Origin of the sequence: Labrys miyagiensis (assembly GCF_030160835.1) — a bacterium.
Taxonomy (GTDB): Bacteria; Pseudomonadota; Alphaproteobacteria; order Rhizobiales; family Labraceae; genus Labrys; species Labrys miyagiensis.
The window spans coordinates 1-115,343 of the sequence record NZ_BSPC01000066.1; the positions used below are offsets into that span (position 1 = coordinate 1).

General features: G+C 64.1%; 101 protein-coding genes, 2 tRNA genes and 2 pseudogenes (1 of these 105 running past the window's edge). 65 read left to right on the plus strand and 40 right to left on the minus strand.

Features of this window, described 5'->3' with window-relative positions:
* Positions 1–307 precede the first annotated feature (307 nt).
* The gene (locus tag QQL24_RS28220) at positions 308–1,087 is read left to right on the plus strand and encodes a hypothetical protein (protein ID WP_284315641.1); all 780 of its coding nucleotides are present in this window, start codon (positions 308–310) and stop codon (positions 1,085–1,087) included.
* Positions 1,088–1,387: 300 nt separating this feature from the next.
* On the opposite strand, the gene QQL24_RS28225 is transcribed toward QQL24_RS28220, so the two are convergent.
* The gene (locus QQL24_RS28225) at positions 1,388–3,649 is read right to left on the minus strand and encodes a heavy metal translocating P-type ATPase (RefSeq protein WP_284315642.1); all 2,262 of its coding nucleotides are present in this window, start codon (positions 3,647–3,649) and stop codon (positions 1,388–1,390) included.
* An 82-nt stretch (positions 3,650–3,731) separates the two neighbouring features.
* Between QQL24_RS28225 and QQL24_RS28230 the strand changes: the two genes are divergently transcribed.
* Positions 3,732–4,160: a MerR family transcriptional regulator gene (locus tag QQL24_RS28230; RefSeq protein ID WP_284315643.1), complete on the plus strand. Its 429-nt coding sequence runs from the start codon at positions 3,732–3,734 to the stop codon at positions 4,158–4,160.
* A gap of 42 nt (positions 4,161–4,202) precedes the next feature.
* Here the strand turns inward: QQL24_RS28230 and QQL24_RS28235 are convergent, their stop codons facing one another.
* The 4 genes from QQL24_RS28235 to QQL24_RS28250 form a co-directional block, all read right to left on the minus strand.
* The gene (locus tag QQL24_RS28235; RefSeq protein WP_284315644.1) at positions 4,203–4,517 is read right to left on the minus strand and encodes a hypothetical protein; all 315 of its coding nucleotides are present in this window, start codon (positions 4,515–4,517) and stop codon (positions 4,203–4,205) included.
* 405 nt (positions 4,518–4,922) lie between these two features.
* Positions 4,923–6,137 carry a type III PLP-dependent enzyme domain-containing protein gene (locus QQL24_RS28240; protein ID WP_284315862.1) on the minus strand — a complete coding sequence of 405 codons (1,215 nt, stop codon included), beginning with the start codon at positions 6,135–6,137 and terminating at the stop codon, positions 4,923–4,925.
* Between the two features lie 264 nt (positions 6,138–6,401).
* On the minus strand, positions 6,402–6,863 hold the full coding sequence (locus QQL24_RS28245; protein ID WP_284315645.1) for a GFA family protein: 462 nt from the start codon (positions 6,861–6,863) through the stop codon (positions 6,402–6,404).
* A 56-nt stretch (positions 6,864–6,919) separates the two neighbouring features.
* Positions 6,920–7,717, minus strand: a complete 798-nt coding sequence (locus QQL24_RS28250) for a phosphodiesterase (RefSeq protein WP_284315646.1) — start codon at positions 7,715–7,717, stop codon at positions 6,920–6,922.
* Positions 7,718–7,976: 259 nt separating this feature from the next.
* Here QQL24_RS28250 and QQL24_RS28255 point away from each other — a divergent pair, with 259 nt between their 5' ends.
* The 6 genes from QQL24_RS28255 (at position 7,977) to QQL24_RS28280 (ending at position 12,166) form a co-directional block, all read left to right on the plus strand.
* Positions 7,977–8,420 (plus strand): hypothetical protein, encoded by a 444-nt coding sequence (locus tag QQL24_RS28255; protein WP_284315647.1) that lies wholly within the window; start codon positions 7,977–7,979, stop codon positions 8,418–8,420.
* A gap of 230 nt (positions 8,421–8,650) precedes the next feature.
* Entirely contained in the window at positions 8,651–9,001 is a 351-nt protein-coding gene (locus QQL24_RS28260) for a cupin domain-containing protein (RefSeq protein ID WP_284315648.1), read from the plus strand.
* A 170-nt stretch (positions 9,002–9,171) separates the two neighbouring features.
* Complete coding sequence (locus QQL24_RS28265; RefSeq protein WP_284315649.1) at positions 9,172–10,368, plus strand: low temperature requirement protein A; 1,197 nt, start codon at positions 9,172–9,174, stop codon at positions 10,366–10,368.
* A complete protein-coding gene (locus QQL24_RS28270; RefSeq protein WP_284315650.1) occupies positions 10,365–11,219 on the plus strand; it encodes a 23S rRNA (adenine(2030)-N(6))-methyltransferase RlmJ in 855 nt (284 codons plus the stop codon). Before QQL24_RS28265 ends, QQL24_RS28270 begins: the two co-directional genes overlap by 4 nt.
* A complete protein-coding gene (locus tag QQL24_RS28275) occupies positions 11,220–11,441 on the plus strand; it encodes a hypothetical protein (protein WP_284315651.1) in 222 nt (73 codons plus the stop codon).
* Between the two features lie 113 nt (positions 11,442–11,554).
* Positions 11,555–12,166: a biotin transporter BioY gene (locus tag QQL24_RS28280; RefSeq protein WP_284315652.1), complete on the plus strand. Its 612-nt coding sequence runs from the start codon at positions 11,555–11,557 to the stop codon at positions 12,164–12,166.
* An 85-nt stretch (positions 12,167–12,251) separates the two neighbouring features.
* Here QQL24_RS28280 and QQL24_RS28285 read toward each other — a convergent pair whose 3' ends face one another.
* The gene (locus QQL24_RS28285; RefSeq protein ID WP_284315653.1) at positions 12,252–13,502 is read right to left on the minus strand and encodes an ROK family protein; all 1,251 of its coding nucleotides are present in this window, start codon (positions 13,500–13,502) and stop codon (positions 12,252–12,254) included.
* A gap of 284 nt (positions 13,503–13,786) precedes the next feature.
* Here QQL24_RS28285 and QQL24_RS28290 point away from each other — a divergent pair, with 284 nt between their 5' ends.
* Both QQL24_RS28290 and QQL24_RS28295 read left to right on the plus strand, forming a co-directional pair.
* A complete protein-coding gene (locus QQL24_RS28290; protein WP_284315654.1) occupies positions 13,787–14,491 on the plus strand; it encodes an SDR family NAD(P)-dependent oxidoreductase in 705 nt (234 codons plus the stop codon).
* Between the two features lie 4 nt (positions 14,492–14,495).
* A complete protein-coding gene (locus QQL24_RS28295; protein ID WP_284315655.1) occupies positions 14,496–15,029 on the plus strand; it encodes a 2,4'-dihydroxyacetophenone dioxygenase family protein in 534 nt (177 codons plus the stop codon).
* A gap of 1 nt (position 15,030) precedes the next feature.
* Here the strand turns inward: QQL24_RS28295 and QQL24_RS28300 are convergent, their stop codons facing one another.
* The gene (locus QQL24_RS28300; protein WP_284315656.1) at positions 15,031–15,552 is read right to left on the minus strand and encodes a hypothetical protein; all 522 of its coding nucleotides are present in this window, start codon (positions 15,550–15,552) and stop codon (positions 15,031–15,033) included.
* A gap of 403 nt (positions 15,553–15,955) precedes the next feature.
* Positions 15,956–16,174, minus strand: a complete 219-nt coding sequence (locus QQL24_RS28305; RefSeq protein WP_284315657.1) for a hypothetical protein — start codon at positions 16,172–16,174, stop codon at positions 15,956–15,958.
* A 78-nt stretch (positions 16,175–16,252) separates the two neighbouring features.
* On the opposite strand from QQL24_RS28305, the gene QQL24_RS28310 reads away from it, so the two are divergent.
* A complete protein-coding gene (locus tag QQL24_RS28310) occupies positions 16,253–16,486 on the plus strand; it encodes a hypothetical protein (protein ID WP_284315658.1) in 234 nt (77 codons plus the stop codon).
* An 88-nt stretch (positions 16,487–16,574) separates the two neighbouring features.
* Here QQL24_RS28310 and QQL24_RS28315 read toward each other — a convergent pair.
* A tRNA-Gln gene (locus QQL24_RS28315) sits at positions 16,575–16,649 on the minus strand.
* Positions 16,650–16,793: 144 nt separating this feature from the next.
* On the opposite strand from QQL24_RS28315, the gene QQL24_RS28320 reads away from it, so the two are divergent.
* The 32 genes from QQL24_RS28320 to QQL24_RS28475 all read left to right on the plus strand — a co-directional run bounded on the left by QQL24_RS28320 (position 16,794) and on the right by QQL24_RS28475 (position 50,621).
* Positions 16,794–16,870 (plus strand) — tRNA-Pro (locus QQL24_RS28320).
* Positions 16,871–17,135: 265 nt separating this feature from the next.
* Entirely contained in the window at positions 17,136–18,431 is a 1,296-nt protein-coding gene (locus QQL24_RS28325) for a TIGR04372 family glycosyltransferase (protein ID WP_284315659.1), read from the plus strand.
* On the plus strand, positions 18,428–19,030 hold the full coding sequence (locus QQL24_RS28330) for an SIS domain-containing protein (RefSeq protein ID WP_284315660.1): 603 nt from the start codon (positions 18,428–18,430) through the stop codon (positions 19,028–19,030). The genes QQL24_RS28325 and QQL24_RS28330 overlap by 4 nt, the downstream gene beginning before the upstream one ends.
* A complete protein-coding gene (locus QQL24_RS28335) occupies positions 19,024–19,599 on the plus strand; it encodes a D-glycero-alpha-D-manno-heptose-1,7-bisphosphate 7-phosphatase (protein ID WP_284315661.1) in 576 nt (191 codons plus the stop codon). Before QQL24_RS28330 ends, QQL24_RS28335 begins: the two co-directional genes overlap by 7 nt.
* Entirely contained in the window at positions 19,596–20,360 is a 765-nt protein-coding gene (locus QQL24_RS28340; protein ID WP_284315662.1) for a transaldolase, read from the plus strand. The genes QQL24_RS28335 and QQL24_RS28340 overlap by 4 nt, the downstream gene beginning before the upstream one ends.
* An 18-nt stretch (positions 20,361–20,378) precedes the next feature.
* Complete coding sequence (locus QQL24_RS28345; RefSeq protein ID WP_284315663.1) at positions 20,379–21,392, plus strand: NAD-dependent epimerase/dehydratase family protein; 1,014 nt, start codon at positions 20,379–20,381, stop codon at positions 21,390–21,392.
* Positions 21,389–22,402 carry an NAD-dependent epimerase/dehydratase family protein gene (locus QQL24_RS28350; protein WP_284315664.1) on the plus strand — a complete coding sequence of 338 codons (1,014 nt, stop codon included), beginning with the start codon at positions 21,389–21,391 and terminating at the stop codon, positions 22,400–22,402. The genes QQL24_RS28345 and QQL24_RS28350 overlap by 4 nt, the downstream gene beginning before the upstream one ends.
* A complete protein-coding gene (locus QQL24_RS28355) occupies positions 22,402–23,955 on the plus strand; it encodes a PfkB family carbohydrate kinase (RefSeq protein WP_284315665.1) in 1,554 nt (517 codons plus the stop codon). The genes QQL24_RS28350 and QQL24_RS28355 overlap by 1 nt, the downstream gene beginning before the upstream one ends.
* On the plus strand, positions 23,952–24,899 hold the full coding sequence (locus QQL24_RS28360) for a Gfo/Idh/MocA family protein (RefSeq protein WP_284315666.1): 948 nt from the start codon (positions 23,952–23,954) through the stop codon (positions 24,897–24,899). The genes QQL24_RS28355 and QQL24_RS28360 overlap by 4 nt, the downstream gene beginning before the upstream one ends.
* Positions 24,896–26,212, plus strand: a complete 1,317-nt coding sequence (locus QQL24_RS28365; protein WP_284315667.1) for a nucleotide sugar dehydrogenase — start codon at positions 24,896–24,898, stop codon at positions 26,210–26,212. Before QQL24_RS28360 ends, QQL24_RS28365 begins: the two co-directional genes overlap by 4 nt.
* Positions 26,212–27,099: an NAD-dependent epimerase/dehydratase family protein gene (locus QQL24_RS28370; protein ID WP_284315668.1), complete on the plus strand. Its 888-nt coding sequence runs from the start codon at positions 26,212–26,214 to the stop codon at positions 27,097–27,099. Before QQL24_RS28365 ends, QQL24_RS28370 begins: the two co-directional genes overlap by 1 nt.
* A complete protein-coding gene (locus QQL24_RS28375; protein WP_284315669.1) occupies positions 27,092–27,748 on the plus strand; it encodes a class I SAM-dependent methyltransferase in 657 nt (218 codons plus the stop codon). The genes QQL24_RS28370 and QQL24_RS28375 overlap by 8 nt, the downstream gene beginning before the upstream one ends.
* A gap of 43 nt (positions 27,749–27,791) precedes the next feature.
* Complete coding sequence (locus tag QQL24_RS28380) at positions 27,792–28,787, plus strand: GDP-mannose 4,6-dehydratase (protein WP_284315670.1); 996 nt, start codon at positions 27,792–27,794, stop codon at positions 28,785–28,787.
* 10 nt (positions 28,788–28,797) lie between these two features.
* A complete protein-coding gene (locus QQL24_RS28385; RefSeq protein WP_284315671.1) occupies positions 28,798–29,625 on the plus strand; it encodes a transketolase in 828 nt (275 codons plus the stop codon).
* Positions 29,622–30,545 carry a transketolase family protein gene (locus QQL24_RS28390; RefSeq protein WP_284315672.1) on the plus strand — a complete coding sequence of 308 codons (924 nt, stop codon included), beginning with the start codon at positions 29,622–29,624 and terminating at the stop codon, positions 30,543–30,545. The genes QQL24_RS28385 and QQL24_RS28390 overlap by 4 nt, the downstream gene beginning before the upstream one ends.
* Before the next feature lie 130 nt (positions 30,546–30,675).
* Positions 30,676–31,770, plus strand: coding sequence for a class I SAM-dependent methyltransferase (locus tag QQL24_RS28395; RefSeq protein ID WP_284315673.1), 1,095 nt, complete (start codon positions 30,676–30,678; stop codon positions 31,768–31,770).
* A 37-nt stretch (positions 31,771–31,807) separates the two neighbouring features.
* A complete protein-coding gene (locus QQL24_RS28400) occupies positions 31,808–32,674 on the plus strand; it encodes an SDR family oxidoreductase (RefSeq protein ID WP_284315674.1) in 867 nt (288 codons plus the stop codon).
* A 99-nt stretch (positions 32,675–32,773) separates the two neighbouring features.
* Complete coding sequence (locus QQL24_RS28405; RefSeq protein ID WP_284315675.1) at positions 32,774–33,460, plus strand: class I SAM-dependent methyltransferase; 687 nt, start codon at positions 32,774–32,776, stop codon at positions 33,458–33,460.
* 78 nt (positions 33,461–33,538) lie between these two features.
* The gene (locus QQL24_RS28410; protein WP_284315676.1) at positions 33,539–34,546 is read left to right on the plus strand and encodes a GlxA family transcriptional regulator; all 1,008 of its coding nucleotides are present in this window, start codon (positions 33,539–33,541) and stop codon (positions 34,544–34,546) included.
* Positions 34,547–34,807: 261 nt separating this feature from the next.
* On the plus strand, positions 34,808–36,481 hold the full coding sequence (locus QQL24_RS28415; RefSeq protein ID WP_284315677.1) for an ABC transporter substrate-binding protein: 1,674 nt from the start codon (positions 34,808–34,810) through the stop codon (positions 36,479–36,481).
* Between the two features lie 124 nt (positions 36,482–36,605).
* The gene (locus tag QQL24_RS28420; protein WP_284315678.1) at positions 36,606–37,619 is read left to right on the plus strand and encodes an ABC transporter permease; all 1,014 of its coding nucleotides are present in this window, start codon (positions 36,606–36,608) and stop codon (positions 37,617–37,619) included.
* 3 nt (positions 37,620–37,622) lie between these two features.
* Positions 37,623–38,498, plus strand: coding sequence for an ABC transporter permease (locus QQL24_RS28425; RefSeq protein WP_284315679.1), 876 nt, complete (start codon positions 37,623–37,625; stop codon positions 38,496–38,498).
* Entirely contained in the window at positions 38,495–40,591 is a 2,097-nt protein-coding gene (locus QQL24_RS28430) for an ABC transporter ATP-binding protein (RefSeq protein ID WP_284315680.1), read from the plus strand. The genes QQL24_RS28425 and QQL24_RS28430 overlap by 4 nt, the downstream gene beginning before the upstream one ends.
* A complete protein-coding gene (locus QQL24_RS28435) occupies positions 40,588–41,850 on the plus strand; it encodes an MFS transporter (protein ID WP_284315681.1) in 1,263 nt (420 codons plus the stop codon). The genes QQL24_RS28430 and QQL24_RS28435 overlap by 4 nt, the downstream gene beginning before the upstream one ends.
* A 4-nt stretch (positions 41,851–41,854) precedes the next feature.
* Positions 41,855–43,297: a dihydropyrimidinase gene (gene hydA, locus QQL24_RS28440; protein WP_284315682.1), complete on the plus strand. Its 1,443-nt coding sequence runs from the start codon at positions 41,855–41,857 to the stop codon at positions 43,295–43,297.
* Positions 43,294–44,067: an SDR family NAD(P)-dependent oxidoreductase gene (locus tag QQL24_RS28445; protein ID WP_284315683.1), complete on the plus strand. Its 774-nt coding sequence runs from the start codon at positions 43,294–43,296 to the stop codon at positions 44,065–44,067. Before hydA ends, QQL24_RS28445 begins: the two co-directional genes overlap by 4 nt.
* Positions 44,068–44,118: 51 nt before the next feature.
* Complete coding sequence (locus tag QQL24_RS28450) at positions 44,119–45,162, plus strand: NAD-dependent epimerase/dehydratase family protein (protein ID WP_284315684.1); 1,044 nt, start codon at positions 44,119–44,121, stop codon at positions 45,160–45,162.
* Between the two features lie 32 nt (positions 45,163–45,194).
* Positions 45,195–46,136 (plus strand): polysaccharide deacetylase family protein, encoded by a 942-nt coding sequence (locus tag QQL24_RS28455; protein ID WP_284315685.1) that lies wholly within the window; start codon positions 45,195–45,197, stop codon positions 46,134–46,136.
* A 2-nt stretch (positions 46,137–46,138) separates the two neighbouring features.
* Positions 46,139–47,857: a thiamine pyrophosphate-requiring protein gene (locus QQL24_RS28460; RefSeq protein WP_284315686.1), complete on the plus strand. Its 1,719-nt coding sequence runs from the start codon at positions 46,139–46,141 to the stop codon at positions 47,855–47,857.
* 17 nt (positions 47,858–47,874) lie between these two features.
* Positions 47,875–49,239: a dihydroorotase gene (locus QQL24_RS28465; RefSeq protein WP_284315687.1), complete on the plus strand. Its 1,365-nt coding sequence runs from the start codon at positions 47,875–47,877 to the stop codon at positions 49,237–49,239.
* 5 nt (positions 49,240–49,244) lie between these two features.
* Positions 49,245–50,018, plus strand: coding sequence for an SDR family NAD(P)-dependent oxidoreductase (locus QQL24_RS28470; RefSeq protein WP_284315688.1), 774 nt, complete (start codon positions 49,245–49,247; stop codon positions 50,016–50,018).
* Between the two features lie 114 nt (positions 50,019–50,132).
* Entirely contained in the window at positions 50,133–50,621 is a 489-nt protein-coding gene (locus QQL24_RS28475; protein ID WP_284315689.1) for an RrF2 family transcriptional regulator, read from the plus strand.
* Here QQL24_RS28475 and QQL24_RS28480 read toward each other — a convergent pair.
* The 4 genes from QQL24_RS28480 to QQL24_RS28495 all read right to left on the minus strand — a co-directional run bounded on the left by QQL24_RS28480 (position 50,556) and on the right by QQL24_RS28495 (position 53,485).
* Positions 50,556–51,632, minus strand: a complete 1,077-nt coding sequence (locus tag QQL24_RS28480; RefSeq protein WP_284315690.1) for a mechanosensitive ion channel family protein — start codon at positions 51,630–51,632, stop codon at positions 50,556–50,558. The two genes, QQL24_RS28475 and QQL24_RS28480, sit on opposite strands and share 66 nt — an antisense overlap.
* 77 nt (positions 51,633–51,709) lie before the next feature.
* Positions 51,710–52,129, minus strand: a complete 420-nt coding sequence (locus tag QQL24_RS28485) for a cupin domain-containing protein (protein WP_284315691.1) — start codon at positions 52,127–52,129, stop codon at positions 51,710–51,712.
* Between the two features lie 62 nt (positions 52,130–52,191).
* Complete coding sequence (locus QQL24_RS28490; RefSeq protein WP_284315692.1) at positions 52,192–52,944, minus strand: SDR family oxidoreductase; 753 nt, start codon at positions 52,942–52,944, stop codon at positions 52,192–52,194.
* A gap of 61 nt (positions 52,945–53,005) precedes the next feature.
* A complete protein-coding gene (locus QQL24_RS28495; protein WP_284315693.1) occupies positions 53,006–53,485 on the minus strand; it encodes a carboxymuconolactone decarboxylase family protein in 480 nt (159 codons plus the stop codon).
* 129 nt (positions 53,486–53,614) lie between these two features.
* On the opposite strand from QQL24_RS28495, the gene QQL24_RS28500 reads away from it, so the two are divergent.
* The gene (locus tag QQL24_RS28500) at positions 53,615–54,538 is read left to right on the plus strand and encodes a LysR family transcriptional regulator (protein ID WP_284315694.1); all 924 of its coding nucleotides are present in this window, start codon (positions 53,615–53,617) and stop codon (positions 54,536–54,538) included.
* Positions 54,539–54,799: 261 nt separating this feature from the next.
* Entirely contained in the window at positions 54,800–55,453 is a 654-nt protein-coding gene (locus QQL24_RS28505) for an outer membrane protein (RefSeq protein WP_284315695.1), read from the plus strand.
* A 60-nt stretch (positions 55,454–55,513) separates the two neighbouring features.
* Here the strand turns inward: QQL24_RS28505 and QQL24_RS28510 are convergent, their stop codons facing one another.
* From QQL24_RS28510 to QQL24_RS28545, 8 genes and pseudogenes are all read right to left on the minus strand, one after another.
* Entirely contained in the window at positions 55,514–55,963 is a 450-nt protein-coding gene (locus QQL24_RS28510; RefSeq protein WP_284315696.1) for an RrF2 family transcriptional regulator, read from the minus strand.
* A 356-nt stretch (positions 55,964–56,319) separates the two neighbouring features.
* A pseudogene (locus tag QQL24_RS28515) lies at positions 56,320–56,616 on the minus strand (OsmC family protein); the annotation flags it as partial.
* A gap of 11 nt (positions 56,617–56,627) precedes the next feature.
* Entirely contained in the window at positions 56,628–57,896 is a 1,269-nt protein-coding gene (locus QQL24_RS28520) for a M24 family metallopeptidase (RefSeq protein WP_284315697.1), read from the minus strand.
* A gap of 289 nt (positions 57,897–58,185) precedes the next feature.
* Positions 58,186–59,691 carry an MBL fold metallo-hydrolase gene (locus QQL24_RS28525; protein ID WP_284315698.1) on the minus strand — a complete coding sequence of 502 codons (1,506 nt, stop codon included), beginning with the start codon at positions 59,689–59,691 and terminating at the stop codon, positions 58,186–58,188.
* 1 nt (position 59,692) lies between these two features.
* Entirely contained in the window at positions 59,693–63,304 is a 3,612-nt protein-coding gene (locus tag QQL24_RS28530) for a S8 family serine peptidase (protein WP_284315699.1), read from the minus strand.
* Positions 63,305–63,635: 331 nt separating this feature from the next.
* Positions 63,636–64,241 (minus strand): peptide deformylase, encoded by a 606-nt coding sequence (locus QQL24_RS28535; protein WP_284315700.1) that lies wholly within the window; start codon positions 64,239–64,241, stop codon positions 63,636–63,638.
* Complete coding sequence (locus tag QQL24_RS28540; RefSeq protein ID WP_284315701.1) at positions 64,238–65,449, minus strand: trans-sulfuration enzyme family protein; 1,212 nt, start codon at positions 65,447–65,449, stop codon at positions 64,238–64,240. The genes QQL24_RS28535 and QQL24_RS28540 overlap by 4 nt, the downstream gene beginning before the upstream one ends.
* Positions 65,450–65,682: 233 nt before the next feature.
* A complete protein-coding gene (locus QQL24_RS28545; protein WP_284315702.1) occupies positions 65,683–66,957 on the minus strand; it encodes a hemolysin family protein in 1,275 nt (424 codons plus the stop codon).
* 180 nt (positions 66,958–67,137) lie between these two features.
* On the opposite strand from QQL24_RS28545, the gene QQL24_RS28550 reads away from it, so the two are divergent.
* From QQL24_RS28550 to QQL24_RS28560, 3 genes are all read left to right on the plus strand, one after another.
* Complete coding sequence (locus tag QQL24_RS28550; RefSeq protein WP_284315703.1) at positions 67,138–67,476, plus strand: hypothetical protein; 339 nt, start codon at positions 67,138–67,140, stop codon at positions 67,474–67,476.
* Positions 67,477–67,593: 117 nt separating this feature from the next.
* Positions 67,594–68,925: an NAD(P)/FAD-dependent oxidoreductase gene (locus tag QQL24_RS28555; RefSeq protein WP_431310770.1), complete on the plus strand. Its 1,332-nt coding sequence runs from the start codon at positions 67,594–67,596 to the stop codon at positions 68,923–68,925.
* Positions 68,926–69,075: 150 nt separating this feature from the next.
* Positions 69,076–69,210 carry an entericidin EcnAB gene (locus QQL24_RS28560; RefSeq protein WP_284315705.1) on the plus strand — a complete coding sequence of 45 codons (135 nt, stop codon included), beginning with the start codon at positions 69,076–69,078 and terminating at the stop codon, positions 69,208–69,210.
* 91 nt (positions 69,211–69,301) lie between these two features.
* Here QQL24_RS28560 and QQL24_RS28565 read toward each other — a convergent pair whose 3' ends face one another.
* The 9 genes and pseudogenes from QQL24_RS28565 to hutI all read right to left on the minus strand — a co-directional run bounded on the left by QQL24_RS28565 (position 69,302) and on the right by hutI (position 79,337).
* Positions 69,302–70,123, minus strand: a complete 822-nt coding sequence (locus QQL24_RS28565) for a carbohydrate ABC transporter permease (protein WP_284315863.1) — start codon at positions 70,121–70,123, stop codon at positions 69,302–69,304.
* 5 nt (positions 70,124–70,128) lie between these two features.
* Positions 70,129–70,992, minus strand: a complete 864-nt coding sequence (locus QQL24_RS28570; RefSeq protein WP_284315706.1) for a carbohydrate ABC transporter permease — start codon at positions 70,990–70,992, stop codon at positions 70,129–70,131.
* A 263-nt stretch (positions 70,993–71,255) separates the two neighbouring features.
* Positions 71,256–72,575: an ABC transporter substrate-binding protein gene (locus QQL24_RS28575; protein WP_284315707.1), complete on the minus strand. Its 1,320-nt coding sequence runs from the start codon at positions 72,573–72,575 to the stop codon at positions 71,256–71,258.
* Positions 72,572–74,138 (minus strand): annotated as a pseudogene (locus tag QQL24_RS36755) (putative N-acetylmannosamine-6-phosphate 2-epimerase). The gene QQL24_RS28575 and the pseudogene QQL24_RS36755 overlap by 4 nt, the downstream one beginning before the upstream one ends.
* A 76-nt stretch (positions 74,139–74,214) precedes the next feature.
* Positions 74,215–75,033, minus strand: a complete 819-nt coding sequence (locus QQL24_RS28590) for a GntR family transcriptional regulator (RefSeq protein WP_284315710.1) — start codon at positions 75,031–75,033, stop codon at positions 74,215–74,217.
* Between the two features lie 58 nt (positions 75,034–75,091).
* A complete protein-coding gene (locus QQL24_RS28595; RefSeq protein ID WP_284315711.1) occupies positions 75,092–75,655 on the minus strand; it encodes a HutD/Ves family protein in 564 nt (187 codons plus the stop codon).
* A gap of 93 nt (positions 75,656–75,748) precedes the next feature.
* On the minus strand, positions 75,749–76,576 hold the full coding sequence (hutG, locus tag QQL24_RS28600) for an N-formylglutamate deformylase (RefSeq protein ID WP_284315712.1): 828 nt from the start codon (positions 76,574–76,576) through the stop codon (positions 75,749–75,751).
* Positions 76,573–78,117 (minus strand): histidine ammonia-lyase, encoded by a 1,545-nt coding sequence (hutH, locus tag QQL24_RS28605; RefSeq protein ID WP_284315713.1) that lies wholly within the window; start codon positions 78,115–78,117, stop codon positions 76,573–76,575. Before hutH ends, hutG begins: the two co-directional genes overlap by 4 nt.
* Entirely contained in the window at positions 78,114–79,337 is a 1,224-nt protein-coding gene (gene hutI / locus QQL24_RS28610) for an imidazolonepropionase (protein ID WP_284315714.1), read from the minus strand. The genes hutH and hutI overlap by 4 nt, the downstream gene beginning before the upstream one ends.
* A 104-nt stretch (positions 79,338–79,441) precedes the next feature.
* On the opposite strand from hutI, the gene hutC reads away from it, so the two are divergent.
* Positions 79,442–80,179, plus strand: a complete 738-nt coding sequence (gene hutC, locus QQL24_RS28615) for a histidine utilization transcriptional repressor HutC (RefSeq protein WP_284315715.1) — start codon at positions 79,442–79,444, stop codon at positions 80,177–80,179.
* 263 nt (positions 80,180–80,442) lie between these two features.
* On the opposite strand, the gene QQL24_RS28620 is transcribed toward hutC, so the two are convergent.
* Positions 80,443–81,948: a multicopper oxidase family protein gene (locus tag QQL24_RS28620; protein ID WP_284315716.1), complete on the minus strand. Its 1,506-nt coding sequence runs from the start codon at positions 81,946–81,948 to the stop codon at positions 80,443–80,445.
* A gap of 270 nt (positions 81,949–82,218) precedes the next feature.
* Between QQL24_RS28620 and QQL24_RS28625 the strand changes: the two genes are divergently transcribed.
* The 4 genes from QQL24_RS28625 to QQL24_RS28640 all read left to right on the plus strand — a co-directional run bounded on the left by QQL24_RS28625 (position 82,219) and on the right by QQL24_RS28640 (position 85,698).
* Entirely contained in the window at positions 82,219–82,386 is a 168-nt protein-coding gene (locus tag QQL24_RS28625; RefSeq protein ID WP_284315717.1) for a DUF3311 domain-containing protein, read from the plus strand.
* A complete protein-coding gene (mctP, locus tag QQL24_RS28630; RefSeq protein ID WP_284315718.1) occupies positions 82,386–83,933 on the plus strand; it encodes a monocarboxylate uptake permease MctP in 1,548 nt (515 codons plus the stop codon). Before QQL24_RS28625 ends, mctP begins: the two co-directional genes overlap by 1 nt.
* A gap of 321 nt (positions 83,934–84,254) precedes the next feature.
* Positions 84,255–85,283: an L-glyceraldehyde 3-phosphate reductase gene (gene mgrA, locus QQL24_RS28635; RefSeq protein ID WP_284315719.1), complete on the plus strand. Its 1,029-nt coding sequence runs from the start codon at positions 84,255–84,257 to the stop codon at positions 85,281–85,283.
* Between the two features lie 88 nt (positions 85,284–85,371).
* Positions 85,372–85,698, plus strand: coding sequence for a YnfA family protein (locus QQL24_RS28640; protein ID WP_284315720.1), 327 nt, complete (start codon positions 85,372–85,374; stop codon positions 85,696–85,698).
* Between the two features lie 102 nt (positions 85,699–85,800).
* On the opposite strand, the gene QQL24_RS28645 is transcribed toward QQL24_RS28640, so the two are convergent.
* The 7 genes from QQL24_RS28645 to QQL24_RS28675 form a co-directional block, all read right to left on the minus strand.
* Positions 85,801–86,790 carry an ABC transporter permease gene (locus tag QQL24_RS28645; RefSeq protein WP_284315721.1) on the minus strand — a complete coding sequence of 330 codons (990 nt, stop codon included), beginning with the start codon at positions 86,788–86,790 and terminating at the stop codon, positions 85,801–85,803.
* A 4-nt stretch (positions 86,791–86,794) separates the two neighbouring features.
* Positions 86,795–87,775, minus strand: a complete 981-nt coding sequence (locus tag QQL24_RS28650) for an ABC transporter permease (RefSeq protein ID WP_284315722.1) — start codon at positions 87,773–87,775, stop codon at positions 86,795–86,797.
* Positions 87,772–89,325, minus strand: coding sequence for a sugar ABC transporter ATP-binding protein (locus QQL24_RS28655; RefSeq protein WP_284315723.1), 1,554 nt, complete (start codon positions 89,323–89,325; stop codon positions 87,772–87,774). The genes QQL24_RS28650 and QQL24_RS28655 overlap by 4 nt, the downstream gene beginning before the upstream one ends.
* A 273-nt stretch (positions 89,326–89,598) precedes the next feature.
* Complete coding sequence (locus QQL24_RS28660) at positions 89,599–90,729, minus strand: sugar ABC transporter substrate-binding protein (protein WP_284315724.1); 1,131 nt, start codon at positions 90,727–90,729, stop codon at positions 89,599–89,601.
* A gap of 373 nt (positions 90,730–91,102) precedes the next feature.
* Positions 91,103–92,254: an N-acetylglucosamine-6-phosphate deacetylase gene (nagA, locus tag QQL24_RS28665; RefSeq protein ID WP_431310769.1), complete on the minus strand. Its 1,152-nt coding sequence runs from the start codon at positions 92,252–92,254 to the stop codon at positions 91,103–91,105.
* A complete protein-coding gene (locus QQL24_RS28670) occupies positions 92,251–93,279 on the minus strand; it encodes an SIS domain-containing protein (RefSeq protein ID WP_284315726.1) in 1,029 nt (342 codons plus the stop codon). Before QQL24_RS28670 ends, nagA begins: the two co-directional genes overlap by 4 nt.
* 90 nt (positions 93,280–93,369) lie before the next feature.
* The gene (locus tag QQL24_RS28675) at positions 93,370–94,254 is read right to left on the minus strand and encodes a glucosamine kinase nucleotide-binding domain-containing protein (RefSeq protein ID WP_284315727.1); all 885 of its coding nucleotides are present in this window, start codon (positions 94,252–94,254) and stop codon (positions 93,370–93,372) included.
* Positions 94,255–94,479: 225 nt separating this feature from the next.
* Here QQL24_RS28675 and QQL24_RS28680 point away from each other — a divergent pair, with 225 nt between their 5' ends.
* The 7 genes from QQL24_RS28680 (at position 94,480) to QQL24_RS28710 (ending at position 106,264) form a co-directional block, all read left to right on the plus strand.
* A complete protein-coding gene (locus tag QQL24_RS28680) occupies positions 94,480–96,993 on the plus strand; it encodes a glycogen/starch/alpha-glucan phosphorylase (protein WP_284315728.1) in 2,514 nt (837 codons plus the stop codon).
* Between the two features lie 110 nt (positions 96,994–97,103).
* A complete protein-coding gene (locus QQL24_RS28685; RefSeq protein WP_284315729.1) occupies positions 97,104–97,325 on the plus strand; it encodes a hypothetical protein in 222 nt (73 codons plus the stop codon).
* Positions 97,326–97,623: 298 nt separating this feature from the next.
* On the plus strand, positions 97,624–99,837 hold the full coding sequence (glgB, locus tag QQL24_RS28690; RefSeq protein WP_284315864.1) for a 1,4-alpha-glucan branching protein GlgB: 2,214 nt from the start codon (positions 97,624–97,626) through the stop codon (positions 99,835–99,837).
* 119 nt (positions 99,838–99,956) lie between these two features.
* On the plus strand, positions 99,957–101,228 hold the full coding sequence (glgC, locus tag QQL24_RS28695; protein ID WP_284315730.1) for a glucose-1-phosphate adenylyltransferase: 1,272 nt from the start codon (positions 99,957–99,959) through the stop codon (positions 101,226–101,228).
* Between the two features lie 193 nt (positions 101,229–101,421).
* Positions 101,422–102,864, plus strand: coding sequence for a glycogen synthase GlgA (glgA, locus tag QQL24_RS28700; protein WP_284315865.1), 1,443 nt, complete (start codon positions 101,422–101,424; stop codon positions 102,862–102,864).
* A 68-nt stretch (positions 102,865–102,932) separates the two neighbouring features.
* Positions 102,933–104,561, plus strand: a complete 1,629-nt coding sequence (locus QQL24_RS28705) for an alpha-D-glucose phosphate-specific phosphoglucomutase (protein ID WP_284315731.1) — start codon at positions 102,933–102,935, stop codon at positions 104,559–104,561.
* Positions 104,562–104,701: 140 nt separating this feature from the next.
* Entirely contained in the window at positions 104,702–106,264 is a 1,563-nt protein-coding gene (locus QQL24_RS28710) for a hypothetical protein (RefSeq protein ID WP_284315732.1), read from the plus strand.
* 21 nt (positions 106,265–106,285) lie between these two features.
* On the opposite strand, the gene QQL24_RS28715 is transcribed toward QQL24_RS28710, so the two are convergent.
* Positions 106,286–107,221, minus strand: a complete 936-nt coding sequence (locus tag QQL24_RS28715) for a lysophospholipid acyltransferase family protein (protein ID WP_284315733.1) — start codon at positions 107,219–107,221, stop codon at positions 106,286–106,288.
* A gap of 206 nt (positions 107,222–107,427) precedes the next feature.
* Here QQL24_RS28715 and glgX point away from each other — a divergent pair, with 206 nt between their 5' ends.
* Positions 107,428–111,294, plus strand: coding sequence for a glycogen debranching protein GlgX (glgX, locus tag QQL24_RS28720; RefSeq protein ID WP_284315734.1), 3,867 nt, complete (start codon positions 107,428–107,430; stop codon positions 111,292–111,294).
* Between the two features lies 1 nt (position 111,295).
* Positions 111,296–111,775, plus strand: a complete 480-nt coding sequence (locus QQL24_RS28725; protein ID WP_284315735.1) for a hypothetical protein — start codon at positions 111,296–111,298, stop codon at positions 111,773–111,775.
* A 203-nt stretch (positions 111,776–111,978) separates the two neighbouring features.
* Here QQL24_RS28725 and QQL24_RS28730 read toward each other — a convergent pair whose 3' ends face one another.
* Complete coding sequence (locus tag QQL24_RS28730) at positions 111,979–112,116, minus strand: hypothetical protein (protein ID WP_284315736.1); 138 nt, start codon at positions 112,114–112,116, stop codon at positions 111,979–111,981.
* A 205-nt stretch (positions 112,117–112,321) separates the two neighbouring features.
* Here QQL24_RS28730 and QQL24_RS28735 point away from each other — a divergent pair, with 205 nt between their 5' ends.
* The 3 genes in view from QQL24_RS28735 to QQL24_RS28745 are tightly spaced (each overlapping or abutting the next) and all read left to right on the plus strand, a layout consistent with a single transcriptional unit that may run on beyond the window.
* A complete protein-coding gene (locus QQL24_RS28735; protein WP_284315737.1) occupies positions 112,322–112,819 on the plus strand; it encodes a (2Fe-2S)-binding protein in 498 nt (165 codons plus the stop codon).
* Complete coding sequence (locus QQL24_RS28740) at positions 112,816–113,874, plus strand: FAD binding domain-containing protein (protein WP_284315738.1); 1,059 nt, start codon at positions 112,816–112,818, stop codon at positions 113,872–113,874. Before QQL24_RS28735 ends, QQL24_RS28740 begins: the two co-directional genes overlap by 4 nt.
* Positions 113,864–115,343 carry the 5' portion of a xanthine dehydrogenase family protein molybdopterin-binding subunit gene (locus QQL24_RS28745; RefSeq protein ID WP_284315739.1) on the plus strand. The gene runs 776 nt beyond the window's last position, so 1,480 of the gene's 2,256 nt are visible here — the first part of the coding sequence; the start codon lies at positions 113,864–113,866; its stop codon lies beyond the right edge, outside the window. Before QQL24_RS28740 ends, QQL24_RS28745 begins: the two co-directional genes overlap by 11 nt.

A 115,343-nucleotide genomic window follows, 5' to 3' on the forward strand; every position in this document is an offset into this window, starting at 1 on the left:
AGGCCAGAGCAGCAAAAACACCATATCAACGAACTTCGTGACACAGTAGAATGAAGAGCCTGACCGAAAAGTCGACGGAACCTCGGCTTTTTGTCATTGCCGGGCTTGTCCCGGCAATCCAGGGAAGCGCAAACGTCGGAAAGGCGGTGTCTGGATACCCGGGACAAGCCCGGGTATGACAAAATCTGCGCCTCCCTCGGCTTCTTCACAACTTTTGAGTCAGGCTCCGAAGACGCGTTGCCACTGGACGGCGGCGGTTGGGCCATGCAAAGGCGTCTCGTGTCCAGCCAGGACAGGGGAGATATGCATGAGTGCCGAACAGCCCATTTCCGCCCATGCCGGCCTGCCGGCGTCGATCTGCATCGCCACGCCGGCCTATGAGGGCTCGTGCAAGATGGGCTATGTCGACAGTCTGCTGAAGCTGGTGGTGACGCTGAGGGAATTGGGCATCAGCATCTCCTTCGCCACGGCCGAGAAGAGCTCGATCATCGCACTCGCGCGCAACATCCTGGCGGATTACTTCTTGAGGAAGACGACGGCGACGCATCTGCTGTTCATCGACGCCGACATGCGCTTTCGCGTCGAAGATGTATTGCGCATGCTCGGCCATTCCTCCTGCGACGTTATTGGCGCGATCTGCCCGGGCAAGACCTTCGATTGGCCGCGCATTGCCCGTATCGCCCGTGAGCAACCGGGCCTACCGCCGGAACGCCTGGCCGAGAGGGGCGCGGTCTATGTCTCGACCCCGGAATTGCTGGCGGCGGAGGCTGCCAGCGACGGCGTGGACGTCTTCGACGAGCCGATCGAAGTCAGCGGCGTCGGCACCGGCTTGATGCTGATCCGCCGCGAGGTGTTCGAAGCCCTGCGCAACGCCCATCCCGAATGGCTGCTGACCAGCGGCATCGTGGCGGGCGGGCATGCCTTCTTCTCGGGTGGCCGCATGCCCGATGGCGGCTTTGCCGGCGAGGATTTTGCCTTTTGCCAGGATGCCCGCGCCATCGGCGTGCGCATCTTCGCCTGCCCATGGTTCAAGATCGGGCATATCGGGACGTATGAGTTCGTGGGCGAACTGGCAACGGCAAGATAGGCCAGGGAAACGTTGCGATTGGCCAGCGGCGCTGAGAGGCTGAAGAGCAACGGCCCTGCCAATCGGTGTTCGCTGCGCTCGCAAGAACGAAGGCCCCTTATCTTGGCGCGCCGGCAGGCTGCCCATGGGCGCTGGCTTTGCCGGGCGAGGCGCAGGATTGGAGTGGCGATCACCGATCGCCATCTTCCTGCTCGGTAAAAACGTCCCGTCTCCAAGATTGTCGATCGGTGATCGACACTCCGATCCCCCGCCTCAGCCGGCAAAATTAGTACCTATGGGCAACTGCCGGCACTCCGGGCTTCAGCGAACCTTCAACAGCCTCAATGCATTCATCGTCACCAGCACCGTCGCGCCGGTATCGGCCAGGATGGCGGGCCACAGGCCGGTGAGGCCGGCAATGGTGGTGACCAGGAACACCGCCTTCAGGCCGAGCGCGATTGAGATGTTCTGGTGGATGTTGGCCATGGTGCGCTTGGAGAGATCGACCATGCCGGCGACATCTGCGACGCGGCCATGCAGAACGGCGGCGTCGGCCGTCTCCAGCGCCACATCGGTGCCGCCGCCCATGGCGATGCCGACATCGGCTGCCGCGAGGGCCGGCGCGTCGTTGATACCGTCGCCGATCTTTGCGACCATCTGCCCCTGCCGGCGCAGCTCGTTGACGATGCGCTGCTTGTCCTCGGGCAGCAATTCGGCATGGACCTCCAGCCCCAAGGTCTTGCCGATGGCCGTGGCGGTGCGCGTATTGTCGCCGGTGAGCATCAGCGTGCGCACGCCGGCCTGGCGCAGGGCTTCGAGGCCGGCCAGCGCATCGGTCCGCGGTTCGTCGCGCATGGCGATGAGGCCGGCGGGAGCGCCGTCGACGAGCAGCACCGACACCGTCTTGCCGTCGTCGTTGAGTGTCTCGATGCGTGCCAGCGCATCGGCGGGCAGGGGGGCCTGCGCCGCTGCCGCCTTGGCCGAGCCGAGGAACACGGACTTGCCCTCCACCGTGCCAACAACCCCCTTGCCAGCGAGCGCCCGGGCATCGGCGACCTTAGGAGCCGCAAGGCCTTGCTCGCTCGCCTTCGCCAGGATGGCGCTGGCGAGCGGATGGCTGGAGCCGGTTTCGAGCGCGGCGGCGAGCCGCAAGACCTCTGATTCCGTCCCGCCGAAGGCGACGACATCGGTCACCTTGGGCTTGCCCTCGGTGAGCGTGCCCGTCTTGTCGAAGGCGGCGGCGGTGATCTTGCCGATGGTCTCCAGCACGGCGCCGCCCTTGAGCAGCAGGCCCCGGCGTGCCCCGGTGGAGAGGGAGGCGGCGATGGCGGCCGGCGTCGAGATCACCAGGGCGCAGGGGCAGCCGATCAGCAGGATGGCCAGGCCCTTGTAGATCCATTCGCTCCAGCTGGCGCCGGCGAGCAGGGGCGGCAGGCAGGCGACGAGCGCCGCGACCACCACCACGCCCGGGGTGTAATAGCGCGAGAAACGGTCGATGAAGCGCTCGGTGGGCGCCTTCTTTTCCTGCGCCTCCTCGACCAGCCTGACCACGCGGGCAATGGTATTGTCTGCCGCGGCGGCCGACACGCGGATGCGCAGCGCGCCATCGCCATTCATGGTGCCGGCAAAGACGGAGGCTTCCGGTCCCTTGCGCACCGGCGTGCTCTCGCCGGTGACCGGGGCCTCGTCGATGGCGCTGTCGCCCGTGAGGATGACACCGTCCGCCGGGATACGGTCACCCGGGCGCACCAGGATGGTGGCGCCGACGGCCAGCGTTTCGGCCTCGACTTCGCGGGTCTTGCCGTCCTCCTCCAGGAGCGCCGTCTTCGGCACCAAGGTGGTGAGCGACTGGATGCTGGCCCGCGCCCTGCCGGCGGCGACGCCTTCGAGCAGTTCGCCGATCAGGAAGAGCAGGACGACGGTGGCCGCTTCCTCGCTGGCGCCGATGATCACCGCGCCGACGGCGGCGATCGTCATCAGCATCTCGATGGAGAAGGGCGTGCCATAGCGTGCCGCCATGAAGGCGCGGCGGGCGATGGGGACGAGGCCGACGAGCATGGCGGCATCGAAGACCCAGCGCTCGACGCCAGGGAAGAGATGGCCGATGCCGTAGGCCGCCACCAAGGCCAACGCAGCGGCGATGGTCAGCCGCCCCTTGGCGGATTGCCACCAGGGGCCGGTGCTCGGGCCATGGTCGTGGCCATGCAGGCCGGCGAGCGCCTCTTCCTCGTCGTGATGCTTATGGCCATGGTCATGCGCGTGGCCGGCGTGGTCGTGATCCGCGTGATCATGCCCGTCATGATCGTGATCGTGGTGATGGTCGTGATCATGAGCCGGCCTGGGAGCCGCGGCGGCGCCAGCGCTCATCGGCACAAGCCCGTAACCCAGGCCGCGGACACGGTCCTCGATCAACGCCAGATCCTGGCTTTCGTCATGCTGCACCGTCATGGTGCCGGCCGATACCGAAACCGAAACATCCTCAACGCCTGCCACACGGCGCACGGCGGTGTCGATCTTGGTGGCGCAGGAGGCGCAATCCATGCCCTCGATGCGGTAACGTGTTTCCTTCGCCACGGCGGTCATTTGCGAAATCCCAGAGAAATCAAAGCCCTTGCATGTTTCGCGCGAATATCTACATCCTCTAGTGGCTAGAGGAGCAAGCAAAATGAGCACCGCAGGCGTGGCAATCGGCGAGGCAGCGCGGCGCAGCGGCGTGAAAGTGCCGACGATCCGCTATTACGAACAGGTCGGCCTCCTGCCGGAGCCGCCGCGCACCGATGGCAATCGGCGTCTCTATCAGAAAGGCGACGTGCGGCGCCTTGCCTTCATCCGCCACGCGCGGGAACTCGGCTTCGATGTCGATTCCATTCGCGCGCTTCTGGAGCTGCAGGACAATCCGACGCAATCCTGCGCCACCGCCGATTCAATCGCCCGCGCCCGTCTCGTTGAGGTCGAACAGCGCATCGCCAGTCTGCTCGCTCTCAAGACCGAGCTGGAGCGCATGGTGACGGGCTGCGAGCACGGCCGCGTCGACGAATGCCGCGTGATCGAGATCCTCGCCGACCACGGCAAGTGCCTGCATGAGCATCATTGAAGGAGAGGGGGCTCCGCCTATCGCGAGCCCCGGATGGCGTCGTTATTGCGCCAGGCTCAGCCGCTGCCGCGCCTTCGCGATCGTGGGAGCGCCCGCCACGATGACCGACACCTCGCTCGCTGTGACATCCGCGCGGGCGAGACCATAGACCTGTCCGGCATTGGGAACATATTTGCTGAACGAGAAGGTGAGGAGGATAGAGCTCGGCCTCTTGCGCGCGTCCACGATGTGGCCATTGAAGCCCGCGAAAATCGGAGATCCATCCGTCAGCAGCTGCATAGCGGTGAGCAGTTTGCGGTCGGTCAGGCTCGGATTTGACATCACCGTCCGGTAGCCTTGGGCGCTGGCAGCCGGCATAGGCATTGTTCCCGTAACCACGAAGCCCACCCCACCACAATGCGCGTTGGCGCAGATCAGAGATTTTGTGACATGCATGCGAGAATCGATGAAGCCAGTGGGAAAATGGGCATCGACCCATCCCTGCGAAGCGAGGCCGGCATTCGACGCGGGCGAAAACGAAATACGCCCCGACGTCTGGGCGCAGGCGCCCAAAGCAAGACAAACGGCAATCATGCCAAGGAAACGGAACAAGAGAGCCCCCAAGATTACAGAATAGTGACACCCGTCACTACGTCATGACCCTAGGGGTTGGAAACGGCCAAATCAATCGATTCCGCGGCCCGCGTTTTCTCTTTGGAGCGCGGTCGCATCGGCTTCCATGTCTGCCGCTCCAAGCCGAGTACCTGATGAGGCAGCTGGGGCTCACTCCGCCGCGATCGGGATGCTCACACCCGGTTCTTCGTCGAAGGGCGTTTCCAGTTCCACGAACTTGTCGGGGTAGAAGCCATTGAAGCGGGTGCGCAGGCCGAGCGAATAGGCGCCGATATGGCCGATCTCGATCCAGTCGCCGGTGTCGATGGTCTCGGGCAGGTAGAACGGCCGCGTCAGGATGTCGACGGAATCGCAGGTGGCGCCGCAGATGCGAAAGGGCAGCAGCTTGTCGGGCGAGCCGTTGCGGCGCTTGCGGGCGGGATCGGGGATGAAGCGGGTCGGGAGCAGCAGCTTGCCTGTCCATGAGTCGGAGAGCGAGGCCCAGACGCCGTCATTGATATAGAGGCGCTGGCCTTTCTTCAGCATCACGCGCACCAGCACCGAGAGGCAGCGCGCCACGATCACGCGGCCAGGCTCGGCCACCAGCGGCAAGTCGTCGAGCTTCCAGTCGGCGATGTCGGCATTGATCTGCCGCATCAGCGCCTGCGTGGTCGGCGTGGTGGAGTTGGAGCCCTTCTTCTTCGGATCCATGCCGTATTGGGCTGGAAAGCCGCCGCCGATATCGAGCTCGACGATGTCCTCCTTGATGCGCGAGCGCACCCAGGCGACGGAGGCGAGCCCGCGCTCATAGGTCTCTGGATCCTCGACCTGCGAGCCGACATGGAAGGCGATGCCGGTCTTGAAGCCGATGCCGGCCATGCGATCGAGCAGCTCGACGGCATGGGTGGGCGTGGCCCCGAACTTCTTCGAGAGCTCATAGGCCGCCGCGCCCTTGGTGGCGAGGCGCAGGAACAGCGTGATTTCTTCGGGCGGGATATCGAGCGCCCGCACGATGCGCAGGATCTTGGCGACCTCGTCCTCATGGTCGAGCGAGAGGTCGCGGATGCCGTAGGTCTCCAGCGCCAGGCGGATATGCGACTGCGCCTTCACCGGATGCATGTAGAGGAGCTCGCAACCCGGCGATGCCTCGCGCGCCGCCTCGAACTCGGCTGGGCTGGCCACATCGAAACTCTTGATGCCAGCCTCGGCCAGCACCTTCAGGATCATCGGCTCGCCATTGGTCTTGACCGCATAGGCGGTCTTGCCGGGGAAGAGCGCCATGAATTCGCGCGCATCGGCGGCCAGAACCTGCGGGCGGAAGCCATAGACGGGCTCATCCGGACGCAGCGCCAAAGCGGCCTCGCGGGCGGTCGGGAATTTCTGCATGGTCGAATCGACGCTGTTCTTCATGACGCCCGTTTTAAGCCTCTTCGGTGCAGTCGCAAAACAACCCGGTTTCCTGACGAAAATGTGACAGGGTGTGCGGGTAGGCGCACTAAACACGGAGTGGCAGTCTCCGACTGCCATCGTCCTCTCCTGCATACACGACGTTTCCAAGATGGCGATTGGAAATCGCCACTCCAATCCTGCGCCTGGCTGGGCAAAGTTGGCGCGTGGGCGTTCAAGCCCGAGCCTTTCACCGGCCGCGCTCTACAGCGGCGCCCGGGCGCCGTGCTTGGTGTATTCGGCAATCAGCGCTGGATATTCAATGAAGTCCGGCTCCTTGGGATAGCTGTGGATGGCGGAAGTCATCGCCCAGGTGATCTTCTCGGCGGTGTTCACCTCGATATAGGGCCAGAACCAGCTGTGGTCGTCGAGCAGGGTAGGGCGCACATTGACGAAATCCTCGAATCCGTCCGCGCGGGTGAACATCCAGCTCATACAATAGGGGCAGAAATAATGGCCGGTGGTGCCGTGCAGGCCGCCGATCACCGGTTCGCCGGCGGTGACAGCGAAGCCCTTGCTCGGTACCGTCAGGGTCAGCGAATAGGCGCTTGCCGTCATGCGCTGGCAGCCGCGGCAATGGCAGGCCGAGGCCATCAGGGGCTGGGCGCGCACTTCGAAACGGCACTGGCCGCAACGGCATTGGCCCTTCATGGACAGCTTGGACATCAGCGTCGGTTCCTCCCTGATTATTGAGCCGAACTAAGCATGTTCGCCGGGTGGCTTCACGCGAAATCGAACGGCCCCGGAAATCGTCCGATCGGCACCAGATGGGTGACGAGGCCGGCGTCCTCCTTCCAGTGATGCAGCAGGAAGGCTGGCGGCTCGAGATAGGAAGCCGGCTCAGCATCGGCCTGGAACCGCAGCGCGATGGCCGTCGTGGTGCTCGGCGCGGTACACAGCAGGGTGCCCCCGAAGCGCAACTGCATGAAGCGATGTACGTGGCCGCAGGCGATGCGTTCGACATTGGGGAAGCGCGCAATCAGCGCCGCCAGCCGCTCGCCATTGCGGCACCAATACTCGTCGACATAGGGAATACCGCAGGCAAAGGGCGGCTGGTGCATCATCACGATGGTCGGCCGGCCCGGAGCCGCGGCGAGCTGCTGCTCCAGCCAGGCGGCGGCGTCATCGTCGAAATCGCCGTGATGGAGGCCGGGCACGGTGACGTCGACGCCGAGGATGCGCACCGGGCCGAAGTCGCCTGCCGCGAAATGCAGGGGCCCCGACCGGCTGGTGGTGTCGAAGTCGGCAAAGCTCCGGCGGAAGGCTTCGCGCTCATCGTGATTGCCGGGAATGACCAGCAGCGGCTGACGGATGGCGGAGAGCAGCTCACGCGCGAACTCGTATTCCGCCGGCGCCCCTTCATCCACGATATCGCCGCTGACGAGGACGAGATCCGGTTGGGGCGAGAGGCCGTTGAGGTGCTCGATTGCCGCTGCGAACATGGCGTTGGAGTCGACGATGCCGTGATAGAGCACGCCTTTGGGCCTCAGATGCGGGTCGGAAAGTTGGGCGATCAGCATGACGTCGGAATGCCTTGCGGGGAGATGACGGCGCAAGGCTTCCATGCCGTGGGGGATTCTGCCAAGAGGGAAGGGGAGAGCCTGTGCTGGATCGGCACAAAAACACCAAGCCTATAAAAAAGGAAATCTCACGCCGGATGCAACCACGCTGCCTATAGCGAAAGACGGCAATTCCGTGGCAGGATATAGCGGCATGCCGCTTGACGACCGGCCTTGCCACGCACAGAGTCAATCAGTTGATCAATCAAGGATTCTCATCATGCGTATTGCCGGTTTTGTTGCCGCCGCTTTGCTGGCTGCTTCCTGCGTGCCGGCGCTTGCCGCCTCGGCCCTGGAGAAGAACTTCTGGCTGTCTGGCCCGAACTACGACGGCGTGTTGCCGCAATGCAGCGATCCGGCCGTGACGGGCAGGATCGTCTCGCGCTTCGACGCCAAGGAGGCCAATTACTGGAAATCCACGCTGACGATTCAGCAGATCGACGAGTCGCACCAGATCGCGTTCTCGCCCTGGGGCACCGACTATATTCCGCGCCGCTTCTGCGTGGCCCGCGCCCTGACGTCCGACGGCCACTACCGCCGCGTCTCCTATTCGATCGCCGAGGACACCGGCTGGATCGGCTTCAGCTGGGGCGTGGAGTGGTGCCTCGACGGCACAGACCATAACCTCGCTTATGCGCCGGCTTGCAAGATGGCGCGTCCGTGATCCGCTTCCCGCTCGCCGCCCTCTTGCTCGTGGTGGCGAGTGGGAAGCTTTCCGCACGCGAGATCCGGGGCGGCGCTCCCGGGTGACTTCGACCTCTATATCCTGTCGTTGACCTGGTCGCCCGGCTTGGCCTTTGGCCACAAGGCTGCGCAATTTCCATCCCTGCCCTCAGACAGCGCGGCAGCAAGGCTGTCGTGCCCGTTCCATCTTCATACCGACGGTAAACCGACATGGCTCTCTGGGTGAAATTCGCGGGCACGGGCGAAGGCGAGGCCGAGGCCGGCGCCCCCAAGCCCGAGAGGCTGGAGACGGGCAACCCCGCCTTCCGCACCTGGAACAGCTATGAGAGCGCCAACGGCAAGACCTTCGGCGGCATCTGGGAGGCGACGCCAGGGCGCTGGCGCATCGTCTATGAGGAGTGGGAGAGCTGCACGGTGCTGGAGGGCCGCTCCATCGTCACGCCCGACGGCGGACCGCCGGTCGAGCTCGGGCCGGGGGACACGATAATCCTGGAGCCCGGCTTCGTAGGAACCTGGGAAGTGGTGGAAACCACCCGCAAAAGCTACGTCATCCGAATCTAAGCCGTCATCCCGGACGAGCGCAGCGAGATCCGGGACCGTGAGTGGAATGAGGCTCTTTTCGGTTGACGGTCCCGGATCTCGCTGCGCTCGTCCGGGATGACGGTGCTTAATCTCTTGCCACCTACCGCTATTCCCGGCGATATGAATCCCGGCAAGGGGAATCCGAGACGATGACGGCAGCGCCGGGGAATAGCAGCATTCTGCGCGAACGCGATGGTCATGAGGCGCGTGTTTCCTATGCGGAACTCTTCTTCGACCTCGTCTATGTCTTCGCGGTGACGCAGCTTTCGCACTCCTTGCTGCATCATCTCAGCTGGGGCGGCGCCCTCGAAACCCTGATCCTGTGGTTCGCCGTCTGGCTGGTCTGGCAATATACCTGCTGGTTCACCAACTGGTTCGATCCCGAGAAGACGCCGATCCGCCTCTGCCTCTTCGTGCTGATGGCTGTCGGGCTGGTGATGGCCGCCGCCATTCCCGAGGCGTTCAAGGAGAGGGGGCTGATCTTCGCCTGCTGCATCGCGGCGATGCAGGTCGGCCGATCCGCCTTCGCGCTCGCCCAGCTCGGGCGCGGCAGCCCGCTCACCGCCAACTTCCAGCGTCTGCTGATCTGGAGCGTCATTGCCGGCTGCTTCTGGATCGCCGGCGGCCTGGCGGAGGGACCCCTCCGCATCGTGTTGTGGGTGATCGCCGTCGGCTGCGAATATTTCGCACCGATGTTCGGCCTGTGGCTTCCCATCCTCGGCCGCTCGCATTCAGGCAGCGAATGGACCATCGAGGGCGGCCATCTCGTCGAGCGCTGCGCCCTCTTCGTCATCGTGGCGCTGGGCGAATCCATCCTGGTGACGGGCGCCACCTTGTCCGAGTCGGAGGCCTGGGAACTGCCTGCCCTGATCGCCTTCCTGGTCGCCTTCGTGGGCAGCATCGCGATGTGGTGGGTCTATTTCGACACCTCGACGCGCGACGCCACCGAGGTGATCGTGGAATCGGATAATCCCGGGCAGCTCGGCGCCTATATCCATTATCTCCACGTGCTGCTGGTGGCGGGCGTGATCGTCGCGGCCGTGGGCAACGATCTCTCGATCAAGCATCCCGACCAGCCGGTCGACATCGCCAGCCTCGCCGTGATCTATGGCGGCCCGGCGATCTATCTGGTCGGCAACGCCATCTACAAGCGCCTGATCTATGGGCGCGTCCCCATCTCCCACATCGCCGGGCTCCTGGCGCTGGCCCTTGCCGCACCCTTCAGCCTCAGCACCGATCTCCTGATGATCAGCGGCATCACCACGGTGATCGTGCTCGCGGTTGCGGTGTGGGAAGGCTTCGTCAGCCGCAAGAGCCGGGCCCCAGCTGAGCGTCACGCCTCATGAATTACCGCCACGCTTTCCATGCCGGCAATTTCGCCGATGTGCTCAAGCATATCGTGCTGGCGCGCATCCTCGTCCATCTCAAGGCCAAGGATGCGCCTTTCCGCGTCATCGACACCCATGCCGGCACCGGGCTCTACAATCTCGATGGGAATGAGGCCCAGCGCACCGGCGAGTGGGAAGAGGGCGTGGCGCTCGTCGGGCAGCAACCGCCCCCACCGGATGTGGCCGAGCTCATCGAGCCCTGGCTGGCGCTCACGAACATCCTGATGGCGCAGAAGCCGCCGCTCTATCCCGGCTCCCCCTGGATCGCCGCGGACCTCACGCGGGCACAGGACCATCTCGTCTTCTGCGAGAAGCATCCGGAGGACGCCGGCCTTCTCAGCCGCAATTTCGAACGCAGCAAGCGCGTCAAGGTGATCGAAGGCGATGCCTGGAAGCTGCTGCCGGGCCTGCTGCCACCGCCAGAGCGCCGCGGCCTCGTGCTCATCGATCCGCCCTATGAGGAGGACAATGAGTTCAAGGTCATCGCCGACAGCCTTGCCGTCGCGCTGAAGCGCTGGGCCACGGGCATCTACGTCGTCTGGTATCCGATCAAGGGCATGCGCGAGGTAGAGAGCTTCGCCCGCAAGCTCGCCGCGCTGCCGGCGGGCCGTATCCTGCGTTTCGAGCTCAGCCGCTACAAGGTGCAGCGCATCGACCGCCTGAACGGCTGCGGCATGATCATCCTCAATCCGCCCTGGAAGCTCGACGCGGAACTGCGCGCCGTGGGCACCTATCTCGCCCCGCTCTTCGCCAGGGAGGGCGAAGGCTTCCTGCGCCTCGACTGGTTGAAGGAAGAGGAGAAGCGATAGGTGGCGGATCTGGTCTCGGCGGCGTGGCTTGATGAGAATCGCCGGCGCGATGACGTGATCATCCTCGATGCCGGCCTGCGCTCACCGGTCTCGCAGGTCGGCGGAGAGGAGGCCGGCGTCATCCCGTGCGCGCTGCGCATCGATCTCGATACCCGGTTCTGTGACCCTGATTCGGACCTGCCGCACATGCTGCAATCCGATTTGCCGGTGAGCGCGGCATAGAGGCCTTGCTCTTTGCTGTGTTTGCCGCTTCTGTTGGCTAGATATCGCTACCCCTTTGCCCGGTCTCGCACCGGCGCTAAAAAGGGGGCGAGCCACTTGTTCCGGAGATTGAGATGAGCGCTGCGCAACCCACGACTTCAACCCTGGCAGGCGCCTTGTGGCCGGCGAAGGCCAATCCGCTGGTCCGTAATGTCCTGCTGGTGCTGGCGGGCGTGGCCCTCCTGACGATTTCGGCCAAGGTGCAGGTGCCGTTCTGGCCGGTGCCGGTGACGCTGCAGACCCTGGCCGTGCCGCTGATCGGCGCTGCCTTCGGTGCGCGTCTCGGTACGGCGACGGTGCTTGCCTATCTCGCCACCGGCCTCGTGCGGCCCGTCTTCGCTGGTGTGGGCTACGGGCCGCTCTATTTCCTCGGCACCACCGGCGGTTATCTGCTGGCTTATCCGGTTTCGGCCTGGCTCGTCGGCTCCGTAGCCGAGCGCGTCGGGAACAGCGTCCTGCCGCTCTTCGCCGCCATGCTGGCTGGCGACATCTTCGTGCTGGCGATCGGCTTTGCCTGGCTTGCGTTCGTCGCCCAGCTCGCCAGCGGCGCCTGGGGCGGCATCGGCTATGAGCGTGCCTGGCTCGGTGGCATTGCGCCCTTCCTTCTCGCTGACCTGATCAAGGTCGCGCTCGCCGCCGCCCTGATCGGCCTGAGCTGGACCGGCCTGACGAAGCTGCGCGGCTGAGCCCCTTTCCGGGAACGGGTCGTAAGGCTTTTCACCAATCCGCGACCGGCCCCTTCGGGCCGGTCGTTTCTTTGAAGGGTGACGTTCAGGCCCGCGTCTCGCCCAGCGCCGCGATCGGCCTAGCGCTTGCCGAGACGGTCGCCCGAGGCGCGAAGTCGATGAACAGCGGCAAAGTGGCGGCCCCGAGGGCGTGGGCGGTCGAGCCGAAGGTCCCGAGCCGCAAGGTCGGGGCGCTACGGGCCTCCGGAATGGCGGCCACCAGGGCGGTCTCGAGCCGCGCGACGATCTCCTTCATGATCGGGGTGCCGAGATCCCCGTCCAGCACCACATTGGGCACGTCGAGCAGCGCCTGCGCCGACAGCACCGGCCCGACCAGCGCTTCCACGCAATCGGCGATCCATTCCTCCAACGCTTGCGGGCAGGCGGCAATGGCGGCCGGAAGCTCGTTCGGTTCGGAGACCTTGTGGCCGTGCCAGTTGAGATGGCGCATCAGGGCCGCGACCGAGGCCCGCGCCAGCAGGATGTCGAAGGGGCCCTTGGGCGGGGGCGTGGAGGGCAGGCGGGAAGGGGGCACGGGCAGCACGGCGACATCGCCGGCATTGCCGGTGGCACCGCGGCGATAATCACCCGCCAGCACCACGCCCCCACCGATGGCCGGGCCGATGAAGAAATAGACGAAGTCGTCGGACTCGCGGCCGAAGCCGTAGAAGAGCTCGGCGATCGCCGCGGCAGTGCCGTCATTCTCGGCATGCACGTCGAGGCCGGTTGCCTCCTGCAGCGCGGCGGAGAAGTCGAAACTGTCCCATTGCGCCAGCGCCGGGATATCGAGATTGAGCCGGTCGAGCCAGGCGCCGAGATTGTAGGGCTGCGCCAGCCCGATACCCAGGACACGTCCTGGCGACGCGCCTTCCGCCGTGGCATGAAGCGCCGCGACATCGGCCGCGATCAGCGCAAGCGCCTCCTGCGGCGGCGGCAGGGGATGGTCATGCGAGCGCTTGTCGACGAGGTGGCCGCCCAGATCCACCAGCGCCGTCTCGATGCGGTTGCGGTCGATGCGCACGCCGATGCCATAGGCGCCGGTCGGCTCGAGGCGCAGCAGGGTTGCCGGTTGGCCACGCTGGCCGTGATAGCGCTTGCCGACCACCGAGATCAGCCCGTAGGATTGCAGGTCCGAGACGATCTCGCCGATGGCGGTGTTGGTGAGGTTGGCGGCGCGGGCAAGGTCAGCCTTCGAGGCTTCACCCAGACGGCGCAGGCGCTGCAGCACGATACGGTGGTGGTAGTGACGGATCCGCGCGGATGTCAGTCCCCGCTCCGCCATCGACGCGGACGTCATGGCTCCCTCCCCGTTTCCTCAGGCACCCCAGGACAATGCCAAAGCGCCTTTTATTCATTACCGCTTAGTAAATGCAAGTTGGAGCTGTAAGTCAAGCATCAAGGGCGGCGAAAGATCTGTCAGGGATTTTGAGTATTCACGGTATTTTGTCGGCTCCCGCCGAAATTTCTGCTTGTGCCCGGCTGCGGCGCATGCTTGGCCATGCCTGCATTGACGCATGCCCCCCGGTATTGTCTGATCTTTGAGGGCGTGCTCGTCGCCTTGAGAACAGGGTGGGACGCCGCATGCAGTTCGACTTCAGCCGTCACGCCGTCCTCGTCAGCGGCGGCACTAGCGGCATCGGGGCGGCGATCGCCGAAGCCTTCGCCGAGGCCGGCGCCGAGGTGGTGGCCGCCGGCCTGCCGGGCGAGGCCGCGGCGGGACTCAGAACCGTCGACCTCGATGTCCGGGATGCGGCGGCCGTGACGGCCCTGGCGGCGAGCCTCCAGCGGCTCGACATCCTCGTGAATGCTGCGGGTGTGATTCGCCGCGGCGCCGAGCACGATCCGGCGGTGTTCGAGGATGTCGTCGACATCAACCTCAACGGCACCATGCGCCTGTGTGCGGCCTGCCGTCCGTTGCTTGCCGCTTCCGGCGCCGGATCCGTCGTCAACCTAGCCTCGATGCTGTCCTTCTTCGGCGGCGGCCTGGTGCCGGCCTACAGCGCCAGCAAGGGCGGCATCGCGCAATTGACCAAGTCGCTCGCCATCGCCTGGGCCGGGGAGGGCATCCGCGTCAATGCCATCGCGCCGGGCTGGATCGAGACGCCGCTGACCCGGGCGCTGGTGGAGGATCCCGTCCGCAGCGGCCCTATCGTGGCGCGCACGCCGCTGGGCCGCTGGGGCAAGCTCGCCGACCTTACCGGCCCGGTGATGTTCCTGTGTTCCCCTGCCGCCGCCTTCGTGACGGGGGTGATCCTGCCCGTCGACGGCGGCTATCTGATCGGATGATGTCATGAACGAGATCGACCGCAAGCTCGACCAGAGCAAGATGCCCTACCAGTTGCCGATGCCGGGGGAGGCCGCGCCGGAGATCGTGGTGCCGCAGGTGCTGCCGGAGGACGAGCGCGTCTGGGTGCCGCAGATGGAGAATGTCTGGTTCCGCCCACTCTGCCTGCATGTGGGGCAGGGCTATTGGGTCAACCTGCTGCGCGTGCGCAAGTCTGGCGTGCTGTCGCGCCACCGCCATCCGGCACCCGTGCATGGCCACGTGCTGCGCGGGCGCTGGCACTATCTCGAACATGACTGGGTGGCCGAGACCGGCTCCTATGTCTTCGAGCCGCCGGGCGAGACGCACACGCTGGTGGTGCCCGACGATTGCCCGGAGATGATCACCCTGTTCCACATCACCGGCGCCATGATCTATGTCGATCCCTGGGGCAAGGTGACGGGCTTCGAGGATGTGTTCTCGAAGATCGACATGTGCCGCGCCCATTACACCGCCAACGGGCTGGGCGCGGATTACGTCGACCAGTTCATCCGCCGCTGACTTACTGCGGCTTGGGCGGGGCGGGTTTCTGCGGCGCCGGGGCCGCCGGATGCGGAGCCGGCGCGACCGGTGTCTCGGTCGGGTGCGCGGCACGCGGCATCATGGCGAGGAGAGCCGCCTCGATCGACTTCTCCTTATGCTTCAGGCAGTAGCCGCGGATATGCGTGCGCAGCACGGAAGGGTCCGTGAGCTCGGTCAGGCGGGCATTGTTGACATGCTCGGGATTGGCCCTGGCATAGCCCTCCAGGAAGCCGCCCGCCCAGGCAATGATCTGGCTGTCCAGCACGTCGCGATGCCGCACGGCGAAAGCGCAGCGCATGTCGCCATAGTCGACAGGCTTGTTCGCTGGGACATGAAGGGGCTTTGCCGCCGGTTTCGTTGTCTCGGGTTTGGGCGCCTCGGGCTTGGCCGCCTCAGGCTTGGCTTCCGCCGCCGGAGGGACTACCGGCGCTGGCTTCTCGGTGGCGAGAGCCGGCATGCACAGCATGCTGCCCATTAGGAATGCTGCCACCATCAAGCGCATGATTACCTCCACTGCGGCGTTCGGATCACTGCTAGCGATATAGCAGGAGCGCGGAACAGCGACAGGGCCAATCCGCAAAATATCCGGGACATCGTAGGCGAATAAAAAAGGCGCCTGCAAGGCGGGCGCGCAGCCGCGGCATGCCGAAAGAAAAAGTTGCACAGGGCAACGTCCGGTGCCCGATCGAGAAACGTCGAGCGCCTCCCTTTCAAATAGAGCGCTTCGTCATTCCGGCTGGAGCGTATCCTCACAAGCTCTTGCTTGTGAGTGGGAAAGCCGGAATCCATGAACGCAACCATCAAAGGATCGGGTTCATGGATTCCGGGTCTCCACTCACAAGCGAAGCTCGTGAGGATACACTCACCCGGAATGACGGCGCGGGCCATTCGTATGGGACAAAGCTCTAAAACTTGTCCGGCTTCACGGCCAGGAAGGCGAGCATGCCGCAGCCGATGCACAGCCCCGTGACGAGCGCCGGCAAATCTGGGACACCGGCCATCACGAAGGCAATGCCCGCGAAAGCCGCCAGCGGCACCACATGATTGAAGTCCCGCGCGAGCGCTTCGCCCATCACAGCGAGAAAATCGGCGACTTCTCGCAATCTGGGATGCGACGTTGCCATGAAGAGGGAACACCAGGAGGCCCTGCGAGTTCCCTGAGCAGGCAGCCTCTCCACCATCCTTACTCAGGAGACGAATCCATGGCGGCTGATTTCGACTATGATCCTGAAGAACTGGTCAGCTTCGAAGGGCATGACATTTCCCTGCGAACAGCGGTGCACCGCTATCTTGAAGCCAGGGTTCACCCCGACCCGCTTGTCGACCTGGTGGCTTTGCGGGATCCCGGCAAGGAGCCCCAGATATTGGAAGAAGAGCACTTCGAAGCGCTGCTCAAGGAGCCGGCGTTCAGCGAAGGTGGGCCCTCTGGAAACTGAGATCGCGAGGCCACCGGGAACGTCTGCCAGCCCTCTCTTGGGGCCTGCACCTGTCCGTCTGTAGAGAGCGGTCTCGACCCGAGGAAATTGGCTGGGGCGGGAGGGTTCGAACCTCCGAATGGCGGAATCAAAATCCGCTGCCTTACCACTTGGCTACGCCCCAATCGGTGCGGGTCAATAGCTGGTTCCCCCGGAGGCTGCAAGGCGGCTGCCTAAGAATCCGCCTTTAAAATCATCCGCGAAAAAGCGCATATCCTGCTTGCGGCTCGCTGGCGATACCGCTATAGAGCCGCCCACGACTGGAATACGGAGTGTGGCTCAGCCTGGTAGAGCACTACGTTCGGGACGTAGGGGTCGCAGGTTCAAATCCTGCCACTCCGACCAGTTGTCTCCCGAGAAGCTTAATCATATCAATATATTACGCGCGTCTTTCCGTGGCGATGCATGAGGCTATTCAAGCTTGAGCGTGGGCCATCTGACGGAAATTGAGCTCATCGGCCGTTCCGAGACGCTCATAGGGTCTCACATCCCAAGAGTGCAACGATTGTGCTTGCCGTCAACGTACATCAGGCCTTATTGCTGCGCAACGCGCGGGGTGGGTTAGCCAGGTCGATAGTCTGAAGCTTTTAAAATAAATCGGACCTCCCTTATGAAGAAACGTAGTGCGACAAGGGCGTTTAAGCGAACAGTTCGTCGCTCGATTTTTGCACTAATTTACGCTCTTCCAGCGCTTATATTGAGCCTTACAAGATATCGTTTTGTCGTCATTACGATTCCCGAGAGAATTGGGCATCTTGCTATTGAACTGGATTGGTTTCTCAAGCAGCGTGCGCTGGGCCAATTCGCGGCGATCAAGCCTATTGTTCTGCTGCCTTATTCTGAGGCTGCCAATCCTGCATTACTGCGCCTTTGGGGAAACTACCTCACCCTGATTTCGAATCCGATCGCAACGACCGTCCTGAAGCCGCTGGTTTACTTCGAATCATTGCGCATCGACCTTTTATCCGTGGCCTGTACCCTCGACGAAGCGGCGCAATATCAGGATGTCGTCAAGGCCTGGGGGGATCGTCCCCCTCTCTTCAAGTTGCCGGACAGTTTGAACGAAAAAGGCCGAAAGGCCCTCGAAGAGCTTGGTATGCCGCCTGGTGCGTGGTTCGTATGTATTCATGCTCGCGATGGTGTGTATTCACCCAGAGACGAGCATCTGCATGTTTATCGCAATAGCGACATAGCCAAGTGCCTTGCCGCCGTTGATGAGATTATTGCTCGCGGCGGATGGTGTGTCCGAATGGGAGAGCGTGGTACGGCCTCGCTGCCTGACAGACCTGGATTGATCAACTATCCCGATACGCATCTGAAAAGCGACTGGATGGATTTGTATCTGGCTTCACAAGCACGCTTCTTTCTGGGTAACACCTCTGGTCTGTGCCTTATTGCGACGATATCGGGAGTTCCCTGCGCGCTCGCCAACATGGCGCCTTATGGCGCCTGCTACGGTATGGGATCGAAGGACATTTCGATACCCAAGCGATTGACGCGATTGAACGGTTCAGCTCCCAAGTTCGCCGAAATCTTCGCCTCTAACGTAGCCTCTTTCCGTTTTGCCGAGCAATACGCCGAGGCTGGGTGGGGGATTGAAGAGAATACTGAGGAGCAGATACGTGACCTTGTGCTTGAAATGCTGGACAGGCTCGATGGCGTTTTCCAGGAAACATCGGATGCCGAGCGTTTGCAGCAGGCCTTTCGCGGACTCTTAACGCCGCGACATTACACTTACGGCGCCCCGTCTCGTATCGGCGAAGCGTTTTTGAGCCAGCACGCAGCCGAACTTGGCATGCCTGAAGCACCACGAACGATTATGTCAATTGGCTCACCCAACCGTGAGATTGAGACTTCAAACGAGATGATAATTACGGCTTCCGGCAAGGGGATAGGTTCGCAATGAATGACGGAACAGGACGCTCCCACGCCGTTTCCTTCTTCGAAGACGCCGTCGCAATCAGTCAATCATTGAGCTACGCCTCGATTGAGAAGCTGGCTGGCGAGCTTGATCTCTTGCGTTCGCGCAAGGGCCGGCTCTTTTTCATCGGTGTGGGCGGCAGCGCTGGCAATTGCAGCCATGCCGTGAACGATTTTCGCAAATTGTGCGGCATTGAGGCCTACGCTGCGGCTGACAACGTCTCTGAATTGACTGCCCGCGCCAACGACGAGGGTTGGAACACGATTTTTTCGGGCTGGCTGGAGGTCAGCCATTTATCGGAAAACGACGCTATCTTCGTCTTATCGGTCGGCGGCGGGGATGTTGCCCGCAACGTCAGTGTGAATATCGTCGAGGCGGTCGATCTGGCTAAAAGACGTGGGGCCAAGGTTTTCGGCATAGTTGGAAACGCTCGGGGGCATACGGCCGCAAACGGTGACGTGGTTATTGTTGTGCCGGCTGTAAACCCGCAGCTCGTTACGCCGCTTTCTGAGGCGTTCCAAGCGATGGTATGGCACTGCCTCGTCTCCCATCCGATATTACAAATACGGAAGACCAAGTGGTGAAGCAAAGCATGGCTTCTGCGGGAAAGCCTGCGATCTTCCTCGATCGAGACGGCGTACTGGTGATCCCGACTTTTCGCGACGGCCGCAGTTTTGCCCCCACATCACTGGAAAACTTCGTGATCTATCCGGAGGCGCGCGCTTGCCTTGATCGCCTTAAGGGAGCTGGATTCTTATTGGTCGTCGTCACGAACCAGCCCGATGTCGGCAACGGTGTCGTGGAGCGTGCTGTCGTCGATGAAATGCACCGGCGCTTGCGCGTTGCGCTTCCCCTGGACAGCGTAAAGGTTTGCTTTCACCGCCAGGACGAGAATTGCGCCTGCCGTAAGCCGAAGCCCTATCTTCTGTTGGAAGCGGCGCGTGAGATGAATATCGAGCTATCGGCCAGCGTGATCATCGGTGATCGCGTGTCGGACATCGAGGCGGGTCGATCTGCGGGTTGCCGTACAATTCACATCGATTGGGGCTACACGGCCGAGCCGGCTCCGAAAGACGTTGACATTGTCGCAACAAGCCTTACCGAGGCCACCGATCGCCTCCTGACGCCCCAACGGGAAATGGCAACAAGATGAACGCGGAGTCTGGCCTCAAACTTAAGCTGTTTGCCGATGGCGCCAATCTTGCTGAGATGAGGGCCATGTACAAGAACCCCGCGATCGCGGGCTTCACCACCAATCCGACATTGATGCGCAAAGCGGGAATTACCGACTACGCGGCGTTCGCCCGCGAGGTTGTAGCTGCTATTCCGGATCGTCCAGTGTCCTTCGAAGTTTTTGCCGATGACCTCGACGGCATGGAAGCACAGGCCCGTATCATCGCGGCCTGGGGGCCGCACGTAAACGTCAAGATTCCGGTGACAAACACGCAAGGTGTTTTCACCGGGCCCATTATCCATCGTCTTTCCAGTGACGGGATTGTCCTCAACATCACCGCGATCATGACGGTGGAGCAGGTCGCTCAAGTTGCCGAGGCATTGGCGGTCCAAACTCCGAGTATTGTTTCGGTGTTTGCCGGGCGGGTTGCCGATACCGGGATCGATCCCATCCCCCATATGAAAGCTTGCCGCGCCGCTCTCCATGGTAGGCCCAAAGCTGAATTGCTCTGGGCGAGCCCCCGGGAGCTTCTCAACATTTTCCACGCTGAAGAGGCCGGCTGCGACATCATTACGGCGACATCGGACATTCTTGCTAAACTAGCGCTAGTCGGCAAGAATTTGGATGATTATTCACTCGAAACTGTGCAGATGTTCCATCGCGACGCCGCTGCTTCCGGTTTCGAGATTTCGACGGCGGCAATCGCCGAACAGCCTGCCCATCAATCCGACCCAGCGTAGATATGAGGAAGAATATCCATGGCAAGACAATTCGATCGCGTCTTCCTGACAGGTGGGGCCGGCTATTGCGGCAGCCGCCTTGTGCCGCAACTTCTGGCCTCCGGATACAAGGTCACCGTCTACGACATCATGTATTTCGGCCATGAGTTCTTGCCAAAGGATGATCCCAACCTGACCATTCTCCAGGGCGACATTCGTGACACCGCGAAGCTGGCGGCGGCGGTTGCCGGGCATGATGCTTTTGTGAGCCTCGCTTGTATTTCTAACGATGCGAGCTTTGAACTCGACGAGCGGCTCTCGACCTCGGTCAACCTGGATGCGTTCGAACCGATGGTCCTTGCTGCGAAGAACGCGGGCGTCCGCCGTTTCATCTACGCGTCCTCGTCCTCGGTCTATGGCGTGTCCGATCAGCCCGACGTGACCGAGGACCATCCGCTGGTTCCATTGACCCTGTACAACAAATACAAGGGTATGTGCGAACCGTTGCTGAACAAGCATATCGACGACAACTTCGTCGGCGTCACGTTTCGCCCCGCCACCGTCTGCGGTTACGCACCGCGCCAGCGGCTCGATTTGTCGGTCAACATCCTCACCAACCACGCGGTGAACAAGAACAAGATCACTGTGTTCGGTGGCTCCCAGTTGCGGCCTAATCTGCATATCCAGGACTATGTGGACGCGGTCGAAATGTTCCTCGAAGCGCCCGCGGAAAAGATCCAGGGCGATATCTTCAATGTCGGCTACCAGAATCTGTCCCTGATGCAGATCGCCAACTTGGTGAAAAAGGTGGTGCTGGAGGAATATCCCGAGCGCGGCGATCTCGAGATCGTCACAACGCCCAGCGACGATATCCGCTCCTACCACATCAATTCCGGCAAGGTCAGCCGGGTGCTCGGCTTTACGCCGCGCTACACGGTGGAAGACGCGGTTCGCGAACTGTGCCAGGCCTTCCGCCGCGGTGCGCTGCCCGACAGCTTTGGTGACGACGCCTATTTCAACGTGAAGCGGCTTCAGCGGTTGAAAGCGGCATGAGCGACAAGCCTATTGCCGTCGTCACAGGCGGCGCCGGGTTCATCGGCAGCCATATGGTCGACCTCCTGCTGGAGCGAGGCTATGGCGTGCGGGTGATCGATGACCTGTCCGGCGGTCACGCGGCCAATCTCGCCCATCACGCGGGTAACCCAGATCTTTCGAGCCATCGGATCGACATCCGTTCGCTGGAGCCCGGCAACACCTTGTTCGAGGGCGCCCGCCACGTCTTCCATTTCGCGGGCATCGGCGACATCGTGCCGTCGATCGAGCGGCCGCTCGACTATATGGACATCAACGTCCAGGGCACCGTGCGTGTGCTGGAATGCGCGCGGGCGGCCAAGGTCGGCAAGCTGGTCTACGCCGCCTCGTCGTCGTGCTACGGGCTGGCGGCAACGCCAACGCGGGAAGATCATCCCATCGATCCGCAATATCCCTACGCCCTGTCGAAGTATCAGGGCGAGCAGGCCGTGTTTCATTGGCACAGGGTCTATGGCCTGCCGGTCAACAGCGTCTGCATCTTCAACGCCTATGGCACGCGCGTGCGCACCACGGGGGCTTATGGCGCCGTATTCGGGGTGTTCTTCCGTCAGAAGCTCGCTGGCAAGCCCTATACGGTCGTCGGCGACGGCACGCAGTCACGGGATTTCATCTATGTAACGGATGTTGCTACTGCCTTTCTAGCGGCCGCCGAGACGGAGGTCGTGGGCGAACGCTTCAATATCGGGGCCGGCAATCCCAAATCGATCAATCATCTCGTCAGCCTGCTCGGCGGCGATGTGGTCCATGTCCCCAAGCGTCCCGGCGAGCCCGATTGCACCTATGCCGACATCACCAAGATCACCACGATGCTCGGATGGCATCCTGAGGTTGCCTTTGAGCAGGGTGTGCCTCGCATGATGCAGCAGATCCACTTGTGGAAGGATGCACCCCTTTGGGATCCGGAATCGATCGCCGGCGCAACCAAGACCTGGTTTGAGTATCTCGGCCCGAGGGCCACGGGGGAGGCCTGATGTCAGAGTCCCTGAGCGACCGTTATGCCCACAAGATCAAGACGCCCGAACAACTGCGGGATATCCTGGGACCAATGCCGCGTACCAAGCGCGCCATCATGTGCCACGGTGTGTTCGATGTGGTGCACCCCGGACATCTGCGCCATCTGATCTATGCGAAGGGCAAGGCAGACATCCTGATTGCGAGCGTTACGGCTGACCGACATATCACCAAGGGGCTGCATCGGCCCCATGTGCCGCAGGATCTGCGGGCCCTCAATCTGGCCGCCTTCGAATTGATCGATTTCGTCGTCATCGATCCCAATGCGACGCCGATCGAAAATATCCGTATCATCCAACCGGATTTCCTGGCCAAGGGCTACGAATATACGGCCAATGGGCTGCCCCCGAAGACCGCGGAAGAGGCCGAAGTGCTGCGCTCCTATGGCGGCGACATCATCTTCACGCCCGGCGATATCGTTTATTCCTCCTCCAAACTGATCAATCTCAAGGCGCCCGATCTGAAGCTTGAAAAACTGCAGATCTTCATGGAGCGCCAGGGAACCACGTTCGACGATCTGAGGCGCACGCTCGACGCGCTTGCGGGGCACCGCCTGCATGTGGTGGGCGACACCATCGTGGACACCTACACCCATTGCACCATGATCGGCGGCCAGACCAAGACGCCGACCATGTCCGTCCTGTTCGAAAGCAAGACGGACTATGTCGGCGGTGCGGGCATCGTGGCCAAGCACTGCCAGGCGGCCGGGGCGCATGTCACCTTTTCCACCGTGCTGGGCAATGATTCCTATCGTGATTTCGTCATAGATGACCTGCGGAGGGCTGGCATCGATGTGAAGGCGACGATCGACAAGGGACGGCCGACGGTGAACAAGAATGCCGTGGTCGTCGGCGGCTATCGATTGTTGAAGATCGATACGATCGACAACAGTTCCATTTCCGACGGCATTCTCGCTACCATGACGAACACGGTGCGAAACACCGCGGCCGATGGCGTGATCTATGCCGATTTTCGCCACGGCATCTTCAATCGCCGCACCATTCCCTCCTTCATCGACGCCATTCCGGAAGGCGCATACCGGGTCGCCGACAGCCAGGTTGCCAGCCGCTGGGGCAACATCACCGAGTTCAAGGGCTTCGACCTGATCACCCCCAACGAGCGCGAGGCCCGGTTTGCGCTGGCGGACCAGGACTCGGGCATTCGTCCGCTTGCCTCGCAGCTTTATGACCAGGCCCAGTGCAAGCTGCTGATCCTGAAGCTGGGCGAGCGCGGGGTCCTGACCTGCAACAGCACCGATCATGAGTCGTTGGACAGCTTTTTCGTGATCGACAGTTTCGTCGAGGATCTCGTCGATCCCGTCGGAGCAGGCGACGCGCTTCTGGCCTATTCGACACTGGCCATGCTGGCCAGCAAGGACGGGACGCAGGCGGCGATCCTGGGCAGCATGGCGGCCGGTTGCGAATGCGAATTCGACGGCAATGTTCCCATCACCCCCGATCACGTCCATGCACGCCTGGATGCCGTCGAAAAACAGATGAACTATGCGTCATGAGGTCAATCGTCGTCGGCCTGGGCGTGCAGGGACATAAGCGGCGGCGTTTTGCCGACGACGACTATGTCGCCAGCGTCGACCCCTTCAACTCCTCGGCCGATTTTCGCACCATAGGGGAGGTCCCGCTCGACAGCTTCGATGCGGCCTTGTGCTGCGTTCCCGACGAACCGAAATTCGAGCTGCTGGCGTACCTGCTTGCCAACGGCAAGCATGTCCTGGTGGAAAAGCCACTCTGGACCGGTAGCAGTGATCAGATAGCTCAATTGCAGGCCTTGGCCCGACGCTCGGGCGCCGTGTGCTACACGGCCTATAATCATCGTTTCGAGCCGCATTTCCTGCGGATGCGCGACCTTATCGCCTCGGGGGTGCTTGGACGGATCTATTCTTGCCGGATGTTCTATGGCAACGGCACGGCACAATTGGTGCGGGAATCGCAATGGCGCGACGAGGGCGCGGGTGTATTGCCGGACCTGGGTTCGCATCTGCTCGATACCTGCCGTTTCTGGTTCGGCGAAATCGACGATCATTTCGAGGTCGTTTCGGTCAATCGCTTCGAAAATCGAGCGCCGGACCACGTTGTGATCGGCAGTGGGAGAGAGCCGTGCCGGATCGAACTCGAGATGACCCTGCTATCCTGGCGAAATCACTTCACATGCGACGTTTTCGCAGAGAACGGCAGCGCCCATATCGAATCCCTGTGCAAATGGGGCCCGTCGACTTTCACCTACCGCAAGCGCATTCGTCCCAGCGGCCGGCCGCCTGAAGAAGCCACCACCCTGGTACAGGAGGATCCGACCTGGGCGGCCGAATATGCCTATTTCAAGCAGCTCTGCGAGGCGAGGTCACCCGCCGATCTTTCCAACGATATCTGGCTGCAGGAAAGTCTAGGCAGGCTAGGCCGTGCCGCGATCACAATAGCCGGCAAGGAGAATGAGCTCCGATGAAGGCCTCCGTTTCGGCGCAGGGCAGGCCCGTCGTGGGCTTTGCCGGCATGACGCATTTGGGCATCGTCTCGGCGGCTTCCGTCGCCGATAAAGGGTTCCGGACCGTCTGTTATTCCTCCGATGCGGAGCTGACAGGGCGGCTCACCAAAGGGCAGCTTCCGGTGATCGAGCCGGGGCTCGACGACCTCGTATCGGGGAATGCCGAGCGGCTGGTCTTCTCGAGCGACCTCGGCAGCCTTGCTGCCTGCGACCTGGTCTATATCGCGACCGATGTACCGACCGACGATACCGGCCGGAGCGACCTTGGTCCGATCAAGGCCCTGATAGAGAACGTGGTCGGCGCTCTGAAGCCGGATGCGCTGCTGGTGATCCTGTGTCAGGTCCCGCCGGGGTTCACCCGGGCTATCGACAGTGTGGCGCCTGGCCAACTTTACTACCAGGTCGAAACCCTGGTCTTTGGCCGCGCCGTGGCCCGTGCGATGCATCCCGAGCGCACTATCATCGGCTGCGCCGATCCTTCGGTGCCCCTCGACGCGCGTTTCAATGCGCTTCTCGCGGCATTCGGATGTCCGTTGCTTCCCATGCGCTACGAAAGCGCGGAACTGGCCAAGATCGCCATCAATTGTTGCCTGGTTTCCTCGATCAGCGTCGCCAATACCCTTTCGGAACTGTGCGAGGCGATCGGCGCGGACTGGTCCGAGATCGTGCCGGCGCTCAAACTGGATGCGCGCATCGGTAAGCAGGCCTATCTGGCACCGGGTCTCGGGATCGCGGGCGGCAATCTGGAGCGCGACCTCGCCACCGTGATACAGCTCTCTGAAAGGCATGGGACCAACAGCGACGTCGTACGGGCCTGGCTCACCAACAGCCGGCATCGGCGAGATTGGGCAGCCGCCGAGATTCGCAGGGTGCTGCTGTCGAGGAAGCTCGGGGCGACAGTTGCCGTGTGGGGACTTGCGTACAAGGAAAATACCCACTCGACCAAGAATTCCCCCTCTTTGGCGACCCTCTCCCGGCTTCCCGATACCCGCTTCGTGGTTCACGATCCCGTCGTTCCGGCGAGCGCAGCGGCCCATCCGCATGCGACCGGCGTCGACGACCCGCTTCAAGCGCTGGCGGGCGCCGATGCCCTGATGATCCTGACGCCCTGGCCGCAGTATCGCGTGATATCGCCGACGGATATCGCCAACGCCCTGGGCGGCCGCATCGTGCTGGATCCCTATGGCGTGCTCGATCGGCGCGAAGCCCGGGTGGCGGGCCTCGATTATTATTCGCTTGGGCTGCCACACGAGCCGATTGCCGGGAGCAACTGATGCTGCACCATCTTCATTCCGTGCCGGTTCGACCCGAACGCGTCGTCGTCATTGGGGCGGGGGGCTTTGTTGGCGGCGCGGTCAAACAGGCGGCGGAAGCAGCCGGCATCGAGGTGCTTGGACTTGCAAGGTCCGATGTCGACCTTTCTGCTCCCGATGCGGGGCGGAAACTCGCAGGATCGCTGCGGGCAGGCGATGCGGTTGTCGCAGCCACCGCCAAGGCGCCGTGCCGCAATCTCGATATGCTTATCGAGAATCTGGCGATCACACGCGCCATGATTGCCGCGCTCGATGCCGTGCCTGTGGCGCATGTCATCAATATCAGCTCGGACGCCGTTTATGGCGACGAACCGGTTCCGCTGACCGAGAATGCACCGACGGCCCCCGGCAGCTATCACGGCGCCATGCATCTGGCCCGCGAGATCGCTTTTCGCAGTGAGATCAAGGCGCCGCTGGCAATCCTGCGCCCAACGCTGGTTTACGGCGCGAGTGATCCACACAACGGCTACGGTCCCAACCGATTCCGCAGGCTCGCCAATGCAGGCGAGGATATCGTGCTCTTCGGAGCCGGCGAAGAACGACGCGACCACGTGCTGATCGAGGATGTCGCCGAGATCGTGCTGCGTGTACTCATGTATCGCTCCACCGGCACGCTCAATGTCGCAACGGGAGAGGTCCATTCGTTCCGGACGATCGCCGATCTTGCCATCGCCGCCGCTTCGTCCGCGAGCGTCATCAAGGAAACGCCGCGCAGCGGGCCGATGCCGCATAATGGCTATCGACCATTCGACATTGCCGGCACCCGCGCAGCCTTTCCCGGTTTCGAATATGTGAAGCTGCCGGCGGGCATTCGCCACGTTCAGGAGCAGACGGTAGGTCATGGCTGAAATCAATCTGTTGCGATCGCTGCCGCGTACCAAGCGCAACATCACCCAGCGCGGCGAAGCCAAGACCCCGGATGTCATTGCGGCCGCGCGCGAATATGGGGAACTTTATTTCGACGGGCCGCGTACCTACGGCTATGGCGGCTATCGATACGACGGGCGCTGGGTGCCGGTGGCTCGCGACATCATCGATCATTTCGACCTGAAACCCGGCATGCGCGTCCTCGACGTCGGCTGTGCGAAGGGCTTTCTGGTCAAGGATCTGATGCTCGCCTGTCCTGGCCTGGAGGCGTTCGGGCTCGATATTTCCCACTATGCGCTGACCCATTGCGAGAAGGAGGTGGTCGGCCGCCTTCATCTGGGTTCCGGCGATGCGCTTCCTTTCCCCGATGATAGCTTCGATTGCGTCATCAGCATCAATACGATCCACAATTTCGATCGCGCGGGTGCCGAAAGGGCACTGCGCGAGATCCAGCGTCTCTCCGGCGGCCGGGCCTTCGTGCAGGTTGACAGTTACCACACCCCGGAGCAGAAGGACCTCTTCGAGAGCTGGGTCCTGACCGCCCGCTTTCACGATTATCCGGCCGGTTGGATCGAGCTCTTTGCCGAGGCTGGCTATACCGGCGACTATTTTTGGACTGTCGTCGAGTGATTCCCCCAAGCACCGTCTTGTGCGCCCCTATGTGAGTGAACTTATGCCCGGTAAGAAATATGCCATTCTCGGCGGCGGCGGCAGCTTCGGCATCCACACCGCTCTTTATCTCCTTGACCACGCCAAGCCCGAAAAGGTCATCGGCATTGGCCGTAATCCGTTGCGCCAGCCGGCCTTTTCGCTCGATATCGACAAGCGCGAAGGCTACGAATATCACGCGCGCCACATCACCTACGAGCTGGACCTGCTTCTGGAGCTTCTCGATCGCGAGAAGCCCGAAATCATCGTGAATTTCGCGGCCCAAGGCGAAGGGGCCGTGTCCTGGAAGCATTCCTGGCGGTTCTTCGAGACAAACTCGATGGCGCTGGTCCGCCTCTCCGAAGAACTGATGAAACGTGACTGGCTGGAGCGCTTCATTCAGATCGGCACCTCGGAAATGTATGGCTCGGTCGACCGGGCCGTGACCGAGGAAGAACCGATCAAGCCTTCGAGCCCTTATGCCGCTTCGAAGGTCGCCTTCGACATGTATCTTCTGTCGGTGTCGCGCTTCCTCAAATTCCCGATGAACATTCTGCGCCCCTCCAATGCCTATTGCTCGGGCCAACTGCTGCATCGCGTCATTCCCAAGGCCATTCTGTCGGGACTGATCGGCGAGAAACTGCCCTTGCACGGCGGCGGCAAGGCAGAGAAATCCTATATCCACGCCCGCGATCTCGGCCGCGCCATTCACCTGACAGCGGAAGGCGCTCCGCTCGGCACGGTCTACAATGTCGGGCCGAAGGAGCCAACGTCGATCCGCCGTGTCGTCGAACTCTGCGCCGAAGCCATCGGCGTGCCTTTCGAGGATCTGTGCGAGGTCACGGGCGACAGGCTGGGTCAGGATTCCCGCTATTGGCTGGATTCCTCCGCCATCAAGCGCGATCTCGGCTGGGAACCCGAGATCGGCTGGCAGCAGGGCCTTGCCGAGGTGGTCGATTGGGTGCGGACCTATATCGATGAGCTCAGGCTTGCCCCACGCGACTACACTTTGCGCGGGTGAGTGATAGGCCATGATTTCCAACAGCCAGAATTGGCAAGCCGTCCGCGACAGATGCCGCGAATATCGCCGCCGCATTCTGGCGATTTCGCAGACGGTCCCCGCCTTGCACCTCGCGCCGGCGTTTTCCTGCCTCGAGATTGTGGACGCCATCTATAATCTGCTCATGCGGCGACAGGCCGACGGCAGCTTGGCTGACGGTTTTGTCATGTCGAAGGGGCACGGTGTCATGGCCCAGTATGTCGTGCTCGAGGATCTCGGGATCTTGCCGGCCTCGCTTCTCGACAGCTATTGCCAACCTCATGGGCATTTGGGCGCTCATCCCGATTACGGCCAGCCGGGCATCGAGGCATCCACCGGCTCACTCGGTCATGGTTTGGCGCTCGCGGCCGGCATGGCCTATGCCGACCGGCTTCAGGGTGCGGACCGGACGACCTATGTGGTGCTCGGTGATGGCGAGATGCAAGAAGGTTCAATCTGGGAGGCCATTATGATGGCGCCCAACCTGAGGCTCGGCAACCTCGTGGCATTCCTTGATTTCAACGACTACCAGGGACTCGGTCGGACGACGGAAACACATCCGCACTTCCTGCCGGTGTCCGAAAAGCTCACGAGTTTCGGTTGGGAAGCGGTCGATGTCGATGGGCATGACAGTGCCGAGATCGTAGAAGCCGTGCAAAACCGAAGGGGCGACAAACCGTTCTTTATCACATGCAGGACGATAAAAGGGCGGGGCGTCTCCTACATGATCGACGCTCCCATATGGCATTATCGTTCGCCCAATAAGGAAGAATACGCGCAGGCCCTTGCCGAACTTGCGGCCGACGGCGAGGCATCATGAGGAATAGGTTCGCGTCCACCTTTTATGAATTGGGCCAGCACGATCCGCGTCTGGTCGTCGTAGTTGCCGATATCTCGCCGGCGGGCTCGATTGCGAAGTTCCGCGAGGATTTCCCCGATCGCTTCATCAACACCGGCGTCGCGGAGCAGGTGATGATCGGTCTCTGTGCTGGCATGGCGCAACGAGGGCTTCGGCCTTTCGCCTATACGATCGCGACCTTCTCCGTCTTTCGACCCTATGAGATGATCCGCGACGATCTGTGTTACCAAGACCTGCCCGTGACGGTCGTCGGCATCGGCGGCGGAGTTTCCTATTCCACTCTTGGGGGCACCCATCACGCAATGGAAGACGTTGCGCTGATGACCTCTCTGCCGAATATGTCGGTGGTGGCCCCCTGCGACCCGGCCGAAACCGAAGCTGCCACGCGCTGGCTTGCGCTCAACAACCAGCACCCCGCCTATTTGCGTCTTGGTAAGGCCGGCGAACCGGATCTGACTAGCGAGGCCGCTGAAGCCTTTACCTTCGGGCGCATACGCCATCTGCGCAGAGGCCGGGGCACAGCCTTCCTCACCTATGGTCCGATCACCAAGACGGCACTTGCCTTGGCTGACGCCGAGGAGCGCAAGGCCGGGCAGCCGGCAACCGTCGTGAGCGTGCACACCCTCAAGCCACTGGATGCTGATGGTCTGTCCGCAGTGCTGGCAAGCCACGACCAGGTGGTGGTGATCGAAGAGCACGTGCCCCATGGTGGCTTGGGCTCACGCGTAAAGGAATTGGCCTGGGATATACGGGCGGGATGCGATCTGCAGCTCTTCTCGCTGAAGGATGAATTCATTCACCGCTATGGCAACCACGATGATGTGTTGGCGGCGCATGGCTTGTCATTTGCAGCGATTGCCGGTGAACTTGGCTTGCTCTAGGCCTCTATCTTGATGCGATTTCTATCAGTAAAGCCCATCATCAAGTGGCCCTCGATGCCGCTTTTGCCCAGCTCACCAGAAGGTCGGTCTGCCGATGTCGTCTTCCTGTGTTGTTTGCGCCGCGACTTCATTGCGCCGCCTCGATCGTTTTGCGCGGTTGCCGCGCGTTACGAGTGACTGCAAGCCATGGCCGGCGGGCGGTTCATTGGTGGTGTGCGAGCAATGCGGAACGATCCAGAAGGAGGCTGACGCCGTCTGGCTCGATGAGATCAAGCGTATCTACGACGCCTACCAGATCTATCATCTCTCGGAAGGTGCCGAGCAGGTCATCTTCTCGCCAGCCGGCCAGCCGGTCCCTCGTTCCCGCATGCTTGTGGACTTCGTGGTGGGGAAGCTGCCCCGGCGCGGACATGGACGTCTGATCGATATAGGCTGCGGCAACGGTTCGGCTCTGGCGAATTTCAGCGCATTGCTGCCAGGCTGGCGCTTCGACGGTAGCGAATTGTCGGACAGCGCACTGCCGCGCCTTCTGGCCATTCCGGGTTTTGAGACATTGCACACTGGCCCGATCGAAGGGCAATATGACGTCGTCAGTCTTATCCATTCGCTCGAACACATGCCCGCGCCACGAGAGGCACTTGTCGAAGCCGTCGGTCTGCTTGGAGCGGATGCAACACTGTTTGTTGAAATACCGGACATCGAAACTTCCCCGTTCGATCTGCTGGTTGCAGACCATCGCACGCACTTCACGCGAACGACGTTGCGGGCTCTGGCGGGACGTGCCTCGGTCGCAGTGGATTTTCTCGAGAATACTGTCATCGCCAAGGAAAACACCTTGCTTGGCCGACGGGGGACTCCGACCCTTTTTAATCCGGATCCGCTAGCCGGAGAGAGTATCGTTGAAAGAACGCTGGACTGGCTTGAGAGTGTACTCGACAGTGCCCGCCAGGCGTCCGAGCATTCAGGAGGTTTTGGCATCTTCGGGACATCGATCTCCGGAATGTGGCTCTATGGAGCCCTGCGAGATCGTGTCACCTTCTTCGTGGATGAGGATGAGACCCGCGTTGGGAAGACCTATGAAGGACGCCCGATCCTTGCTCCCGCGGAGATCCAGGCTGGCAGCAAAGTGTATGTGCCGCTTGCAAAATCAACGGCGCGTCGTGTGGCGGATCGTTTGCAAAAGACCGATGTGGTCTATGATATCCCGCCTGAGATGGCATCGTAGTTCGACGCTCTCGCCCCCCCAGGATTGCCCTAAGACAATGCGCGCCATTGTAATCGGATCTGATGGGCTCGTCGGTGGCGCGCTCTTCTCCGCGCTTGCGGCCGGCGGGCTCGACGTCATTGGAACAACACGGCGGCTCGATCGTGTTGCCGATGGAAGGACAGTTCATTTCGATCTAGCCGAACCGGAAATAGCAGGCATTCCATCCGCCGATATCGTCTTTATCTGTGCCGCTATGACGAGTTTTGCCGCCTGCAGGGCGTCGCCACAACTGGCGCAGCAGATCAACTGCGTCGCGCCCCTAGCGTTGGCGTCACATCTCGTGTCTTTGGGCACCAAGGTTGTTTTCCTGTCGACGTCTGCGGTTTTTGATTGCCAGGCGCCGTTGATGCAGCCCGACCGTAACTATGGCGGCGAGAGCGTGTACGGCCGATCCAAGGCCGAGGCTGAGCGACGGATACTCGGGTTGGGTCGATTGGCGACGGTTGTTCGGTTGACCAAGATAGTTTCGCGCCGGCAACAGATCTTTCGAACATGGGAAGCAGCCCTTACGCTTCGGCGATCTATCGAGGCATTCGATGATCACCGCATCTCTCCAATAACCATGGAGCACAGCGTTGATGCGCTCACCGCCATCGCAGCCCGCGGCGAAGGCGGCATCTACCAAGTATCGGGTGCCTCCGATGCAAGCTATTATGAAATTGCTTCCTATCTGGCCTCCAGGATCGGCGCCGAATCCTCGTTGGTGCGCCCCTGTTCCGCCGGGTCGAGGGGACTTCCCGCCGAGGAAATCACACCCTTCACCTCTCTTGATTGCGCCCGTCTCTCTGATCTGACCGGATTTCACCCACCCCAGCCTTTGAACGTGATCGAGGAGGCTCTTCTTTCGGAAAGTGAGTCTTGATGCCGTTTGCCTTTTTCGGTCCCGTGTCCGGGAAAGCTCGATGACATTCAGGTGTGTTCCATATAATCAGCCAAGATGCTCAAATCTGGAGACCGTGACATGAGCGAAGCGCCTCCCCGCGAGGGCGAATTTCAGTATGGCGAGCCTATCGCCGAAATCCGCCGTCGTGGCCTCGAACGCATGGGGTTCATGACGAGCTGGGCCTGGCTTGACGATCCCAGGCGGCTTACCTTCATGCTTGCGCGCTACAAATTCGTGGCGAAGATGCTGTCGGGAACAGAAAAAGCGCTTGAGATCGGCTGCGGTGACGGTTTCGGCTCTCGTGTTGTCGCGCAGTCCGTGAAGAATTTGACGGCGATCGATTTCGATCCCGAACTTCTCGAATCCGCGCGATTGGTGGCCAGCGAAAAGTTCCCAATCGAGTTTCGCAGGCACGACATGATGTCCCGGCCGGTCGAGGGCGACTACACCGCCTGTTACAGCCTCGATGTTCTGGAGCATATCCAGCCATCAGACGAAAACATCTTCCTGCAGAACCTAGCTCGATCGCTCATATCGACTGGCGTGTGCATTATTGGAACACCGTCCTTGGAATCGCAGCCCTATGCTTCGAAATTCTCAAAGCTGGGGCATGTCAACTGCAAGACCCAATCGGCTCTAAAGGAGACTATGCTGCGCTTCTTCGATAACGTTTTCATGTTTTCCATGAATGACGAAGTCGTGCATACCGGCTACGAAAAGATGTCACATTACAACCTGGCACTTTGTTGCGGCCCAAGGCGGTAGTAAGCGCCCTTTTTAAGGGACGAGCGGGCCCCCGGCAGTCGTTCCGGCGATGCCTCTTGGAGAACCGCACGGGCCACGATGACACAAAGGCAGGCCGCCAACGCTCTTGAAGTCCTTGCCGCGGCGGCGGAGCCCATCAGCATCGGCATCCTGCTCCTGCGCAACTTCCCCTTCATGACCTTCGGGGCGGCGCTCGATCCGCTGCGCCAGGCCAACCGGCTGGCTGGGCGGCCGGTGTTCAAATGGACGCTGATCTCCACGGATGGCGCCGGCGTCATGGCCAGCGCCGGCGTGGTCATGCCGGTCGATTGTTCGATCGACACCATGCCCCATTGCGACCTGGTGATCGTCTGCGCTGGTCTCGACCATGCCAGCCATTACAGCCCCAGGCTGTTTGCCTGGCTGCGCCGGCTGCACCGGCAGGCCTGCGTGCTCGGCGCCATCAGCACGGCGCCTTTCCTGCTGGCCCAGGCGGGGCTGCTGGAAGGGCGCCGCTGCGCCGTCCATTGGGAGCTGCTGCCGCTGTTCCAGGAGGAATTTCCCAACTGCATCGTCACCAATGAGATCTTCGCCATCGACGGTCTCTTCATCACCTCGTCCGGCGGCACGGTGACGCTCGACATGATGCTCTACATCGTCGCCGCCTGCCGCGGCCGTCCGCTGGCCGCCGCGATCTCCGATCAGTTCAACCATCCGGAAATCCGCCAGCAGCACGATTTCCAGCGCATGAAGCCGCAATCGCGCTTCTCCATCCGGCATGCCAAGCTGGCGGAGGTGATCACCGCGATGGAGGACAGCATCCAGGATCCGGTGGACCTGCAGGTGCTGGCGCGCAGGGTGCATCTGTCGACGCGGCAGATGGAGCGCCTGTTTCTCCTGCATCTCGGCAAGACGCCGTCGGCCTTCTATACCGGCCTGCGCATGGCGCGGGCGCGCGATCTCATCCTGCAGACCGATCTTTCGATCGCAACGGTGGCCCAGATCTGCGGATACATGTCGACGACGCATTTCGCGCGGACCTACCGCGCTCATTTCGGCGTCACGCCACGCGTGATGCGCAGCGAAGGCATCTTGCCGCGTAATTGAGCACGCCGGCCATTTGGGCAGGATAGCCCCAGTCATGTCGCTTATTGTAGGTCAAATGTCGCGTTGGTGCGTTTTCATGGGGCTGGAAGCGACCTACTCCTTGTTCATACGGCAGTCGCGCTCTGGTGATCGCGAGCGGACTGTCCTGTACCAAAGAAGAATTGAATTCAATAATTCACTCAAGAAATGCCCTCTCGCCAAGAGAGGATCAGAAACTTGAAGTCCATATCCAGAATAAACATCCAAAATGGGGATCATCCTGTGACGAAGAACCCGCATTCATATATTCCGACTCTGGTCGGAGAGCTCAGGGGCGGTGAAGTAAGCCGCCGACAGTTCCTGCGTACGGCAACATTGCTCGGCCTTTCCGCAGTGCTTGCCTATGAGGCGGTCGGCGAGATCGACCCCATCGGTACGGCGCATGCGGAGGAAATGCCCAAGGGCGGCAATCTGCGCATCGGCATGCGCTGCATGGAGATCAAGAGCCCGCATCTGGCCGATTTCGCCGAGCGTTCCAATGTCATCCGCCAGGTCTGCGAGTACCTCACCTTCACCGGGCGCGACAACATTACCCGGCCCTATCTGCTCGAGAAATGGGAGGTCAGCGACGACCTCAAGACCTGGACGCTGCATATCCGCAAGGACGTCAAATGGCACAGCGGCCGGCCTCTCACCGCCGATGACGTGGTATGGAACCTCAAGCGCGTCAGCGACCCGGCAGTCGGCTCCTCCGTGCTCGGCCTCTTCACCGGCTATCTGGTCGAGGAATACGACACCGGGGAGAAGGACAAGGACGGCAAGCCGAAGAAGTCCAGCCGCCTGTGGTCCGACAAGGCGATCGAGAAGGTCGACGACCACACCGTGCGCCTGAATGCCTTCGCCCCGCAGATCGCGGTGCCAGAGCATCTGTTCCATTATCCCATGTTCATCATCGATCCGGCTGAAAATGGCGTGTTCGGCCCGGGCTCCAACGGCACCGGCCCGTTCGAGCTCGTCGAATTCACGGTGGGCAAGAGCGCCAAATACAAGGCCCGCACGGATTACTGGGGTTCAGGTCCCTACCTCGACACCTTCGAGTTCGTCGATCTCGGCGACAATCCCGGCGCCCAGATTGCCGCCATGGCCTCGCGCCAGGTCGACGGCCTGTCGGAAGCCGATGCCGTGCAGATCAACGCGATGAAGAACTTTCCGCATGTGGCCGTGCACAAGGTGGACACCACGCAGACGGCCGTCGCCCGCATGCATCCCGACCAGAAGCCCTTCAACGACAAGCGCGTGCGCCAGGCCTTGCGCCTTGCCGTCGACCACGACAAGGTCATCCAGACCGTGCTGCTCGGCGCCGGCACCTCGGCGGAGGATCACCACGTCTCCCCGACGCATCCCGAATATGCGGCCCTGCCGAAATACGGCAAGGACGTCGACAAGGCCAAGAAGCTGCTCGCCGACGCCGGCTATCCCGACGGCTTCGAGATCGACATGGTGACGCGTCCCGATCCGATCTGGGAACTCAACACCGTTCAGGTCCTGGCCGAGCAGTTCAAGGACATCGGCGTCAGGATCAACATCAAGTCGCTCCCCAGCGCCCAGTATTGGGATGTCTGGACCTCGGTGCCCTTCAGCCTCACCGCCTGGGGCCACCGCCCACTCGGCATCATGACGCTGTCGCTGGCCTACCGCTCGAACGCGGCCTGGAACGAGTCCAATTATTCCAATCCTGAATTCGACAAGCTGCTGATTGAGGCCGAGGGCATCCTCGATCCCAAACAGCGCAGCCTCGTGATGGCCAAGATCGAGGCGCTGATGCAGGATGACGGGCCGATCGTCCAGCCGTTCTGGCGGATCTTCTCGACGGTGATGGACAAGAAGGTGACGGGCTTCAAGCTCCATCCCTCTCAGTACATCTTCGCCAACGAATACGCAGTGGCGGCCGCCTGACTCCCACAGGTCCGCCCAAGTGTGAGCCTGTCCCCGGATCCCCGCCCGGGGACAGGCTCCAGCCCTTCCGTTCTGTCCACCCCGGGTCGGCAGCGCAACTCGAACCGGATATCGGCTTGTTTCGATGGCTCCCTTTCTCATCAGACGCCTGATCATGATGGTGCTCACCATGCTGGTGGCCTCGTTCGTGGTCTTCGCCGTGTCCGAGTTCACGCCGGGAAGCGTCGCCAGGAAATCGCTCGGGCCGTTCGCGACCCAGCAGCAGGTCGACATCCTGACCGAGCGCCTGAAGGCAAACGACCCGCTGCCCATCCGCTATGGCCGCTGGCTCGGCATCCTGACGGGCGTCATCGCCGATCCCTTGCAGGATCCCGGCAACGGCCTGAACTTCACCGATCCGCGTGGCCCCCGCTATTTCGGCAATTTCGGCTATTCGACCCTCTACAAGCTGCCGGTCAACGACGTGATCTGGGACCGGCTCGGCCATACGGCCATCCTCGCCGGGCTCGCCTTTGCCCTCATCGTGCCGTTGTCGATCATCTTTGGCGTCCTCTCCGGCCTGAAGGAGGGCGGCGCTCTCGACCGCATCCTGTCGGTCGTCTCCATCACCTTCACCTCGATCCCCGAATTCGCCTCCGGCGTGTTCCTGGTCACGCTGTTCGTCATCCTCTGGCCGATCCTGCCGGGAACCAGCCCGATGGACCCGGGGGGCGGCTGGTCGGTGTCCTCGCAGCTCGTGCTGCCGGTCGCCGTGCTGGTCATCTATGATTTCGGCTATGTCGCCCGCATGATCCGCGTCTCGATGATCGAGGTCATGGAGAAGCCCTATATCCGCACCGCCATCCTCAAGGGGCTGAGCCCGCGGCAGGTCATCCTCGGCCATGCCTTGCGCAACGCCATGATCGCGCCCTTCACGGTGCTGCTGCTCCAGCTCAACTTCCTGATCAGCGGCGTGGTGGTCACCGAACTCGTCTTCGCCTATCCGGGCTTCGGCCGCATGCTGCTGGAGGCGAGCCTGTTCGGCGACATCTCGACGGTGGAGGCCGCCACGCTCGTCACGGTCGCCGTCGCCATCGTCACCCAGTTCCTCGGCGACCTCGGCTACATGGCCCTCAATCCGCGTATCAGGGTGAAGTGAGCCATGGCCTCCGATCGCATCGATACGCTCGCCGCCACCCAGCCCAAACCAGCCCGCCGGACCAGCAGCTGGCTGCGGATCTTCCGCTCCCGTACGGCCGTGATCGGCCTCGCTCTGATCCTGTTCTGGGTCGCGCTCGCCATCCTTGCGCCGGTCCTGCCGATCCCCTCGCCGACGGACCAGGACGTGATGGCGATCGCCGATCCCACGCCTTCCGCCAGCCACTGGCTGGGCACCGACATCCTCGGCCGCGACACCCTCTCGCGCCTGATCTTCGGGGCACGGACGGTGCTGGTGGTAGCGCCGCTCTCCGTGGCGGTGGCCCTGACGGTCGGCATCATCATCGGCATGCTGTCGGGCTATTTCGGCGGCCTCGTCGATACCCTGGTCAGCCGCCTGTCGGACGTGATCCTCGCCTTCCCGGTGCTGGTGCTCTACGTCATCCTGATCGCCAATATCGGCCCGTCGGTCCTCAACATCGTCATCGCCACCACCATCGCCTCGGCGCCTGGCATCGGGCGCATCGTGCGCGGGCTCGTGCTCGACCTCAAGGAGCGCGAATATGTCGCCGCCGCGCGCCTCAGGGCAGAGAGCACGCTCTACATCATGATCGTCGAGCTCCTGCCCAATTGCCGGGGCCCGCTGATCGTCGATGCCTGCCTGCGGCTCGGCTACACCATCATCACCATCGGTATCCTCGGCTTCCTCGGCCTCGGCCTGCCGCCGCCAAACCCGGACTGGGGCGGCATGGTGCGCGAGACGACCACCGTCATCAATGTCTGGCCGCTGATGTCGGTGGCCCCGTCGGTGGCCATCGTCAGCCTGGTCCTCGGCTTCAATCTCCTGGCCGACGGCATGCGGGAGGCCTTCAAGCCATGACCTTGCAGGAACAGGCCCGTACCATCACCCCCGCCTCGGCAGGCGACGCCCTGCTGGAGGTCCGCAATCTGCGCATCGAGTTCAGGGGCCGGGACGACACGGTGCTGGCCGTGCCCGATGTCTCCTTCCACATCGCGCCCGGTGAGGCCTATGGGCTGGTAGGCGAGTCCGGTTGCGGCAAGACCACCACCGCCATGGCCGTGATGGGCTATCTCGGCGTGAACGGCCGGGTGAGCGGCGGCAGCATCCGCTTCGAGGGGCAGGAACTCGTCGGCGCCCGGCCGGATCTGCTGCGTTCGATCCGCGGACGGCGCATCGCCATGGTCTATCAGGAGCCGATGAGCGCCCTCAATCCGGTGAAGACCATCGGCGCCCAACTCGCCGAAGTGCCGCTCCGCCACCTCGGAGCCAGCAAGGCCGAGGCGATGGACATGGCCGCCGCCATGATCGAGGACGTCCGTCTGCCGGACCCGCGCGAAATCCTCAAGCGCTATCCCCATCAGCTTTCGGGCGGTCAGCAGCAGCGCATCGTCATCGCCATGGCTCTGCTGGCTAGGCCGGCGCTGCTGCTGCTCGACGAGCCCACCACAGGCCTCGACGTCACCGTCGAGGCGGCGGTTCTGGACCTCATCGGCGACCTGCGCCAGCGCTACGGCACCAGCCTGCTCTACATTTCCCACAATCTCGGCCTGATCGCCGCCACCTGCGACCGCGTGGGCATCATGTATTCGGGCGAGATCGTCGAGGAGGCGCCGACGGCGCAGCTCTTCCGTGATCCCCGCCATCCCTATGCGCAGGGCCTGCTCGGCTGTATCCCCGATATCAGCACCGACAAGCGCTCGCGTGCCCTGATGCCGATCCAGGGGCAGATTCCCCTGCCGCAGGAGCGCCCGCAAGGCTGCTTCTTCGGCCCGCGTTGCCAGCATTTCCAGGCTTCGCGCTGCGGTGGCGCTCCCATCGCCATGCAGCAGGCCCACACCGGGGAACATATGGTCCGCTGCGTGCGCTGGGATGAGATCGAACCGCCGCGGTTGGCCAATCACGATGACAAGGGCGCCATGGCCGAGGCGCCGGATGCGCTCGCCGTCGACGACGTCACCAAGCTCTATGTCCTCGGCCGCGGCAAGGCACGCACGGTGGTGGCCAATGAGGCGATCTCGCTGAAGGCGGGCAAGGGCGAGATCCTGGCCCTGGTCGGCGAGTCCGGCTGCGGCAAGTCGAGCCTTGCCCGCATCATCGTCGGCCTCGAAAAGGCGACCTCCGGGCAGATCCGCTTCGCGGGTGACGACATCGCCCAGGTCGATGCCCGGCATCGCTCGAAGGCGATGCTGCAATCGATCCAGATGGTGTTCCAGAACCCGGACAGCACGCTCAACCCGTCCCATCCGGCTGCCTTCTCGATCCGGCGCACCATCAGCAAGTTCGGCATCCGCAAGGGCAGGGCGGCGATCGACCAGCGGGTGCGCGAGCTGCTGGAGATGGTTCGCCTGCCGCCGTCCCTGGCCGAGCGCCGGCCGAACCAGTTGTCCGGCGGCCAGAAGCAGCGCATCGCCATCGCCCGGGCCTTCGCCTCCGATCCCAGCCTCATCGTGGCCGACGAACCCGTTTCGGCGCTGGACGTCTCCGTGCAGGCCGCCGTCGTCACGCTGCTCCTCGACATCCAGCGCGAGAAGCAGAGCACGCTCGTCTTCATCAGCCATGACCTCGCTTTGGTTCGTCACGTCGCCGACAGCGTCGTGGTGATGTATCTCGGCAAGGTGATGGAGCGCGGGCGCGTGGAGGAGATCTTCAGCCCACCCTATCATCCCTATACCGAGGCGCTTCTTTCCGCCGTCCACAGTCCCGACCCCGATGCCGTTCCCAAGGAACGCATACGCCTCGCAGGGGAGACACCGAGCCCGATCAACGTGCCGCCGGGCTGCCGCTTCGCCTCGCGCTGCCATCGCAAGCTCGGCGCGATCTGCGATACAGTGCCGCCGCCCGTGCGCATTCTCTCGACGACCCATGAAGTCGCCTGCCATATCGAGCCGGACGTCCTGGCCGGCCTGCCGCCCGTTTTTGCCAAGCCCGACCGGGACGAACAGCCCACATGAGTACCCTGCCAACCTCGACGCCGGGATTGCGGCAGACGCTCGCCTTGGCGCGCGCGATCCTGCCCCTCATGGCCGCCATCTGCATCGCCGGCGCCGGTAACGGGCTGCTCACCACGGTGGTTTCGCTTCACCTCGGCAGCGGCCGCTTCGGCGTCACGGCGGTGCAGATGGTGCTGTCGGGTTTCCCGGCCGGCTTCCTCATCGGATGCCTGGTCGCACGCAGCATCGTGGTGCGGCTTGGCCATGAGAGGACGTTCCGCGCCCTTGCCCTGCTGACGGCTCTGGCCGGATTCGGTTTCGCGCTGGGTGAACAGCCCATGCTCTGGTTTGGCCTGCGTCTCCTCAACGGTCTGTCGATGGCGGTCCTCTTCATCGTGGCGGAGAGCTGGATCAACCTCTATGCGGGGACGCGCAATCGCGGCACGCTGTTTTCGCTCTACATGCTGATGACCGCGCTCAGCGTGCTGCTCGGCCAATTGATGGTGAGGCTTGCCGAGCCGCAGGGCCTGGCACTGTTCGTCCTCGCCGCCTGCGTGGGCGTTTGCGGGGTCCTGCTCTCGAAATTCGGCCTGCGCGCCTGGCCTGCCCTGCCGCAGCCCAAGCCGGTCTTGCCCTCCCAGCCCGCGAGAGAGCGCGAAAATTTCGGCCTGTGGCGGCTCGCCTGTCTTGTACCTGTTACCGTCATCGCCGCCTTCCAGGCCGGCATGACCAATCTCAACGTGTTCGCCATGACGCCGCTTTATGGCGAGCAGATCGGCCTGCCGACCAGCACCGTCATTGGTCTCACCACGGCTTTCAGCATCGGCGGGTTGCTGGCCCAGCCGCCGATCGGCTGGCTGTCCGACAAATTCGACCGCCGTCTGCTGCTGGTGCTCAATGGCGGGTTCGCGGCGCTGCTCTGCGGGCTCATCACGCTGGTGGGCAAGGGCCCGGCCCCGCTGCTTTTCGTCCTGTTCTTTGCCTATGGTGCGACGACGCTGACGATCTATCCGCTCGCCATCGCCTATGGCAACGCCCGGGTCGAGAGCCGATTCATGGTTCTGGTCTCTGGCCGCCTTCTGCTGCTCTATGCCATCGGCGGTGTCGTGGCGCCTCTCCTGTCGACCGACCTGATGATGCGCCTCGGGCCGCAGATCCTCTTCATCTTCCTGGGGAGTGCCGCTTTGTGCGTGATGGTCGCGGCCTGCTTCAATCTGTTGCGTTCGCCGGGCCCGGCCCCTGGCGGCGAGAGCACGCCCGCTCTGGACATGGGGGAGTAGTCCGATGGGGCATGCGTCGAGCGAAGGCGATTTCGACCTGGTGATCCGCGGCGGCACGGTGGTGCTGCCCGACGGTCCGGCAGAGATCGATATCGGCGTCAGGGGAGAGCATATCGCGGCCCTTGCGCCTGATCTTCCGCCTGGCAGGCGGGATGTCTCGGCCAGGGGCCGCATCGTTCTGCCGGGCGGCGTCGACAGCCATTGCCACATGGATCAGCCGCCCTGGGAGGGGCGTTCCACCGCCGATGATTTCGATAGCGGGACCCTGTCGGCGCTGTGCGGGGGCACGACAACCGTCATTCCCTTCGCCATGCAGATGCGCGGCCAGTCGCTGCGCGCCGCCGTCGACGACTATCACGAACGGGCGCGGCCGAAGGCCCATGTCGACTACGGTTTCCACCTCATCATCGGCGATCCCACGGAGAAGGTGCTGAAGGACGAGATACCCCGCCTGGTGGCCGAAGGCTGCACCTCCTTCAAGATCTACCTGACCTATGAGGGGCTCAAGCTCGACGACTACGAGGTGCTCAATGTTCTCGACGTGGCGCGCAGCGAGGGCGCCATGGTCATGGTCCATGCCGAGAACAATGCCTGCATCCGCTGGCTCACCGAGCGCTTCCTCGCCGCGCGCAAGACGCAACTGCGCTATCACGGCCTCGCCCATCCCGAGATCGGCGACCGCGAGGCGACGTTTCGGGCGATCAGCCTGGCCGAACTGGTCGAGACGCCGCTGTTGATCAGCCATGTCAGCGCCGCCGGAGCGGTGGAGGAGATACGCCGCGCCAGGGCACGCGGCCTGCCCGTCTATGCCGAGACCTGCCCACAATATCTCTTCCTCACCTCCGAGGATATGGACACGCCCGACCTCAGTGGGGCGATGTGCGTGTGCACGCCGCCCCCGCGCCACCGCTCCAACCAGCCCGAGATCTGGCGTGGCATCTTCGACGGTACGCTGGAGGTATTCTCCTCCGACCACTCCCCGTGGAACTATGCCGACAAGATCGCGGGTGGGCCGGATGTGCCCTTCACGCGCATCCCCAATGGCATTCCCGGCATTGAGACGCGTCTGCCTCTGCTCTATTCGGCCGGCGTCAACATGGACCGGCTGTCGCTGCTCAAATTTGCCGAACTCACGGCCGCCAACCCCGCCCGGCTGTTTGGCCTTTATCCCCGCAAGGGCGCCATCGCGCTCGGCTCGGACGCCGACCTCGCCATCTGGGATCCGGCGCGCGAGGTCACCATCACCAATGCCATGCTGCACCACGCCACCGACCACACCCCCTATGAGGGCAGGATGGTACGCGGCTGGCCGATCGTCACCATTTCGCGCGGCCACATCGTCTGGAACGATGGGCAGATCACCTCGACGCCGGGCAGGGGGAAGTTTCTTGCCTGCAGCAGGCCCTTCACGCCGAAACGGGATCTGCCTCCGGTGCTCGCATCATGACCCCGATCTCTCCTTTTTCTCCGCGGCGCCTTGCCGGCCGGTCCATCCTGATCAGCGGCGCCGCCAGCGCTATCGGCGAGGCGACCACGCGGCGCTGTGTAGCCGAGGGCGCGCGGGTCGCCTGCGCGGATCTCGACCAGGGCGCAGCGGAGCGCCTTGCCGGCGAACTGGGCGGACAGGTGATCGCCGTGCATTGCGATGTGACGGAGCCGCATTCCGCCCGAGAGGCGGTGAACGCCGCGATCGCCGCCTTCGGTCATCTGGACGGATATGTCCATAATGCCGCCGCTCCCTCGCGCGATGGCGATGTCGTCGAACTCGACCTGGCGGACTGGCACCGCGAAATCGACGTCACCCTGACCGGCGCCTTCCTGGTGGGCAAATATGTGGTGCCGGCCCTGGCGAAGGCCGGCGGCGGTTCGATCGTGCTGGTCGCCTCGCAGCTTGGCCATGTCGCGACGGCACGCTCGGTTGCCTATTGCTCGGCCAAGGCCGGCCTGATCCACCTTGCCCGGCTCATGGCCGTGGACCATGCCGCTGTCGGCATTCGCGTCAACAGCCTGTCGCCGGGCGCCGTGCGCACGGCGCGGCTCCTGCAGCGCTGGCCCGATCTCGACGCGGCCGATGCCGACCTTGCCGGACATTACCTCACCGGGCGCATCGGCCAGCCTGACGAGATTGCCGCGAGCGCGGCCTTCCTGCTTTCCAACGACGCCTCCTTCGTGACGGGCACCGACCTGCTCGCCGACGGTGGCTATGCCGCCCGCTGATACTGAAACCATGACGGGCGAAGTCCCGCGAGTAATGAAAAGGGAGCGATCATGACCCTCTTGGTGACCGGCGGTGGCGGCTTCGTGATGAGTGTCGTCGTGGGTGAATGGCTGGCGCGCGATCCCGCCAACAAGGCGGTGATCCTTGATCGCGGCCCGCTCGATGCCGCCGCTGAAAATTATTTTGCGCCGGTGCGCGATCGCCTGACCGTCATCGAGGGCGATGTCTGCCGGGATGAGACCTGGCAGGGCACACTGGATGGGCTCGGCATCACGGCCATTGTCCATGGCGCCACGCTCACCCCGATTTCGCGCGGCAGCGCCGCGGAGGCCAAGCGCCAGCCGGAGGCGGAGGACCCCGCCCGCATCGTCGACGTCAATCTGATGGGCAGCGTGCGCGCCCTGGAATGGGCGCGCCGCAGCGCGTCGATCAAGCGCTTCGTCTATGTCAGCTCGGGCTCGGTCTATCGCCATCACGGGCCGGACTGGCAGGGCGAGCCGCTGCCCGAGGACGGCTACGTCGCGCCGCTCACCCTCTATGGCATCTCAAAATATGCCTCCGAGATGGTGGTCAACCGCTATGCCGATCTCTTCGGCCTCCCGGGGATTTCGGTGCGGCTGTCGTCGATCTATGGGCCGATGGACCGTGTAACGGCGAGCCGCAACTTCCGCCATATACCCAACCGCGTCGCCCATATGGCGCTGGCGGGCGAGGTGATCCGGCCGAACAGCCTCGACAGCGCCGGCGACTACCTGAACTCGGCCGATGTCGCCGCGGCCATCGTCGCCCTCATCGGGGCGCCCATGCTGCGTTACCGCCACTACAATGTCGCGAGCGGCGAGATTTCCACCACCGGCGACTTCGTACGCTGGGCGGCCGAGAAGGTGCCCGGCGTGCGGTGCGAGGTGACCTCCGACGCGACCGCCAACGTCGTGCAGGATCCGGCGCTGCGGGACGGCATGTGGGGCGCCTATGACACAGCCCGGCTCGAACGCGATACCGGCTGGCGCCCGCGCCCGCTGCGCGAGGCCTTCCACGCCTATATGGACTGGATCGCCGCGAATGAAGTGGCCGTGGCCAGCGGCCCCGCCTGAATGTCCTGCGTTTTTCTGTTTGAGAGATTGCCATGAGCAGTGATTTGAATGCCGCCCCCCAGGGGCCGGGCCGTGATTTCATCGGCTATGGCCGGCAGGCGCCCCATGTCGTCTGGCCCGGCGGCGCCAAGGTCGCGATCAACCTCGTTCTCGTCTATGAGGAGGGCTCCGAATATTCCTGGCTCGAGGATGGCCGCAACGACAATTGGGGCGAATACAACATCCCCAATTCACCGCCGGCCCGCGACCTCGGCACCGAGACCCATTTCGAATATGGCAGCCGCGCCGGCATCTGGCGCCTTGCGCGCCTGTTCGATCGCCACCAGGTGCCGGTGACGGTCTCGGCCTGCGCCGTGGCGCTGCAGCGCAATCCCGATGTCGTCGCCTGGATGAAGGCGAGGGGCCACGATTTGCTCGGCCATGGCCTGCGCTGGTCGGAATACTGGACCTTGAGCCGCGAGGAGGAACGCGAGCAGCTGCGCCAGGCGAACGAGCTCTACCGCTCGCTTCTTGGCGTGCATCCGCCGGGCTGGAACTGCCGCTCCTTCCCGAGTGTCAACACCCAGGATCTCATCATCGAGGATGGCGAGTTCCTCTATTATTCCGACCCCTGCAACGACGACATCCCCTATTTCGTCGAGCACGCGGCCGGGCGCCTGCTCGTGGTGCCCTATTCCAAGACCCTCAACGACAGCCGCTACCTGATCGCGCCGGGCTACAGCAATCCGCGGGACTTCGCCGAGGATTGCCGTTCGGCCATCAGTTACCTCCTCGAGGATGCCGAGGAGGCGGGCGGCAAGATGCTCACCATCGCCGTTCATGCCCGCTGGACCGGCCAGCCCAATCGCGCTTCCGGCCTGCGTGACGTAATCGAGTTCGTCAACCGCACCGACGGCGCGATCTTCATGCGCCGCGAGGAGATCGCGCGCTACTGGCTCGACAACCACGAATCCTTCTTCCTGCCGAGGGGCTGACAATGTCGTTCGGTGCTGCCGAATATGAACCGCCTCTGCCGGCCGCCGCGCCGAAGACGCGGCTGAAGGGGGCGCAGATCGTCGCTGCCATTCTCAAGCAGGAAGGGCTGAAGCAGATCATCGGCTTTCCCAACAGCGAGCTGTTCGATGCCCTGGCCGAGCTCGATATTCCGCCGATCATCACGCGCACGCCGCGCGTGGCGGTGAATATCGCCGAAGGCTATGCCAGGGTGACAAGTGGGCGGGAACTTGCCGCCGTCACGGTGCAATATGGCCCCGGTGCCGAAAGCGCCTTCGGCGGCATCGCGCAGGCCTTCAACGATCGCTCGCCGATCCTGTTCCTGCCGACAGGTTATCCGCGCGGGCATGAGGCGGTGACGCCCAATTTCGAGGCCCGGCGCAATTTCCGCAATGTCACCAAATGGTGCGAGGCGGCGACCCGTATCCAGGATCTGCCCCAGCTCATGCATTCGGCGCTGTCGCGCGTGCGCAACGGCGCGCCTTCGCCCGTGCTGCTGGAGCTGCCGGTCGATCTCCTCGCCGAAATGGCGGATGTCGACCTTGCCGACTATCTGCGCCCGCGCCGCTCCCTGCCACAGGCCGGGGCGGAGGAGATCCGCGAACTCGTTGACATCCTGCTGACGGCGCGCAATCCCCTGATCCTGGCGGGGCAGGGGGTGCTGTCCTCGCAGGCTTCGGCCGAGCTGGTCGCCTTCGCCGAACTGCTTGGCACACCCGTGGCAACCACGCCGAATGGCAAGAGCGCCTTTCCCGAGAACCATCCGCTGTCCCTGGGCACGGCCGGCCGGGCGCGGCCTGCGACGGTCGATCATTTCGTTGCCAAGGCGGATGTCGTCCTGGCCATCGGTTCCAGCCTGACGCGTTCGCACTACATCCTGCCGATCCCGGCGGACAAGACGCTGCTGCAGGTCACGCTCGGCGAGGCAGACCTCGGCAAGGACTATCCGATTGCCCAGGGCGTGATCAGCGATGCCCGCGCGGCGCTCTGCCAGATGCATGAGCGCGCGCTCGAGGCGCTGGCCGGAGACGACCGGCTGCGCGCCCGCCGGGCCGTGGTCGAAAGGGACATCCGCAGGATCCGCGCCGCCTTCCTGCAGCGCTGGATGCCGCTGCTGACGGCGGACAGCGTGCCGATCTCGCCCTATAGGGTCGTGTGGGAACTGATGCAGGCGATCGATCCCGAACGCACCATCGTCACCCACGATGCCGGCAACCCGCGCGACCAGTTTACGCCCTTCTACCAGGCCGTGACGCCCGGCTTCTATCTCGGCTGGGGCAAGACCACGCAGCTCGGCAACGGGCTCGGCTTCGCCATGGGCGCCAAGCTGGCGCGGCCGGATACGACTGTCGTCAATATCATGGGCGAGGCGGCCTTCGGCATGGTCGGCATCGATTTCGAGACGGCGATCCGCTGCAACCTGCCGATACTGACCGTGGTGCTGCGAAACCATGTGCTGGGGGGCTATGCCGCGAGCATGCCCGTCGCCACCCGCAAATATGGCGCCAACCGCATGTCGGGCGAATATGCTCCGATCGCGCGGGCGCTGGGAGGCCATGGCGAATGCGTCACCGATCCCACCGAGCTTCGTGCGGCTCTGCTGCGCTGCCTCGGCGAGGTCCGCAGCGGACGCGCCACGCTGCTGGAGGTCGTCACGCATGAGGAAAGCCGCTTCGCCGGGCTGAGCCCGGAGATGCGCTGAAGCGGCGGGATAGCGCGATGTTCGATCTGCTTCTGCGTGGCGGCACGGTTATCAATGCCGACGGGCCGGTTCGCGCCAATGTCTGCATCACCGCCGGCAAGGTGGTGGCGCTCGTGCCGCCGGGCGGGAGCGTCGAGGCGCATAGCGAAATCCCCGTGGAGGGCATGCACTTGCTGCCGGGCCTCGTCGATGCCCATGTCCATCTGCGCGAGCCGGGCCTGACCCACAAGGAGGATTTCGTCTCCGGCACACTCGCCGCTGCAGCGGGCGGTGTCACCACGCTCCTCGACATGCCGACGGACGAGCCCTGGACGGTGACGCCGGCGGATCTCAAGGTCAAGATGCGATTGGCGGAAGGACGCATCCACACCGATGTCGGCTTCCAGGTCGCGCTGCGGCGGGACCTGTTCGGCGTGGCGGGACTGCGCCGCCTCGATCCCGTCTCCTTCGAGCTTTTCACCGCGGATGTGCCCGAGGCCTTCCTGCACGCGACGATGGACGATGCCGTGCAGGCCCTGCGGGTGCTGGCGCCGCTCGATATTCTCGTCGGCATATCGCCAGGCGATCAGTCCATCCTTGCCGGCGAGATGGTACGCGGCCTCGACAAGCCAAAGGACGTTGCGGCTTTCCGCGCGAGCCGCCCCCCACTGGCGGAGGCGGCAGGCATCAGCCGGGTGCTGCTGGCCGCGGCGCAGACAGGCGCCCGCATCCATGTCCGCCAGACGAATTCGGCCCTCGGCATCCGGACCTGGCAGCGCCTGCGCGACATGGCGGATGCCAGCATCGAAACGACGCCTCAATGCCTTCTGTTCGCTAGGGAGGCGTATGACCGGCTCGGCGCTGGGGTGAAGGCCTCGCCACCGCTGCGTGAGAAGGAGGACGTCGCCGTGATGCGTGAAGCCCTGCGCTCGGGTTCAATCGACATCGTGGCGACAGATCATGCGCCGCACAGCCCGGCAGAGAAGGCGGCCACCTATCCGGCTTTCGCCGACATCCCCGGTGGCATGCCCGGCGTACAGACCTTGCTGATGACCATGCTGCATCTCGTTGATGCGGGTGACCTGCGGCTGCAGGACCTGGTGCGTGTGTGCAGTGCCAATCCGGCCGTGCGCTTCGGTCTTGGGGGACGCAAGGGCGCGATCCGCCCAGGCCACGATGCGGATATCCTGGTTCTCGATGCAGGCGGGACAACCAGGATATGCCATGCCGATCAGCTGTCGAAGGCAGGCTACACGCCCTTCGACGGGCTCGAAGTCCCCTGGTCTTTGCGGACCGTCTTTCTGCGGGGCAGGGTGATCTTTGCCGAGGGCACCCCGGCCGCGGCCGCGAGCGGACGTGTCGTGACAGCCTCTGCCCTCTTCCAATCCATGCTTGCGAGGTGATGACGATGCTGCTGCTCGAAAACAAGGTCGCGGTGGTGACGGGCGCGAGCTCGGGCCTGGGGCGGGCGATCGCGCTTCGCTATGCCCACGAAGGCGCGCGCGTCGTCCTAGCCGACCGGCGCGAGGAGCCGATCGAGGGCGGCCCGTCCACCCTGGAGCTGATCCACCGCTCCGGCGGCACCGCGATCAGCCAGGCGACGGATGTGTCGAAATGGGCCGATATCGATGCGCTGGTCACCGCCGCGGTCGAGACCTATGGACGGCTCGACGTGATGGTCAACAACGCCGCCACCTATACCAGCACCAACCTGGTCGAGACGCAGGAAGAGCAGTGGGAGCGGGTAATCGCGGTCAATCTCACGGGTGTGTTCTTGGGCTGCAAGCGTGCGGTCCAACAGATGCTGACGCAGGAGGCGGTCAACGAGGTGCGGGGGCGCATCGTCAACATCTCCTCGCAGCACGGCATGGTCGCCTCGCCCGGCGACCTGCCTTATGGCGTCAGCAAGGGCGGCGTGGTGCAGATGACCCGCCAGGTCGCGGTCGACCACGCCAGGGATTTCATCGTCTGCAACGCCGTCGCGCCCGGCAAGATCATCACCGGCAAGCCCGGCGTCGCCAACGCCCCCCAGGCGCTTGATTATTCGATCCGCCGCACTCCCTGGCCCCGGCTCGGCCGGCCCGACGATGTCGCGGGTGCGGCCCTGTTCCTCGCCAGCGACTTGTCGACCTACATCACCGGCATCAATCTCCTCGTGGATGGCGGCTGGATGGCCGGCTGAGCGGCTGGACGGCGCGAAAGGCGAAAAAAGGCGCTTGTTTACACCATGCAAGAATAGGGATATCTAATATCCGTAATATGCGCTGCCGCCCGGCACCGACCGCGGAATAAATGCATGATTTTGAAAAGCCAAGTCGAATGGGCGCTGCATTGCTGCGCCATTCTCGCGGGTCTGCCCGAGGGGCGCTATCTGTCGACCAAGGCGCTCGCCGAGTTCCACGGGCTGCCCAAGGAGTATCTTTCCAAGGCGCTGCAAAGCCTGTCGCAGGCAGGGCTGGTCCACACCACGCTTGGTCCTTCCGGCGGCTATCGGTTGGCCAGGCCGCCGGCTGAATTGACCTTTCTCGAGATTATCGAGGCCGTGGAGGGCAGGGCGCCCACTTTCGTCTGCACCAACATCCGCGCCAACAATCCCTGCCGCCCGCAAGGCTATTGCGAAAGCGGTCCCTGCGCCGTGGCGCGCATCATGGGGGAGGCCGATGAAGCCTGGCGCGCGAAACTGCGGAGCGTCAGGCTGTCCGATCTCGTGGCGAGCCTGTCACAGGAGATTCCGGCTGAGCTGTGGAGGAGCAGCTTCGAGTGGGTGCTGGACCGCGCCGGCTGAGGGCGAACCCGCTGGCACGGTGTCCGACCGTTCGCCGGGAGCGTGCGGTGCGTAGAGATAGCTCTGCGGCGGCATCGCCAGGCAGAGGCGGTCCGCCCGGCAGTGGTGATGGAGGAGATCGATCACCTCGTTTGTCGCCGGAATCCGGCTGGCGGGACTCGCGACGCGAAACAGCAGGTCGGCCTCGACAGCCACGGCGTCGATGGCCTTCAGAGCGACGGCCGGCGGGGGCTCCTTGACGATCCGCTCGCATGCCTGGAGGACCGTGCGCAGGACGCCCTCGATGACATGCGGCGCCGAGGTCGCCGCGATCCGCACGGTCAGCGTGACCCCATGCGACTCGTCGGGCCGGCTGAGATTGGTGAGCCCGACCTTTGCCAGGACGCTGTTGGGCAGGATCGCGACATTATGCGCGCCGGTCAGCAGATGCGTGGCCCGCCAGTTGGTCTCGACGATGCGCCCCTCGGTGCCGTCGCTCAGCACCACCCAATCGCCGATGGCATAGGGTCGTCCCAGCGTCAGCGCGATGCCCGAGAAGACGTCGCCAAGCGTATTTTGCAACGCAAGTCCGACGATGATGGCCACCACGCCCGAGGTTGCCACCAGCGTGCCGATGGGGGCGCCGAACACGAAAGCCATGATCGACAGCGCCACGGTGAGGTAGACCACACTGACCAGCAGATCCTGGGGCAGATGGGCGTCTTTCGGCGTGCCGCGCAGCAGGATGTAGAGACGCACGAGTCCGATCATCGCCCAGGCGAGATGGGTCCACCACAACACTCTTGCGGACATTGCGAGAAAGGCCGCGATACCATCGAGCTGCGCTGCTTCGATCCGGTAGGGAAGGATAGCGCTGACGCCGAGTACGGCGCTCATGCCGGCAAAGAACAGGATCTGGACGATCAGCCGGGCGAGCGGACGCCGGCGGCCCTGGAGGTGCCAGACAATGATGCCTGCAAGTCCGAGACTGTTGATCAGCGCGAGAGCAAAGGAATGATGATCGCCGAACATGGCGGGGCCTCACCGGCAGTGACTGGCGTGTTCAGAAGAGGGGCCGGCCGCTGCAGATGGCGGCCGGCCTCCTCAACTTACTTCTTGGTCGGATAGGTCAGTTCCTTCTGGTCGGTATCGACCACGAAGACAGCCAGCAGCTTCGCAGGCTTGGTCTCGCTGCCATTCTCGCTGACGCCGTGACGATCGCCCGGCATCTCCGAGAAGCTCTCGCCGGCCTTGTAGACCTTGACCGGGCCATCATTGACCTGGCTACGGATGGAGCCGTCCAGAACCGTGGCATAGATGAAGGCGGAGTCGGGGTGGGTGTGGGCCTCGGAATAGCCGCCGGGGCCATATTCCACCAGCACGCCCTTGATGCTCTTGCCGGGCACATTCGGCAGTTCATGCTCATAGACGAGCGTGACCTTGGAAGCCTTGTTGCCGGCATCGTGGGCCGGAGCGGAACTTAGCAGGACGGCCGTCATGGCGAGGGCGGCGAAGATTGACTTGATCATTTTGGTGTTCCTTTGAGGGTTTGAGGGGGCGCCCCGCCGGAAGCCGCGGCGCGCACATGCGGTCATTTCCGCGCGGAGGTGGCGAACCACTGCTCGAAGGTGATGTGGCCGAGGCGGGGATTGTCGTCGGAGACGAGCGAACCGTCGTTCAGCCTGGCGCCGAAATAGCGCGCCTCCGGATCGGCCACGACCTTGCGGGGATCGCCGCTGACCTGCAGGTAGCGGGCGACGAGTTCGTTTAGCCGCGTGCGCTCCGGCCCGGAAATCTCGAACATGCCGTTGATCGGCCTGGCGAGGGCAACGCCGGCCATGACGTCGGCGACGTCATCGGAGGCGATCGGCTGCACATAGGCCGGCGACAGATACACGGTATCGCCCACCGTACCGGATTGGGCGATGCCACCGAGGAATTCCATGAACTGCGTGGAATGAACGATGGTGTAGGGAATGCCGGAGGCCTTGATCAACTGTTCCTGGACGAGCTTGGCGCGAAAATAGCCGACTTCCTGCAGGCGTTCGGTTCCAACCACCGAGAGCGCGATGTGGTGCTTGACGCCGGCGGCCTTGCCCGCCGCGAGCAGGTTGTGGCCCGAGGTTTCGAAGAAATCCATCGAGGCCTTGTCCTCGAAGGAGGGCGAGTTGGCGAGGTCGATGACGACCTCCGCGCCGGCGAGCGCTTCGCTGAGGCCTTCGCCCGTGACGGTGTTGACGCCGGTGCTCGGCGCGGCGGCGATCACCTCATGCCCCTGCTGGCGCAGGCGGTCGCCTGTCTTGGTACCGATAAGGCCGGTGCCGCCGATAATGACAATTTTCATGACATTTCTCCTTTCGCGGTCGAGTTGGCGCCGCGTTGATCGAGGGGGGAGATGGGAGGGGTTAGTTGAGGCCGGCCTTGTCGAGGCCGTAGAGCTTGTCGGCCGAACCGGGCACGGATTTGAAGGCAATGGCGGCGCGGTTCCAGGCATTGATGGTCATGATTGCGAAGGTCAGGTCGGAGATCTCCTTCTCCGAAAACTGGCCGCGCACCCGCTCGTAGAGTTCGTCGGGAATGCCGCCCTCCGGCAGCTTCGTCACAGCCTCGGTCCAGGCCAGCGCGGCGCGCTCACGGGGGATGAAGAGGTTCGATTCTCGCCAGACGGCGACATGGTAGAGCCGCAGCTCGCTCTCGCCGCGGAGCTTGGCTTCCTTCACATGCATGTCGAGGCAGAAAGCGCAGCCATTGATCTGCGAAGCCCGGATCTCGACGAGACCCTGGATCTTCTGCTCGATGGTGCTGCCCTTCACGGCCATGCTGAGGTCCGAGAGCTTCTTGAAGAGCTCTGGGGATTGCAGGGCGTAGTTCATGCGCTGGGTCATTGCTCTCTCCATTATTAAGGATATCTAGTATCCTTATGGATATAAAATATCCTTAATCTCTGGACAGTAAAGCGCTTCCCATCTAAGTTGCGGACATAAGCCTTATGTCGAAAAGTATGGGGGGTAGGGATGGACATCGTGTCGGCGCTGCGAACGTTCCTGCGGGTGGCGGAAACGGGTTCCTTTTCCGCAGCGGCCCTCGATCTCGACCTGACCCAACCGGCGGTTTCCCGGCAGGTCTCTGCCCTGGAAGCGCATCTGAACACGCGGCTTCTGCATCGCACGACCAGCGCGCTGGCGTTGACGGCCGAGGGCGAGCAGACGATCCCGATGGCCCGGCGCGTCATCGAGGCGGTGGAAGCCCTCGGCGAGGCCACATGCGGGGAGGGAGCGAAGGCATCGGGAAGGGTGAGGCTGAGCCTGCCCGCGCCGCTCGGCCTCTACATGAGCGACCGCCTCACCCGGCTGCTCCGAGATCATCCCGGGCTTTGCATCGAACTGATCTTCCGGGAGGAGCCGTCGGATCTGGTCGGAGAAGGGATCGATCTTGAGGTGCGCCTCGGCTCGGTCGCCGACAACAGCTTGATGTGCCGCCGGATCGGCTGGACGACGGCCTTTCTCGTCGCGGCGCCCTGCTATCTGGAAGGACGGCCCGTCCTGGAGACGCCGGATGATATCGGCGTCCATGACTGCATCTGTTACAGCCGTGCCGGTGATGGCCGGTCTTGGTCCTTTTCCAACGGCGCCGATGAGGTGGCGGTGCGGATTGTGCCCCGTATCATTGCCAACAATTCGGTGGCCGTCCATCGCGCGGCTTTGGCCGGAGGCGGCGTCGCGGTGCTCTCCCACATCCTCGCCTGCCCCGATATCGAGGCGGGCAGGCTGGTGAACCTCATGCCGGATTTTCCCCCGAGCCGGCTGCCGATCAACATCGTCTACCCCTCGCGTCGAAATCTGCCGCTACGCGTCAGGACCGTGCTGGACTTCCTCATCGATGCCGTCCGTGAGGATCCCTTAATGGTCTCTGGCTCATCTTGCAGTCCTCGGCTATAATGGCTCGGTGCTCACAGCTTTATTGCTGTGGCGATCGTCCGCTGTAATGTGCCTCCTGGAAGTAGACTTGCGCCGTCTGGCCCGGAGAAAAAAAGTGACAGAAAAAAGTAATCGGGAACGGAACCAATTGGCGGCGGTCGAGTTTGAGTGTTCGGGATCATCCGGTTTCGCAGGAAACAGCTGTCGTGTTGCCTGGCCCATAGATTTGCCAAGACGACCTGATAGCTACCTTCCACATTGTCTCAGGTAAGGATTTCACAGATGAAGCTCGCGATTGCTCTTGCCTCCGCCGCCCTCCTCACCACAACCAGCGCATTTGCGGCCGACCTTGCGCCCGCGCCGGTCGAGCCGGTCGTGGTTATCACCCCCTATAACTGGACCGGCTTCTACATCGGTGTTCATGTCGGGGCGGATATCGGCCAGGGCAAGGTGGATGCAGCCGACTTCAATGGCGCCGGCTTCCTCGGCGGTATCCATGCCGGCTACAACTATCAGTTTGATGGCCCCTGGGTCGTCGGCCTCGAAACCGACCTCGACTATTCGAGCTTCAGCAAGTCCGAGACTGTAACGGATGGCGCAGGGGGCGTCTTCCGCGCCAAGTTCAAGAATGAGTGGCAGGGCTCGACGCGCGCGCGTGTCGGCTATGCCTTCGACCGCTTCCTGCCCTACATCACGGGCGGCGTAGCCTATGGCGATGAGAAGATTAGCGGTCTCGGCGGTGGCTCAAATTCCAATACGAGGGTTGGCTGGACGGTTGGCGGCGGCCTTGAGTATGCGCTCTACGACAATTGGCTCGTGCGCGGCGAGGTTCGCTATGTCGATCTCGGCAGCCATAACTTCAACATTGCCGGTACGCGGCACAAGACTCGCTTCGACTCCACCAATCTAACGCTCGGCGTGAGCTACAAGTTCTGAACCTGCCGACAGGATCGGTTGGAACGAATGAGCCCGGCGCAAGCCGGGCTTTTTGTTCTTTCAGATCTGGTACATGAAGGCGAGGGCGTCGGCGTCGGTCAAGGCACGCATTTCGGCCAGGCTTCGGTTGTCGAGGACGGTGGAGATGGCTTGGCGCACTTCCAGCATCATCATCCGGACTGCGCATTGCTTCTCGTCCGTGCAGTCGTCACAGCGCTGATAGGCCGTCTTGCTGGCGCAGGCGATCGGCGCCAGCGGCCCGTCGAGGACGCGGATGATATGGCCGACGCGGATCTCGCTGGCCGGGCGGCCCAGGCTGTAGCCCCCGCCCTTGCCCTTCTTGGAATGCAGCAGCCCGGCATTGCGCAGCTCACCCAGGATCGTGTCGAGAAACTTCTTGGGGATGCCGTTCTGCTCGGCGATCTCGTTGACGAGCATGGGCTGGCCCGGTTTGGCACCGGCCAGGTGAACCATGGCCTTGAGGCCGTATTTTCCTTTTTTGGTCAGCATAGGAGTCCTCGATAGCGCCAGGCGCTCATAAATCCACTTTCTCTATAAGATAGGAAGAATATTGAATTTTACCATCGGGTTTGCAGAGGGGCGGCTGATCTCGACGCATGAGGACGGTTTCGATCAGTTGGCTGCGCGATGGATCTCGACGGACGCTCCGCCATGCAATGTGTTGCTGATGATGCAGATCCGCTCCGCCGCCGCGACGATCGCATCCTTGGCGGCTTCATCGAGATCCGCGTCGACAAGAGCAAAGCGCGTTTAAGCGTAAACGCCGCTTTACTCTCACTCTTTGTTTCGACGCGTCTTTGCGATTCTTGCCGATTCCGTCAAATCGCAAAACGCTTTGGCATCTCGATATGGAAGTATTCGATGCGCGAAGCGCCCTCCGCCGCCTTGCTGCCCTTCACGCTGGCTTCGACATTGCGCAGCCAGCCGAGAACGCCTTGCTCGCTCGCGGCGATACGGGCGCTCAGCACCAGGCAGGCGGCGAGCGAGGCGTAGATCAGGTCCAGCGGGCTGAAGCCCGCCTCGCTCGGCCGGGTGACCACCGTGATCTCGCCGCCAGTCGCAGAGGTGACCACCGGATGGCCGAGACGCGCAAGCGTTGCAATAGCGCCGGTCTTGCGGGGCGCGACGGTGCCGATGGCCATGGTTCGAGCCCTCAATCCACGATTTCGAGAAGGTCTCGCGGCAAGGGCGACATCAGTTCGAGGCCTTGCGGCGTTACCAGGAACTGGTCCTCGATGATGAAGCCGCCGACGCCGCGAACATAATAGGGCGCCTCGACCGCGATCACCATGTCCGGCTCAAGCAGCACCTCGCAGCCAGAAGAAATGAAGGGCCATTCCTCGCTGAACACGCTGGCGCCGACGCTGTGGCCGAAATGGCCGCGGCTGAAGCTGGCAAAGCCGGCGGCCTGCATGGCCTTGGTCGCGGCCTGGTGGGCCTCGCCGAGCGGCCGACCGGGCCGGAGCGCCGCGAGCGCCGCATCGAGAGCACTGCGCAGAGCGTCATGGATCTGACGCTGGGCGGACGAGGCCCTGCCGATCACCGCCGTGCGGGCGACATCGGCGCTATAGCCGCCGACCACGGCTCCAACGTCGATCTTCACGACGTCGCCGCGCCGGGCCGGGCCGCCGGGCGCGAAACCGTCGGGGCCGACGGCGATATAGGCCCAGCTCGACAAGGACTGCCTGAGCTGGAGACGCCCTGCCTCTTCCTCCACCTTGCCGCGCCAGAGCGCGCCGACGGCCTGCGCATCGATCCCCTCGTGGAGCGAGGCAAGCGCATGCTTGAGCCCGCTCGTGGTGAGTTCCGCGGCGATCCGCAGGGCCTCGATCTCCGCCCGCTGCTTGATCATGCGCAGGCGCGCCACCAGCGGCGAGGCATCGGCCCAGCGCACCTGCGGCAGGGCCGTCTCGAAGAGGTGCATGTCGGCTACCGGGACAAAGCCGAGTTCGAGGCCGAGCCGGGCCGTGTCGAGGCCGCGCTCGCCAAGGATGTCGCGAAGAGCCGTGAGCATCAAGGCGGGATCGAAGGTGGCCGGGCGCTGGAAGCCAGGCTGCCGCGTCCTATCGAATGCCAGGATATCCTCGACTATCGAACCGTCCCGCGGATCGGCCGCCGTCGTTTCCACCCAGATCGGGTGGCTGCGCACATCCTCGATACCCGAGGCCTCGCGAAATCCAGCCGCCTGCAGATCGCCGACCACTGCGGCGAGGGGAGAGGCGGGATCCGCCGGCACCAGCACGGCCGCGGCGCCCGCCCTGCGCCAGAGCGTGGCGACGCCAGCGAAAGCGCCGGTGGCGTAGAGGATACTCTCGGGCTGCACCAGCACGATGGCCTCTACGCCGAGCGCTGCCATCAGCCTTGCGGCGCGCTGCCTGTCGAGATAGCCGCCCGGCGTTCTGCCTTGCGCCTTCGCGGTCATGCCCAATCCTCTTCGCTCAATGAAACACACAAAGCCTATAGGTTTTGAAAATGCAATGGCACCGATCACCTCCGAGCCGCTGGTACAAGAGGTCAGCTCATCGTAGCGGGCCTTGGTCCGGACGTCAGTGGGGGAGCGTGGAAATCAGGCGCGACAAGGCGAGGCGAGCGGCCCTTCAGGACAGTGGGATGACCAGAGACTGATCGGGCCGTGATTGTTCCAGTACATCCAGACCAGTTCATTGGCGAGGCAGGCCGGTTCGCCGTCCGCCTGCGCCTGCCGGATCAACTCAGAACGACACCTCGACATAATCCGGGCTGACGACCACGCCCTCACCGGGCTTGTTCGGAGTTTTGTCGGTGCGCAGGAAATAGCCCTCGGGCACCTTTTTCGTGAGCGCGTCGACGATGGCACCGAGCGGCATGTGGCCCCAGCGTTTCTTGATGGCCATGGCCTCGTCGACGGGAATCACCGCGGCCCTCAGCGCTGTCATCATCTCCAGGCCATGCTCTCTCATGGTGGCGTTGTGACTGCCGTGATGGCCGACCTTGTAGAAGATCGTGCGGCCGAGGAGATCGGGCCCAGTGACCCCAGGATCGGCGCCAGGCCATTTGAGCGCTTGCCAGGACTCCCAGTTGCCGACCTGTGCGTCGGCGGCGAAGAGCAGGACATCGCCCTTGCCGGGATCGCCGAGCTCGATCGCCAGCACCAGGCTCGTGTTGTTGGTGTAGCTCTGCAAGGCGAGCGCGAGTTCGGCGGCCGGCCCGAGCCAATCGCCGTCGATGCGGCGCCAGTCGTCCTGATCGTAATAATGCTCCCGGAAGAAATCGCGCGTCTTGCCGATGTCAAGCGGCAGGGAAACCCGTTTGTGAAAGGGTGCGCCGTCGTCGGACCAGCTCAACTTGCCGAGGTTGAGCGGTAGGGAATCGCTCCTGTGGGGGAGGGTGCCATTGTCGGGCTTTTCCTGGAGGCGGAGAGCGGCGACCAGCCCAGACGGTATGGCGCCGCCGCCATCGAGCGCGAGTGCATAGGTCTCGGGGGCGCTCTTCGTCGGGTTGATCTTGCGGATCAGCTTTTCATCATGCGGAGGACCGAGCACATAGATCCGGGCATTGAGGCCGGGGATTTGAAAGGGAGCATCATTCGGCAGGCAGTAACGCGGCGGCTTGGGACCGGCCATCTTCTTGGCGATATCGAAGGCGTCCTTGGTGCTGGCTCCGCCTGCGGCTCCCATGCCGAATGTCGTGGCGGCGAGATCGTGCAGCAGGTCGGCGGTGTCACCCTGGCCCATGCCCCGGAGCGCCTTGGCGCTGGCGGCGAGGGCCTTCTCCGCATTTCCGAGCTCGCTTTTCAGCTTCGTGGCCAAGGGATCCTTTTCGTCCTCGGTCCAGGCCACCCAGACTTCGCCAGCCTTCAGGGGCTTGAAGTCATCCTTGGCCTGGATGAAGCCCGACAGGTGATCCCAATGTTCGTGCGTGATGGCAAGGATGTCGACGGCGTTTTCAGTCACCTTTACTATGTCGCCGACGACGCGTTTCATTGGCTTGGTCGGTTCAGGGGTGCCCAGCACAACACCACAATCGATCATCAGCTTGAAGTCGGCCTGCCCCTTACGCTTGAGGCGCACCAGAATGCAGTCACCGAGCCCCTGGCGGTAGACGCGCACGAAGCCCCGTGGGCCAGGCGCGCCAGCGACGGAAGCCGCTGCCGGCATATCCTGGCTCGGGGTGGCCTTGGCCTTTGCGGCCTTATCCGCCTTCGACGACGAAGGTTTCGATGCCGGTTTCTTCGCCATGTCAGTGCCCTCCACCGCAGCGATGAATCATGGCGAAGGCATTTGCCCTTCGGGCCGGATCCAGCGGACTGTAATAGACCTGCCCATATTCGGCCGCGCGGACGATTGCGGTCAGGTTGGCCTGCGCCTGGTCTCGTACCGAGCCTTCGGCGAACAGCCGCTTGCGAATGACATAATTGAGCTCGTTGTCGGCGAGGTCGAAAAGCAGCGTGCAGCCGCCGCGATAGCGTTCCTGATTGGGCTCGGCACGGAAGGTCTGGGTGATCTCGATGGCGAGAAAGGCCTTGCTGGTACCGTCGGGTGCATTGCGCCGAGACGGCCGGACGGAATGTACCTCGATCGGGCGGATCTCGCCTTTGAGCACTGTCCCTGCCGCGTCACCCAGCTTGATCGACGTGGACTTCTTAGGCGCGACGAAGCCGAGAATGTCCCGGATTTCCTGGCGATCGTCATGTGTCAGCCAGCGATGCACACGTAGGCGATTGGTCTCGGAGGTGTTGAAAGCCGATTCGCGATCGAAATTGAGGTTCCAGCTCAAGCGCAGCCGTGGCACCAACGCCGCGAAGGTTCGCAACTGCTTCGCCGTCATGGTCGGGGGTTCCCAGACCAGGCTGTCCTCGGCGAGATGGCGCACATTGTAAGGGATGATGGCGCGCTCCCTGAAGGCGTCGATGAAGGCGACGCGGTAGCCTCGGCTGTCATCCTTCACCATGTCGCGGTCGGCAGTGATGAGGGCGCGCAGATAGTCGCCGAAATCGAGGTTGACGGGCGGGCAATAATCCAACGCGCGGATGCACATATTGAGCAGTTGCTGGGCCGTCTTGCTCGCCTCGGCGGCCAGCCGACCCGCAAGGTCGTAGGAGATTTCGCCGGCCGGCAGGATTCCAGAGCCGTTGGTGGCGAGGCGGATCAAGTCAGCCGACCGCGCCCGGTAGATCGTCATGAAGGCCGCGAAAACGGCGGAGACCAGGACGGCGCCGCGCTCATGAGGCTCCGTCATGTCGTCGTCGAGCTTCACGATATCCTGGCCTGCCTGGCCGACGAAGCGCCGCAAGGCGCCGTGAAGGCCGGTGGCCTCGCCGAATTGACGTGCGAGTTCTGCCAGCGCCAGATCGAGCTTGCCCGACGAGGCTCGGATCTGCCGTATCAGGGATTCCGGCATGGAGAAATGCTGGAACAGGGCGACGATATCGGCGAAGCCCTCGTGAAAGGCCGGCATGTCGATATTGGTGGCTTCGGAATAGCGCGGATGGATGCCATCGAGCAGCGCATGGGTGGTCTCATGTGCGATGATGTCATGCGAGGTTACCGCGAAGATACCGGCCCCCGAGGTGACCGAGCCGGCCGTGGCACTGGCGCGGAAATAGCCGAACAGCAGGGCGACTTTCTCCGGATTGTAATAGGCATTGGCCTCACGCAGAGCGTGCGGATAGATACGCAGGCGCTGGACATATTCCGTTTTCTGAACATTGCCCTGCTTGTCGCGCGGCTGCCGCTTGGCCCACAGCGCTCGCCGCCCGAGCGCCAGCTCGAAGCAGCCGATGGTGCGCATCGCCACCGCATAGGCCATCTGCTGGTGGAAGAGCGGATCGGACTCGGAGGGAGCGAGGCCGTTCTGCGCCAGAACGGAGGGATGGTTGAGATTGACAGGTGCGTAGCACATCCTGGAGGCGGGATCGATGTCCACCACCTCGACATACTCGCCGACCGGACCAGGCTTGAGATCTGTCTCCCATGGCACGGCGACCGTGGCGACGCTGACATCGAAAATATCGGGCCTTGTCTGCTGTCCGGGATCATAGGCATAGATGCGCAGGCGCCGATAGGCCGGCTCGGGGACGGGCGGGTGCTTGGCCAGATGCAGGAAGAGCTCCTCCACCATATGCTCGGCCACCGATGGCGCGCTCGGCGATTGGGCCGTTGCCGGCACAACGGCGACCGCCTTGCCGCCTTGGGCCTGAAGCGCTTGCCGCAGCTGAGGCGAGATCTCCTTGCGGGTGAGGAGGGCATCGATCAGCCGCTGTTTGCCGTTGTCGCTCCCGAGGTCGACATGGGTTTCAATGCCGGTTGACATCGCCACCTGGAGGGCCTCCAGAGCCAGCATGGCGTTGGTATCCTGCGCGCCATCCGCGGCAAGCCCCACACCCGGGAAGAGGAGCCGGAGCAGCGCAAGACTGACAGTGTCGGGCGCCGTCTTGATCAGCACGCCTGCAGCGGCGGGCATCTGCTTGAGGGCATCGGCCGCGCGCAACTGGCCGCGGCCAAATTCCTCGGTATCCGTATTATCTCCCGGCTTGGCAGAATCGAACAGCGCCTTGCGGACCGCTTCCACCCTCATCCAGAGCTCTGGATATTTGTCATAGTCATCACGATGCTTCTGGATCCATAGCGCGGCCGTGGCCGCGACCTGTGGCGTGGCAGCCGACGTGCCGTTGCCGTCAAAGTCGGCCATTGTCGGTGCGCCGAAACGAGCCCAAGGGGTGTTGGGGGTATAGGCCGCGATCGAAGTCGGCAACTTGTCGCTGGGCCCGTAATTGCCCGCCATGCGCCGGAACGGCAGGTTTGCGTAGGGACGGCCGTTCGCCATCACGCCGCAGGCTGCGATGACCCGGTCAAAGCGCGCGGGATAGACGATTAGATGCGTCGGCAGGTTGGCGTAGTTGTTGCCGGCGGCGGTGACCACGACCACACCCGCTTCATAGAGCGCATTGATTGCATCCACCCAAGCCTGGGAGGGAATACCGCCCATGCTCATGGTCACCACGTGGATGGGTGCGTTGCCCTGCGTGCTGAGATGGTGGACATAGTCGAACCCCTGGGCGATCGAGCTGTTGGCGAACAGCACGACACGATTGGCGACGCGCACCGGCACGACCTCGGCATTGGGTGCGCAGCCGAAGGGCTTGAACAGGTCGGCACCGGTCGCCTTGCCGGCGAGAATGCTCAGCGTTCCGCAGCCATGGCTGAAATTGTTGAACAGGCCGTCCGATCTATCGGTGGCATCCGTGGGCTTGTCGGCGTCGACGAAATTGTGCTGGAGATCGAGGCGCACGAAGCGCGGCACGCTGTCGTGTTGGGGGTCGAAGCCGGTATCGAGATGGGCAATGCGCACCCTCTTGCCGTCGCCGGGGTCGCCGGTTGCGGCTAACGCATCGTCGAACTGACCATGGTCGGCTCGGCGGAACCAGTAATTGTCATTGGCGTCGCCGGCATAGCCATTGCCGATATCCTGCGGATCGGGGGTGCTGCCGCTCCGCGCCGCCATGGCCTTGCCGGGCTGCGGCGTCTCATCCGTCGGCCAATATTGCTCGAGATCGGGCTCGGCGAAGATCACGGTCGGATTCTGGGCAACGAGCGTATGGCAGGCCTCCCAGGGATTGGATGCGGCAAGATCGCCATTCACCGTGGCAAGATGCCAAGTCCCGTCTCCCGAGGCCGACGCCAGTCCGCGGCCGGGAGCTGCGTTGGTTGAGCCGATGCTCCGAAACAAGGGCTCGGTGGAAATCGTGACATTGGCGGCCGAAAAGCCTTGCCCGCGGCCGGTGAGCTTCAGGTTGCGGGGCGTGACGCCACCACGGATCTTCACCAGGAAGCGTTGCGGTTCATCGTTCACCGACATGTTCCCTCGCTGTTTGATGAGCAGCCGTGCGGCGACATGGTTTCAGCACAAGCAAGCGCCCATGTCGCGGCACTGCCACGCGAGCCCGGGCCTTGCGACTGACGAAGGAAGAAGAGCAAGGTTCGAAAGGGGACGCCTCTTGTTATATGCGAGAGAGGGCGTTCCAGAACTTGGCTAGTAACGTTTCACGCCCGGCGTGAAACAGCCGTGATTTCATCTGCTCCTGCGCGAGTCGGGATGGTTGCCGGAAAGCACATCGGATGAGGCGGGACCGAATTCGAGAAAAGTCGGACAGTCGAGCAAGGTCCGCCCTGCGTGGTGCCTCTTATCCTTCGCCGGCCAATTCCGCGATCAAGGCCGAGACCGAGCGCCCGTCCGTCTGCCGTTTCATGTTGTCATCCGTCATGAGCGAGCGTGGCAGCAGCTTGTCGGTATAGAGGATGCCATCGAGATGATCCATTTCGTGCTGGATGATGCGGGCGGGCCAGCCATGCACGGGCGTCCAGTCGTGGAAGACGCCGTGCCGGTCGAGCCAGGCGATCTCGATGTCGAGAGCGCGTTCCACCAGCCCGGCATAACCGGGGATGCTGAGGCAGCCTTCGGGAAAGATCGTCTTCGCGCTTCCCTCGGCCGGCCGGATGCGGGGGTTGATGAACACTTGCAACGGAAAGGCGCTGGCGCGCTGGCGTTCATCGCGCTGCACCTCGTTAAGCCGTTCGATCGCCAGCGGCGGGTCCTCGACGATGATGATGCGCTTGGGCTCGCCGACCTGCGGCGCCGCGAGGCCGACGCCGGGAGCCGCCCGCATCGTTTCGATCATCTGGTCGATCAGCGTCTGGATCTCAGGCGAGGCGATCGTCTCCGGCGGCACCTCTGCCGCGCGCCGGCGCAGAACGGGATCGCCGATCAGCACGATGGGCAAGGTTGTCATCGTGCTACCTCGCTGGGGACGGCGCTGAGAGCCGCCTCGATATCGTCAATGAGGTCCTCGATGTTTTCGAGGCCGACAGACAGGCGGATCAGGCTGTCGGAAATGCCGTGGCGCAGGCGTTCCTCCGCGCCATAGGCAGCATGGGTCATGCTGGCGGGATGCTGCACCAGTGTCTCGGCATCGCCGAGGCTGACGGCGCGGCTGGCGATCTCGAGGGCGTTCATGAAGGCGACGCCCGCCTGATAGCCGCCCTTGAGTTCGAAAGCGATCAGGCCGCCGCCCGCCGACATCTGGCCCTTGGCAACCGCGTGGCCGGGCGAGCCCGGCAGGCCGGGATAGGACAGCGAGGCGATGCCGGGATGCTCGGCCAGCAGCTCGGCGATGGCCAGTGCCGAGCGCGAGTGCTGCAGGACGCGCAGCTCCAGCGTCTTGAGGCCGCGCAGCACCAGGAAGGCGGTGAGCGGCGAGACCGCGGCGCCGGTGAGGTAGCGCAGGCCGTTCATGCGGATCGCGTGGATATCGGCGGCCTTGCCGACCACCACGCCGGCGAGAAGATCGCCGTGGCCGCCGAGATATTTGGTGGCGGAATGGACCACGAGATCGGCGCCGAGTTCGAGCGGGCGCTGCAGGATCGGGGTGGCGAAGGTGTTGTCGACGATGGAAAGGGCGCCGGCGCGCCGGGCGATACCGGTGACGGCGGCGATATCGATCACGCGCAGATTGGGATTGGCGGGCGTCTCGAAATAGACCACCCGTGCACCGGCCGCAGCCCTGGCGACCGCCTGGAGATCGCCGAAGTCCACCAGCTCGACGCTCACGCCGAATTTGGTCAAGCCCTTTGTGAGCAAAGCGAAGGTGTTGCCATAGAGGATCTTGTCGGCGACGACACGGTCGCCAGCCTTGAGCAACGTCCAGAGCGTGGCGCTGATTGCACCCATGCCGGAGGAGACGACCAGGCCGGCCTCGGCGCCTTCGAGATCGGCGACGCGCTCTTCGAGCAGGCCCTGCGTCGGGTTCTTGGTGCGCCCGTAAATATAACCCTCGCGCTTCCCCTCGAAGATCTCGGTGCCCTGTTCCACGCTTTCGAAGGCATAGGTGGAGGTCATGTAGACCGGTGGCGTCAAAGCGCCGTTCGCGGTGGCGGGATCATAGCCGAGGTGGATGGCGCGGGTGGAAGGGCCTTGCCGTCGGTTGGATTTGCGTTGCATGGTCGTCCTGGCTGGATCGGCGGGGCGGGGAGCGGCCCGCTTTCAGCGAGGATCGTCCGCCCGCAACGGAGTCGTCAACCGGTGGCTTTGTACTCTGATCTTGTAAAGTGAAGCGCCAAGCTTGGAGTGTCGATCACCGATCGACAATCTCGGAAACGATACGCGTGCGGAAAAGGAAGATGTCGATCTCAGCCCCTTCGGCCATGCCGAAGTGACGGGATCGACACTCCCCCTCAGGCCGCCTTGGACACCAGGATCTTGTCGATGCGCCTGCCGTCGAGGTCCACCACCTCGAATTTCCAGCCATCGCGAACGAAGCTCTCGCCGGTGTGCGGCAGATGGTTGAGCTCGGCCAGGATGAAGCCGGCGGCCGTCTCGTAATTGCCGCGCTCGATCGGCATCGCCAAAGCCTCCGCGAGCTCGTCCGCCTGCATCCAGCCCGCCACCAGGTAGGAGCCGTCCGAGCGCATGGTGATGGCCGGCTCGTCGCCCTCATCGTCCTGGAAGGCGCCGGTGATGGCTTCCAGCACGTCATTGGCGGTGATGATGCCTTCAAAATGGCCGTATTCGTCGAAAACCAGCGACATATGGGCCTTCGAGGAACGCAGCGCCTGCAGCACGCTGAGCGCTTCGGTGGTGTCCATCACGATGGGCGCGGCCTGAACATGCTCGCGCACATTCAGCGCCCGGCCATCGAGCTGGGTCTGGAACAGTTCCTTGACGGTGACAATGCCGATGATGTTGTCGTCCTCGCCGTCCTGCACGGGCAGGCGGGTGTTCCGGGTGGCGCGCAGCCGCGCCATGATGGCCTTGGAGGAATCGGAAAGGTCGATCACCTCGACTTCGCGCCGCGGCGTCATCAACGAACGGGCGCTGCGGTCACCCAGGCGCATCACGCCGGAGATCATGTCCTTCTCGGCTCGCTCGAGCACGCCGGCGTTCTCGGCTTCGGCCAGAATAGTGCGTACTTCTTCTTCCGTCACCGACTCGTCGGTCTTGCCACGCTGGCCCAGCAAGGTGAGGACGAGACGGCCGGAGGCATCGAGCAGCCAGACCAATGGGGCCGAGCATTTCGAGAGGAGCTTCATCGAGGGGGCGACCCGTGCCGCGATGCCCTCGGAATCGCGCAAGGCGATCTGCTTGGGCACCAATTCGCCGATGATCAGCGACAGATAGGTGATCAGCACCACCACGATGCCGACGCCGAGGGTATCGGCGAGATTGGGGGCAACGCCCTGTTCGCGCAGCCAGCCGGCCAGGCGGGTGCCGAGCGTGGCGCCGGAGAAGGCGCCCGAGAGCACACCCACCAGTGTGATGCCGATCTGCACCGTGGAGAGGAAGCGGCCGGAATTCTCTAGCAGTTCCAGGGCGACTGCGGCGCCGCGCTTGCCGCGGTCCGCCATGACGCGAAGCCTGGCTGGGCGAGAGGAGACGATGGCGAGTTCCGACATGGCGAGGACGCCGTTGAGGAGCGTCAGGAGGACGATGATGGCGATGTCGAGGAACAAGGTGCCTTGCTGGGGTCGCGGGCCCGCGACAAATGTCAGGCCGCTTCAGAGCAGGCGAACATAGAGAGATCTTGTCGGCAAGGATAGGGGGCTCGCACAACCGGGAGTGTAAGGAAGCCGCTGGTTGTCCTTTCCCGGAAGTCATGCTTCAACGAGAGTGAGAGACGGAAAGTAGCAGCGATGATGAAGCGTGTCGTGGTAGCAGCCTGCCTTCTGGGCCTTGGCTTGGCAGGTTGCAGTTTTTCGGAAGCACAGATCAGGCGCGAGAGGGACCAGGCTCAGGCGGAGTGCACCAGTCAGTCCAACACGGCCGTTTTCGGCAAGCCATCGCCGCAGACATTGTGTGTGCGAGCCGCTCTCACCAGGGTCAGGGCCGCCAATGATGTCGCCACATGCAAGGCCAAGGGACTTCAGCCCGATACGCCTGCCATGTCCCAATGCACAGCGCAGCAGGATAAGGCGCGGAGCGATCAGGTCGTCTCTGACTACAAGGGCTATGCCGCCCAGCTGGGCCGCTGAAGCGTTTCGCCTTTATAGTGAAAGATCAATGTTAGTACAGGGACAGATTGCCGCTGGAGGCAATGCCCCTATAGTGGGCTCATTCCGCTGAGCGGAATGTTCTCTTGACGCAGAGTGCTGATGTCTCCCCCTGTCGATCCCGTTTCCTCCTCACCCGCCCTGCCTCCCCGCGCCGATGTCGTCGTCATCGGCGGCGGTATCGTCGGCGTCAGTACGGCGCTAGCGCTTCTGCGCAAGGGGCATTCGGTCGTGCTGTGCGAGAAAGGCCGCATCGGCGGCGAGCAGTCCAGCCGCAATTGGGGCTGGTGCCGCGCCATGGGCCGCGATAGCCGCGAGATCCCGCTGATCCAGGAGAGCCTGCGTATCTGGAGCGGTCTGGACCAGGTGGCCGGGCAGGACCTCGGCTTCCGCAAATGCGGCATCGTCTATCTGTGCGAGACCGAGGCTGAGATGCAGGGCTACGAGCCCTGGCTCGAACACGCCCGGCAGCATCAGATCGGCTCGCGCCTGATCACGGCCAAGGAAGTGCAGGACGTGCTGCCGGGCCTCGCGCGCAAGGTTGCCGGGGCGCTCTACACCAGGACCGATGCGCGGGCCGAGCCGGCGGTCGCGGCACCCGCCATCGCCCGCGCTCTGCAGTCGCTTGGCGGAACCGTGATGACGGAGTGCGCCGCACGCTCCGTCGAGACCGCGGCCGGCAGGGTGAGCGGGGTCGTCACTGAGAAAGGGCGGATCGCCTGCGACGCCGTGGTGCTGGCCGGCGGTTCCTGGTCGCGGTTCTTCGCCGGCAATCTCGGCTTCGATCTGCCCCAACTCAAGGTGCTTGGCTCCGTGCTGCGCACAAAGCCGCTGGAAGGCGGCCCGGAAAGCTCGGCGGCAGGTTCCGACTTCGCCTTCCGCAAGCGCGCCGATGGCGGCTACACCGTGGCCCATGGGGGCCTCTCGACGGCGGAGATCACGCCGGACAGTTTCCGCCTGTTCGGCGCCTTCCTGCCGGCGCTGCGCAAGGAGTGGAGGGGCATCCGCCTGCATCTCGGCCAGCAATTCCTCACCGAGATGCGCTGGAAGCGCCGCTGGAAGGCGGACGAGGTGACGCCTTTCGAGCAGATCCGCGTGCTCGATCCAGTACCCGACAACCGACTGCTCGATCAGGCGATGGCCAATCTGCGCAAGGCCCATCCCGCCTTTGCCGGCGTGGTGGAGGCGCAGCGCTGGGGCGGGCTCATCGACGTGACGCCGGATGCCGTGCCGGTGATCTCCAATGTCGCCGCGCTGCCGGGCTTCTTCATCGCCACCGGCTTTTCCGGCCATGGCTTCGGCCTCGGCCCGGGCGCCGGCCGGCTGATGGCGGATCTGGTGGCTGGCGATACCCCCATCGTCGATCCCGCGCCGTTCCGCTTCTCGCGTTTCAGCGACGGATCGAAGGTTACAGTGGAGGCTGGATTCTGATCCGCCGTGGCGGTTCTGTCATCCAGATAAGTACTACCAGATACTTCCCTTGGGAAATATGAAAGATTTGTGGTGCCAAGAACTGCAGATATGGCTTAAGACTATCGTGTCGTTGCCAATTCCGGCATTCTCTATTCGGGGATTGATTTCATGCGCAAATCCGCTCTCGCCGTCGTCGCTCTGGTTGTTTCGGCTCTCGCTCTGACCTCCTGCGCCAATACGGTCACCGGTGTCAGCAAGGACGTGAAGGCCACCGGCCATGCCGTGAAGAAGGCTGTCGAGTAAGAACGCCATCGAGCGTCCCGCCGCGGCGGGATACTGAAAGAGCGCCGGTGGCGCAGGCCGCCGGCGCTTTTTTCCTGCCAGTCGAAACCATTCATCCCTTCACGGCGCCGGCCGTGAGCGAACGGCCGATATAGCGATAGGCGAACAGGCTGAGCAGCAGCGGCGGCAGGATGCTCAGGATCATCACGGCCGCCGCCGTGCCCCATTGCACGCCCCCGCCGCTCGCCGCGAAGAAGAAGGAGGCGCCGACGGTGATTGGCACCGCGTTCTGCGTCGTCAGCATCAGACCGAACAGGAACTCGTTCCAGGAATAGATGAAGGCGAGAATCAGCGAGGAGGCGATCACCGGCGTCGAAAGCGGCAGCACGATGTAGCGCAGCAAAGGAACCGTCCCGGCGCCGTCGACTCGCGCTGCCTCCTCGATCTCCTGCGGCAGGTCTCGCACGGCATTGGCGAGCAGCACCAGCACCAGCGGCAGGTTGACCAGGCACAGGATCAGCGACAGGCCGAAGCGGGTGTCGAGCAGAGAGAGGCGCTGGTAGATCAGGTAGATCGGGATCCCGAATATGATCAGGGGGATGGCGCGCAGATTTGTGACGGCGGGCAACAGCCAGCGCCGGCCGACGCCGAAGCGGATGATGGCATAGGCTGCCGGGAAGGCGAGGGCGATGGCGAGCACCGAGCCGAGCGTTGCGGCGATCACGCTGTTGATCAGGTAATGCGTGATGTCGAAGCGGTCGGCGATGGCGAAGACCTTGCGGAAGTTTTCAAGGGTAGGCGCTTCGATGATCAGCGAGGGATTCTCGGCGATCTCGCCATCGCTCTTGAACGAGGTGATCAGCGTCGAGATCAGCGGGAAGTTGAGGGCGAAGGCGGCGATGACGAACACCGCCCAGCGCAGGGCCGCGAGGATAATCTTCATGCCCGCCGCTCCGCCAGCTTGAGCAGAGCGATGAGGACGAGGAAGGAGATCAGCAGCAGGAGAAGCGAGGCGGCGACGGCCACGCCGATGTTGTTGCCGCGGAAGAACGCCTCGTAGATGTAGATGCTGATCGTGGTGGTGCTGCCGCCCGAGCCACTGCCGGTCAGCACATAGATGTTGTCGAAGACGCGGAAGCTATCGATGAATCGGAAGAAGAAGGTGATGGCAATGGTCGGCGCCATGAAGGGCAGGTCGATCTGCTGGAGCCGTCTGAAAGGGCCTGCGCCGTCGATCGCCGCCGCCTCGCGGATGTCGAGCGGGACGGCCTGATAGGCCGAATAGAGGATCAGGAGGGCGAAGGGCGTCCATTGCAGGACTTCGATGGTCACCAAGGTGGTGAAGGCATGATCGGGGTCGAGGAAGGCAGGGCTGTCGCCGGTGAAGAGTTCGAAATAATAGGGCAGCACCCCTATGAATTCCTGCAGCACCAGCCGGTACATCAGGCCGACCAGGGCCGGCGCCAGCATCATCGGCAGCATCAGCAGCGCCATCAGCCAGGGCCGCTTGGCCAGCAGCGGCGCCAGGAAGATCGCCAGGAACAGGCCGAGCAGGATCTGGGCGAGCGAGGCGAAGACGGCGAATTTCAGCGAGAAGCCGAGCGCGCGCCAGAAGGAACTGTCCTCGAGCACGGTGAGGAAATTGCCGAGACCTTGCAATGTGGGTGCGCGCAGGTTTTCGAAGGTCACCTGAGAGACCGAATAGATGAGGTCGATGACGAGCGGGATGCCCACCAGCAGCACCAGGAACACCGTCATCGGCGTGATCAGGAGATAGGGCGTGCTGGTGCGACCGAGGGCCATATGCGCTGGTCCTGTGGTGGGAAGGGAGACCTTGCGAGCTTTGAGTAAGACTGGCCGCCCTGACAAGTGATGCACTGACGAGGGAGAGCCTGTCATCCCCGGCAAGGCCGAAGTCTTGGGAAGGGGATCCAGGGGCTGAAGGCCACAACCTTTGGGCCCCTGGATCCCCTTCCTGTCGCTCTCTCTTTCGCTGCGCTCGTGAGCAGTGAGGACGGGGATGACAGGTCGACGCCGAGGTCGTCTGCGGCTGCCGATGTCTCGCTCTATTTCAGCAACTCCTGCATCTTCGCCGTCGTGTCCTTCAGGGCGGCGTCGAGGTCGGTGGTGCCGGCCCAGTAGCCGGTAAAGAACTTGGCCTGCGCTTCGTAGACCTGCAGGGCATTGGCCGAGGTGCCGCCCGTCATCACGAAGCCGTATTGGCCGGCAAAGTCGCCGAGCTTCACCAGATCGGGGCGCTTGGGCAGTTGCGCCGTCAGGCTCTTGTCCATGGCGGGCGAGCCGCCGGCATCGGCATAGGCCTTGATGGCGTCGGCGCTGGCGAGCCAGGTCAGGAATTTGGTGGCGCCATCCTTATGGGTCGAAGCCTTGTTGAGGCCAAAGCCGAGGCCGTGGATGTGGGTCGTGCGGCCCTGCGGACCCTTGGGCGGCGCGATCGTGTCGAACTTGCCGGCCACCGCGGGTGTCTTGCCGGGATTGTCGAGATCGGCGGCGGCGGCATTCCATTGCAGCATGGTGGCCGCCTGGCCAGCGCCGAAGGCGGCATTGGCCTCCGCGAACTCGTAGGAGAGCGAATCCTTGGGCGTGGCGCCGGCGTCATAGAGCTTCTTGTAGAGCTCGAGGCTGGTGCGGTAGGCGGGCGAATCCACGGTGATCTTGCCGGAGGAATCCTCCCAGTCCGCGCCATAGGAGTGGGCGAGGCTGCCGAACACCATCATGTTGAAGAGCAGGTTCTTCATCTGCAGTACGGTGCCGTAACGCGTAGGGCTCTCCTTGTTGATGCTCTTGGTGAAGAACAGGGCGGTGGCGGCATAGTCGTCCCAGGTCCAGTCGTCGTCGGCGACCGGCTGCATGGCCTTGCCGAGATATTTCTGGGAGATCTCGCCATAGGTCTTCTTCCAGTCGTCGTCGCTGAGAAGCTTGGCCATCAGGTCCTTGCGGACATACATGAAATGCAGCGAGAGGTCGGTCGGCACGCCATATTGCTTGCCCTCATACTGCATGGTCTTGAGCACCTTGTCGCCGAAGGTCTTGCTGGCATCCGCCGGCAGGTCGATCGGCTCCAGGAAAGGGGCATATTTGCCCAGCGAATAGGTGGCGACGAGATTGAGGTCGAACTCGCTCGAGCCGGCGGCGAGATCCGCCTGCAGCTTGTCCCAGAAGCCCTCGCGGTTGAAGAAGATGAGCTTGACCTTGTCGTCGTCCTTGATGCCGGCCTGGTCGTTGTAGATCTTGGCGACGGCGCGCAGGGCGGTTTCCTCCGGCCCACCGGGCCAGCCGAGCACGGTGACCTCGGCGAGGGCCTGTGTGGTCCCGAGAGCGAAAAGCGCCACGGCGCCGGCGAATGCAGCTTTCAATCTGTTCATCGATCCACCTCTGTTGCGCTTGTTCTTTGGGTTCTGGCGAGATCGGCGATGCCGATCAGCCCCGCTTCGGCGCCGAGCGCAGCGGCACGGATGTCGGGGCGATAGTCTGGTTCGATGTCATGGGCGAGCCTGCGCAGGCGCGCGATGAAGCCTTCGGCCAGGCCAAGGCCGCCGCCGACCACGAAATAGTCGGGATCGAGCAGCAATTGCAGCGAGCGCATGGCGCGCAGGAGCGGCACCGCGACAGCCTGAATCTGTTCCTCGGCACCGGTATCGCCGCGCGCGGCCGCCGCGATGATGTTCCGGGGATCGCCGATCCGAGCGAGGGCCGAGCCGGAGACGATATCCTCCAGCCGCTGGCTGCCCTCGCAGGGATCAGCCAGGACCTGGCCGATATGGCCGGCCAGTCCGCTGCGTCCGGTGAGGAGGCGCCCGCCAAGGACGAGGCCGCCGCCGAGACCGGTGGAAACGGTCATGAAGACGAGATCGAGGCCTTGTCCTGCGCCAAAGCGATATTCGCCCCAGGCGGCCGCCTGTGCGTCGTTGGCTGCGATGACAGGCACGGCAAGGCGCTCCTGCAAGGCCTCGACCAGCGGAAAGCGGTCGGGAACCGGCAGGACTGCCGGATTGACCGCCGACCAGCGCCCCTCCGTGATCCGGCCCGTGACGGCGGCGCCGGCCAGGGTGAAGCGGCCTTCCCATTCGGCGGCAACGCCGGCGAGGGCATCGAGCCAGGCTTCGGCGCCAGCCGCCCTGTCGGTCTCGATACGCCGCCGCCCCAGCACTTTTGCACCCTCGACCAGGGCGACCAGCGTCTTGGTGCCGCCAATATCGATCGCGAGGACAGGCAAGTCGGGCATGGCTGTTCCCTCAACCCTGCAGGGGATCGGCGGAGGCGGGCAGGCGCACCGCCTCGGCAAACCAGCTCGTGATATGTTCGGGCCGCGTGATCGCCGAGCCGACGACAACGGCATCGGCACCCGCAAGACGGGCCGCCCTCACATCCTCGACAGTGTAATAGCGTCCTTCCGCGAAGACAGGCCGTCCGAGCCTCGCGCTGTGGCGAACGAAATCGAGATCGGGCCTCGCAGGGATCGGACCGCCCGTATAGCCGGAGAGGGTGGTGCCGATCACATCGATGCCGAGAGCCGCGGCGGCCTGCGCATCGGCCAGGTTGGCGCAATCGGCCATGACTTGCCTGCCGACCTGGCGCACGGCCCCCGCGAGATCCGCCACGGGGATTGGGCGAGGCCTGTCGGTGGCGTCGAAGGCGATGATGTCGGCTCCGGCATCGGCCAGCGCCCTTACATCCTCCAGCCGCGCGGTGATGATGACGGGCGTATCCGGCTCGGCCCGCTTCACGATGCCGATGATCGGCAACTGGGTCACCGCGCGCACGCCGCGCACATTGGCGACACCTTCGATCCGCAGCCCCGCCGCGCCGCCGGCTTCTGCCGCGAGGGCAAAGCCGATGATGATGTCGAGGCGGTCCATGGGGCCGCCGACCACGGGCTGGCAGGAGACGATCAGCCCGCCAAGGGTTCTTTCAACCGCTGAGGCCACGCCAGTCTCCCACCTATCGACAGGCCAAGCCTGCCATGCTGGGAACAGCGATGCAACCAGTTTAATACCACTTACCTTAGAGAGAAGGGCGGACCAGCTCGATCATGAATTGATAGGCATCGCCCCGGTAGCGGCTGCAGGTGAACTCGACCACCCGGCCATTGTCGAGGCTGCAGCGCCGTTCCATCTCCAGAATCGGCGCGCCGGAGGCGACCTGCAGCAGCGCGGCTTCCTCCGGCGAGGCGATATCGGAGCGCAGCCGCTGCAGGGCCCGCGTCGGCATGCAGCCTCTTTCGCGCAGCGTCTCGTAGAGCGAATTGCCGACGAGCTCGGTGCTGGGCAGGAATTCGGTGGGAATGATGGTATGCTCGATGGCCATCGGGACAGCGTCAGCCGTGCGTAGCCGGTGCAGGCGGCAGACTGCAGTGCCGGTGGGAAGGCCGAGCGCCGCCGCCTCGGCGGCATCGGCGGGGCGGGTCTCGGCGAGCAGCCATTTCGCGCCCGGCTTGCGCCCGCGCGCTGCCATGTCCTCAGAGAAGCTGGTGAAGATCGAGATCGGCTTTTCCAGGCGCTCAGCCACACTGGTGCGCGCGCCGTGGCGCTGGATCATCAGCCGCTCGTCCACCAGCCCCTTCAGGGCGTTGCGGACGGTCACGCGCGACAGATTCAGCCTCTGGGCCAGCTCCCGCTCGCCCGGGATCATGGCGCCGGCCGACACGACGCCCTCGTGGATGGCGCTGCGTAGCGCCTCCTGCAGGCGGCGATAGAGGGCCGTCGGGCTTTCAACGTCCAGCCGGCCCTTGAGCAGCAGATAATCGATCAGCCGGCCGACCTCGGCGGGCCGCGACGTATCGGCTTCTCGCGGCAACCGCGGATCGGCACTGGGCAGGGTCATTCAACGCACCGGACGGGCTCTTCACCCGCCGCCCGGCAGGGGCGGCGATCATTCCCGATCAGGGTATACGGCTCAGCCGCGCGATCAATATCTTATGTGTCCCGGCCAGAGTGACGGCCTTGTCGAGGAAGACGACATCGCCGAGAGCCATATCCATCACGGCGCCATCGATATCGAGCGTTCCACCGCCGAGCGACAGCAGAATAGTGAGCGAGCCGTCCTTCACCTCGGCCGTTCCTGCCTTGAGATCGTGCTTGGTCACGGTGTGGCTGAACCGCCCGCGGCGCGTCATCACATTGAAGTCGCGGATGGGGCCGTCGATCAGCGTCGCGGTCACGGGGACATCGCCGGGAAAGGAGAGCGGCGCGGAGGCGGGGGTGAGCGGCACCGGCTCGCGTCCATCAATCGCCATGACCAGGCCCTTGCCCTCGATCAGGGTCAGCGTGCGGTCGATAGCGGGGAAGAGCGAGAACGGGCCGTCGCTGGCGACATCGGCCACGGAGAGGCGCCAGTCGAAATCGTCGAAGCCGGCGCCCTCCGGCGAGACGGCGATCTCGGTGGTGGTGCCGCCGCCATTCTTCCAGGGCTTGGGCGTGAGGTCGGCGAAGCGGATCAGCTTCATGGAGGGCTCCGAAATGGTGTGCCGGTCTTCAGACCGGCATGGAACCACCAACGGTGGAGGATAGAATGCCGGTCTGAAGACCGGCACACCGGATTACCGCGTTGCCCTCGCAAAAATGAGACACGCATTCAGGATGCTGCCCAGAGTCTCGCGGATCGGCTGGGCATAGGCGGCGTCAAAGGGCACCGGCCAATTGGCCTCCGAGACCTCACCCAGCGGCTCCTCGATATAGCTGCGGCAGGCGAGCTCCATCTGCACGGCATGCACGCCCTTGTCCGGCTGTCCCAGGCTGCGGGTGATGTAGCCGCCCTTGAAGCGCCCGTTCATCACCGTCTCGCGGCCGCTGGCGGTGCAGAGCGCCTCAATCGTGCCGGCGAGCGTCGGATGGCAGCTCCCGCCGCTGTTGGTGCCGATGTTGAATTGCGGCAGCGTGCCCTCGAACAGGCGCGGGATGACCGAGCGGATCGAGTGGCAGTCATAGACGGCGAGGGTGGGATGACGGCCCTTCAGCCGTGCGATCTCGTCGGCGAGAGCCTGATGGTAGGGATCGAACCAGGTGGCCCGGCGCTGCGCGATCTCGTCCTTGTCAGGCGTGCCGCCATCCTTGTAGAGCGGCTCGCCGTCGAAGCTGGTGCTGGGGCAGAGTTCCGTCGTTGCCTGGCCGGGATAGAGCGAGACGCCGGAGGGATCGCGGTTGACGTCGATGACCGTGCGCGAGATCGCGGTGCGTACGATGGTGGCGTCGAGCGCGGCGGCGAAATCGTAGAGGGTCTCGATCCACCAGTCGGTGTCCTTGCGGGCGAGCCAGGGCGAGACCAGCTTCGCCTCGATCTCGGCCGGGATCTCGGTGCCCGTATGCGGGATGCTGACGATCAGCGGAGCCTGGCCCTGCCGTATCTCGAGCCAGTCGGGCCTGCTCATGCCGCATCCTCCACCACATGGGCCAGCATCGTCGCGCCGGCGGCGGCCTGGGCGGCACCGCTCCAGATCAGGGCAGTGGCGGCCTCGATATCGGGCGCAAAATGCCGGTCGTCGGTCAGATGCGGCACCCGGGCCCGCAGCGTGGCGCGCACGCGCTCCAGCGCATCGCTGGAGGCGAGCGGGGCGTGGAAGTCGCAGCCCTGTGCGGCGGCGAGATATTCGATGCCGATGACATTGGCTGTGTTGCGGCTCATCTCCAGGAGGCGGCGGGCGCCGTGGGCGGCCATGGAGACATGGTCTTCCTGGTTGGCCGAGGTCGGAATCGAATCGACGCTGGCGGGATAAGCGCGCTGCTTGTTCTCGGAGACGAGGGCGGCGGCCGTGACCTGCGGAATCATGAAGCCGGAGTTGAGGCCGGGCTTGGGCGTCAGGAAGGCCGGCATGCCCGACAGAGCAGGATCGACCAGCATGGCGATGCGCCGCTCGCTGATCGAGCCGATCTCGCACAGCGCCATGGCGATCATGTCGGCGGCGAAGGCCACCGGCTCGGCGTGGAAATTGCCGCCCGAGATCACCTCGCCCGTGTCGGTGAAGACGAGCGGATTGTCGGTGACGCCATTGGCCTCGATCGCCAGCGTGTCGGCCGCCTGGCGCAGCAGGGTGAGGCAGGCGCCCATCACCTGGGGCTGGCAGCGCAGGCAATAGGGGTCCTGCACGCGCTCGTCCCCGACGAGATGGGAGGCGCGGATGGCGCTGCCGGCCATCAGCTCGCGCAGCGTGTCGGCAACCTCGGCCTGGCCGCGATGGCCGCGCACGGCATGGATGCGGCGATCGAAGGGGCCGTCCGAGCCCCTGGCGGCGTCGGTGGACAGGGCACCGGTCACCAGCGCGCCCTGGAAGACACGTTCGGCCAGGAACAGGCCGGCAAGGGCGAGGGCGGTGGATACCTGCGTGCCGTTGAGAAGGGCGAGACCTTCCTTGGGGCCGAGCACCAGCGGCTGCAGGCCGGCCTGAGCCAGTGCTTCGGCGGCCGGGACGCGCTTGCCGGCGACAAAGAACTCGCCGACGCCCATCAGCGCCGCCGTCATATGGGATAGGGGTGCGAGATCGCCCGAGGCGCCAACCGAACCCTGGCCCGGAATGACCGGCACCAGATCCTTGGCGAGGCAGCCGCGCAGAGCCTCGACCGTCGACCATTGCACGCCGGACGCGCCCTGCGTCAGGCTGCCGAGCTTCAGCGCCATGATCAGGCGCACGACATCGGCGGGCAACGGCTCGCCGACACCGGCGGCATGGGAGAGCACGATATTGCGCTGGAGGATGGCGAGGTCCGCATTCTCGATGCGCACGCTCGCAAGCTTGCCGAAGCCGGTGTTGATGCCATAGACCGGCTCGCCCTTGGCGATGATGGCGGCAACGGCCTGAGCGCTCGCCTCGACCTGCGGGCGGCAGCCCTCGTCCAGCGTGACGGGCGCGCCCTGGTAGATGGCGCGCCAGGTCGCAAGCGAAACCTTGCCCGGACGCAGCAAAACGGGGTTCATGACTGGCCTCTCCAGATACGTTGATGCAGGGGATTGAAACCAAGCCGGTAGACGAGCTCGGCCGGGCGCTCGATGTCCCAGATGGCGAGATCGCAGGACTTGCCGGCCTCGAGCGTGCCGATCTCGCCGAGCTTGCCGAGCGCCTTGGCGGCATTGCGGGTGAAGCCGGCGATGCATTCGTCCACCGTCATGCGGAAGAGCGTCGCCGCCATGTTCATGGTGAGCAGCGGCGAGGTCAGCGGCGAGGAGCCGGGATTGCAGTCGGTGGCGATGGCCATCGGCACCTGGTGGGCACGGAAGGCCGCTATCGGCGGCTGCTTGGTCTCGCGGATGAAATAATAGGCGCCCGGCAGGATCACGGCCACGGTGCCGGCGGCGCTCATGGCGGCGGCACCGTCCTCATCGGTATATTCGAGATGGTCGACCGAGAGCGCACCATATTCGGCCGCAAGCCTGGCGCCGTGCAGGTTGGAGAGCTGGTCGGCATGCAGCTTTAAGGGCAGGCCTGCCTGTTTGGCCAAATCGAAGACGCGCCGGATCTGGTCGGGCGAGAAGGCGATGCCCTCGCAGAAGCCGTCGACCGCATCGGCGAGCTTCTCGGCGATCACGGCGGGCAGCATCTCCCGGCAGACGAGATCGATATAAGCATCCTTGTCGCCCTTGGCCTCGACCGGCAGGGCATGGGCACCGAGGAAGGTGGTGTTGACGCCGACCTTGCGCTCGTGGCCGAGCCTGCGGGCCGCGCGCAGCATGGCGCATTCGGTCTTCGTATCCAGGCCGTAGCCCGACTTGACCTCGACAGTGGTAACGCCTTCACCGATCAGGTGGTCGAGGCGGGGCAGGGCGCTGGCGACCAGCTCGTCCTCGCTGGCGGCGCGCGTGGCGCTGACGGTGGAGACGATGCCGCCGCCCGCCCGAGCGATCTCCTCATAGCTGGCGCCCTCGAGACGAAGCTCGAATTCGCGGGCGCGGTCGCCGCCGAAGACGAGATGGGTGTGGCAGTCGATCAGGCCGGGCGTGATCCAGCGGCCCTGGCAATCGGTGGATTCTGCCTTGCTGATCTCGGTGGGAAGCTCACTTTCGGGGCCGGCGAAGAGGATACGGCCATCCCGGGCCGCAATCACGCCCTTCTCGACGATACCGAGGCCGGGCGTACCCTCGGCCAGGGTGGCAAGGCGCGCATTGCGCCACAGATGAAGCCCTTCGCTGCCTTCCGACATCGTCCTCTCCGCCCTGATGAAGTTGGGAGATCATGTATAGACATATTTGTTGACGTGCAAGCCTGAAGATGGGAGTTTAACGCTCGGCGAGGGGAGGCTACACCATGAGCGTGGCGCAAGACGAGGGCGGACAGGCAAGACCCCAGACCCTGCATCAACGCATTCTGGGCGAGCTCGAAAACCGCATCGTCTCCGGCGAGTGGCCACCCGGCCATCGCATTCCCTTCGAGACCGAGCTGACCGAGATCTATGGCTGCTCGCGCATGACGGTGAACAAGGTGCTGACCCAGCTTGCCGCGGCCGGCCTGATCGAGCGGCGGCGCAAGGCCGGCAGCTTCGTGGTGCAGCCGCGCAGCGAGGCGGCGGTGCTCGCCATCCACGGCATCGAGGCGGAGGTGCAGGCGCTCGGCCTGCCTTATCGCTACGAGCTCCTGGTGCGGCGTCGCCGCAAGGCGAAGCCGGCGGAAATCCTGCACCTCAATCTCGATGCCGATACGTCGTTCCTGTCCCTGACCAGCCGTCATTTTGCCGGCGATGCGCCCTTCTGCCTGGAGGAACGCCTGATCAACCTGGAGGCGGTGCCGCAGGCCGAGCAGGCCGATTTCGCCACAGAGCCACCGGGCGTCTGGCTGCTCAGCCATGTGCCCTGGACGGTGGCCGAGCATCACATCAAGGCGGTGGGCGCCCGCGGAGAGGCGGCCTCGCTGCTGGCCCTCGACGCCGGCGCGGCCTGCCTGGTGGTGGAACGCCAGACCTGGCGGGGCGAGCCGATGGTGACGGCCGTGCGCTTCACCTATCCGGGCGAGCGGCATCAACTGGTGGCGCGCTTCTCGCCGTCATAGGGAGAACGTGCGGACAGAGGCGCGACCTAATCCTTCCCCGACTGTTGGGGAAGTCGCGCACACAAGTGTGCGCCGGGACGAGCGCAGCGAGGTCCGAAGGGGTAGGGTGGCGTCTACCTATCCAAAAAATAGGCAATGTCGCGCCACTCTCCCCCTTCCGTCATTTCTTCGAAATGCCACCTTCCCCGCAGTCGGGGAAGGACTAGGTCGCGCCTCGCCCTTCGAAGTCAGCGCGGACTTCAGGCGCCATCATCAACAATCGCTCACGCCTCCACATTCACCAGCCCCATCATGCCGAGATCCTCATGTTCGAGGATGTGGCAGTGATACATGCGCGGGCCCGGCAGGTCCTGGCGCAGCAGGATGCGCACCGTTTCGCCGCGCCGGACATTGACGGTATCCTTGAGCGCCCGGAAGGCGGGCTTGGTCACCTTACCCTCGCTCTCCCGCTCGACGATCTGGAACTGGGTGCCATGCAGGTGGAAGGGATGGTCCATGTCGGCCTGGTTGGCGATCTCCCAGAGCTCGACCTGCCCTGCCTTCGAGACGACGTCGACACGGTTCATGTGGAAGGCGGCGCCGTTGATCAGGAAGCCCATTTCCATGCCACCGGCGCCCATCGACATCGTCTCGGTGAAGACGAAGCGCCGGGTGACGGCCGGCGGGCCGAGGTCGGGGATGGGCCGGAGACGGCCGGGCAGGGGAGGCTGCGAGGGGCCTCGGTCCTCGGAGACCCGAACGGTCAGAAGATCCTTGCCGGCCTCCTCGGGCCGGTTCGGACCCATCCAGCCGCGGTCGTAACCGAGGGTGCGCAGGCTCATGGTACCCGGCTTGTCGAAACGGGCGACGATCTCCAGCCGTTCCGCCGGCGCGAGGAAGAGTTCGTCGGCATCGGCGACGGGCGTTTCCAGCAGGCCGCCGTCGGAGCCGATCAGCGTGAGGCTGGCGCCGGCAAGCGACAGGCGCAGGAAGCGGGCATTGGTGGCGTTCAGCAAGCGGAAGCGTCGAAATTCGCCCACCGCCACGGTGAGCACGGGATTCTTCTGCCCGTTGACCAGCACATGGTCGCCGACACGCCCATTCATCAGGTCCGCCATGGTGCTCTCAGGCAGGGTGCCGTCGGCGGCAAGGCGGAGATCCGTAAAGACGAAGAGCGTGTCGCCATAGCTGGCGGGAATAGGATCGTCTTTTGCCTTGACCAGGAAGGCGCCGGCCAGGCCACGATAGACTTGGCTGGCGGTCTTGCCGTGTGGATGAGGATGATACCAATAGGTTCCGGCGCTGCCCTTCGGCGGCTCGAAGCTATAGGTCTGCTCGGCGTCCGGCAGGACCGGGCTCACCGGATTGCCGTCCTGGTCGGCGGGCACGGGCAGGCCATGCCAATGGATGGTGCTCTCCTGGTCGGGCAGGCGGTTGCGGAAGGTGATGCTGACGCGGTCGCCCTCGAAGACCTCGATCACCGGCCCAGGGGTGATGCCGTTATAGGCGAGGATTGGCGTCTCCAGACCAGGCACGAAGCTGGTGCTGGCCGGTGCGGCCGTGAGCTCGGCCTCGAACACACCCGCTTGCTGCGAGCGGCTGGCGAGACGCGGCAGCTCGCGCAGAGGCGCACCTTCGGGAAGTGCCGGCGCCGCGGTGAGCGTTTGGTCGCCGCCGCCCATGTCCATGCCCGGCATGGCGTGCATGGAGTGATCAGGCTGCTGCGCGGCGACGGGCCGCAACAGGGACAGCATCGCCGCTCCCGCCAGAAGAAAACTGCGCCGGTTCATTCCCTGCATGCTCCTGCCTTGCACCTTGCCGATGCGGTCTCCCGCTTTGATTCCCGTGACGTTGCACCTTCCCATCATGGCAAGGTCAAGTGAACATTGCAGGACGGGCGAGGGAAGGCGGGCCATGCCGGCCAGGCGGGCAAGCCCTTGCTGCAAATGTGATATCGCCTCTGGACATGGCCCCTGACGAAGGGAATAACAACCTTCGTCCACGCTTCACGACGAGCGGGATTCGGCCATGGCCGTATCAAGGGTTCCGGGGGAAACGCGATGAAATATATTCTCTTGCTGGTGCCATGCGTGCTGGCACTTCTGACGCCGCTTTACAACAGCATCGATCCCGTGCTGTTCGGCCTGCCATTCTTCTATTTGTATCTGCTCGCACTGGTGCCGATCTCATCGCTGTTCGTCTACCTCGCCTGGAAGGTGGAACGCTGATGTTCGACAATTTGAACTGGACGGCAGCAGCAGTCTTCGTTTTCTTCTTCGCGGTGGTGACCATCATCGGTTTCGTGGCGGCGCGCTGGAAATCGGGGGATCTCAGCCAATTGCATGAATGGGGCCTGGGCGGGCGTCGCTTCGGCGCCTGGATCACCTGGTTCCTGCTGGGCGGCGACCTCTACACCGCCTATACGGTGATCGCCGTGCCCGGCGTGATGTACGCCCTCGGCGCCTATGGCTTCTTCGCCGTCCCCTACACGATCCTGATCTATCCGCTGGTCTTCCTGATCATGCCGAAGCTGTGGAACGTCACGCACCGGAACCACTATCTCACTGGCGCTGACTTCATCGCCGGGCGCTACGGCAATCGTTGGCTCGAACTGGCGGTGGCGTTCACCGGTATCCTGGCCACCATGCCCTATATCGCGCTTCAGCTGGTGGGCATGGAGAAGGTGATCGGCGCTCTCGGCTTCAAGGCCGAAGGCATGGCTTCGCATGCCCCGCTGACCATCGCCTTCATCATCCTGGCGCTCTACACCTATAAGAGCGGCCTGCGTGCGCCGGCCATGATCGCCTTCGTCAAGGACATCATGATCTACATCTTCGTCATCGCGGCGGTGATCGTGATTCCGGCCAAACTCGGCGGCTATGGCGCGGTCTTCGATGCCGCCAAGACGGCCTACGATGCCAAGATCGCCACGGCAGTTGCCGCCGGCAAGCCGGCGCCGGCGATCGGCCTGACCCTCGCACCGTCGCAGATCTGGATGTTCATCTCGCTCTCGGTCGGCTCGGCCATGGCGCTGTTCATGTATCCGCACGCGATGACCGGCACCCTCTCGGCCTCGAGCCCCGATGTGATCCGCCGCAATGCGGTGACGCTGCCGGCCTATTCGCTGGTGCTGGGCCTGATCGCCCTGCTCGGCGTGATGGCGCTTGCCGCAGGGATCCAGACGGCCGATCCGCAGCAGGCTGTGCCGCTTCTCGTCTTGAAGATGTTCCCGGACTGGTTCGCCGGCTTCTGCTTCGCCGCCATCGCCATCGGCGCCCTGGTGCCGGCGGCGGTGATGTCGATCGGTGCGGCCAACACCTTCACCCGCAATGTCTGGAAGCCCTTCATCGAGCCGGATATCTCGCCCGAGAAGGAATCCTACCTCGCCAAGCTGATGTCGCTGATCGTCAAGGTCGGCGCCCTCGTCGTCATCATCTGGCTGCCGACGCAGTTCGCGCTCGACCTGCAATTGCTCGGCGGCGTCTGGATGATCCAGATCTTCCCTGCTGTCGTCGCCGGCCTCTATACGCGCTGGTTCAATGGCTGGGCCTTGCTGATCGGCTGGGCCGTGGGCATGCTGGTGGGCAGCTATCTGTCCTGGGGGCCGACCGCCCTCACGCCTGCTGTGTCGATCTATGGCACCACCTTCTATATCGGCCTGGTCGCGGTGGTGCTCAATTTCGTCGTGTCGGTCGTGCTGACCATGGTGCTCGGTTCCACGGCATCGGACGAAACCGAGGCTTCCGACTATGAGGACGCTGCCGCCGTTCGCTGAGGCGGTCTTATAACGAAGGGGCCCGGTGCTTGCGCCGGGCCCTTTGCATTGTGGAAGTTGGAGCGTTGCCCTTTCAGATGGAGGCGCATCGTCATTCCGGCTGGAGCGTATCCTCACAAGCTCCGCTTGTGAGGATACAGTCGCCCGGAATGACGCCGCGCGCCATTCTGATCGAATATCGTTCAATACAATCCACCGATGCGATGGTGCCGCTTTTGTCGGCAATGTGAACAAGCAATGGGTTGTAGGATGCCCTCTGGCGGGTCTAGTTTGTCGGACCATTCCCTCCCAGTTTGTCCCTTTCTACCCTTCGGAGCTGTTATGACTTACGTCGCTGATGAAGCACGCTACACCACCATGCAATATCGCCGCACCGGCCGCTCCGGGCTCGATCTGCCCGCGCTCTCGCTCGGCCTGTGGCATAATTTCGGTGGCGACGTGCCCTTCGAAAATGCGCGTGCCCTCTGCCGCAAGGCCTTCGATCTCGGCATTACCCATTTCGACCTCGCCAACAATTACGGCCCGCCGCCCGGCTCGGCCGAGGAAACCTTCGGGCGTATCCTGAAGACCGACTTCGCCCATCACCGCGACGAACTGGTGATCTCCACCAAGGCCGGCTACTACATGTGGCCCGGCCCCTATGGTGAATGGGGCAGCCGCAAATATCTGCTCTCCAGCCTCGACCGCAGCCTCAAGCGCATGGGCCTGGAGACGGTCGACATCTTCTATTCCCACCGCTTCGACCCGAAGACGCCGCTCGAAGAAACCATGACCGCCCTGCATGACGCGGTGAAGCAGGGCAAGGCGCATTATGCCGGCATCTCCTCCTACAGCGCGGCGCGCACCAGGGAGGCGGCCGCCATCCTCAAGAGCATGGGCACGCCGCTGCTCATCCACCAGCCGAGCTATTCGATGATCAACCGCTGGGTCGAGGACGACAAATTGCTCGACCAGCTCGAAGCCGATGGCGCCGGCTGCATCGCCTTCACGCCGCTGGCGCAGGGCCTGCTCAGCAACAAATATCTCAACGGCATTCCCGCTGACAGCCGCGCCGCCGCCGGCAAGTCCCTCTCGCCGACGCAGCTCAATGAAGGCAACATCGCCCGCCTGCGCGGCCTCAACGAGATCGCTGGCAAGCGCGGCCAGTCGCTGGCGCAGATGGCGATCGCCTGGGTGCTGCGCGATCCGCGCATGACCTCGGCCCTGATCGGCGCCAGCCGGCCCGAGCAGATCGAGGACTGCGTCGCCGCTCTCAAGAACTCCTCCTTCGAAACGGCCGAACTCGCCGAGATCGACCGTTTCGCGCAGGAGGGCGGCGTCAATCTCTGGTCTGCGTCCAGCAAGAGCTGACGGCGGGTGGCGGGGCACTCCCGCCCTTCCGTTTCCGGCGGCGATCGCTAAGCTCCTCATTGGAAGCGGTCGCCGGGGCTCAGCCTTTATGAAATCCATCCTGTTCTACTGCCTGGCCGCGCTCGGCGAGATTGCCGGCAGCTATGTTTTCTGGGGCTGGTTGCGCCTCGGCAAGCCGGCCTGGTGGCTTCTTCCCGGCGTCGCGTCGCTGATCGTCTTCGCCGTGCTGCTGACGCGCATCGACAGCGATGCCGCGGGACGGGCCTATGCGGCCTATGGCGGCATCTACATCGCCGCCTCGCTGCTCTGGCTCTGGCGGGTGGAGGGCGTGCGGCCGGATGCGTGGGACTTGGCTGGCGCGGCCCTGTGCCTCGCGGGCATGGCCGTCATATTGTTCGCGCCGCATCGGGCATAGCTGGGAGCGCGGACGTCCTAGTCCGCTCTTGGAACCGATGTGCTTTACGACAGAGGAAGAGCGGACGAGGACGTCCGCGCTCCCAGCGGCCGGCGCTCCCTGCTACGTCCTCATCCTCGCCGAGCGCCCATACAGCAGCAGCATGGCGACGATCGTCGCGCCGTAGATTACCTGCCGGCCGGCTTCCGGCATCTGGACGATGGCGAGAATGGATTGCAGCAGCGTGATCAGGATCACGCCGGCCACCGTGCCGAGATAGGTGCCACGCCCACCCAGGATCGAGGTGCCGCCGAGCACCACGGCGGCGATGGCGGGCAGGAGATAGGGATCGCCCATGCCCTGGTACGCCTTGGTGGAATAGCCCGCCAGCAGCACGCCGCCGAAAGCCGACAGCGCGCCGGAGATCACGAAGGCCAGCACCACGATGCGACGCGTGTGCACGCCCGAGAGATAGGCGGCCCGCTCGCGGTTGCCGATGGCATAGAGCGCACGGCCGAAGGTGGTGCGCTTGAGGACGAAGACGGTGGCGGCGCCGATCAGCACCCAGATCCAGAGCGGATTGGGAATACCGCCGATCAGCCGGCCGGTGGCGAGGTCATGCATCGAATCCGTCGACATGTCCTGCGGCGCCGCGCCGCCGGTGCGCACCACCATCAGGCCCTGCATTACCGCATTGGTGCCGAGGGTGAAGATCATCGAGGGCACCCGCAGATAGGCGACGCCGATGCCGTTGACCAGTCCGAACGCCATGCCGCTGAGAATGCCGACGGGAATGGCGAACACCGGGCCCCATGCGCCCCAGCCGGCCGCCGCCGTCGACATCATGGCGCCGATGGTGATCAGCCAGGGAATGGAGAGGTCGATCTGGCCGAGCAGGATCACCAGCATCATGCCGGTGGCGGCCATGGCCAGGAAGGAGCCGACCTGGAGCTGCTGCAGGAGATATTCCGGCGAGAGGAAGCTCGAGGAATAGAGGCTGCCGACCAGAAGCAGCACGACGATGCAGGCGAAGGCCGTGACGACGGCGAGGTCGACGCCTTGCAGGAAGGCGGGCAGGCGCGATGGGGGCTTGGAGGTGTCTTGCTGACTCATCGCATCACCCGAAGAGATCGAGACGGTTCTTGATCTGCAGGAGGCGGAAGGAGCCCATGCAGACGGCGATGAGCAGCACCACGCCGAGGAACAGCGGCTGCCAGAGCGGATCGAGATCGAAGACGAAGAGGAGGTCGTTGATGGTGCGGAAGATCAGCGCCCCGAAGATGGCGCCCACCGCGCTGCCAGTGCCGCCGAACAGCGAGACGCCGCCCAGCACCACGGCGGCGATCGAATTCAGCGTATAGGTCGAGGCATTGGCGGAGGAGGCTTCGCCCGAATAGGTGAAGAAGGTCAGCATCAGCCCGCCCATGGCTGCGAACAGGCCCGACAGGACATAGGCCATGAACTTGGCCGTATTGGTCGGCACGCCCGACATGTAGGCGGCTACTTCCGAGGAGCCGACGGCATAGACCGAGCGACCTAGCATCGAGCGGCGGAAGGGCACCCAGACCACCAGCATGACAGCGATCAGCACCAGGAGGCTCGCCGGCAAGCCGCCCCAGAGCTGGCCCGTCAGGGCGTCGGCGAGGTCGCCATTCACATCGCCGCCCGGGTCGGGGCGCAGCCAGAGCGCCAGGCCGAAATAGATGGCGCCGGTGGCGATGGTGGTGACGATCGGCTGCAGGCGGCCGAAGATCACGATGGCGCCGTTGATGGCTCCGCAGACGACGCCGGTGGCGAGTACTCCGAGGAGCCCGAGCCCGGTCATGGCGGGCGAACCCACCACGATCCAGGAGGCCAGGCAGTTGGTGAGGATGAAGATGGTGCCAACGGAAAGGTCGATGCCGGCCGTCAGCACGACGAAGGTCTGCGCCACCGCGAGCAGGGCCAGCAGCACGCCCTTGTTGGCGGCCGTCTGCACCACATTGGCCGAGAAGCCCGCCTCGTGGTTGGCCGTGTAGATGGCAAACATCACCACGAAGACCAGGGCAGCCAGCAGCGTGCTCCTGTGTTCGGCAAATTTGTAGCGCCAGTCACTCACGCGTTCACTGCCGGCTTTTGGCCGGCCTCCCCGTTCTCGGCGGTGATGTTGAGGGCGCTCGAGATCAGCGCGTTCTCGGTGATTTCGCGGCCCGTCAGTTCGCGCCGCACGGCCCCTTCATAGAGCACCAGCACACGGTCGCAGCAGCCGATCAGTTCGTCGTAATCGGTGGAATAGAGCAGGATAGCCGCGCCCTTGTCGGCAAGATGGCGCAGGAGCTGGTAGATCTCCGCCTTGGTACCGACATCGATGCCACGCGTGGGATCGTTGAGCAGGATGATGCGCGGTGACACCATCAGCCATTTGGCGATCACCACCTTCTGCTGATTGCCGCCCGAGAGCGCGGCGACGGGAATGTCGATGCCGGCCGTCTTAATGGCGAGCAGCTTCACCATCTCGGCGATCGCCTGCTTCTCCGCCGCCCGGTCGATCAGCCCGGCCTTCGAGATGCGGCTGAGCGAGGCGAAGGAGAGGTTGTCGCGCACCGACATCGGCAGCATCAGGCCCTCGGTCTTGCGATCCTCGGGGATGAGCGCCATGCCGATCTCCGGCTTCTTGGCCGTGCTGGGGCTGGCGATCGAGACCCGCTTGCCTTCGACGCGGATCTCGCCGGTGGTGCCGCGCAGCACGCCGAACAGCGCCAGCAGCAATTCGCGCTGGCCCTGGCCGTCGAGCCCGCCGAGGCCGACGACTTCGCCGGGACGGACGGCGAGCGAGATGTTCTTGAGCCGGTCCGCCCAGGTGAGATCCTTCACCTCGAGCAGCGGCTTGACGGCCGGCGAGGGTGGCGGGGGCTTTACGGGAAAGACGTGACTGTATTCGCGGCCGATCATCATCTCGATGACCTCGTTGTCGGTCTTGGTGCCGGCCTTGAAGGTGGCAATGTTGCGCCCGTTGCGGAACACGGTGCACTCATCGGCGAGCTCCTCGATCTCCGCCATGCGGTGCGAGATGTAGAGCAAGGCCAGCCCTTCCGAGCGCAGGCGTTTGAGCACGCCGAAGATCTTGGTGACGTCGGCAGCCGTCAGGGCCGAGGTCGCCTCGTCGAGGATGAGGATGCGCGGCTTGCGGGCGAGGGCCTTGGCGATCTCGACCATCTGCCGGCGCGAGAGCGGCAGATCCTTGATCGGCGCGAGCGGATGGATGTCCTCGGCGCCGGCGCGCGCCAGCCATTCCTCTGCCAGGCGACGTTGTGCGCTGCGGTCGATCAGGCCGAAGCGGCGCGGCGGGGCGTCGATGAAGATGTTGTCGGCCACCGAGAGGTCGGGGACCAGCGAGAGCTCCTGGAAGATGCAGACGATGCCGTTCTGCTTGGCGGCGGCCGGGCCGGAGAAGCGGATGTCCCGCCCTTCGAGGCTGAGCAGTCCTTCATCCGGCTGCACGACGCCGGAAAGGATCTTGATCAGGGTCGACTTTCCCGCCCCGTTCTCGCCGAGAATGGCGTGGATGCGCCCGGCCTCGATGGTCAGCGAGGCCTTTTCGAGCGCAGCGACACCGCCATAGCGTTTGGAAATACCTTCCATCCGAAAGAGCGGTACCGTTTCGACCATCAGGCGAACTCCGTACAGAACGAGTGAGTGTCCTCCCGGTAGGGGAAGAACGCGGCGGAAGAGACGGTCACGACCGAAGCTGGGACCGCAGGCGTCTCGCCCGCCTTTTCCTTGCCGGCACGCGCGGCGGTTCCAAGAGCAGGCGAGACGCCTGCGGTCCCAGGAGCGCCACGACCGCCGCGCCCTTGTTCGGAGTGCCGGTCTTCAGACCGGCACGGAACCTGAGCCTTCTCAAGCAAGGCAGAATGGCGGTCGCAGACCGCCACTCCATCCCTACTGCTCCGACTGCCCCATGATTTCCTGGGCCGTGAAGTTGATGCCGCAGGTTGGGAAAGCGTTGCCGACGAAGAAATTATCCGTCTGCTTGGAATAGAGGTTCTCGCCGTCCTTGAAGTCGGGATCTTCGACATGGGCGAGAGGCAGCTTGATCGCCTGCGGCACCACGTCGCCCTGCAGGGCGGTGATCGCCGTCTTGATCGCCACGGCGACCTGCGCCGGTCCCGTACCGCCCGAGGCGCATTTCAGGCCCGCTCCAGCATTGGCGGCGCACAGCTTTCGGAAGCCGTTCTCGGTTTCCGCGCCGGCCGGCACGAAGGGGTGCTTGGCATCGATGAAAGCGCGCACCATGCCGGTGGAACCGCCCTGCGCGGTCATGCCGTCGAAGTGCTTGTGCACGGCAATGGCATCGGCCGTGACTTTCTGGGCCGTGCCGTCATCCCATTTGCCGACGACCTCGACGGTGTTGAAGGGCTTGCCCGACGCCTTGAGAACCTCCTGGATGCCGTCGTGCCGGTCGGTATCGACGGAAGTCCCGGCCACGCCCCGCACTTCCAGGATGGTACCGCCATTGGGAACGTTCTGGACCAGCCATTTGCCCCAATATTCGCCCAGGCCCTTCTGGTCGACATTGACGTTGATGATATCCTCGCTGTCGACCGTGTTGTCGAAGGCGACAAGCACCACGCCGGCATTCTGGGCGCGCTTGATCACCGACTTGAAGGCGGTGGGGTTCTGGGCGTCGATAACCACGGCGTCATAGCCGGAATCGATGAAATTGTTCACCGCCGCGATCTGGGCGGCGATATCCTCGCCCGTCGAGACCACCTTGAATTCCTTGAGATTGGCCTTCACGTCCGCCTGATCGGCATAAGCCTTGGCCGTCTTGATCATCTGGATGCGCCAGGTGTTGCCGATGAAGCCGTTGGCGAGCGCGATGCGATAGGGGCCCTTCTTGGCCGGGAACTTGAAGAACTTGGTCTTGTCGGTCCAGGGCACGAAGCACGCGGCATCCTTGCTCGGCCCGGCGACGACCTCAGGGCCGGCGGCGGAGGCGGCGGCGGTGCCGAGCAGCAGCCCGGCCAGCGCGGTGCAGGCGAGTGAAAGTGTGGCGATAGAACGTTTCATAGAAAGCTCCCTCGGTTTTGCACGGACAGATATCGTGCGATTCAGGCGTTTCCTGTTCCACCTTCCGGAGCTTCTTGTGCGGCCCTGCGGCAATGCCGCGTCGGGCCGGGATTGTCCGGTTCGGGTGAAGATCGGCAATCTGGATGACCGACGGCCTTAAGTTACGCCGCTTGTTCCAGCCTCTTGTCAATTGTCCGACTAATAAATGAAGAGCGCTTACATTTCAATGATTATAAGGGAGGTATCATGGTGTAGTTTCAGGATAACATTTGCCCCGACTGGGCCGCCGGAGTTGGGCCAAGCAACGCTGCCATGGCACGCATCGGCCTCGCACAACTTCGTGATCTGGCGCCCGAGCTTGGACTGGCAGGCGTCAGCCCACCAGCTTACTGCCAGCGATCCACAAGCCCCTGGTCGCCAGTGCCTCGTCGAGATGGACGAGGTCGGCGCGAAAGCCCGGCGCCAGCCGGCCCCGGTGGCGGTCGAGCTTGAGGAACTGCGCGGGGTAGAGGCTTGCCATGCGCAGCACCTCGCCGAGATCGATGCCGAGATGGTCGACGCTGTAGCGCACGGCATGGTCCATGGTGAGGTCGGAGCCCGCCAGCGTGCCGTTGTCGAGCGTCAGCGCGCCGTTGCGGCGGGTCACCTTGCGACCGTTGAGGTAGAAGACGTCCTTGGGGTCCCCGGCGGTCGGCATGGCGTCGCTGACCAGGAAGAGCCGGCCGGGCGCGCGTTTGGCCCTGAGCGCCAGGCTCAGCGTGCCGCGGTGCACATGGTGGCCATCGGCGATGATGCCGGCCCACAGGCCGCCATGGTCGAGCGCCGCGCCAGTGACGCCGGGCTCGCGGTTCTGCAGAGGCGACATGGCGTTGAAGAGATGGGTGATGCCGGTAGCCCCCGCATCCGCCGCCGCCATCGCCGTGTCGTAATCGGCATCGGTATGGCCGAGGCTGACGATGACGCCGCCCTCGGCAAGCCGGCGGATCAGGCGGTTCGGCGCATTTTCCGGCGCGACTGTGAGTAGGATCGTCTCGATGCCGCAGCCGAGGATGAGATCGACATCCTCCTCCGTAAGCGGGCGGATCAGCGCCGGATCATGGGCGCCCTTGCGCGCCACGGAGAGATAGGGGCCCTCGAGATGGATGCCGGCTATGCCGGGCACGCCCTCGGTGATCGCGGCTTTCGCCGCTTCGATCGCCAGCTTCATCCCCTCGGGCTTATCGGTGATGTAGGTCGGCAGCAGGGCCGTCGAACCATGCTTGCGATGGGCGGCCGCGATGGCGCCGAGCGTGTCGACATCCGGCGTCTCATTGAACAGGCGCCCGCCGCCGCCATTGACCTGCGCATCGATGAAGCCCGGGGCGACCAGGCCTGACGGTAAGGTGGTAACGGCCGCGTGCGAGGGCACATCGGAACGCGGCACCACCGCCGCGATCGTCTCGCGCTCGATCAGCAGCGCATGATGATCGAGGAAGGTTTCGCCGTTGAACAGGCGCGGCGCGATGAGGGCTTCGAGGCTCATCAAATCGTCTCCGTCACCTTGCGCAGCCGGCTTGGGCGGTCGGGGTCGTGGCCGCGCCCACGCGCGACCTTCTCGGCCAGGCCGTAGAAGGAGACCAGCATGGCGAGAGGGTCGAGCAGGGCATGGCCCGAGCTCTTGAAGGGCAGGCTGTTGCCGCCCGCCACGAAGACGTTGGCGCCTGCCCCGCGCATGCGTTCGATCGCCTCGCCCATGGCCGTGAAGGCCGCATCCCGCGGGCGGAAGGCGAGCACTGGAAAGCCGGCGTCGACGAGTTGCAGCGGCCCATGCATCACCTCGGCGCCGCTATAGGCCTCCGCATGCAGCACCGCGGTTTCCTTCAGCTTGAGGGCGGCTTCCTGCGCGATCGGGAAGGCGGGGCCGCGGCCGATGACATAGGCCGACTGGGCCTTCTCGAACACCGGCAGGGCTGCATCCCAATCGGCGGTGAGCGCTGCCTCGAAGGCGGCGGGCAGGTCGCGTACGCCCTGCTGCAGGGCCTTGTCCTGATGCCATTCGGCCACCAGCGCTGCCAGCACGGCGGCGGAGCTCAGGCAGGTCTTGGTGGCTGCCACGCTTTTCTCCGGCCCTGCATGCAGCGGCAGCACCGCATCCGCCTCGGCCGCGAGCGGGGAGGAGGCATCGTTGACGATGGCGACCGCGAAGGCGCCTGCCTCCCTGGCCCGCGCCTGCAGGGCGACGATATCGGGGCTCTTGCCCGATTGCGAGACCGAGACGACCACGGCGCCCTTGAAACGCAGCGGCGCCTTGTAGATCGAGGCCACCGATGGGCCGACGGAGGCGACCGGGACGCCCGCCAGGATCTCGCTGAGATATTTGAAGTAGCCGGCGGTGTTGTCGGAAGAGCCGCGGGCGCAGGTCACGGCATAGGCCGGCGAGAGCTCGCGCAGGCGCGCGCCAATCCTCTGGAGATTGCTGCTCTCGGCATCGAAGAAGCGGGCGAGGGCGGCGGGCGCCTCGGCGATCTCCGCCGCCATCAGGGTTGAGGGTGCGTCGGCAGGCGAGGTCATGGTGCCACCTTGGGGGTGTGGTTGGGCAGGAGAGGACTCAGCCTTAGCGGGCATTCCGCCAGACTTCAAACATTTGCAGACTTCCGTCCTTCACCCCTGCGTGGGCGATGCCTGGAAGTCCTGCTTGGCCAGCCGGAACGCCCCGTCGAGCGCATCGCCCTTGGGCTCGATCAGGACGTCGTCATAGCGTGTCGGCAGGAACGGGCGATAGGGTGCGGCGAGGCCTCCCATCAGGGCGATGCGGGGCGCTCCCAGATGGATCAACCGGTCCAGCATGCCCACGATCGAGCCGATGGCATGGCCGATCAGATGGTCCGCGACGCCGTCGCCGCCCGCCGCCCGGAACACCAGCGGCGCGAAGCTGCCATAGTCGCGCGGGGTGGCGGTCTGGCTCCACAGCACCGCCTCGCTGGGATCGTCGTGGAAGCGCGCCATGATCAGGCGCGTGAGATCGGAGGACGGCGCGAGGGCATCGATGCTGAGGATGGCGGCGCGGATCGCCGCGCGCCCGAGAATGGCGCCGGAGGCATCGTCGGACAGGGCAAAGCCCCACCCCCCGACGGTGGTCTCCTTGCCGGCCACCAGCGCCAGGCCCTGGGAGCCGGTGCCGAGGATCAGGATGCCGCCATCCTCGCCGGCATGGGCGCCGAGGCAGGCGGTGACGGCGTCGGAAGCCAGCGCAAGCGACTGGTACCCAAAGGGAAAGCTGCGAATACCATCGGCGAGCGCGGGAACATTGGCGCCCGACAGGCCCATGCCGGCATGCACCTCGGCCTTGGCGTCGGGCGAAAGGCCTGCCGCTTCGAGCGCCTTTTCCCCAGCCTCGGCGATGGCCGGGGCAGTAATCGCGGTGCCGAGCGTGAGATTGGACGAGCCTGACAAGCCTTCGCCAAGAATGCGCCCGTTTTGGTCGCTAAGACGAGCACGGGTATTGGTTCCACCGCCATCAACAGCCAGAAAATAAGGGCCCGACATCTATTTCTCCGTGCGGCGGCACAATTCTTGCAATCGATGATAAGCGCTGGAATCGCTCCCGCAAACTGACTGCATCGAGGGCGATTCACTACAGTGCTGCCTCATAATAAGGCAAATTCCATTCTATGCATTTTAACCAGTAAATTATGCGCCGGGAGCACTCGCATGTGAGGGGGAGTTGGGTTAAGGAGCACGGTCTGAAGATCAACCATCGAGACGTAGCCCATGAAGTCACCGTTGCAGAATAAGCTCTATTCGGCCGAAGCAGCCCTTGCGGTAGCGGACGATACGGCGAAGCTCCCGGAGGCAACGGGAGACGCGCGCTCTTTCCGCGACCTTATTCTGGCAAAACTGACTTACGCCGTCGGCAAGGACCCGATCGTTGCCCGCGACCATGACTGGCTGCGCGCCGTGAGCCTGGCGCTGCGCGACCACATCGTCGACCGTTGGATGGCAACCACGCGCGGTGTCTATCGCATGGGCGGCAAGCGCGTGTACTACCTCTCGCTGGAATTCCTCATCGGCCGCCTGCTCAAGGACGGCCTCAACAATCTCAGCCTTCTGAACACGGCCCGCGAGGCGCTGGCCTCCGTCGGCGTCGATCTCGACATGATCGCCGAGATGGAGCCCGACGCAGCGCTGGGCAATGGTGGCCTTGGCCGCCTCGCAGCCTGCTTCATGGAGAGCATGGCGACCGTGGGCGTGGCCGCCTATGGCTATGGCATCCGCTACGAGAACGGCCTGTTCCGCCAGAACATCGTCGATGGCTGGCAGACGGAATCGCCCGAGAACTGGCTGCAGAACGGCAATCCCTGGGAGTTCCCGCGCCGCGAAGTCGCCTATGAGGTCGGCTTCGGCGGTGCCGTGGAGGCGACCGACGGCTGGGACGGCTCGGCGGTGCACTCCTGGAAGCCGGCGGAAACCATCCTCGCCGTCGCCCACGACACCCCGGCGGTAGGCTGGCGCGGCAACCGAGTCAACACGCTGCGCCTGTGGTCGGCCCGTTCGCTCGATCCGATTTCGCTCGACGCCTTCAATGCCGGCGACCATATCGGCGCTCTTGCCGACCGCACCAAGGTGGAGTCGATCTCCCGCGTACTCTACCCGGCGGATTCGACCCCGGCCGGGCAGGAACTGCGCCTGCGCCAAGAATATTTCTTCACCTCCTCCTCGCTGCAGGACATCGTCCGCCGCCATCTCCAGCAGCATCGCGACATCAAGACGCTGCCGACCAAGGCGGCGATCCAGCTCAACGATACGCATCCGGCCATTGCCGTGGCCGAGATGATGCGCATCCTCATCGACATCCATTCGCTGAGCTGGGCTGATGCCTTCGCCATCACGCGCGAGACGGTCTCCTACACCAACCACACGCTGCTGCCCGAAGCGCTCGAAACCTGGCCGGTGCCACTGATCGAACGCCTGCTCCCGCGCCACATGCAGATCATCTACGCCATCAATGCCCGCGTGCTGACCGAGGCCCGTGGCAGCGGCGCCTCGGATGCGATGATCTCGGCCGTCTCGATCATCGACGAGACGCATGGCCGCCGCGTGCGCATGGGCAACCTCGCCTTTGTCGGCTCGCACAAGGTCAACGGCGTCTCGGCCCTGCATTCGGACCTGATGAAGGAAACCGTGTTCCGCGACCTCAATGCGCTGTTCCCGGGCCGCATCACCAACAAGACCAACGGCATCACGCCGCGCCGCTGGCTGATGACGGCCAATCCCGGCCTCACCACGCTGCTGCGCGAGACGATCGGCGATGCCTATCTCGACGATGCCGAGAAGCTGAAGGCGCTAAATCCCTTCGCGAAGGACTCGTCGTTCCAGGAGCACTTCGCCGCCGTCAAGCACGCCAACAAGGCGCGCCTCGCCAAGATGATCCAGCAGACCGTCGGCCTCAGGGTCGACCCCTCGGCAATGTTCGATGTGCACATCAAGCGCATCCACGAATATAAGCGCCAGCTTCTCAACATCCTCGAGACGATCGCGCTCTACAACGCCATCCGCGCCCATCCCGAGCGCGACTGGGCGCCACGCGTGAAGATCTTTGCCGGCAAAGCGGCGGCGAGCTACACCAGCGCCAAATACATCATCAAGCTGATCAACGACGTCGCGAAGGTGGTGAACTCGGATCCGGCCGTGCGCAACCTGCTCAAGGTCGTGTTCATGCCGAATTACAACGTCAGCCTCGCCGAGGTGATCATCCCGGCCGCTGACCTCTCCGAGCAGATCTCCACCGCGGGCCTGGAAGCCTCGGGCACCGGCAATATGAAGTTCGGCCTCAACGGCGCGCTCACCATCGGCACGCTCGACGGCGCCAATGTCGAGATGAAGGAGCATGTCGGCGACGACAACATCTTCATCTTCGGCCTCAAGGCCAATGAGGTTGAGGATCGCAAGCGCGCCGGTCGCAATCCCTCCGACAACATCGCCGCTTCGCCGATCCTGCATGAAGTGCTGGATTCGGTTGAATCGGGCGTGTTCTCGCCGACCGACCGCGAGCGCCATCGCGGCACCGTGCAGTCGCTGCGTTCCAGCGACTGGTTCTTCGTCACCGACGATTTCGACGCCTATGGCGCTATGCAGCGCAATGTCGACGCTCTCTGGGCGGACAAGGCGGCCTGGCGCGAGAAGGCCATCCTCAACGTGGCGCGCATGGGCTGGTTCTCCTCCGACCGCACCATCCGCGAATATGCGGACGAGATCTGGGGCGTGCCGACCTTGTCGGTCGAGTAAACCGGGCACCAACTGCGAATAAGCAGGGCCTCTTTCCACCCAGGAAGAGGCTTTTCTTTTGGGGTGCAGCACGCCGCCAGCCGCAACCCCAGATCGATACGCCACCTTTCGTGGACGAGCGTCCCAAGCAGCCTGAACAGCCGGAGCAGCCTCAGGTCGATACACCTGCCTTCCGTAAGGAAGGGGAGAACGCCGGCGACAATGGCGGTGGCCATCCGGACCTTCCACCACCGCGCGATGAAGGCAACAATGGTGCCGGAGACGACAATGGTGGGGGCCATCCCGACATGCCGCCACCGCGCGATGACGCTGGTGATGGTGATTCCAACTGAACGGACGCGAGGGAAAGATGTCCCGGAGCTTGGGTTAGCTTCCGCAATGTTGCATGTTTAGCCACGGAGAAGGCTCGCCGCTGCATAACTGCACTTGCAACTTAACTGTGTTTTCCTTGTCTGCGTTTAATCGTTGACCGATCCGGCAAAACCCCTAGCTTGTCCCCCAAGAGGCCCGGCGAAGAATGTCTGGCCTGTGGTAAGAACGGCGTCAGCCGTCAAGGCGAGAGGTGGTAGCGGCGTGGCAAAGAATACCAAGACGAGCGCTTCACCGTCCAAGGTGGAAAAGCCGGCTCCCCTGGCGAAGAAGCCTGCTGCCGAGAAGGCGGAAGCTTGGCGTTTGCCGGAGGTGGAGATCGCGGCGCTTGCGGCCGGGCGTCATCACGATCCTTTCGCTGTCCTCGGCCCGCATAACACGCCGGACGGCCTGGTGATCCGCGCCTTCGTCCCCAATGCCGAAAGCGTCTTCGTCGTATCACCCGAACTCAAGGAGCCGGTGGCGCTGCAGCGGCGCCATGATGACGGCGTCTTCGAAGGCCGTGCTGCGGGTGCGGGCCGCGCCTATCATCTCCACGCAGCCAATGCGGGCGGGGAATGGGATGTCGAGGATCCCTATCGTTTCGGGCCGCTTCTCGGCCAGGTGGACGATTACCTCTATGTCGAGGGCACGCATCTCAGGCTCTGGGACAAGCTCGGCGCACGGCCTGTTCATCACGAGGGCGTGGACGGCGTACATTTCGCCGTCTGGGCGCCCCATGCGCGCCGGGTTTCCATCGTCGGCGACTTCAACAATTGGGATGGCCGCCGCCACCCGATGCGCAAGCGCATCGATACCGGCGTCTGGGAGATCTTCCTGCCCGGGGTCGGCGCCGGCGCCTATTACAAATATGAGATCATCGGCCCCAATGGCGCCCTGCTGCCCCTGAAGAGCGATCCGTTCGCCTTCGCAACTGAACTGCGGCCCGGCACGGCCTCGCGCGTTCTGTCGGCGGAGCCCTTCGCCTGGACGGACCAGCAATGGATAGAGGATCGTGCCCGGCGTGATGCCCGCAAGGCGCCGATGTCGACCTATGAGGTGCATCTGGGCTCCTGGAAGCGCGGGGATCACCAGCGTTTCCTCAGTTATGACGAGTTCGCCGACCAGCTCATCACCTACGTGGCCCATATGGGCTACACCCATATCGAATTGATGCCGGTGAGCGAGCATCCGCTCGACGCCTCCTGGGGCTACCAGCCGACGGGCCTGTTCGCGCCCACCAGCCGCTTCGGCTCGCCCGAGGGCTTTGCGCGCTTGGTCAACAAGGCGCATGAGGCCGGCATCGGCGTCATCCTCGATTGGGTGCCGGCGCATTTCCCGACCGACTCGCATGGTCTCGCCTGGTTCGACGGTGGCGCGCTCTATGAACATCCCGATCCGCGCCGGGGCTTCCATCCCGACTGGAATACGGCGATCTATGATTTTGGCCGCCGCGAGGTCGCGAATTTCCTGATCGCTAATGCGCTGTTCTGGCTGGAGCGCTTTCATATCGACGGGCTGCGCGTTGATGCCGTCGCGTCGATGCTCTACCTCGACTATTCGCGCAAGGCCGGTGAATGGATCCCCAACATCCATGGCGGGCGCGAGAACCTCGACGCCATCGCCTTCCTCCAGCGCATGAACAAGGAAGTTTATGCCGCCCATCCCGGCGTGATGACGATCGCCGAGGAATCGACCGCCTGGCCGGGCGTCTCCAAGCCCGTGCATGATGGCGGCCTCGGCTTTGGCTTCAAGTGGAACATGGGCTTCATGCACGACACGCTCGATTACATGGAGCGTGAGCCGATCTATCGCCAATACCACCATGACGATCTGACCTTCGGCCTGATCTATGCGTTTGCCGAGAATTTCGTGCTGCCGCTCTCCCATGACGAGGTGGTGCACGGCAAGAATTCGATCGTGAACAAGATGTCGGGGCTGGAGGGCGACAAATTCGCGACGCTGCGGGCCTACTACACCATGATGTGGGCCTATCCCGGCAAGAAGCTGCTGTTCATGGGCCAGGATTTCGGCCAGCGCCGCGAGTGGAACGAGAATGTCGGGCTCGACTGGGACCTGATGCAATATGGACCGCACAGGGGCCTGAGCGATCTCGTACGTGATCTCAACCATCTCTATCGCGGGCGCCCGGCTCTTCATGAACGGGACTGCGAGGGCGACGGCTTCGAGTGGATGGTGGTGGACGACAACACCAACTCTGTTTTCGCCTGGGCGCGCTATGCGTCCAACGTCGCCCCTATCGTCATGGTTGCCAACCTGACCCCGGTGGCCAGGGACGACTACGTTCTGCCTTTGCCCCTGAAGGGGCAGTGGCGTGAACTGCTCAACACAGATTCCGAACGCTATTTCGGCCTCAATCGCGGCAATCTCGGCAGCATCCATGCCCAGGAGGGGGACTGGAAGGGCAAGCCGGCGATGGCCAGGATCAACGTGCCGCCTCTCACCGCCATTCTCCTGGAATGGGCGGGGAACTAGCAAGAACATGGCGCGTTGGGAGCGACCTCCCGGTGCGCCAGTTCATAGAAGTCATGAAATAAGGGCGGGCTCGGAAAGGTGCGCCCGACAGCAGCACAGTCAGTATGGGAGGAGTTTAGATGACGGATCCGAGACATTCGACGGGTGGTCCGCTTGCACGTTCGGCCATGGCCTATGTGCTGGCCGGCGGGCGCGGCAGCCGATTGATGGAGTTGACCGACCGCCGGGCCAAGCCCGCGGTCTATTTCGGCGGCAAGAGCCGGATCATCGATTTCGCGCTCTCGAATGCGATCAATTCCGGCATCCGCCGTATCGGCGTTGCCACCCAGTACAAGGCGCATTCGCTGATCCGCCACCTCAACCGCGGCTGGAACTTCCTTCGCCCGGAGCGCAATGAAAGCTTCGACATCCTGCCCGCCAGCCAGCGCATCTCGGAAGACATGTGGTATCGCGGCACATCGGACGCGGTGTACCAGAACCTCGACATCATCGACGGCACCGGCGTCGAATACATGGTCATCCTTGCCGGCGACCATATCTACAAGATGGACTATGAGCTGATGCTCCAGCAGCATGTGGAGCAGAAGGCCGACGTCACCATCGGCTGCCTCGAAGTGCCGCGCATGGAGGCCACGGGCTTCGGCGTCATGCATGTCGACGAGAAGGACCGCATCGTCGCCTTCGTCGAGAAGCCGAAGGATCCGCCCGGCATCCCCAGCCAACCCGACATGGCGCTCGCCTCGATGGGCATCTATGTGTTCACGCTGAAGTTCCTCAAGGAGGAACTGCTTCGGGATGCCAACGATCCCAATTCCAGCCGCGACTTCGGCAAGGACATCATCCCGAACATCGTCAAGAACGGCAAGGCTGTCGCGCATCGCTTCCCGACCAGCTGCGTGCGGTCCGAGCATGAGAAGGAAGCCTATTGGCGCGACGTCGGGACGGTGGACGCCTATTGGGAAGCCAATATCGATCTCACCGACGTGGTGCCGGCCCTCGACCTCTACGATCAGGAATGGCCGATCTGGACCTTCGCCGAAATTACGCCGCCGGCTAAATTCGTGCACGACACGGAAGGGCGGCGTGGTACCGCGATCTCGTCACTGGTCTCGGGCGGCTGCGTCGTCTCCGGCGCCACGGCCAAGCGCTCATTGCTTTATACGGGCGTGCGTGTGAACTCCTATTCCTCGGTCGAGAACGCCGTCATCCTGCCCTATGTCGAGATCGGCCGTTCGGCGCACCTGAAGAACGTGGTGATCGACCGCGGCGTCGAGATCCCCGAGGGCCTGGTGGTCGGCGAGGATCCGGTGCTTGATGCTCAGCGCTTCCGGCGCACCGACAAGGGCATCTGCCTGATCACGCAGCCGATGATCGACAAGCTGAAGCGCTGAGCAGAGGCAAGCGGATCGGGAGTACAGTCGTTTCTCCAGGGAGCCGAACCGAGAAATCGCGTGAGGCTCGACCTTTTGTCATGACCGGGCTTGTCCCCCATCAGACAAGTCTGGTCGGGGACAAGCCCGGTCATGACAAAATCATACTTCCTGGACCACAGCCTTCTTCCGGTGCGCCTGTCGAAATGCGGAAATCTCGATGATCAAAGTCCTCGCCGTTGCCTCCGAAATCCATCCGCTGATCAAGACCGGGGGGCTCGCCGACGTCGTCGGCGCGCTGCCCGGCGCCTTGAAGCGCTACGACGTTGCGGTGACGACGGTCATTCCCGGCTATCCGGCGGTGCTGGCCGCCAATGAAAAATGGGAGACGGTCGCCAAGCTTCCGAGCTTTTTCGGCGGGCGCACCACCATCAAGCGCGGCGCGGCGAACGGCCTGAACCTCTTCGTCGTCGACGCACCGCATCTCTTCAACCGGCCCGGCAATCCCTATACGGACAAGGACGGGCGCGACTGGCTCGACAATCCCCAGCGCTACGGCGCCCTTTCCAGCGCGGCGGCCGAGATCTGCCATGGATTGGTGGCCGACTATCGTCCTGACATCGTGCATGTCCACGACTGGCAGGCGGCGCTCACCCTCGCCTATCTCAATTATGCCGAGGGTCCACGGCCGAAATCGGTGATCACCGTGCACAATCTGGCCTTCCAGGGCCAGTACCCCCGTTCGATTCTCGGCAGCCTCGCCTTGCCGCAGCGCTCCTTCTCGGTCGAGGGCGTGGAATATTACGGCATGATCGGCTTCCTGAAGGCCGGGCTGCATTTTGCCGACCGCATCACCACCGTCTCGCCCCGCTATGCCACCGAAATCCAGACGGCCGAGGCCGGCATGGGCCTGGAAGGGCTGCTCGCGGGGCGTTCCGACGTGTTGTCCGGCATCGTCAACGGCATCGACGATAGCGAGTGGAACCCGGCGACCGACACCAAGCTTGCGGTCAACTACGATGCCAAGTCGCTCGCCAAGCGTGCGGGAAACCGCGAGGCTCTGGAAAAGCGCTTCGGCCTCGATCACGACAACTCGCCCTTGTTCTGCCTCGTCAGCCGCCTGACCTGGCAGAAGGGCATCGACATCATGGCCGAGACCGTGCCCCATCTGGTGGCGCATGGCGCGCGGTTCGCGCTGCTCGGCTCGGGTGACAAGGAGCTGGAAGGCATCTTCCGCCAGGCGACCTATCAATATCCGGGTCGTGTGGGTGCCGTGTTCGGCTTCGACGAGGCGCTGTCGCACCTGATGTTCGGTGGCGGCGACATGACGCTGGTGCCCTCGCGTTTCGAGCCCTGCGGCCTCACCCAGCTCTACGGCCTGCGCTATGGCTGCATACCGGTGGTGGCGCGCGTCGGAGGCCTGTCCGATACCATCGTCGACGCCAACGACGCCGCGCTCACGCTGAAGGCGGCCACGGGCGTGCAGTTCCAGCCCATCACCGGCGCCATGCTGCAGGAGGGAATCTCCCGCGCCATCGCTCTCTATCGCGACAAGACAGTCTGGCAGGCCATGCAGAAGCGCGGCATGGGGCTGGACCTGTCCTGGACTTCCCGTGCCAGTGCCTATGCCAAGCTCTACAAGGACTTGTTGAAGTAACATTGGACTTGTTGAAGTAACACTGTTCTCGCCGTTCACCCCTACTGTCGACCAACCGGAACCTTGACATGATCCGTACCGTTCCCACCACGCCCATCGATGGCCAGAAGCCCGGCACATCCGGCCTGCGCAAGAAAGTGCCGGTGTATCAGCAGCCCCATTATGTCGAGAACTTCGTACAGTCGATCTTCGACACACTCGAAGGCTTTGCCGGCAAAACATTGATCGTCGGCGGCGATGGCCGCTTCTACAATCGCGAGGTCGTGCAGAAGATCCTGAAGATGGCAGCCGCCGCCGGCTTCGGCCGCATCAAGGTGGGGCAGGGCGGCCTGATGTCCACGCCGGCCGTCTCCGCCGTCATCCGCAAATATGGCGCCTTTGGCGGCATCGTGCTCTCGGCTTCGCACAATCCCGGCGGTCCCGATGGCGATTTCGGCATCAAGTACAATATCGGCAATGGCGGCCCGGCGCCGGAAAAGATCACCGATGCGATCTTCGCCCGCACCAAGACGATCGGCGAATACAAGATCGCCGACGTGCCGGATGTCGACATCGACCAGCTTGGCGAAGCGAAGATCGGCGACACCGTGGTCGAGGTGGTCGATCCCGTCGCCGACTATGCCGAGCTGATGCAGAAGCTGTTCGACTTCGACGCCCTGCGCACCCTGTTCAAGAGCGGCTTCACGATGCGCTTCGACGCAATGTCCGCCATCACCGGTCCCTATGCCAAGCGCATCATCGAGGGCCTGCTCGGTGCCGCGCCCGGCACCGTGGTGAACGATACGCCACTGCCGGATTTCGGCGGCCACCATCCCGACCCGAACCCCGTCAATGCCCATGACCTCTACGAGTTGATGATGGGCCCGAACGCTCCGGATTTCGGCGCTGCCTCCGACGGCGACGGCGATCGCAACCTGATCATCGGCCGCGGCATCTTCGTGACCCCCTCCGACAGCCTCGCCATCCTGGCGGCGCATGCCGATCTCGCCCCCGGTTATGCCAAGGGCATCGCCGGCATTGCGCGCTCGATGCCGACGAGCCTGGCCGCCGACCAGGTCGCCAAGGCCATGGGCATCAAGATCTACGAGACGCCGACCGGCTGGAAGTTCTTCGGCAACCTGCTCGATGCCGGCCTTGCCACCATCTGCGGCGAGGAAAGCGCCGGCACCGGCTCCAACCATATCCGCGAGAAAGACGGCGTCTGGGCCGTGCTGCTCTGGCTGACCCTCCTCGCCAAGCGCCGCCAGCCGGTGATCCACATCGTGCGGGAGCACTGGGCCAAATATGGCCGCAACTATTATTCGCGCCACGACTATGAGGCGGTGCCGACCGAGGCCGCCAATGGGGTGATGGAGGCGATCCGTTCACAAATCTCCAGCCTGCCCGGCCAGAGCTTCGGCAAGCTCAAGGTCCACTCGGCCGACGATTTTGCCTATCATGATCCGGTGGACGGCTCGGATTCCAAGAACCAGGGCCTGCGCATCCTGTTCGAAGGCGGCTCGCGCGCGGTCTTCCGCCTCTCCGGCACCGGCACGGAGGGCGCGACGCTGCGTGTCTATCTGGAGCGCTACGAGCCCGATACCGCGCATCAGGATATCGAGACGCAGGCGGCGCTGGTCGATGTCATCGCCGTCGCACGCAAGATCAGCGGTATCGTCGAGAAGACCGGCATGGCCGAGCCCACCGTCGTGACCTGAGGCAAACGGGGCGGGTCTTCAGACCCGCCTCTTTCTGCAACGTCTCCTGGCGGGTCTGAAGACCCGCCCCCCGATATCGGGTTGCCAGATCCGGCGCCCTGCTTCTATCGTGGCTCTGCACCCATTTCGAAGGGCATGTCATGCCTGCGCAGGCTTCCTTTCGCCGATTTCTGCAGTCGGTCTCCGCCCCGGCGTTTCTCGCCGCCTGCGCTCTCGGGGCTGCCCACATCACCCCGGCAGCGGGACAGGCGCAGGCCGCCTGCGCCATTCGAGATTGGCGCTGCCTGCTGAAGCAAGCCGCGACCGATGTCCAGAAGGACAAGCAGGACAGCGGCGACAACCATGGCCGCTATCTCGTCGACATCGTCAGGGGCTATCCCGAGGCGGATCGGGTGGGCCTTGCACAACAGTTCCTCGCCTCTGCCGGCCAGGACGACGATCTCCAGACCCGCCTCGAAAACTTCCTGGTGCCGGCGCAGTTGCGCCAGCAGCCAGATGTCGAGGCACTGAGGAAGGCCCTGGCCAGCGGCGTCTCGCCGGAGCCGGACTTTGCCCTCACCGAATATGCAAGATTGGCGTTCCAGAGCCTGATCGCCCGCAACGACAAGGACACCATCCTCAAGCTCTGGCGGGAAGAGGGCAAGCAGCTCTGGCGCAACGCCCCGCAGGCGGAACTGGCCATCGACAGCTGGCTCGCCGAGACCACCCCCGATATTCTCAAGGAGAGCATCAGGACGCGCGGGCTGGTGGATGGCGGCTGGGCGGCGATTTCCGGGGTGGCGGAACGTCTCTGCCGGCAGGGGGCCAAGGACAGGGGCGACGGACTTTTGGCGCTGCTGGAACAGGAGCGTACGACCTGGAACACCAATCGCAGTCACGATGCCACCAATCTCGCCAGCACGGTGATGGCCGTGGCTGCCTGTGATGGTTTCGAGGCGGCCGAGAAGCGACTCGATGCCGCCGAAAGCCAGATGAAGAGCGATGTTGCCGCCATCCGCACGCATATCGCCGACAAGGACGATGCCCAGGCAACCATCGATCTCCTGGAACAGACCGTGGCCGAAACCGGCGTACGCCCGCTGATCCGCGCCTATCTCGATGTCGGCCGCACGGATGACGCCGTGCGCGTCTTCGGCCGCTTGCCGGCACAGGACGCCGCGGACGGTGTCGTTCTGGGCACGGACGGGTCGCCTGGTGACCCCGATGCGGAGAATGGCGAGGGCGGCTGGCAGACAGAGTACAGGAGCTGGGCCGAGGCGCGCTCCTTCAGCGCCGATCCGCAACTGGTCCTCGCCGATGTCGATCGCTGGGGAAAGGAAGACGACGACAATGTCGGTGCGGATGCCATGGCCCAGATGCTGCGCACGGCCGAGGCCCTGCCGAATTTCAAGGGAACCAAGCGCCCCTTCGTCGTCAAGCTCAAGGCGCTCGGTGAGCGTATTGCCGCGCTTCCCAATGCCGAGGGTCTGGCACGCCAGCAGACCGAGGTGATGCTGGCGGACGCCGAACTGCAGATCGCCGGCTGCAGGCCGAGCGACGATCAGTTCCAGGCTTGGGAAAAGGCATTCGCCGCCGCCCCGGACATTCAGACACGCGTGGAGGGAATCGTGGCCGTCGCCAGGCTCCTGCGCCATATCGAAAACGGCGCGGCCAATAGCGCGCATGACCCCGGCTATGGAGCCTGCGTGATTGCGCGGGGATAGTTTGGTATCGCGTCTGCCAGCCTACCCTCGCGGCGCACTCAGCCTTTGCTGGCCAATCACCACCGGCTCGACCTTGCCGGCCGAGATGCGCCTGGCGGTCTTGTCGTCAGGCAATCGGCGGGCGAGGGCGTAGGTGCGCTCCATCAGGTCGAGGGCAGCGGCCTTGCGGTCGGTGACATGGGCGAATTCCTTGCCGTCGATGGGGTCTCCGATGGCGATCGGCAGCACGGTGCCGATGCGATCGCGCACTTCCTTGAAGATCAGCGACAGGCGCAGCGTCTGGTTCATGTGGCTGGCGATCTGGAACAGGCGGCTGTTCTGGCCGCCGAAGAAGATCGGCACCACCACGGCGCCGGAGCGCTGGATGAGCTGTACGGTGAAGGGTTGCCAGGGCGCATCCATCGCCGGGCGGCGGCCGAGCTTGTCGGGCGAGGTCGAGACCGCGCCGGCCGGGAAGACGATGACGCAGCCGCCCGCATCGAGCCGCCGTCGGGCCTCGGCGCGCGTACGCAGGTTGGTCTGCATCGCCTCTTCGGTTTCGGAAAAATCCACCGGCAGGAGATGCTTGTGCGTCTCGGGCGCGCGCAGCAGCAAGGCATGGGTGAGGATGACATAGTCCTGCCGGACCAGCCCGATTAGCCAGCCGATGGTGACGCCGTCGAGCACGCCATAGGGATGGTTGGCGATGATCACGCAGGGACCGGTCTTCGGGATCTTGGCGAGCTGGGAATGGTCGAACTGCGCCTCGAGCTTGAGCTTGCGCACGGCGGCCGCGAAAAAGGTCTCGCCGTCGACCGGATTGCGCTGGTTTTCCAGGTAGAGCTTCTTGAGCTTTGGCTGGCCGGTCACCTTCTCGATGGCTTTGATGAGCGCCTGCTTCGGTTTGGAGAAGGTGGGGTCCGCATAGGTGAACTGAACGTCGTTGACCCCCGCGCCGCGCCCTGTTTTGCCAGCCATGTGTTACCTTCAGATGCCCATTTGTTGCATCGGTTTATGACTATAGCGCCATGTGGGTAGCGAAGCACCTGCCATAACCTGTAAATCGGCAATTCCTTGTGGGCGCCTGATATTTTGTCAAACGCGAAGCATCTAGTCTTTGCCTTTTGACCGTTCAGGATGTCAGGAAAGTACGACGTTATTTCGACAGTCGAGGCATGGACGGCATGGCAAGCGTTTCAATGGCAAATCCGGGCATGGCCGCGCCCCTGGGAGCGAGCTGGACCGGGGAGGGTGTCAATTTTGCCGTCTATTCAGCCGATGCCGAGCGCATCGAGGTCTGCCTTTTCGATGCCGGCGGTGGGGAGACGGCTCGAATCGCCTTGGGCGGACGCGAGGGGGCCGTGCATCACGGCCTCATTCCCGGCCTTGCCGAGGGGCAGCTCTACGGCTTGCGCGCCCATGGCCCCTGGGCGCCGGAGAAGGGATTGCGCTTCAATCCTGCGCGCCTGCTGATCGATCCACGCGCCACGCGTCTCGTCCTGCCCCCCGGCATGACCTCGGCCCTGCCGGTCAAGGGCGCTGCCGGTGTCGACGATCTCGTCCTTGACGGGGCCGATACGGCCGCCCTGATGCCGAAGGCGGTGCTGGAACGGCCTGCCGGGCCGGCCCGCCGGCCGTCAGCGCCGAAACCTTCCACGCGCATCGTCTATGAGCTGCATGTCAGGGGCTTCAGCCAGAGGCATCCCGAAATCCCGGCCGAGCTACGCGGCACCTTCGCAGCGCTCGCCCATCCCGCCGCCATCAGGCATTTCCTGGCGCTCGGCGTCACCACGCTGGAGATCATGCCGCTGGCGGCCTGGATCGACGAGCGCCATCTCGAGCCGCTCGGCCTCAGCAATTACTGGGCCTACAATCCCGCCTGCTTCCTGGCGCCCGATCCGCGCCTTGTGCCTGGCGGCATGGCGGAGATCGCCAGGACCATCGACGCCCTGCATCAGGCCGGCCTCGAGGTGATCCTCGACGTCGTCTACAACCACACCTCGGAGAGCGACGAACGCGGCGGCACCCATTCGCTACGCGGGCTCGACAATCGGTCCTATTACCGCCTCGCCGATAATCCGCGCTTCTATTCCAACGTTACCGGCTGCGGCAACACGCTGGCGCTCGACCGGGAGCCAGGCATGGGGCTGGCGCTCGATGCCCTGCGCCATTGGGCCGGCGCCGGCGGCTTCGATGGTTTCCGCTTCGACCTCGCCCCGGTGCTCGGCCGCACGCCGGCAGGTTTCGATGCCAAGGCACCCCTGTTCGCTGCCATCGCCGCCGACCCGCTGCTGAGCGGCAAGCGGATGATCGCCGAGCCCTGGGATATCGGACCGGGCGGCTACCAGCTCGGCCACTTCCCGCAGGGCTGGAGCGAGTGGAATGACCGCTACCGCGACGACATCAGGCGCTTCTGGCGCGGCGATGGCGGCATCGGCGCGCTCGCCACACGCCTTGCCGGCTCCTCCGACCTGTTCGATGCGGCGACACGCCACCCCACCGAAAGCGTCAACTTTGTCTCCGCCCATGACGGCTTCACGCTCGACGACACGGTGAGCTTCGCTACCAAGCACAACAATGCCAATGGCGAGAACAATCGCGACGGGCATGCCGGCGAGATCAGCTGGAACAATGGTGCGGAGGGGCCGAGCACCGCGCCCGAGATCGTGGCGCTGCGCCGTTCCTATGTGCGAGCCATGCTGGCCACGCTCCTGCTCTCGCGCGGCACACCGATGATCGGCATGGGCGACGAGCTCGGCCGCAGCCAGAATGGCAACAACAATGCCTATGCGCAGAACAACGAGACCACCTGGATCGACTGGGAGGATGCCGACCAGTCACTGATCGCCTTCGTTGGCAGCCTTGCCAATCTGCGCAAGTCGCTGCCTGTCGTCACGGCCAGCAGCTTTCTCACCGGCCAGACCAGCCCAACCGGTCGTCCCGACGTGATCTGGGTCGGTGCCAATGGCCGCCCCCTCCAGGGCTCGGAATGGAGCAATCCTGCCAAACGTACGCTCGGCATGCTCCTGAGCGATGCGGATGGCGGCGAGGTGCTGATCTGGTTCCACGCCGGCAATGAGCCCTTCTATGCCCGCCTGCCGGATCTGCCGCCTCGCAAGGTCTGGCGCCTCGCCCATGCCAGCGACGAATATCAGGCGCTGGCTCTGCCGACCGACTATGGCGCCTTCGACATCATCGAGGTCGCGCCGCGCTCGGTGGGTGTCTTCATCGCCGAGGCCGGCCGCGCCCCACGCCGTGATGGCGATGCGCCGCCCGAAGTGCTGGATCTGCTCGCCACCGCCGCCGGCATCGCACCCGAATGGTGGGAAGTCTCGGGCAAGCACACGCTGGTTTCGGCCGATACCAAGCGGGCGCTGCTCACTGCGATGGGCCTCCCGCATCACACGCTCGCGCAGGCGCGCGAGAGCCTCGACCATCTGCGCGAGCTGGCGCCGGCCGCGGCCTCGACGGGCAGGACCTACCAGCCTGCTGCACTTGCCGATGGCGGCCGGCGGTTCGGCCTCTCCGCCCAGCTCTACACGCTGCGGCGCCAGGGCGATCAGGGCATCGGCGATTTCCGCACGCTTGAGCAACTCGCCGAGGCCGCTGCGGCCAAGGGTGCCAGCCTGCTCGCCCTCAATCCCTTCCACGCCATGTTCCCCTCCAACCGGGAGCGGGCCAGCCCCTATCAGCCCTCGGATCGCCGCTTCCTCGATCCGGCCATGATCGCGCTCGATGCGGTGCCGGAGATCGCCGACCCCGGCCGTTTCACGCTGCCCGAAGGGCGTCTGATCGACTGGCCGGCGGTGTGGAAGCTCAAGCGGGCCGCGCTCGCCGAAGCCTTTGCGGCGCTGCCAAACATGCCGGTGCGCAAAGCGGCTTTCGAGGCCTTCAAGGTACAGGGCGGCGAGATGCTCTCGCGCTTTGCCATGTTCCAGGCGCTTGAAGAGCGAGCCGGCTCGACCGCGATCGTTGGTTGGGACGAAGCCGTCGACCTCGGCCGGGAGGTGCATGAAGCGTCCGACTTCGCCAGCTATCTGCAGTTCCTCGCCGAGGAACAGCTCGCCGCCGCCAGCCGCAACGGCCTCGCCATCGGCTTCTGCCGCGATCTGGCCGTCGGTGCAGCACCGGATGGCGCCGAGGTCTGGACGTCGCCCGACGCCTTCCTGAAGGGGGTCTCGGTGGGCGCGCCGCCCGATCCCTTCTCCGCCGACGGGCAGGTCTGGCACATCCCGCCACTCGATCCGCTCGCTCTGCAGAACAGCAATTTCAGCCATTACCGTGAGCTGCTCGCCGCCAATATGCGCCATGCCGGCGCCTTGCGCATCGACCATGTCATGGGGCTGACGCGGCTCTTCGTCATTCCTGACGGTGCCAAGGCAAGCGAGGGCGCCTATCTCAGATACCCGATCGAGGCGATGCTGCGGGTGCTGGCCGAGGAGAGCAATCGCGCCAAATGTCTCGTGGTGGGCGAGGATCTCGGCACGGTGCCCGAAGGCTTCCGGGAGCGCCTCGCCGAGGCCGATCTCTATTCCTACCGCGTGCTGTTCTTCGAACGCGACGGTGCCGTGTTCCGCCAGCCCGAAATCTATCCGGCGCAATCGCTCGCCTGCGTCGCCACGCATGATCTGGCGACCTTGCGCGGCTGGTGGAACGGCGCCGACATCGCCCTCAACAAATCGCTCGGGCGGACGGTGGATGCCGATGCGGAGGCGGAGCGCGCCAAGGACAAGGCGGCTTTGCTGGAGGCGATCAACCAAGAGGAAGCGAGCAAAGAGGAAGCGGGTCAAAAGGCTGCAGGCGACGATGAGGCGAAGCAACTGATGCCGGAACTCGTCGGCGCCATCCACGGTTTTCTCGCTTCCGCGCCCTCAGGCCTGGTGGTCGCCCAGATCGAGGACCTGGCCGGCGAGATCGATCCAGTCAACCTGCCTGGCACCGACCGTGAATATCCGAACTGGCGCCGACGGCTGGAACTCGACGTCGAGGCGGCGCTGGAGACGGACACGGCCAGGGCGGTATTCGCGGCGATGAAGAAGGAAGGGCGGTAGCATGAGCGCCGGGCCCGCCCCCACGAGCCTGCGCAAACAGCGGGCGCTCTATCTGGGGCTGTTCGCTGCCCAGACCGTCTGCGCGACGATCCTCGTTTTCGAACTCATGCCGTTCTTCTGGCGCCTCGTCGATGACCTTGGCGAGGTGCAGGAGGTCTCGAACCGGGGAGAAGCCCTGGCCTGCCTCTGCGTGGTGGTCTTCCAGGCCTGCTACTGGTGGCGGATCAACAATCTGGGCGTGCCCTTCGCCACGAAAAGCCAGTTGCTCTCGCATCTGCTCGTCTTCGTCGGCCGAATGAGCTTCCTGTTTGCCGGTACCCTGGCCTCGCTCATCTTTTTTCGGCACATGCCGCTGCTCGCCCCCTCGAACCTGACGCTTACTGGAGCGCTCAGGCTGCTCCTCTTCCTCGCGGTGCTGTTTTCGTGGTTCTGTTATTCATTGGAGGTGGAGCGGTTCGGGACATATCAGGCTGGGGCATAGGCGGTGGCCACAACCCTACAGGCGCGAGCCAGGGTTTGGAGACCCCGACACGAAAGTCGCGAAATAGCCGAAGCGGGCGCAGATATTGTCATGCCCGGGCTTGTTCCGGACATCCAGGCGCGACCTCCGTAAGCGTTCGTGCCCCTCGATTGCCGGGACAAGCCCGGCAATGACAAAAAGTCGAGGTTCCCGAGATTTTTCGGTCAGCTCTGGAGGGGTATCGGGCTGCCGTCATGGCGGGCGAAGCGAAGCAATCCAGCGATCGCACCATCGAGAAACAGGCCGATGGTCGTGAGCAACCGCCCGGCGGAATAGGATTTCGGTTCCGAGAAACGTTGCACCGCCGTCCCATTCATTTTTCAACGGCGTTGATTGCCTCTTGATAAGCGGAGGATGCCTCCGTATATCTAAACATGCAGCGAGAAAACGCATTCGCGCATGTCATTCCGGCAAGACCCGACGGTTCCTTCGCCTCGGCCCGCCCCGCCAGCGCCCTTGCTGCCGCGCCAATTCATACATCACAAACACTGAATGGGGTATCCCTTCATGTCTCTTTCCATCAGCCTCACCATCAATGGTCGTCTGCGCAGGGTCGATCTCGATGATCCTCGCGTAATGCTGCTCGACCTGTTGCGCGAGCGTCTCGATCTGCCCGGCAGCAAGAAGGGGTGCGATCGAGGCCAATGCGGCGCTTGCACCGTGCTGGTCGACGGACGGCGCATCAATTCCTGCCTCGCTCTCGCTGCGAGCCTCGACGGCGCCGAGATCACCACCATCGAAGGACTGGCCGAGGGCGGCGAGCTCCATCCGGTCCAGGCCGCCTTCATCGCCCATGACGCCTTCCAGTGCGGCTACTGCACGCCCGGCCAGATCATGAGCGCCGTGGGCCTCATCTCGGAAGCTCAGGCGGGCAACGATCCCGAGCGCATCCGCGAATTGATGAGCGGCAATATCTGCCGTTGCGGAGCCTATCAGGGCATCACCGAGGCCGTGCAGGACGCGCAGGAAATCCTCGCAGAACGCAATCGGAGGAACGCGGCATGAACCGCTTCGACTATTTCAGGCCCTCCAGCATTGCGGAGGCCGTGGTTGCCGGCGCCGAGCCGGGTTCGGCCTATCTCGCCGGCGGCACCAATCTGCTCGATCTGTTGAAAGTGGGCATTGAACGGCCCGAACGGGTCGTCGACATCTCGCGGCTGCCCGGTCTCGACCGCATCGAATGGCTTGCCGATGGCGGCGTGCGCATCGGCTCGCTCGTCCGTAATGCCGACCTTGCCTATGACCCACGCTTCGCGCGGACCTTCCCCGCTGTTGCCGAAGCGCTGCTGTCGGGCGCGTCCGCGCAGCTTCGCAATGCAGCGACCGTGGGCGGCAATCTCCTGCAGCGCACGCGCTGCGCCTATTTCCACGACCGCGCCAGCGCCTGCAACCGGCGCGCGCCGGGTTCGGGCTGCGACGCGCGCGAGGGCGAGAACCGGCTGCATGCGGTGCTTGGCTGGAGCGAGCACTGCATCGCCACCCACCCCTCCGATTTCTGCGTGCCGCTCGTGGCGCTGGACGCCGTGGTCGAAGTCGAGGGGCCGCGCGGCGCCCGCGAGGTCGTCCTCGATGCCCTGCATCTCCTGCCCGGCGTGACGCCGGAACTGGAGACAGCGCTGGAGCCCGGCGAGTTGATCGTGGCGCTGAGGCTTCCCGCCCAGGCAGCCGCCTTCTCGCGTCGGGCGCGCTACCTGAAGCTGCGCGAACGCACCTCCTATGCCTTCGCCGTGGTTTCGGCGGCGGCTGCGCTCGATATCGAGGGTGGCGTGATCCGCGAGGCGCGCCTTGCGCTCGGCGGCGTCGCGGCCAAACCCTGGCGCGCGAGAGAGGCCGAGGCCTCGCTGGAAGGCGCCCCGCCTTCGGAGGAGGCCTTCGCGAAGGCGGCCGAACTGGCTCTCGCCGAGGCGCGGCCGTCCGGCGACAACGCCTTCAAGATCGAACTGGCGCGCCGCATCCTCGCGCGTGCGCTCACCCTTGCCTTCGAAGGGACGCCGGCGGCCATGCCTGCGCTGCCGGCTTCGCCCTTCGCCACCACTTCCGGAGCGACCCATGCCGCATGAGAGCGCCAGTTCACCGACCCAGTATCGCCGCCACGGCTCCAATGCCGGCCAGCCCCTGACGCGCCGCGATGGCCCGCTCAAGGTCACCGGCCGCGCCACCTTTGCGGCCGACAACCATCCCGAAGGCATGCTCTATGCCGTCACGGCTGTCAGCAGCATCGCGCGCGGGCGGGTTACATTCCTCGATGTCGATGCCGCCAAGGCCCATCCCGGCGTCGTCGAGGTGCTCACGCCGGCCAACCGGCCGCCTTTGGCCCATGATCCGGACGTCAAGATGGCGCCCTTCGGCTTCCGGGTGGAGGTGCTGCAGGACGACACCGTGCGCTATGCCAACCAGCCGATCGCGCTGGTGATCGCCGAAACGCTGGAGGCGGCGACCGAAGGCGCCCTGCTGCTCAATGCGCGTTACGACGTCAAGGACGCGCGTGTTACGCCCGAAAGTGGCCTGCACTACGATCTCACGGCTGTCGGCGTCGGTTCGCCGGCGCGAACCGCCCATGGCGATCTCGAAGCAGGCTTTGCAGCGGCCAGCATCGTCACGGAGGCCGTCTATGTCACGCCGCCGCAATACCACAACGCCATGGAGCCCCATGCCGTGGTGGCACAGTGGGATGGCGACCACCTGACGCTGGACATGCCCAACCAGGCCATGACCCTGAGCTGCATCTCCTACGGAGCCTATTTCGGCATCCCGGTCCAGAACATCCTGATCCGCTCGCCCTTCCTCGGCGGCGGCTTCGGCTCCAAGGCGATCCTCAACGGGCCGCAGATCCTCGGCATCCTGGCGGCGCGCATGCTGAAGCGGCCGGTCAAGCTCGTGCTGACTCGGGCGCAGATGTATGGGCCTGTCGGGCATCGCGGCAGTACCTGGCAGACCCTGCGCCTCGGCATGGACGATGAGGGGCATCTCACGGCGCTGCATCATCACGCGCTATGCGCCACCTCCAGCTTCGACGACTTCATCGAACCGGCGGCGAACGCCTCGCTGCCGCTTTACGCCAGCCCCGCCATCCTTGCCGAGCATTCGGGTCTCAGGCTCGATATCGGCACGCCGGGGCCGATGCGTGCGCCAGGAGAGGCGTCCGGATCGGCGGCGCTCGAGGTTGCGATGGACGAGGCCGCCCAGGCCTGCGGCATGGATCCGCTCGAGTTCAGGCTCGCCAACTATGCCGAGACGGAGCCCGGCAGCGGCAAGCCCTTCTCCTCCAAGGCGCTACGCGAATGCTATGCCGAAGGGGCCAAGCGCTTCGGCTGGTCGGGCCGTCCCCTGCAGCCGCTGCAGATGCGGGACGAGAACGGCTTCCTCGTCGGCTGGGGCATGGGCACGGCGGTGTTCCACTGCCCGCATTTCCCGGCCGAGGCCCGTGCGACCCTGCGGGATGACGGCACGGCGCTCGTCGAGACGTCGGGCGCCGACATGGGGCAGGGGGCCTGGACCGCTCTTGCCCAGATCGCCGCCGAGGCGCTCG

Coding starts and splice junctions, on each gene's coding strand:
- QQL24_RS28220 (WP_284315641.1), top strand. CDS start 308: ATGAGTGCCGAACAGCCCATTTCCGCCCATGCCGGCCTGCCGGCGTCG.
- QQL24_RS28225 (WP_284315642.1), bottom strand. CDS start 3,649: ATGACCGCCGTGGCGAAGGAAACACGTTACCGCATCGAGGGCATGGAT.
- QQL24_RS28230 (WP_284315643.1), top strand. CDS start 3,732: ATGAGCACCGCAGGCGTGGCAATCGGCGAGGCAGCGCGGCGCAGCGGC.
- QQL24_RS28235 (WP_284315644.1), bottom strand. CDS start 4,517: ATGCCGGCTGCCAGCGCCCAAGGCTACCGGACGGTGATGTCAAATCCG.
- QQL24_RS28240 (WP_284315862.1), bottom strand. CDS start 6,137: ATGCAGAAATTCCCGACCGCCCGCGAGGCCGCTTTGGCGCTGCGTCCG.
- QQL24_RS28245 (WP_284315645.1), bottom strand. CDS start 6,863: ATGTCCAAGCTGTCCATGAAGGGCCAATGCCGTTGCGGCCAGTGCCGT.
- QQL24_RS28250 (WP_284315646.1), bottom strand. CDS start 7,717: ATGCTGATCGCCCAACTTTCCGACCCGCATCTGAGGCCCAAAGGCGTG.
- QQL24_RS28255 (WP_284315647.1), top strand. CDS start 7,977: ATGCGTATTGCCGGTTTTGTTGCCGCCGCTTTGCTGGCTGCTTCCTGC.
- QQL24_RS28260 (WP_284315648.1), top strand. CDS start 8,651: ATGGCTCTCTGGGTGAAATTCGCGGGCACGGGCGAAGGCGAGGCCGAG.
- QQL24_RS28265 (WP_284315649.1), top strand. CDS start 9,172: ATGACGGCAGCGCCGGGGAATAGCAGCATTCTGCGCGAACGCGATGGT.
- QQL24_RS28270 (WP_284315650.1), top strand. CDS start 10,365: ATGAATTACCGCCACGCTTTCCATGCCGGCAATTTCGCCGATGTGCTC.
- QQL24_RS28280 (WP_284315652.1), top strand. CDS start 11,555: ATGAGCGCTGCGCAACCCACGACTTCAACCCTGGCAGGCGCCTTGTGG.
- QQL24_RS28285 (WP_284315653.1), bottom strand. CDS start 13,502: ATGACGTCCGCGTCGATGGCGGAGCGGGGACTGACATCCGCGCGGATC.
- QQL24_RS28290 (WP_284315654.1), top strand. CDS start 13,787: ATGCAGTTCGACTTCAGCCGTCACGCCGTCCTCGTCAGCGGCGGCACT.
- QQL24_RS28295 (WP_284315655.1), top strand. CDS start 14,496: ATGAACGAGATCGACCGCAAGCTCGACCAGAGCAAGATGCCCTACCAG.
- QQL24_RS28300 (WP_284315656.1), bottom strand. CDS start 15,552: ATGCGCTTGATGGTGGCAGCATTCCTAATGGGCAGCATGCTGTGCATG.
- QQL24_RS28305 (WP_284315657.1), bottom strand. CDS start 16,174: ATGGCAACGTCGCATCCCAGATTGCGAGAAGTCGCCGATTTTCTCGCT.
- QQL24_RS28310 (WP_284315658.1), top strand. CDS start 16,253: ATGGCGGCTGATTTCGACTATGATCCTGAAGAACTGGTCAGCTTCGAA.
- QQL24_RS28325 (WP_284315659.1), top strand. CDS start 17,136: ATGAAGAAACGTAGTGCGACAAGGGCGTTTAAGCGAACAGTTCGTCGC.
- QQL24_RS28330 (WP_284315660.1), top strand. CDS start 18,428: ATGAATGACGGAACAGGACGCTCCCACGCCGTTTCCTTCTTCGAAGAC.
- QQL24_RS28340 (WP_284315662.1), top strand. CDS start 19,596: ATGAACGCGGAGTCTGGCCTCAAACTTAAGCTGTTTGCCGATGGCGCC.
- QQL24_RS28345 (WP_284315663.1), top strand. CDS start 20,379: ATGGCAAGACAATTCGATCGCGTCTTCCTGACAGGTGGGGCCGGCTAT.
- QQL24_RS28350 (WP_284315664.1), top strand. CDS start 21,389: ATGAGCGACAAGCCTATTGCCGTCGTCACAGGCGGCGCCGGGTTCATC.
- QQL24_RS28355 (WP_284315665.1), top strand. CDS start 22,402: ATGTCAGAGTCCCTGAGCGACCGTTATGCCCACAAGATCAAGACGCCC.
- QQL24_RS28360 (WP_284315666.1), top strand. CDS start 23,952: ATGAGGTCAATCGTCGTCGGCCTGGGCGTGCAGGGACATAAGCGGCGG.
- QQL24_RS28365 (WP_284315667.1), top strand. CDS start 24,896: ATGAAGGCCTCCGTTTCGGCGCAGGGCAGGCCCGTCGTGGGCTTTGCC.
- QQL24_RS28370 (WP_284315668.1), top strand. CDS start 26,212: ATGCTGCACCATCTTCATTCCGTGCCGGTTCGACCCGAACGCGTCGTC.
- QQL24_RS28375 (WP_284315669.1), top strand. CDS start 27,092: ATGGCTGAAATCAATCTGTTGCGATCGCTGCCGCGTACCAAGCGCAAC.
- QQL24_RS28380 (WP_284315670.1), top strand. CDS start 27,792: ATGCCCGGTAAGAAATATGCCATTCTCGGCGGCGGCGGCAGCTTCGGC.
- QQL24_RS28385 (WP_284315671.1), top strand. CDS start 28,798: ATGATTTCCAACAGCCAGAATTGGCAAGCCGTCCGCGACAGATGCCGC.
- QQL24_RS28390 (WP_284315672.1), top strand. CDS start 29,622: ATGAGGAATAGGTTCGCGTCCACCTTTTATGAATTGGGCCAGCACGAT.
- QQL24_RS28400 (WP_284315674.1), top strand. CDS start 31,808: ATGCGCGCCATTGTAATCGGATCTGATGGGCTCGTCGGTGGCGCGCTC.
- QQL24_RS28405 (WP_284315675.1), top strand. CDS start 32,774: ATGAGCGAAGCGCCTCCCCGCGAGGGCGAATTTCAGTATGGCGAGCCT.
- QQL24_RS28410 (WP_284315676.1), top strand. CDS start 33,539: ATGACACAAAGGCAGGCCGCCAACGCTCTTGAAGTCCTTGCCGCGGCG.
- QQL24_RS28420 (WP_284315678.1), top strand. CDS start 36,606: ATGGCTCCCTTTCTCATCAGACGCCTGATCATGATGGTGCTCACCATG.
- QQL24_RS28425 (WP_284315679.1), top strand. CDS start 37,623: ATGGCCTCCGATCGCATCGATACGCTCGCCGCCACCCAGCCCAAACCA.
- QQL24_RS28430 (WP_284315680.1), top strand. CDS start 38,495: ATGACCTTGCAGGAACAGGCCCGTACCATCACCCCCGCCTCGGCAGGC.
- QQL24_RS28435 (WP_284315681.1), top strand. CDS start 40,588: ATGAGTACCCTGCCAACCTCGACGCCGGGATTGCGGCAGACGCTCGCC.
- hydA (WP_284315682.1), top strand. CDS start 41,855: ATGGGGCATGCGTCGAGCGAAGGCGATTTCGACCTGGTGATCCGCGGC.
- QQL24_RS28445 (WP_284315683.1), top strand. CDS start 43,294: ATGACCCCGATCTCTCCTTTTTCTCCGCGGCGCCTTGCCGGCCGGTCC.
- QQL24_RS28450 (WP_284315684.1), top strand. CDS start 44,119: ATGACCCTCTTGGTGACCGGCGGTGGCGGCTTCGTGATGAGTGTCGTC.
- QQL24_RS28455 (WP_284315685.1), top strand. CDS start 45,195: ATGAGCAGTGATTTGAATGCCGCCCCCCAGGGGCCGGGCCGTGATTTC.
- QQL24_RS28460 (WP_284315686.1), top strand. CDS start 46,139: ATGTCGTTCGGTGCTGCCGAATATGAACCGCCTCTGCCGGCCGCCGCG.
- QQL24_RS28465 (WP_284315687.1), top strand. CDS start 47,875: ATGTTCGATCTGCTTCTGCGTGGCGGCACGGTTATCAATGCCGACGGG.
- QQL24_RS28470 (WP_284315688.1), top strand. CDS start 49,245: ATGCTGCTGCTCGAAAACAAGGTCGCGGTGGTGACGGGCGCGAGCTCG.
- QQL24_RS28475 (WP_284315689.1), top strand. CDS start 50,133: ATGATTTTGAAAAGCCAAGTCGAATGGGCGCTGCATTGCTGCGCCATT.
- QQL24_RS28480 (WP_284315690.1), bottom strand. CDS start 51,632: ATGTTCGGCGATCATCATTCCTTTGCTCTCGCGCTGATCAACAGTCTC.
- QQL24_RS28485 (WP_284315691.1), bottom strand. CDS start 52,129: ATGATCAAGTCAATCTTCGCCGCCCTCGCCATGACGGCCGTCCTGCTA.
- QQL24_RS28490 (WP_284315692.1), bottom strand. CDS start 52,944: ATGAAAATTGTCATTATCGGCGGCACCGGCCTTATCGGTACCAAGACA.
- QQL24_RS28495 (WP_284315693.1), bottom strand. CDS start 53,485: ATGACCCAGCGCATGAACTACGCCCTGCAATCCCCAGAGCTCTTCAAG.
- QQL24_RS28500 (WP_284315694.1), top strand. CDS start 53,615: ATGGACATCGTGTCGGCGCTGCGAACGTTCCTGCGGGTGGCGGAAACG.
- QQL24_RS28505 (WP_284315695.1), top strand. CDS start 54,800: ATGAAGCTCGCGATTGCTCTTGCCTCCGCCGCCCTCCTCACCACAACC.
- QQL24_RS28510 (WP_284315696.1), bottom strand. CDS start 55,963: ATGCTGACCAAAAAAGGAAAATACGGCCTCAAGGCCATGGTTCACCTG.
- QQL24_RS28520 (WP_284315697.1), bottom strand. CDS start 57,896: ATGACCGCGAAGGCGCAAGGCAGAACGCCGGGCGGCTATCTCGACAGG.
- QQL24_RS28525 (WP_284315698.1), bottom strand. CDS start 59,691: ATGGCGAAGAAACCGGCATCGAAACCTTCGTCGTCGAAGGCGGATAAG.
- QQL24_RS28535 (WP_284315700.1), bottom strand. CDS start 64,241: ATGACAACCTTGCCCATCGTGCTGATCGGCGATCCCGTTCTGCGCCGG.
- QQL24_RS28540 (WP_284315701.1), bottom strand. CDS start 65,449: ATGCAACGCAAATCCAACCGACGGCAAGGCCCTTCCACCCGCGCCATC.
- QQL24_RS28550 (WP_284315703.1), top strand. CDS start 67,138: ATGATGAAGCGTGTCGTGGTAGCAGCCTGCCTTCTGGGCCTTGGCTTG.
- QQL24_RS28560 (WP_284315705.1), top strand. CDS start 69,076: ATGCGCAAATCCGCTCTCGCCGTCGTCGCTCTGGTTGTTTCGGCTCTC.
- QQL24_RS28570 (WP_284315706.1), bottom strand. CDS start 70,992: ATGGCCCTCGGTCGCACCAGCACGCCCTATCTCCTGATCACGCCGATG.
- QQL24_RS28575 (WP_284315707.1), bottom strand. CDS start 72,575: ATGAACAGATTGAAAGCTGCATTCGCCGGCGCCGTGGCGCTTTTCGCT.
- QQL24_RS28590 (WP_284315710.1), bottom strand. CDS start 75,033: ATGACCCTGCCCAGTGCCGATCCGCGGTTGCCGCGAGAAGCCGATACG.
- QQL24_RS28595 (WP_284315711.1), bottom strand. CDS start 75,655: ATGAAGCTGATCCGCTTCGCCGACCTCACGCCCAAGCCCTGGAAGAAT.
- hutG (WP_284315712.1), bottom strand. CDS start 76,576: ATGAGCAGGCCCGACTGGCTCGAGATACGGCAGGGCCAGGCTCCGCTG.
- hutH (WP_284315713.1), bottom strand. CDS start 78,117: ATGAACCCCGTTTTGCTGCGTCCGGGCAAGGTTTCGCTTGCGACCTGG.
- hutI (WP_284315714.1), bottom strand. CDS start 79,337: ATGTCGGAAGGCAGCGAAGGGCTTCATCTGTGGCGCAATGCGCGCCTT.
- hutC (WP_284315715.1), top strand. CDS start 79,442: ATGAGCGTGGCGCAAGACGAGGGCGGACAGGCAAGACCCCAGACCCTG.
- QQL24_RS28620 (WP_284315716.1), bottom strand. CDS start 81,948: ATGAACCGGCGCAGTTTTCTTCTGGCGGGAGCGGCGATGCTGTCCCTG.
- QQL24_RS28625 (WP_284315717.1), top strand. CDS start 82,219: ATGAAATATATTCTCTTGCTGGTGCCATGCGTGCTGGCACTTCTGACG.
- mctP (WP_284315718.1), top strand. CDS start 82,386: ATGTTCGACAATTTGAACTGGACGGCAGCAGCAGTCTTCGTTTTCTTC.
- mgrA (WP_284315719.1), top strand. CDS start 84,255: ATGACTTACGTCGCTGATGAAGCACGCTACACCACCATGCAATATCGC.
- QQL24_RS28640 (WP_284315720.1), top strand. CDS start 85,372: ATGAAATCCATCCTGTTCTACTGCCTGGCCGCGCTCGGCGAGATTGCC.
- QQL24_RS28645 (WP_284315721.1), bottom strand. CDS start 86,790: ATGAGTCAGCAAGACACCTCCAAGCCCCCATCGCGCCTGCCCGCCTTC.
- QQL24_RS28655 (WP_284315723.1), bottom strand. CDS start 89,325: ATGGTCGAAACGGTACCGCTCTTTCGGATGGAAGGTATTTCCAAACGC.
- QQL24_RS28660 (WP_284315724.1), bottom strand. CDS start 90,729: ATGAAACGTTCTATCGCCACACTTTCACTCGCCTGCACCGCGCTGGCC.
- QQL24_RS28670 (WP_284315726.1), bottom strand. CDS start 93,279: ATGACCTCGCCTGCCGACGCACCCTCAACCCTGATGGCGGCGGAGATC.
- QQL24_RS28675 (WP_284315727.1), bottom strand. CDS start 94,254: ATGTCGGGCCCTTATTTTCTGGCTGTTGATGGCGGTGGAACCAATACC.
- QQL24_RS28680 (WP_284315728.1), top strand. CDS start 94,480: ATGAAGTCACCGTTGCAGAATAAGCTCTATTCGGCCGAAGCAGCCCTT.
- glgC (WP_284315730.1), top strand. CDS start 99,957: ATGACGGATCCGAGACATTCGACGGGTGGTCCGCTTGCACGTTCGGCC.
- QQL24_RS28705 (WP_284315731.1), top strand. CDS start 102,933: ATGATCCGTACCGTTCCCACCACGCCCATCGATGGCCAGAAGCCCGGC.
- QQL24_RS28710 (WP_284315732.1), top strand. CDS start 104,702: ATGCCTGCGCAGGCTTCCTTTCGCCGATTTCTGCAGTCGGTCTCCGCC.
- QQL24_RS28715 (WP_284315733.1), bottom strand. CDS start 107,221: ATGGCTGGCAAAACAGGGCGCGGCGCGGGGGTCAACGACGTTCAGTTC.
- glgX (WP_284315734.1), top strand. CDS start 107,428: ATGGCAAGCGTTTCAATGGCAAATCCGGGCATGGCCGCGCCCCTGGGA.
- QQL24_RS28725 (WP_284315735.1), top strand. CDS start 111,296: ATGAGCGCCGGGCCCGCCCCCACGAGCCTGCGCAAACAGCGGGCGCTC.
- QQL24_RS28735 (WP_284315737.1), top strand. CDS start 112,322: ATGTCTCTTTCCATCAGCCTCACCATCAATGGTCGTCTGCGCAGGGTC.
- QQL24_RS28740 (WP_284315738.1), top strand. CDS start 112,816: ATGAACCGCTTCGACTATTTCAGGCCCTCCAGCATTGCGGAGGCCGTG.